The organism is Novosphingobium sp. YAF33, from assembly GCF_052113265.1.
Classification (GTDB): Bacteria; Pseudomonadota; Alphaproteobacteria; order Sphingomonadales; family Sphingomonadaceae; genus Novosphingobium.
This window is the reverse complement of sequence record NZ_JBFRCW010000003.1, coordinates 339,032-453,062: the sequence shown is the minus strand read 5'-3', so window position 1 is coordinate 453,062 and position 114,031 is coordinate 339,032. Positions and strand designations below refer to the sequence as shown.

Sequence of the window (114,031 nt, the reverse complement as noted above, 5' to 3'; positions counted from 1 at the left end):
CTCAGCCTGCCGCGCACCATCGGGCCGCACCCGGAAACCGGCAACGACATCACCGCGAGCATCGGCCGTTACGGCCCCTATCTTGCGCATAACGGCAAATATGCCCGCCTGCGTTCGACCGCCGAAGTGTTCGAGACGGGCATGAACATGGCCGTGACCAAGCTTGCCGAAGCGGCGGCGGGCGCGGGCGGGCGTGGTTCGCGTGCGGCAGCCGAGCCGATCAAGGTTCTGGGCGCTCACCCGACATCGGGCGGCGAGATCAAGGTGCTGGCGGGTCGCTACGGGCCTTACGTCACTGACGGCACGACCAATGCCACCCTGCCGCGTGACCAGAAGCCGGAGGACCTGACGGCCGAGCAGGCGATCACGCTGATCGACGAGAAGGCTGCCAAGGGCCCGGCGAAGGGCAAGAAGAAGGCGGCGCCCAAGAAGGCCGCGCCCAAGAAAGCGCCTGCAAAGAAAGCGGCCGCAAAGGATGCGGGGGACAAGCCTGCTGCAGCCAAGAAGCCCGCAGCCAAGAAGCCTGCCGCAAAGAATGCCACCGCCAAGGCTCCGGCGAAGCCCAAGAAGGAAGCAGCCGAATGAGCGACAAGATCGCCAAGCACAAGCAGCCCTGGAAGCCGGAGGAACTGCAGAAGCTTCAGACCCTGGCCGGTAAGGGCAAGGGTCTGAAGGAAATCGCCAAGGCGCTCAACCGCACCGAGGAATCGACCAAGGATGCCGCGCGCCAGCACGGCTTTGCGGTCGCCAAGGCGCGCTGACCCGCCAGCCGGGCTCGCCGTCGAAGCAGCGGGCCTGATTCAGAAGGCCGGTTTCAGCCGGTAGAGCCCGAATTTCCGGGTGCCGACGATAACGCCCTCGTAGCGCTCGTATGAGTGCGCGAGGGCTTTTCGTATCTGCGCGCGGGTCCGCAGATTGGGCAGGTTGGGACGGCTCGACTCCGAGACCACGATCACGCCGGGGCGACTCTGCAGGCTCCGGCCGACTTCCGCCTCGGGATCGACTCCCAGCGCGCCGGCCTCGTTCATCGCATTGAGATGGCTTGGGTAGGCGAAGCGCGTGGGAATGCAGGCATTGGTGGTGCGGTAGAGGGCGCTGTCGCCTTCGTAGACATAGAGGCAGCGGCCCCGCAGTTCGCGGGCGACCGCCTGGCTGGCGGCGGCAAAGTCCGCTGCAGTGCCGCGTTCGCGGACTTGCAGGCCGGGAACCACCAGAGCGCCCAGCAGGCCGAAGCCCAGCAGGAGCCGTCCGTACCAACGCTCGCCGCGAGCCTCGCGGGCGAGGGCCGGGGCCGACAGCAGGCAAAGCGGCACGAGGACCGGCCCGAGATAATGGTCGTACCAGGTGCCGAAAACCAGGAACCCCAGCACGGCGACGAGCGCCCAGACGCGCATGCCCGCAAGCATCGCGGGACAAGTTCCGCCTGGAAGCGCATGGCGCCGCGGCGCGAGCAGGATGGCGAGCGCGAAGGGCGTCATCGCCAGGCCCTCTTTCGCCAGTTGCGCGAAAGCGTCTGCCTGATCGACGGCGCGGCCGAATATCGAGAGGAAGTTGGCCTGGACGAATGCGGCGCCGTGCCCCGCCGCGGCATAGCCGGCCCAGACGGCGAGAGTGGGGGCGAGGGCGGTTCCGGCCCAGACCGCGCCGGTCAGAGCCAGCCGCAGCAGGCCCCAGCCGTCCCGCTGCCCGCGAAGCAGCAGCATCATGCCGAAACCCACGCCCTCGAAAACGACGCTATATTTGATCTGCAGGGCCAGGCCGAGCAGCAGCATGGCTGCGCAACCCTGCAGGACCAGCCTTGTATCCCGGTTTCGCGGCATGACCCGAAGCACGATCAGGGCGGCCAGCGCGACGGGGAGATTGTAGAATACAGGCGCCTGTCCCAGTGCCACGTTGAACACCGGCTGGTAGAGCAGGTAGGCAAGGCCCGCGGCCTGCGCTGCCCGGGCAGGCGCGATGGCGCGGGCCATGCGTTCGATCACCAGCGCCGTGAGAACCGAAAAGACCAGGCCGGCGAGCTGATATGCCAGCACCGGGTCGATGGGCAGGGCGAACAGGCTGCGATAGAGCAGGAACAGGCCGTAAGGCTTGCGGTCCCAGATATCGACGAAAGGCAAGTCGCCCTGCGCCATGCGCTGGCCGACCAGCAGGTAGAATTGCTCGTCCGATTGGAAAGCCGGCTTGCCGAACATCATCAGCCGGAGGATCAGTCCCGCGGTCAGGTAGAGCAGGGGCGAGGCGACCGCCGGACGTGCCGGTGCGACATTGCCCGCGCGGGCGATCCTCGCCGCCGTCAGCCGCGCGATTCCGATCATTGCTTCGACCCTTTTTCACTCGCCCTCGTGCCCCGATACGGCGGGCAGGCGATGGCGCGGCCGTCATGCCGGGGCAAGGTTGCGGTATGGAGACACCGGCGCCACCCACCCTTCGGATGGCTTGCGACAATTTCTTACCCGAGCCACCTTGCGACCGGAGCGGAACTCAGGCGTTGGAAGATCATGCTGCGAATGCGAGACGATGAAGGCGTGACCCCGGCCGCCTTGAAGGACGAGGACGATAGCGGCCTGCCGATGCCGCGCCGCATATGGGCGATCGTGGCCATCTCGTTCGRCACGGCGCTGTTCGTGCTGGACGGGACGATCGCCAATGTCGCCCTGCCGACGATTGCGGGCGAGCTTTCGGTGGAAGAGGGCGTCGTCGTCAACGTGGTGACGGTCTACCAGCTCGTCATGGTCATGGCGCTCCTGCCTTTCGCCAACCTGGGCGAGCGCCTGGGGCTGCGACGGGTCTACCAGACCGGGCAGGTGATCTTCATGGCCGCTTCGGCGCTGGCGTTCCTCGCCAATTCGCTGCCGATGCTGCTGGTGATCCGTGCCGGTCAGGCGCTGGGTGCCGGCATGGCCATGAGCGTGGGCACCGCGTTGATCCGGCAGATCTACCCCAAGGCAAAGCTCGGCAGCGGGCTGGGCATCAATTCGGTGATCGTGGCGTCGTCGAACGCGCTGGCGCCGGTGCTGGGGGGCTTCATCGTGGCCCATGCGGACTGGCGCTGGGTCTTCGTGGCGGCAGTGCCTTTCGCGCTGATCTCACTCGTCATCGGGCGTTTCCTGCCTGAGCCGCAGCGGGGAGAAACCCCGTTTGACTGGGCCGCCGGGCTGTGGAGTGCGGCCAGCTTCGCCATGTTGATCGGCGGCCTGGAACTCGCAGCGCATGGTGGCATGGTGGAACTGGGCATCGTCGTGGCGCTGGGCGGTCTGGGCTCGGCCCTGCTGCTGGCACGGCGGGAGCGGGGTAAAGCCAATCCGGTGTTCCCGGTAGACCTCATGGCGCGTCCGGCCATCGGCCTCTCCACGATCGCCGCCGTGGCCGCCTTCATCGGTTCGGCGGCGCTGATCGTGGCACTGCCGTTCCGGCTGGAGCAGGGCATGGGCTATAGCGCCCAACAAGTGGGCCTGCTGGTCCTGCCGTTCCCGTTGACGATGCTGGTAGTGGCGCCCGTGGCGGGATGGCTCTCGGACCATGTCTCGCCCTCGATTATGGGGCTGGTCGGAATGGGCATTGCCGTCGCCGGGCTGGTGCTGCTGGCGTTCCTGCCCGCGCAACCCGGCGCCTTTGCGATCGCCTGGCGGCTGGTCGTCGCAGCTTTCGGGTTCAGCCTGTTCTTCTCGCCCAATGCCCGCATGGTCGTGGGCAACGCCCCGCGCGCCCGGTCGGCAGCGGCAGGCGGATTGCTCGCCACCGGACGCCTCTTCGGCCAGACGCTGGGCGCGGCGATGATCGGGACGATGTTGTCGCTCGGCGCCGGACAAGGCCCGGCGCCGATGCTCATGGCCGCTTCGCTGGCGGTGGTGGCGGCCCTTGCGAGCCTGGCCCGCTGGCGCCTGGCCGAGAAGGCCTAGCGCCGCGACTTGACGCCGGTCTGGCTCTTGATGCCGGGCTTGGCCGCGCTGCCGGTAGGTGCGGGCGTGGGTGTTGCCCGTGGAGCCGGCGGGGGCGGGGTGGCGATCATCGGCGCGGGCGCCGCCTGCGGCTGCAGGGTCAGCGTCGGCCGCGGCGCCTTCACGCCGCTACGGGTCAGCCACCAGGCGATGTCGTTGGCGGTGGCCTGCATTCCGGCGAAGTTCAGGTGCCATTGCAGGCCCTGGCTGCCGTCATAGCCTTCCGGCGATCCGATCATCCAGGGCAGCGGATCGCAGGGCGTATGCGCGGAGGAGGACTGGTTCATCTCGACGACGATGGCATTGTAGGCCTGCGCGACGCGGGCCGTGATTTCCGAAAGCCGCTGTCCGGTACGGCGCACCACGGCGGCGTGATCCTCGCTGACCGGGGTGACGGCGCACAGCGATCCTGCCTGGGGCAGGGGCGTGAGGTACTGCACGAAGACGAGCCGCGCGCGCGGAGCGACCGTGCGGATGCGGCGCGCGATCTCCATCATCTGCATCTCGTCGCGCGCGTAGTCGACTTCGGTGGGGACCTTCACGGCGCCGCAGGCGGCCCGCTTGCTGCCCGCCGGCATCTGGCTGGCGCGATAGAGGCAGGTCGCGGTGAACAGATTGCCGATGTAGTTGAGGTCGTTGCCGCCGATCGTCACCGTCACCAGCCGTGTCTGCGGGGTGACGGCATTGATCTGCGGGCCGATCTCGCCCCATGGGCCCAGGACGTTGTTGGTCGTGGCGCCCGAGCAGGTGCGGTCGGTCAGGATCATTCCGAAGCGCTCTGCCAGCAGCGTCGGATAGTTGTTCATGCTCTGGCCGCAGCGTGCCGGAGCGCCGGACTTGGCCGGCGGCAGCATCGGGCCGGCCGCGAACGAGGAGCCGATCGCCACGTAGCGCTGCCCGACGAGGCTTTCCTCGACGGCTACGGTCTGTTCGGCCTCGGCAGCCCGGGCCTGCGCGGCCGATAGCGCCAGCGTGCCGGAAATCATGACGGCGGCTGACAACGCCGTCGACGTGAAACGTGCCATCACTTGACCCAGTCCAACCCCATCTCTTCGTAGAAATCGCGGGCGTCGGCCCAGTTTTCCTCGACTTTGACGTGGAGGAACAAGTGGACCTTCTGCCCGAGCACTTCGCCCAGTTCCTTGCGCGCGGCCTCGCCGATGGACTTGATCTTCGAGCCGCCCTTGCCCAGCACGATGGCGCGCTGGTTGTCGCGGGTGACGACGATCTGCTGGCGGATCTCTACCGAGCCGTCCTTGCGCTGCTCATAGGCTTCCGGGCGCACCGCGGCGTCGTAGGGCAGTTCCTCGTGAAGCTGCTTGTAGAGCTGCTCGCGGGTGATCTCGCAGGCGAGCAGGCGCTCGCTCGCGTCGGAGACCTGATCTTCCGGGTAGTGCCAGGGGCCCTCCGGCATGAGCCCGGCGAGATGGGCCTTCAGCTCGGGCACGCCGTCGCCAGAGAGCGCGGAGACGAAGAACACTTCGTCGAACTGGACTTTGCCGGTGAGTTCCTGGGCCAGCACCAGCAGCGGTTCCTTGGCGCCGGCATCGACCTTGTTGATCACCAGGATCTTGCGTTCGGCACGCGTCGCCAGCGCTTCGAGCAGGGGCTCCAGCTCGTGGCGGCGCTTCTTGATCGGGTCTACCACCAGCAGGATGGCGTCGGCCTCCTGCGCGCCTTCCCAGGCTGCAGCGACCATCGCCCGGTCCAGGCGGCGCTTCGGCTCGAAGATGCCGGGGGTATCGGCCAGGATGATCTGCACGTCATCGGCAAGGGCGATGCCCAGCAGGCGCGCGCGGGTGGTCTGGGCCTTGGCCGAAGTGATCGCCACTTTCTGCCCGACCAGCGCGTTGACCAGCGTGGACTTGCCGGCATTTGGCGCACCGATCACGGCGACGAGTCCGCATTTTTGAGTCATTGTCATTCCTTTGGTCAGGCTCGGCGCCTGCGTGCTTTGGGTCTTCGGCGATTTTCGTTTTCGACAGGTCCAGGGCTAAACGCGGGACGTTCCGATTGGTGTCCCGGCTCGCTCCAGTCGGTCCTGCCGAAGGATCAGCCGAATTTTCTCATGAATTCTTCGGCAGCGCGAGTCTCGGCATCCTGCTTGGAATTGGCCGTGGCGCGCGCGGCGCCGACATTGTGGACCGCGACCTCCACCGTGAACTGCGAGGCATGGTCCGGGCCGGAGCGTTCGACCAGCTTGTATTCCGGCATGCGGCGGCGGTTTCCGGCGGCCCATTCCTGCAATGCGGACTTGGGGTGCTTGCGCTTGCCGGCCTTGCCGTGCATCGATTCGGACCACAGCTTGCGCACCATCACGCGCGCCGCTTCGAAGCCGCGCTCGGTGAAGCAGGCGCCGATCAGGGCCTCCATCACGTCGCCCAGGATATTGTCGCTGTCCAGCCCGCCGTCGTCGCGCGCCTGCTTGCCGAGGCGCATGTGCGGGCCGAGGCCGATCTGCCGCGCGACTTGCGCGCAGGTCTGGCGGCTGACGAGCGCGTTGAGGCGCTGCGAAAGGCGGCCTTCCGCTTCCTCGCTGTTTTCGAAAAGCCATTCGGCGACCGAGAGTCCGAGGACCCGGTCGCCGAGGAATTCCAGTCTTTCGTAGTTGCGCTTCTCGCCGGTGCTGCCGTGAGTGAGGGCGGCCAGCCAGAGCGTTTCGTCGCCCGGAAGGTTGCCCGTGACTTCGGCGAGGAATTCGCGGTCCTTTGCTTCAAGCACTCAGATCACGCTCCCGATCCGGCTCCAGCGGGCGGCGGTGAACCAGGTCCAGGGCTTGAGCCATTCCGCATCGCCGTCGGTGGAGAACATCATCACCGCGGCCTTGCCCACCAGGTTGTCCTGCGGGACGATGCCGATACCCTGGCCCTCGATCGCCGGGAAGCGGCTGTCGAGCGAATTGTCGCGGTTGTCGCCCATCAGGAACATGTGGCCTTCGGGCACGATGTAGACGCCGGTGTCGTCCTGCGGGGTCTGGCCAAGGTCGAGCACGTTGTAGCTCTTGCCGTTCGGCAGGGTCTCGCGGAACTGCGGATAGTTGCAGACCGGGCCGCCGGCGGCATCCTTGCCTTCGAACTCGGGGGCGTAGCAATGGGTGTTCGCAGTGACCGGCAGCGCGAAGTCGGGCTGCCTGACGCGCGGAACCGCCTTGCCGTTGATCCAGACCTGTCCGCCCTTCACTTGCACTTCATCGCCCGGAAGGCCGATGACGCGCTTGATGTAGTCGACATCGTTGCCGGGGGGCGCCTTGAAGATCACCACGTCGCCGCGTTCCGGCTGGCCGGCGAAGACGCGGCCGGGGATCAGCGGCAGGCTGAAGGGCAGCGAATACTTCGAATAGCCGTAGGACCACTTGGAAGCGAACAGGTAATCCCCGTTCAGCAGCCGGGGCAGCATCGACTCGCTGGGGATGTTGAACGGCGAGATGATGAAGCTGCGCAGCACCACGACGCCGAGCACCAGCCAGAGCAGGAAGGAGAAGAAGCCTTCATCCTTCTTGGCATCCTTCTTGGCATCCTTCACGACCGGCTTGCCGCCGCCGCTTGAGGCAGGCCCCGATGAGGGTAGTTCAGACTTGTCGGATGCGGGGCCGGAAGTCGCGGTTTCGATGTCGCTCATGGCTCGAACCCTTGTTGCGCGCGAGGCCATCCGTCAAGTGACATACCGAGCAGAGACACATCCGTATCGACCAAAAACGTCATGTTCCTGACGTGCGTCCTGCGCAGAGATGGGTACAAGAATGACCTTGGCCTTCTGCCGCCTGCTGGGCATAAGGCTGGCCCCCAACCCGAACAAAGGAACCATGGCATGAGCGAAACGGTATGGAACAAGCTGAAAGGATTGCCCAAACCGACGCTTGCCGAGCTGTTCGACGCCGATCCGGCCCGTCTCGACCTGCTCGCCACTCGCCTGGAGCTGGGTGACGAGACCAGCCCCGGCGCCATGCGGTTCGACTGGTCGAAAACTCATCTCGATGCCGCCCATATCGCCGCTTTCGAGGAACTGGCCGAAGCCACCGACTTCGCCGGGCGCCGCGCGGCGCTGTTTTCCGGCGAAATCGTCAACCCGACCGAGGGTCGCGCTGCCGAGCATACCGCCCAGCGCGGTGTCGGCAGCGATGAGAGCGTGGCACTTTCGCATGAGTTCCACGCCCGCATGGCCGCCATCGTCGAGGCCATTCACCGCGGCGCCATGGGCGAAGTGAAGCACCTGATTCACGTCGGCATCGGCGGCTCGGCCCTCGGCCCGGCGCTGGCGATCGACGCGCTTGCGCGCGACGGCGCCATGGTGGACGTTCAGGTCGTTTCCAACATCGACGGCTGCGCGCTCGAAGCGGCCTTTGCCAAGTGCGACCCGGCAACGACGATGCTGGCCGTGGCGTCCAAGACCTTCACCACCATCGAGACGATGACGAATGCCGAAAGCGTCCTTTCGTGGATGCGCGAGAACGGCGTGGAAGACCCCTACGGACGGGTCGTCGCCCTGACCGCAGCGCCGGAAAAGGCCGTGGAATGGGGCGTGGACGAGACTCGCATCCTGCCGTTCTCGGAAAGCGTCGGCGGGCGCTACTCGCTCTGGTCGTCGATCGGTTTTCCGGTCGCCATGGCGCTGGGCTGGCCGGATTTCGCCGAATTCCTCGACGGCGCGGCGGCAATGGACATGCACTTCCGCGACACCGACGGTCTCGCCAACCTGCCTCTGCGCGCCGCTTTCGCCGACCAGTACTATACCCGCCTGCGCGGCTGCCAGACCCGCGCCGTCTTCGCCTATGACGAACGACTGGCGCTGCTGCCGGACTATCTCCAGCAGTTGGAGATGGAATCGAACGGCAAGAGCGTGAAGTACGACGGCTCGCCGGTCGACGGGCCGACGGCGCCGATCACCTGGGGCGGCGTGGGCACGGACGCGCAGCACGCGGTGTTCCAGTTGCTCCACCAGGGCACCAACCTGGTGCCGGTGGACTTCATCGCCGCGATTGCCCCGGGCGACGATCTCAACCCCGCGCATCACCGCATTCTCCTGTCGAACTGCTTCGCGCAGGGCGCGGCGCTGATGGCCGGCAAGGCGAGCGAGGACCCGGCGCGGGCCTATGCGGGCGACCGTCCTTCGGCGACGATCCTGCTGGACGAAATCTCGCCGGCGACGTTCGGCGCCCTGGTGGCGTTCCACGAACACCGCACTTTCGCCAATGCCGTGCTGATGGAGATCAACCCCTTCGACCAGTTCGGTGTCGAGCTGGGCAAGGAAATCGCCAAGCAGATCGAGAAGGGCGGCACCACGTTCGATCCCTCGACCGAGGCACTGCTGCAGCTTTCGGGAATCGCCTGAGATAGGGGGGCCGAGACAAAGCCCCCTGAAATTCCGGCTTCATGAGAAACGGGGCAGGCCGCATGGCGACCTGCCCCGTTCTCCATTCCCGGGCCTGTGCGCTTCAGGAACGGTATTCGTGCTTCAGGAACGGTATTCAAGGCCTTCCGACCAATCCGCATGAAGCGGCGTGTGCGCAGGCTGCGGCGAAGCGGCACCTCCGGCCAACTGGCGCAGCAACTGCTTGCCGTCCTCCCAGCTGCCGATCTTCGAATCCGCGTTGATATGGCCGGTATCGCCCGCATCCACGAACTGGCTGCCCCATTGCCGTGCCAGCAGGCGGGCGGTGGGGAAGCCGATCCACGGGTCGTTACGGCTGGCCACGAGGATCGAGGGGAAGGGCAGTTCGTCGCTCGGCGTCGGCGCGAAGCCGTTGAGCCGGTCGTCGCGCGGGAAGAAGTCCACTTCCGGCGGGGCGACCAGCAAGGCGCCGATCACCGGCGAGGACCAGGCAGGCTGTTCGAATTTCGCCCACCAGGCCGTGAGCAGGCATCCCAGGCTATGCGCCACCAGCACCACCGGCCGACCCGCGCGCTGGACCGAGAGGTTCAGGCGGTTGATCCAGGTATTGCGATGCGGTTTTTCCCATAGGCCAAGGTCGACCATCTGGGCATTGTCCATCTCCTCGGCCCAGCGGCGCTGCCAGTGGCCGGGCCCGCTGCCGTCAAGACCGGGGATCAGAAGCACGAGAGGCTCCTGCGGGGAGGTGGGATGTTGGTTCGTCTTTGCCATTTCGCTCGTCTCCCGAAACTAGGAGTAGGCCCGCAATGGGGCTTTTGCCGATGTCCGCTGGCGCAGGCTGTCCTGTAGGTATGCGGAACGTGATGCGACTCCGATAAACTCAACTCTTTTAGTTGACAATATCTTTGCGCTCAACGGAGGCCGTGTTCCGACAAAACGTCCGTTGGCAATCGAAGGCACCATGCCCCATATGCGCCGTGCCCGGACGCAAGCCGGCGCAGCAGGAGCAAGTGCATGTCAGAATTCGACTACGATCTCTTCACCATCGGCGCCGGATCGGGCGGCGTCCGCGCCAGCCGGATCGCAGCGGCGCATGGCGCGCGCGTGGCGGTGGCGGAAGAGTACCGGGTCGGCGGCACTTGCGTCATCCGGGGCTGCGTGCCCAAGAAGATGCTCGTCTACGGCGCCCATTTCGCCGAGGATCTGGAAGATGCCCGTCACTTTGGCTGGGAAATCCCGGCCTGCCACTTCGACTGGGTGAAGCTGCGCGACAACGTGCTGGGCGACGTCGACCGGCTCAACGGGATCTACACGCAGACCCTGGAGAACAACAAGGTCGAGATCTTCCACGAGCGCGCCACGATCACCGGCCCGCACGAGATCACGCTGGCGAGCGGCGCGAAGAAGACCGCGAAAGTCATCCTCGTCGCCACCGGCGCGCGGCCCCATGTGCCGTCCTGCCCGGGTCACGAACTGGGCATCACCTCAAACGAGGCGTTCCATCTGGACGCATTGCCGAAGCGCATCCTGATCGCGGGCGCTGGCTATATCGCCAATGAATTTGCCGGCATCTTCCACCAGTTCGGCTCGAAGGTGACCCTGATCAACCGCTCCGACCAGCTTCTGCGCGGTTATGACGAAAGCATGCGCGATCGCCTCCTGCAGATCTCGCTCACCAAGGGCATCGATTTCCGTTTCAATGCCGATTTCAGCGGCATCGAGAAGAATGCCGACGGCTCGCTGACCGTCACGATGACCAACCACGAGCCTCTCGAGGTCGACTGCGTCCTCTTCGCCACCGGCCGCGTGCCGAATGTCGAGGGGCTGGGGCTGGAGAATGTCGGCGTCGCGCTCGATGACAAGAACGCGATCCGGGTCGACGAGCATTCGCGGACCAATGTCGATCACATCTACGCCGTGGGCGATGTCACCAACCGCGTGCAGCTTACCCCGGTGGCGATCCGCGAGGGGCAGGCCTTTGCCGATACCGTATTCGGCAACAAGCCGACCACGCTCGACTACGCCTGCATTCCCTCGGCCGTGTTCAGCCATCCGCCGATCGGCGCCGTGGGCATGACCGAAGCGCAGGCGCGGCAGGAACTCGGATCGGTGGAGATCTACACCAGCGACTTCCGGCCGATGAAGAACGTCATGGCGCACCGCAACGAGCGCTCGCTCTACAAGATGGTCTGCGAAGGCACGACCGGCCGGGTCGTCGGCCTGCACATGATCGGGCCTGACGCACCGGAGATCATCCAGGCCGCCGCGATTGCGGTGAAGGCCGGGCTCACCAAAGCCGATTTCGACGCTACCGTGGCCGTTCACCCGACCATGTCGGAGGAACTGGTGCTCATGAAATAAGGCGGCCGGGCGGGCGGCTTTGCCCGCCACGCGGTCATTGCCGCAATCTGTCGGCCGATCCGCCAAGGCGGAACGAAAGGGCGTCGCCACCGTCGGTTCGGTCGCGGCGCCTTTCGTTTGCCGGTCAGGCCGGGAAAACCCCGCGGCAGCGCGATAACGCGCCGGGACGATCGAACCGCACCCAAACACATCGGTGGGGCGAAATCCGCGCGAACCTGCCACTTTTGTCATTTAACCGATCACTTAAAACTATTGACCTTCCCCCCTCGACCTGCCTAGCAGGGGCAATAATTCGTGCCGCCAAGGTCACTTGCCAAGGGAACCCGGATGTCAGCCAATATCGCCGAAATGGAGAAGCGCCGCGACGCAGCGAAGCTGGGAGGCGGTGAAAAGCGCATTGCCGCGCAGCATGCCAAGGGCAAGCTGACCGCGCGCGAACGCCTCGACATTCTGCTGGACGAAGGCAGCTTCGAGGAATTCGACCTCTACGTCGAACACGACTGCACCGACTTCGGCATGGAAAGCCAGCGTATCCCCGGCGACGGCGTCGTCACCGGATCGGGCACCATCAACGGCCGCCTCGTCTTCGTGTTCAGCCAGGACTTCACCGTGTTCGGCGGTTCGCTGTCGCACCGTCACGCGCAGAAAATCTGCAAGCTGATGGACAATGCGATGAAGGTCGGCGCGCCCGTCATCGGCCTCAACGATTCCGGCGGCGCGCGCATCCAGGAAGGCGTGGCCTCGCTTGGCGGTTATGCCGAAGTGTTCCAGCGCAACGTGCTCGCTTCGGGCGTGGTGCCGCAGCTTTCGCTGATCATGGGTCCCTGCGCGGGCGGCGCGGTCTATTCGCCGGCGATGACGGACTTCATCTTCATGGTGAAGGACAGCTCGTACATGTTCGTTACCGGGCCGGACGTGGTGAAGACGGTCACCAACGAAGTGGTCACGCAGGAAGAACTGGGCGGCGCGATCACGCACTCCAGCAAGACGTCCGTGTCCGACCTCGCGCTGGAAAACGATATCGAGGCGCTGCTGGCGGCACGCGATTTCTTCGACTTCCTGCCGCTCAACAACCGCGAGGAAGTGCCCGAGCGTCCTTGCGCCGATCCCTGGGACCGCGCCGAGGAAAGCCTCGACACCGTGATCCCGCCCTCGGCCAACCAGCCTTACGACATGCATGAGGTGATCCGGAAGACGCTCGACGAGGGTGACTTCTTCGAGGTTCAGCCGCTCCATGCGGGCAACATCATCGTCGGTTTCGGCCGCATCGAGGGCAAGACCGTGGGTGTCGTCGCCAACCAGCCGATGGTGTTGGCGGGCGTGCTCGACATCAATTCGTCGAAGAAGGCCGCGCGTTTCGTGCGCTTCTGCGATGCCTTCAACATCCCGATTATTACTTTCGTGGACGTTCCGGGCTTCCTGCCGGGCACCGACCAGGAGCACAACGGCATCATCAAGCACGGCGCCAAGCTGCTGTTCGCCTATGCCGAGGCTACCGTGCCGAAGATCACGGTGATCACCCGCAAGGCCTATGGCGGCGCCTATGACGTGATGGCGTCCAAGCACCTCCGCGGCGATCTCAACTACGCCTGGCCGACTGCGGAAATCGCGGTGATGGGCGCCAAGGGCGCGGTGGAGATCATCTTCCGCGGCCTCTCGCCCGAGGGCATCGCCGAGAAGACCAAGGAATACGAAGACCGCTTCGCCAACCCCTTCGTGGCGGCGAGCCGGGGCTATATCGACGAGGTGATCTACCCGCACTCGACCCGCAAGCGCATCGCGCTGGGCCTGCGCAAGCTGCGGACCAAGAGCCTCGAAAACCCCTGGAAGAAGCACGACAACATTCCGCTTTGATGGAGAAGTTCCTGCCCCTGCTGTTCGTCTTGGGCGTCGTATTGTTCAGCTACGAAGTTTTTCGAGGTGTCACCGCTGGAACTACGCGCATGAGATATGGATCGGATGTTTCCCGTGTCCGGCAGCCCGTTAGATTCTGGTTGGCGCTGGGTATGAATGTATTTTTTGCGGTTCTTTGTGGCGTTTTTCTTGTGAAGAGCATCATCGAGCATTGGGGCTGAAGCTTACTCCTCGTCGCAAATAAAAGGGATTGGAAGTCAGGTCATGGAAGACATCTACATCGTCAGCGGCGTGCGCACGGCAGTCGGTGACTTCGGCGGTTCGCTGAAGTCGTTCATGCCGTCCGACCTTGGCGGCAAGGTCGTGACCGAGGCACTGGCCCGCGCGGGCGTTTCGCCTGAGGACGTCGGCCATATCGTCATCGGCCAGGTCATGCCTACCAGCGCCAAGGACGAGATGCTCAGCCGCGTGATCGGCCTCAATGCCGGCGTGCCGTTCGAAGTGCCCTCGCTGACGCTCAACCGCCTGTGCGGATCGGGCGTGCAGGCAATCGTCTCGGCTGCGCAGATGATGAAGCTGGGCGAGGCGGGGATCACCGTCGCCGGCGGCGCGGAATCGATGTCGAACGTGCCCTATCACGACCACGGCGTACGCTGGGGCAAGAAGATGGGCGCCAACACGCAGGAAGACGCGCTGACCGTCGGCCTGTCGGATGCCATCGGCGGCTATCACATGGGCATCACGGCGGAGAACGTGGCCGAGCGCCACTGCGTCACCCGCGAGGACATGGACGCGCTTTCCGCGACCAGCCACCAGCGCGCCGCCCGCGCCATCGCGGAAGGCCGTTTCAAGGACCAGATTCTTCCCATCGAAGTGAAGACCCGCAAGGGCGTCACCGTCTTCGACATCGACGAGCATGTCCGCGCCGACACCACCGCCGAGACGTTGGCGAGCATGAAGCCTGCCTTCAAGAAGGACGGCGCGGTCACCGCTGGCAACGCTTCGGGCATCAACGACGGCGCCGCTGCCGTGGTGCTGGCGACCRCTTCCGAAGTCGAGAAGCGCGGCCTGAAGCCGATGGCGAAGATCGTCGCCTGGGGCCATGCCGGTGTCGAGCCTGCCTACATGGGCGAAGGCCCGATCAAGGCCGTCCCGGTGGCGCTGAAGCGCGCGGGCCTTTCGCTCGATCAGATCGACGTGATCGAGAGCAACGAGGCTTTCGCTGCACAGGCCGCCGCCGTTTCCAAGGTGCTGGGCTTCGATCCTGAAAAGGTGAACCCGAACGGTTCGGGCGTCTCCATCGGTCACCCGGTCGGCGCCACCGGCACGATGCTCGCCATCAAGTGCATGTATGAACTGAAGCGCACCGGCGGGAAGTACGGCCTCGTTACCATGTGCATCGGCGGCGGGCAGGGCATCGCTCTGGTGCTGGAGAATGTGGCGTGAAGCTGGGTCGTCTCAACCACATCGGCGTCGCCACGCCCGATCTTGACGCCTCGATTGCGTTCTATCGCGAGGTGATGGGCGCTACCGATATTACCGAGCCGTTCGTGCTCGAAAGCCAGCAGGTTCGCGTCTGCTTCGTCAATACGCCGGGCGAGGGTGGCACGGCAGGTACGCAGATCGAACTGCTCCAGCCGACCGCGCCGGACTCGGCCGTGGGCAAGTGGCTGGAGAAGAACCCGCTCGGGGGGCAGCACCACATTTGCTATGAAGTGCCGGACATTCATGCCGCCAAGGCCTGGTTCGAAGGCTTGGACAAACGCGTGCTGGGTGAGCCGCGCGTGGGCGCGCATGGGACGCTGATCTTCTTCGTCCACCCCAGGGACATGGGCGGTCAGCTTACCGAGATCATGGAAACGCCCAAGGGCGCTCACTGAGAAAAGACTGCGGCCCGCCGCAATGAAGCGGGCCGAAAGGGATGCGGACAATGGCAGACATCAACGACTGGAAGGCAGCCGCCGACAAGGAGGTCAAGGGCAGGGACCTGACCTGGAACACGCCCGAGGGTATTGCGGTGAAGCCGCTCTACACTGCCGAGGACGTGAGCGTCGATCCCGGCCTTCCCGGCTTCGCGCCGTTCACGCGCGGCGTGCGCGCCTCGATGTATGCCGGCCGGCCCTGGACCATCCGCCAGTACGCGGGCTTTTCGACTGCCGAGGAATCGAACGCCTTCTATCGCCGCAACCTTGCGGCGGGCCAGAAGGGCCTTTCGGTCGCCTTCGACCTTGCCACTCATCGCGGCTATGACAGCGATCACCCGCGCGTCGTGGGTGATGTGGGCAAGGCGGGCGTCGCCATCGATTCCGTCGAGGACATGAAGATCCTGTTCGACGGCATTCCGCTCGACAAGATGTCGGTTTCTATGACGATGAACGGCGCGGTGATCCCGATCCTGGCCTTCTTCATCGTTGCCGGTGAAGAGCAGGGCGTCGACCGCAAGCTGCTCGACGGGACCATCCAGAACGACATCCTCAAGGAGTTCATGGTCCGCAACACCTACATCTACCCGCCTGAGCCCAGCATGCGGATCATCTCGGATATCTTCGGCTATACCAGCCGCGAGATGCCGAAGTTCAACTCGATCTCGATTTCCGGCTACCATATGCAGGAAGCCGGGGCGACACAGGTGCAGGAACTGGCCTTCACCATCGCGGATGGCGCGGAATACGTGAAGTACGGCGTGGCCTCCGGCCTTGATATCGACAAGTTCGCAGGGAGGCTGTCGTTCTTCTTCGCCATCGGCATGAACTTCTTCATGGAAGTGGCCAAGCTGCGCGCCGCGCGCGTGCTGTGGCACCGGGTGATGACGGAGCTGGGCGCCAAGGACGAGCGTTCGAAGATGCTGCGCACCCACTGCCAGACTTCGGGCGTGAGCTTGCAGGAGCAGGACCCCTACAACAACGTCATCCGCACCACGATCGAGGCCATGGCCTCGATGCTGGGCGGCACCCAGTCGCTGCACACCAACGCGCTGGACGAGGCGATCGCGCTGCCGACCGACTTCTCGGCCCGCATCGCACGCAACACGCAGATCATCATCCAGGAAGAGACCGGCATGTGCAATGTCGTCGATCCGCTGGGTGGGTCCTACTACATTGAATCGCTGACGCAGCAGCTGGTCGACCAGGCCTGGGAGATCATCGAGCGCGTGCAGGCAGAGGGCGGCATGGCCAAGGCCGTCGCGGCAGGCTGGCCCAAGGCGATGATCGAAACCGCCGCCGCCGCCCGTCAGGCGCGGGTGGACCGGGGCGAGGACGTGATCGTCGGCGTCAACAAGTACCGTCTCGCCAGCGAAGACCTGCTGGAGACGCTGGAAGTCGACAACGCCAAGGTCCGCGAAGGCCAGATCGCCCGCATCAACAAGATGAAGGCGGAGCGTGACGAGGCCAAGTGTCAGGCCGCTCTGAAGGCGCTGCGCGACGGCGCGGCAGGTGCGTCCAGCATCGAGAACAACCTGCTCGCGCTCGCCGTCGAGTGCGCCCGCGCCCGCGCCACGCTGGGCGAGATCAGCTCGGCCATGGAGGACAGCTTCCAGCGCTATGGCACTCAGCCGACCCCGGTGAAGGGCGTCTATGCCGCACCTTACGAGGGCGACAGCCGCTGGCAGCAGGTGCTGGACGGCGTGCAGGCGGTGGAGCGTCGTCTGGGCCGCAAGCCCAAGGTTCTGGTCGCCAAGATGGGTCAGGATGGCCACGATCGCGGCGCGAACGTGATCGCCTCGGCCTTCGGGGACATGGGCTTCGACGTCGTTTCGGGCCCGCTGTTCCAGACGCCCGAGGAGACCGTGGTGCTCGCGCTGGACAGCGCGGTCGACGTGGTTGGGGCGTCCAGCCTTGCGGCCGGTCACAAGACGCTGATCCCTGAACTGATCCAGAAACTGCGCGAAGCGGGCCGGAGCGATATCAAGGTGATCGCCGGCGGCGTGATCCCGCCGCAGGACTATGAGTTCCTGCGTAACGCCGGCGTTCAGGGCATCTACGGTCCCGGCACCAACGTCGTCGAATGCGCGGCGGACGTGCTGCGCCTGCTCGGCCACAACATGCCGCCGCTCGGTTCTTCGCTGGAAGCGGCGGAATAAGGATGGTCACGCTGGATCGACGCCGCGCTTGCCCCTATGACCGGGGTTTGGCCGCGCGTCATCCCGCGCGCACTGCCTGAGGAATGACTATGACCGAAACCCCTTCCATCAGCCCCCGTACCGACTGGACCCGTGAGGAAATCGCGGCACTGTTCGACCTGCCGTTCACCGAACTGGTGTTCCGCGCGGCCGAAGTGCACCGTGCCAACCACAAGGCCAACGAAGTGCAGCTTTCCACGCTGCTCTCGATCAAGACCGGCGGCTGCGTGGAAGACTGCGGCTATTGCTCGCAGTCGGTTTCGGCCAACAGCGGCGTCAAGGCGACCAAGCTGATGGAAGTGCAGCAGGTGCTGCAGCGCGCGGCGCAGGCGGCCGATCAGGGCTCCACCCGCTTCTGCATGGGCGCCGCCTGGCGCAACCCCAAGGACCGCGACATGCCCGCCATCATCGAGATGGTGAAGGGCGTGCGCGCGATGGGCATGGAAACCTGCATGACGCTGGGCATGCTGACGCCCGATCAGGCGGACATGCTCTCCGACGCCGGGCTCGACTACTACAACCATAACATCGACACTTCGCCTGAGCGCTATGACCAGGTGATCACCACGCGCACGATGGATGACCGCCTCGACACGCTGTCGAACGTGCGCATGGCGGGCATCAACGTCTGCTCCGGTGGCATCGTCGGCATGGGCGAGACGCGTGCCGACCGCGTGGGCTTCGTCCACACGCTGGCGACCCTTCCGGATCACCCGCAGTCGGTGCCGGTCAACGCGCTGGTTCCCGTGAAGGGCACCGTGCTGGGCGACATGCTGGCCGATACCCCGCTCGCCAAGATCGACGACGTGGAATTCGTGCGCACCGTGGCGGTGGCGCGGATCACCATGCCGCTGTCGATGGTGCGCCTCTCGGCGGGTCGCGAATCGATGTCGGAAATGACGCAGGCAATGTGTTTCATGGCGGGCGCGAACTCGATCTTCACGGGCGACCAGCTGCTCACCGCCCCCAATGCAGGCGACGACAACGACCTCGCTATGTTCGCCCGCCTCGGCATCAAGCCGATGGCCATCGAACTGACCGAGGCGCAAGTCGAAGCCCAGCGCATGCCCAAGGGCTGCGCGAAGCTGGAAGCGGCCGAGTGAGCATCTGGATTGCCTTGTCGGTTACCGTCGTTCTTCTGGCGGCGGCGGCCCTCAGGGCAAAGCAGCTTTCTTCGAGATTGATGTTGTTGGGTGTCTTGGCGGCGATTTCTACCGCCGCAGGAGGCTCTGTTATTTTCGCATCCGGAATGAACGATGACGTTTCGGTTAAGCCGGTAGCGTTTGCTGGTGGGCTGCTCGTGGCCTTCATTCTTATCTCTATTCGATCTCTTCGAGGGAAGTCTGCGTAGATGTTCAAGAAAATCCTCATCGCAAACCGGGGCGAGATCGCCTGCCGCGTGATCAAGACCGCGCGCCGCATGGGCATCCAGACCGTCGCCGTCTATTCCGACGCCGATGCCCGCGCGCCGTTCGTGCAGATGGCCGATGAGGCGGTCCACATCGGTCCCGCGCCCGCTGCGCAGTCCTACCTGATTGCCGACAAGATCATCCAGGCCTGCAAGCAGACCGGCGCCGAAGCGGTGCACCCCGGTTACGGCTTCCTCTCCGAGCGTACCTCCTTCGCCGAAGCGCTGGCGGCAGAGGGCATCGAATTCATCGGGCCTCCCGTTGGCGCGATTGCCGCGATGGGGGACAAGATCGAGTCCAAGAAGCTGGCCAAGCAGGCCGGCGTCAATGTGGTCCCCGGCTTCGTCGGTGAGATCGAGGACACCGAACACGCCGTGCGCATCTCGAACGAGATCGGCTATCCGGTGATGATGAAGGCCAGCGCGGGCGGCGGCGGCAAGGGCATGCGCCTGGCCTACGACGAAAAGGACGTGCGCGAGGGCTTCGAGTCCGTGAAGCGCGAGGGCCTCAATTCCTTCGGCGACGACCGCGTCTTCATCGAGAAGTTCATTCTCAACCCGCGCCACATCGAAATCCAGATCCTGGGCGACAGGCACGGCAACATCCTCTACCTGAACGAGCGCGAATGCTCGATCCAGCGCCGCCACCAGAAGGTGGTGGAGGAAGCGCCGTCGCCCTTCGTCACCCCGGCGATGCGCAAGGCCATGGGCGAACAGTGCGTCGCGCTGTCGCGCGCGGTGGGCTACTATTCGGCGGGCACCGTCGAACTGATCGTCTCGGGCGCGGATGCGACCGGCGAGAGCTTCTACTTCCTCGAAATGAACACCCGTCTTCAGGTCGAGCACCCGGTTACCGAGGCGATCACCGGCGTCGACCTTGTCGAGCAGATGATCCGCGTTGCCGCGGGCGAGAAGCTGGAGATGACGCAGGCGGACGTGAAGATCGACGGCTGGGCCATCGAGAACCGCGTCTATGCCGAAGACCCTTATCGCGGTTTCCTGCCCTCGACCGGCCGCTTGGTGCGCTATCAGCCGCCGGTGGACGGCTGGGACGACGACGGCGCCGAGAACGGCCGCCGCGGCATCGATGGCATCCGCGTGGATGACGGCGTCTACGAAGGCGGCGAAGTCTCGATGTTCTACGATCCGATGATCGCCAAGCTCATCACCTGGGGCGAAACGCGCGACGAAGCCGCCGACAAGCAAGTGGCCGCGCTCGACCTGTTCGAGATCGAGGGCCTTGGCCACAACATCGATTTCGTCTCCGCCATCATGCAGCATCCGCGCTTCCGCTCGGGCGAGCTGACCACGGGCTTCATTGCCGAGGAATATCCCGAGGGCTTCACCGGCGCCCCCGCGTCGGAGGAATTGAAGGGCAAGCTGGCTGCCGTCGCCGCTTTCGTCGCCACCGCGCGGGCGGACCGGGCGCGCCGGGTCGACGGGCAACTGGCGCCGCATCGTTTGTCGCCGCCCTCGGAATGGACCGTCACCATCGACAAGGCGGCCTACGAAGTCGTCATCGATGACGAGGACGTTACGGTGAACGGCGCCTTTGTCGAACTGGCGATGGAATACACCCCCGGTGACCGGCTGATCGAGGCCGAGATCGATGGCGAGGCCATCGGCATCCGCGTCGCACCGACGCGCACGGGCCTCAGGATGACCACGCGCGGCTGCATCCACAATGTGCAGATCCTGCCCAGCCGCGTGGCTTCGCTCAGCAAGCACATGATCGAAAAGATCCCGCCGGATCTCTCGAAGTTCCTGATCTGCCCGATGCCGGGCCTGCTCGTCGCGCTTCATGTGGGCGAGGGGGACAAGGTCGAGGCCGGCCAGCCGCTGGCCGTCGTCGAAGCCATGAAGATGGAAAACATCCTGCGCGCCGAGAAGTCAGGCGTGGTGAAGGCGGTCAATGCCAAGGCAGGCGAAAGCCTTGCGGTGGACGCCGTCATCCTCGAAATGGAATAAATGCACCTGGACCACGACCCCGCCGCGCCCGCGGCCGAGCAAGTCAGATTCGACGATTTCCTGAAAGTGGACATCCGCGTCGGCACCATCGTCGCGGCGGAAGTCTATGAGGGCGCGCGCAAGCCGAGCCTGAAGCTGCGGATCGATTTCGGCCCTGGCGTTGGTGAGAGGAAGAGCGTGGGGCAAGTCGCCGCGCTCTATTCTCCCGAAGATTTGATCGGGCGGCAGGTGGCGGCGGTCGTGAACTTTCCGTCGCGCCAGATCGGCAAGGCCGTGTCGGAGGCGCTGACGCTCGGCTTCGCGGACGAGGAGGGCCGGGTGGTCCTTTTCGCGCCGGACCAGCCGGTGCCCAACGGTTCGAGGTTGTTCTGATGACGGGGTTGGGCGCGCTTCTGGCGAGCGCGGAGGAGATCGAGGGCGGTTTCGTTTTCGATATCACTGAAGACTGGCTTCAGGGCCGCACCGCTTACGGCGGGCTGACTTCGGCGGTTGCGCTGGCGGCGGCGCAGCGGCTCGATCCCGAGTTGCCGCCGCTGCGTTCCGGCCAGTTCGCGATGATCGCGCCGCTGGCTGGCCGCGTGGAAGCGCGGGCGCGGGTCGTGCGCAAGGGGCGCAATGCCACCTGGGTTGCCGCCGAGCTTGCGAACGAGAAGGGCGTGGGTTTCGCCGCCAGCTTCGTGTTCATGCGCCAGATCGAGAGCGCGGCGGATATCGCCGGCTATCCGATGCCGGAGGGCGTGAACCCGGTGGCCGATGCCAGGCCGGTGCCGCTGGACGTGGCGCCCGAATTTCTGAAGCGAAACTTCGATGCGCGCTTCGCCTTGCCGAAATCGGCGCTGGGCGAGGCGGATATGTGCTGGTGGGTGCGGCTGAAAGAGCGCGACGGCCTCGATCCGGCGCTGGAAGCGGTGCTGGTCGGCGATGCCTTGCCGACGGCGGTGCTGCCGCTGCTCAATTTCCGCGTGCCGATCAGTTCGATGCACTGGCACATCAATCTGCTGGAACCTGCGCCGGTCACCGAGGACGGCTGGTGGCTGCTGCGCACCACCAGCGCATTTGCGCGGGACGGCGGGGCCAGTGAGCATATTCTCCAGTGGAGCGCTGCGGGCGCGCCGGTGATTGCGGGGATGCAGTCGGTGGCGGTGTTCGGCTGAGTTGCCCAGCCCATTTCGTCACCTGCAAGGAGGCGCGGCCCACGAAGCAATCCGGAGCGGCGTAAACCGCCCTGGATCGCTTCGCTGAGTGCGCGATGACGAAGGTCGGGGGCGATCCCGCCTTGTCAGGCGGGCGCCGGCTCACCTGCCAGGGTCTTGCCCAGCGCGATCTTGAAGGCCGAGAACGCGATCAGGCCGACGGCCGCGGCAGCGACGTGGATCAGCCAGAACGACAYGGTGTCCATCGAGGAATACCAGCCGCCCACTTCGCCCACGATCTTGTTGGCGCCGAAGAAGGCCAGATAATAGATGCCGACGACCGTCGCGTTGAGCGCGCGCGGCGCGATCTTGGTGAAGAGCGCGAGGCTTACCGGCATGATGTGCGCGAAGCCGATCGAATTGAACAAGTGGAACATGACCGGCCAGAACAGGCCGATCCTGGCGTCCCCTGCCGTTGCGGCGGCGATGACCAGGCATGACCCGCCGATGATCGAGAAGACCGAGCCGATGATCATCTTGCCCAGTTCGTCGGGCTCGCGGCCGGTACGATCTGCGTACCACTTCCAGAAGGCGGCGACGGCCACCAGCATGGAGAAGCTGAGGGTCGCATCCACGGTGATCATCCAGCTCGTCGGCAGGGTGGTGCCGAAGAAGGTCAGCTGGAACTTGGCGTCCGCCCATACGAGATAGGCGTTGAAGATCTCCTGGTTGGTCATCATCGCGATGGCGAGCACCGGCACCAGCACGGCCAGCGCGCCGAGGCGCGGCCAGTCTCCGCGGGCGAGACGTGAGCGGGGTGTCTTGTCGCCCTTGGCCGCGCGGTTGTCGGCGGGCAGCCAGTGCCCGGCCTTGAGATAGATGACGAGACCCAGCACCATGACGATCCCGGCCGTACCGAAGCCGTAGTGCCAGCCCACTTCCTCGCCCAGCGTGCCCGCGATCAGCGGCGCGACGATCACCGAGACGTTGATGGCGATGTAGAAGATCTGGAACGCCATGGCGCGGCGCAAATCGCCGGGCTTGTAGAGTTCGCCGACCTGGCTGGCGATATTGCCCTTGAACAGGCCGACGCCGACCACCAGCGAGATCAACGCGAAGAGGAACATGCCCTCGAACGCCATGAGGAAGTGGCCGAGCGACATGACCACGGCGCCCGCGATCAGCGTGGCCTTGCGGCCCAGCCAGCGGTCCGCGACGATGCCGCCCAGGATCGGGGTCAGGTAGACGAGCGAGGTGTAGTCACCGAAGATCGCCGAAGCCAGCGGCTGTCCCTCCAGCCCGGCGTAGTGCCAGCCGCGCAGCCAGGACAGGCCGGCGACTTTGCCGACGTTCTCCGGCAGCAGCAGGTACTTCACCATGTAGAGCACGAGCAGGGTCTGCATCGAATAGTACGAGAAGCGCTCGCATCCCTCGACGAAGGAGAGATAGCCCAGGCCTTTGGGGTGGCCCAGGAATGCGCGGTCGTTGCGCTCGATTTCCTCGGGGAAGTCGAGTTCGGGAGTGGCTTCGGAAAGTGTCATGGCGGTCTGGTGCGGCCCGGTACTTTTGTTATCCAAGCGCGCACCATAGTGGCGCGTCATGGTAATGTCACGTCAGGCAAAGGATTGCGCGGCCCGCGAGGCCCAAGCGCCTCTCTCCAAACGGGAAAAGGCGACAGACCCGATCGACCTGTCGCCTTCCCGTACGCCCCCGGACCTCCCAAAAAAGGGTTTGCGATCGGCGCCACATTCCCGCGTGGCGGGACAGAGTCAGAACGTGCGGAGAGGCATCGGGTTTCGGCAGTCACCGCGCGCGAGGCACGGGACATCGGAACATTTGCGCGTGAAATCAGTCGGTCGGGCGCGGATATGCGCCGAAGGCCGATCAGTCCGGGCGGGCGAGTTCCTCGTCGAGGAAGGCGGCGACGTCCTCCAGCGACACCTGCTTGTCGAGGTAGGTCTGGCCGATTCCCTTGAGCAGCAGGAAGGGCAGGGTGCCCGCGTCCATCTTCTTGTCATGAAGCATGTGATCGACCAGGCGGGCGCCGTCGCAGTCCAGACCCAGCCGCGCAAGCCCGGCAGGCAAGCCGATCTCCCCGATATGACGGGCGATATGCTCGGCGCTGGCGCGCGGCATGAGTTCGCGGCGCGCGGAATAGCGTGCGGCCAGCACCATGCCGAGCGCCACGCCTTCGCCGTGGAGCAGGCGGTCGGAAAAGCCGGTCTCGGCCTCCAGCGCATGGCCGAACGTGTGGCCGAGATTGAGCAGCGCGCGCTTGCCGGTGGTCTCGAACTCATCCTCGGCAACGATGCGGGCCTTGCTCGCCACGGAATGGGCCACGGCATATTCGCGCAACTGGCTGTCGCCGGCGATCATGGCGGCCGCGTTGGTGTCGCACCAGGCGAAGAAGTCGGCATCGTCGATGAGGCCGTACTTCACCACTTCGGCATAACCGGCCAGGAAGTCTCGCTCTGGCAGCGTTTCCAGCGCGGAGAGGTCGGCCAGGACGAGCGAAGGCTGGTGGAAGGCGCCGACGAGGTTCTTGCCGGCGGGCGTGTTGATCGCGGTCTTGCCGCCCACGCTCGAATCGACCTGGGCCAGCAGCGTGGTCGGCACCTGGATGAACTTGCAGCCGCGCTTGAGCACGGCGGCACAGAAGCCGGTGAGATCGCCGATGACACCGCCGCCCAGCGCGAGGATGTGATCGCCGCGCTCCACTTCCAGCGAGAGCAGCCAGTTCACGGTGGCGGCCAGTTCTTCCCAGGACTTGGTGGCCTCTCCGGCGGGCAGGATGCGCCAGTGCGGCTCATGGCCGTTTTCGCGCAGGCTGGCCTCTACCACGGCGCCCCAGGCGGCGTGGACATTGACGTCGGTGATGATCGGCACGCCGCGCTTGCGCAGGAGGCCGCGGCACTGCGGGACCAGTTCGGCCAGGAGGCCGGCGCCGACGCGCACTTCGTAAGGGCGGCCGGCGATATCGACGGGGATTACAGCCATTGCGAAATTCCCTGCAGGACGTTGTTGATCGTCTGGACGTGCGGCCCGCTGTGACTGAGCACATGGATCGGGGCCTGCGAATAGTGCGGCCGCCGGTCGTCACGCAGCCTGCCGAGGATCTCGTGCGGGTCGCCGCCCTTGAGCAGGGGGCGGTTGTCCTTGCGCGCGGTGCGCTCGACCAGGGTTTCCACTTCGCTGTCGAGCCAGACCGTGATGGCCTTGTCCAGGATCAGCTGCCGCGTGATCTCGTTGCAGAAAGCGCCGCCGCCCGTGGCGATCACGCAGCGTCCGACCCTGGAATCCGGCCCGGATTCGATGAGGCGGGAGATCACCCGGCGCTCGCCGTCGCGGAAGTAGGATTCGCCGTAGGTTTCGAAGATTTCCGGGATGGTCATCTGCGCGGAACGCTCGATTTCCTCATCGGCGTCCACGAAAGGACATTCGAGAAGCGTCGCGAGCCGCTTGCCCACGCTGGACTTGCCCACGCCCATCATACCCACCAGCACGATGGGGCGATCGATACGCCGCGCGAGTGCGGCAATTTCCTGCGCGGAAAACCGGGTTTGTTGAACGTCCATTGCTCCATCGCCTATAGTTGCGCTAGGTCGCAGCGCAAGCATCGGTGAAGGAAGGCGAGTGACGATACAAAAACGCAGGCGCAAGTTCTCAGGCGTGGCTGCCGTTTCCATCGTCGCTCCGGTGGCAGTCCTGGGGGCGGTCCTGTTGGGCGCCTGGGCATGGTCGGACGGCGGCCGTTCGCCGGTGCGCGATATCGTCGAGCCGATTCCGGTGCCGGAGCTGCCCCGATGAGCCTGGGTGTACGGTCCTGGCATCTGCTGGCCGGCGTTTCGCTGGCGCTGACTTCGGTATGGGCAGTGGCGCAGGATGCGCCCGAATCGCTGCTGCCGAAGATGTTCGACGAACCGCCCGCGCGCGCAACACCCAGCGCCGCGCCTGCTGCGCCGCCGCGGCCTTCCAGCCGCCCGGCGGCAAGCCCTTCGGTTGCCGCACCGGCATCGCCGTCGAGCGCGCCGCGCTCGGTTTCGACCCCGGTGATCCAGGCATTGCCGGTGGAGGATGCGCCGAGCTTCCCCACCAGCGGCTTCGTGACGACCGACGCCAGCGGCAAGAGCACGCTCACGCGCATGCCCACGCTTGAAGAACTGCAGGGCATGTCGCCCGAGGCCTTCGAACAGCTGCTGACCGACAAGCTCGATCTCGACATGCCGGCGGGCGCTCGCCGCTCGATGGAGCAGATCGGTCTGGTCGACGAGAGCGAGGGCGGGATGGCCGCAGCTTCGCTCTCCGCCCAGAACCCCTATCTGGTGCAGACCGCCATCGCCGCCAATCGCGGGGCGCTGGTCTCGCGCTGGGGGCATATCCTGCTGCGCCGCGCGCTCGCCTCGCGGCTCCAGGCGCCGCCGGGCATGAGCCCGCAGCAATTCCTCGGCCTTCGCGTAGGCCTGCTGATTCGGATGGGCGAAACGGATGCCGCCCGCGCGGTCCTGCAGGGGCTGGATATCTCGAACTTCACGCCGGGTATTACCCGCGAGGCCTTCGACATCTACCAGCGCACGGCCGATTTCACCGGCATGTGCCCGGTGCTCTCGATCCAGGGCATGCAGGACGACACTGCCGAATGGAGCGCCGCGCAGTCGATCTGCGATGCCTTCCGGGGCAGCGGCGCCGCCGCGCTCGCCCGGCTGGAGCGGGCCCGCGTCAGCGGCAAGATGCCACGGATCGATTCGCTGCTCGCGCAGAAGTACGCCGGCGCTGCGGGACGCTCACGCAAGGCCGTGACGATCGAGTGGGACGGCGTCGATACGATGACGCCCTGGCGCTACGGCCTGGCGATCGGCGTCGGGCTCACCCCGCCCGATAGCGCCATGTCCGGCGCCGGGCGGATGTACGATTATGCCACCGCGCTTGCGCCGATGGTCGGCCTGGAGCGCCGGGCCATTGCCGCCGACCGGGCGGCGGCCAGCGGCGTGCTTTCCAATGCCGCGATGGTCGACCTTTATTCGCAGGTCTATGCCGATCCCGAAGTGACCGGCGAATGGCAGAAGCGCGCAGAAAGCCTGCGCGATGCCTATACGCTGGAAGCGCCCGGCGCGCGCCTTTCCGCGATGCAGAACCTCTGGACCGGCACGACCGGGGAGGCTGCCTATGCCCGCCAGGTGCTGACCGCCGCAGCCGCAGCGCGCATCGCGCCGAGCAAGGACATGGAGGACGATGCCGCTGCGCTGATCGCCTCGATGCTTTCGGCGGGTTACGACACCAATGCGCTGGCCTGGTCGCCGATCGTGGCGTCGGGCAGCGAGGGCTGGGGCCTGCTGACGCTCGCTGCGCCGGGCCGTATCCGGGCCGTGGATTCGGGCGCGGTGGATACCTATTACGGGGCCGACGACAGCCAGAACAAGCGCCGCAGCGCTTTCCTTGTCGCCGGACTTGCCGGACTGGGCCGGATCGATGAAGGCGCGGCCTCGCGCTATTCGGGCGACTGGGGCATGCAGCTGGACAGCGCGACCCGTTTCACCGCCGCCATCGACAAGGCGGCCACGGACGGCGATGCCGCCAGCGTCGCCCTGCTTGTCGGTCTCGGCATGCAGGGCAGCAGTTGGCAGCGGATGACGCCGCGTTACCTCTACCACATCGTCTCTGCGCTTCGCACGGTCGGCCTCGATGCCGAGGCGCGGATGATCGCCGCGGAAGCCGTGGCTCGGGCCTGACCGGGATGGCGGGCGGAAGCCACGCCGAACGGTTCCTGGCGATGCTGGCGGCCGAACGCGGGGCCGCGGCCAACACGCTCGCCGCCTATCGGCGCGATCTTGCGGCCGCCGAGGCGGTGCTGGGCGATCTTGCCGCTGCCGACGGCGATTCGCTGGCCGGGCTGGGAGAGGCCTGGACCGGGCTCGCGGCATCCAGCCTTTCGCGCCGCTGTTCGGCGCTCCGGCAATTCTATGGCTTCCTGGTGGACGAGGGCCTGCGTGCAGACGATCCCTCGGGTTCGCTGCCGCGTCCCCGCACGCGCAGGCCCTTGCCGCGTCTGCTTTCGCATGCGGAAGTGGAGCGGTTCCTGGCCACGGCCGAGGCAGAGGCGGCGGGGGAGCGCTCCGACGCAGTGCGGCTGCTGGCGCTTTTGGAATTGCTCTATGGCTCGGGCCTGCGGGCCACCGAACTCGTTTCGCTGCCGGTCGCCGCGGTGCCGCGCGATGCGCCTTTCCTGCATGTGACGGGGAAGGGCGGGCAGCAGCGCATGGTGCCGGTGAGCGGCCGTGCGCGCATGGTGCTCTCTCGGTGGCTGGCGGTACGACGCGGCACGTCGAAATTCCTGTTCCCCTCCATCGGGGAAAGCGGCCATCTGACGCGGGTACGCCTGTTTCAATTGCTGAAGGCGCTGGCGGTGCGCGCGGAGATCGATCCCACGCGCGTGTCGCCGCATGTGCTGCGCCATGCCTTCGCGACGCATCTGCTCGAAGGCGGGGCAGACTTGCGGGTTCTGCAGATGCTGCTGGGGCATGCGGATATCGCGACGACCCAGATCTACACGCATGTCGACAGCGCGCGGCTGGTGGCGCTGGTAAACGCGCGCCATCCACTGGCGCGCGGCTGAGCGGAGGGAACCTCGCATTATCCTTCCCGTTGCTTCACGGGAGAAACGCGAAGAATTGCCATCGTCCGAGGGGAAGAAGATGTCTGCATACCAACCGGTTCGGGCGCTCAGGGGCACTTTCGCCGCGACTTGCGCGGGCGCCGCGCTGCTGGCCCTGGCGCCAAGCACGACAGGTGTTGCCGTGGCCGCCGCGGCCCGTCCGGCCACTGTCAACGCCATCAGCCGTGCCGACAAGGCGGAAGGCGCCAAGGCGCACCCGGATCTCCTCGCCGAATTCGGCGGCGCCGTGACCGGCCCTCAGGCCAGCTATGTCGAGCAGGTCGGCAAGAACATCGCCATCCAGTCCGGCCTTTCGAACGCGCGCGGCGACTTTACCGTCACGTTGCTGAACTCGCCGGTGAACAATGCCTTCGCGATCCCGGGCGGCTATATCTACGTCACCCGCCAGCTCACGGCCCTGATGAACAACGAGGCGGAACTGGCCGGGGTGCTTGGGCATGAGGTCGGTCATGTCGCTGCGCGGCACTCGGCCAAGCGACAGGAAGCCGCCTCGCGCAACCAGTTGCTGGGCGTACTGGGATCCTTGCTGTCGGGCGTCCTGCTGGGGGACAGCGCTTTCGGCAGGCTGGGGCAGCAACTGGCCTCACAGGGCTCGCAAATGCTGACGCTGAAATATTCGCGCAGTCAGGAGCTGGAAGCGGACCGGCTTGGCATCACTTACCTAAAGCGGGCGGGCTACGATCCGCGGGCCATGGCGACCGTGCTGGATAGCCTCGCGCGCCAGACGGCCCTGGAGGCGCAATTGCGCGGCACATCGAATCAGGTTCCGCAGTGGGCCTCGACGCACCCGGACCCGGCTTCCCGCGTGCGCGATGCGCAGGCCCAGGCAGGCGCATCGGCGCCGGGCATGACCAACCGCGACGAATTTCTCACCCGGATCGATGGTCTGGTCTACGGCGACGATCCCAAGCAGGGAATCATCGACGGCAACCGTTTCACCCATCCCGAGCTGCGTCTGGCGTTCCAGGCGCCCGAGGGGTTCTACCTCGTGAACGGAACCCAGGCGGTTTCGATCAACGGCGATTCGGGGAAGGCGCAGTTCTCGGGCGGTCCGATGGGGACGGGGCTGGACGCTTATATCCAGACGGTGTTTTCCAGCCTCACCGAATCAGGGCAGGCGCGGATCGTGCCGTCCAGCATCGAGAGCGCGAACGTGAACGGCATTCCGGCGGCCTATGGCGTGGCGCAAGTGCAGGCGTCCAGCGGTCCGGTGGATGTGGCCGTGTTCGCCTACGACTTCGGYGGCGGCAAGGCCTATCACTTCCTGACGATCACGCGCGTCGGCGGCGCGGGCGCGTTCAACGCGATGTTCAAGAGCATGCGCCGGATTTCCGCAGGCGATGCAGGCCAGGTCAAGCCGCGAAGGCTGGCGGTCGTGACTGTAAAGGCTGGCGACACCGTGCAGTCGCTGGCATCGCGCATGGCATACAGCGATGGGGCCGTGGGGCGGTTTCTGGTGCTCAACGGACTGGGGAGCGGTGCGCGGCTGGCTCCGGGGCAGAGGGTGAAGCTGGTGACGTATTGATCTTTCCGTCAGCGCGCTCGGTAATGACTTCTATTTGCGACGTCCAAACAAAAAGGGCGGCAGGTTTTCCTGCCGCCCTTAGATCACACGGAGTGTGGCTTTATTTTATTAGGGGTTGGGCGCCGTGGACGTGTTGCTTTCGGCCATCTTTTCGGTCGCCGTGCCGAACGTGGTCGACAGCTGCGAGCCCAGGCCCTGCATGGCGGCGATCGCGGCGACGGCGATCAGAGCGGCGATCAGGCCGTATTCGATTGCGGTGGCGCCTTCTTCGTTGCGGCGCAGCTTGGCGAGAAACTTCATGTCATGTCTCCTGAATGAAAGCAGTCTTGTGTACCCGGTCCGCCCCGCCAGGCACTCGCTTCGGCGCTTTGGACGGTTGTTATCTAGCGAAGAAGTGTTGAAAAAAACTTAAACAGAGAAAGTAATTACTGACCTGAAATCGCTGCAGTCGACTTGTCGTTGACAGAGGTCCACAAAGCGATCGTTTCCGAGGCGAGGCTGTTGAGCGCTACAAACATGGCAAGCACGATCATGGCCAGAATCAGGCCATACTCTATTGCAGTGGCGCCATCTTCATCTCGAAGAAGGCGGGCAAGGAATGATGATTCTGTCATGAATACTTGCAATGCCCCCAATCATTGATTGAATTAGCGGCTTAGCGTTAAAGAGTTCCTAAAGGAGGGGGTTTCCCTGGAAAATTTCCTTACACCCTTGCTGGTCGTCGCCGTGGCTCTGCTACGCGCGGACGGGCGCGTGCTGATGCAGCAGCGGCCTCTGGCGTCGCAACACGGCGGGCTCTGGGAGTTCCCCGGCGGCAAAGTCGAGGCAGGCGAGACGCCCGAGATGGCTGCCGCGCGAGAGCTGCATGAAGAGCTGGGCGTGGCGCTGGCGCCGGAAGCGCTCATGCCGGTGGGCTTCGCGAGCGGGCCGGGGAGCCTGCCGTCCGGCGACGAGGCGCTCAAGGCCAGGGCGGAGAGCGCGGGTGGGGGCGGCCGTGCCATCGTCATTCTTCTTTATGCGTGCCGTGCCTGGGAGGGCGAGCCAGAGGCCCATGAGGCCGAAGCGCTGGGCTGGTACATGCCCGGCGAGATCCCGGGTCTCGACATGCCGCCGCTCGACTATCCGCTCGCCGCGGCCTTATCCACAATCTTGGCGCAGAACGCGATATAGGCGTTGACGGCAAGGCGAAGCGCTCCTATTGGCGCCTCTCCAACGCGCCCGTAGCTCAGCTGGATAGAGCATCAGACTACGAATCTGAGGGTCGGACGTTCGAATCGTTCCGGGCGCACCATTCTCCTTCGGGGGCATGGTCTTTGGTTGGAGAATGACATTTGCGCCCGTAGCTCAGCTGGATAGAGCATCAGACTACGAATCTGAGGGTCGGACGTTCGAATCGTTCCGGGCGCACCATTCTCTCCTTCGGCAGGGAATGGCACTACATAGGGCAAATTGTGCGCCCGTAGCTCAGCTGGATAGAGCATCAGACTACGAATCTGAGGGTCGGGCGTTCGAATCGCTCCGGGCGCACCACTTGCACCAACGCACTGAAAACCCCGCGGAGCCTGGCTCCAGCGGGGTTTTTCGTATTCGCGATGCCAGGCGGGCTGAGAGGCCGGAGCAGGCTGAAACGAAAAAGGCCGGAAACGCAGCTGCGCTCCCGGCCTTTCGATCAGATTGCCCTCAGGCGATTACTGGCCGCTGGGGGTCTCGCCTGCGGCGGCAGTGGCCGAGGGAGCCGCTTGGGCATCCGCACCCGGCTGGCCGCCGGCGCTGGCCTGCAGCTGCGAGTTGAACGCCGTGGACGTCATGCCGAGCGTCAGCGACTTGTCCGCGCCGAGCCCGAAGTAGGACTTCTTGAGCTGGGCGACCGAGCCGTTGTTGAGCGCCACGAAGACGTCGTCGCCTTCGACCTTGCTCACGGTGCCGAGAACGACGCCGTCGCTGCTCTTGATCGGCTTGTCGGCCACGAAGGCGGTGGCGAGTTCGGCGCTGCTCTCAGCCTTGGCGCCGTTCACGGCGGCTTCGAGGTCGGCCTTGTTCATGCCGATGGTCAGGCCCTTTTCGCGCATGGCGAAAGCGGTACCGGGCAGGCCGGCGCGGGCCGTGCCGGTGTTCACGGTGACGACACCGTTCTGGACCGCTTCCACGGTACCGACTTCGGAGCCATCGGGGGCATAGACCTTGGCACCTACCGTCGGGGCGGCGGTGGCGGCAGCAGCCGTGCCCTGAGCCATGACGGTCACCGGGGACAAGGTCGCGGCGGCGATCGCGGCGGCGATGAGAGATTTCTTCATGGCATACTCCTTCTCGATGCGGGAACCGACCCAACGGTTCCGGCTCGGAAGCTTCCGACGCGTAATCGCTGCGGAAGCGTGAATGGTGGTCCGGAAAATTCACGACCCGGACGATTTGTTCCAACCCGAAAGTTGGAAGCCCGTTCCGCGTGGGTTAGCACTGGGAAGGAACGGACTTTGACGGTGCATGTTGCACACTTGCAACGGAATGGCCGCTGAACGGTGCCGGATCAACCGTCAAAGCGGCTCTTTTTTACGGTGAAGTGGCGGAAATCGGCCATTCGCAGGTTTCAGGGGCGGCAGGTCGTGTCACATGTCGGACAAATGCCCTTCGGAACATCCCTCGATCTCAACCCTTGATCGCGGGCGACGGCTGATCCAGCAAGGTAAGTGATGATACAAAACTCGGCTAACGGTGGAGGCCAGGACCCAGCGGCTTCGCCATCGGTCTGGCGCTACGCCATGGCGAAGCGCGCCTATGTGGTGATCGACGCGGCCGACTATTTCGAACTGATGCGCGGCGTGATGGAAGAAGCCCGGCAACGCATCTTCCTGATCGGCTGGGATTTCGATTCGCGGATCCTGCTCGCCTCGGGCCGCCGCTGGTGGCAACGCGGGCGGCGCCAGAAATTTCCTGCGCGGCTCGGTTCCTTCATCATCTGGCTGGTCAAGTCGAACCCCCGGTTGGAGATCCTGCTGCTCAAGTGGAACATCTCGCTGGTGAAGTCGCTCTTTCGCGGGACGATGGTCTTCGATCTGATCCGCTGGGCGTTGCAGGCGCGAATCGATTTCAAGTTCGACGGCGCGCATCCGATCGGCTGCAGTCACCATCAGAAAATCGTGGTGGTGGACGATGTCTTCGCGGCGTGCGGTGGTATCGACATGACTTCCGATCGCTGGGACACGCCGGATCATCTGCCCAAGGACCCTCGGCGCCGCCGCCCGACCGGAGGGCTCTATGGCCCCTGGCACGACGTGACGATGGTGATGGAGGGCGAAGTGGCCGCCGCGCTGGGCGAATTGGGGCGCGAGCGCTGGAAGGTTGCGGGCGGTGCGGAGATCGCGCCTTGCGTGCCGCAGGACTTCAGCCCCTGGCCTGACAAGCTCCGCGCCGAATTCGAGAATGTGGAAGTCGGCATTGCCCGGACCCGCGCCGAATATGGCGAGTGCCCCCAGGTCAGCGAGATCGAGGCCCTGTTCGTGGAGCAGATCCGCCGCGCCCGCCGCTTCGTCTACGCCGAAACCCAGTATTTCGCCTCGCGCGCGATAGCCGAGGCGATCTGCGAACGGCTGCTGGAAGACGATCCGCCGGAGTTCCTGATCGTCAATCCGCTGACGGCGGACGGCTGGCTGGAGCAGGTGGCTATGGATACCGCACGCGTCGAACTGGTGCGGACGCTGGGCGAGGCGGACCATGCCGGTCGCTTCCGCATCTACTACCCGGTCGCCGCGGACGGCACGCCGATCTATGTCCATGCCAAGCTCATGATCATCGATGACGAAGTGCTGCGGGTGGGTTCGGCCAACATGAACAACCGTTCGATGGGGCTCGATTCCGAATGCGATGTCTTCATCGATGCGGCGCGGCCTGCCAACGCCCATGTCTCGCCGGCGATCGCGGGTTTGCGCCATCGCCTGCTCGCCGAGCATTGCGGCGTGACCGAAGAGACCATCGCCGAGGCGCTGGATCGCCATGGCTCGATGCTGGCGGCGGTCGAAAGCCTTGTGCCCACGGGCAAACATCTGGAACCCTTGCCCTTGAAACATCTCTCCGAAGCTGAAAGAGCGCTGGGTGAAAGTGCTCTGCTCGACCCGGAACGACCCGGAGAGATGTTCGAGCCGATCGAGCGGCGCGGTCTCTTCCGCCGCAAGGGGCAGCTCATGCGGCTGCGCCTCATGGACAGATTGCGAAGGAGTAAGAAGGGATGAGCAGCCTTGACGGTCCCGACGAGGACAACCCGCTGGGCAAGCCGGCCGTCCCCGACCATGTGCAGCAGGCCATCCGCACGCTGATCGAGTGGGCCGGAGACGATCCCGCGCGCGAAGGGCTGATCGATACGCCCAAGCGCGTGGCCCGCGCCTGGAAGGAATATTGCCAGGGCTATGGCGAGGATCCGGCGATCCACCTCAGCCGCGTGTTCGAGGAAGTGGGCGGCTATGACGAAGTGGTGCTGCTGAAGGACATTCCCTTCCAGTCGCACTGCGAACACCACATGGCGCCGATCATCGGCAAGGCGGCGATCGCCTATCTGCCCAAGGACCATGTCGTGGGCATTTCCAAGCTGGCCCGCGTGCTGCACGGTTTCGCGCGCCGTCTCCAGATCCAGGAGCGGCTGACCGCCGAAGTGGCGCAGTGCATCTGGGACCATCTCCAGCCGCAGGGCGTGGCGGTGGTGATCGAGGCCAGCCATGCCTGCATGACTGCGCGCGGCGTGCGTACGCCGGGCGTCAGCATGATCACCAGCCGCATGATGGGCACTTTCCTCGACGACGAACGCAGCCGCAAGGAAGTGCTCAGCCTGATGGGCTACTGAGCCGGGCATTTCGGCCACGCTGAGCGCGGCCTTGTCCGGTGCCAACGTTCGGGATAGCCGTCCGAACCCAATTATCCCCGCTTCCGCAGCGCAGGGGGCTTGAACAGCCTCTCGCGCTGCGGTGAAGGAAAGCGCGTGCCATGCAGGTGATGGGCATGCGCGGGGCATGAGCCGGGGGACAAGGTGAGCGGACGGATCGAGACGAGCGAAGGACGGCCGGTCGCCGCCGCGGCCCCCACGGCCGAAGCCAGGACGACAGCGCAAGCGTCCTGGACGCGTTGGGCCGCGGCGCTCGTGCCGGCGGCAATGCTCGCCGTGCTGCTGCTCCGCCGGGTCTGGGATGTCGACATTTTCTGGCAGCTCAAGCTGGGCGAGATCATCCTTGCCCATGGCGGCCCGATCTCGCGCGAGCCCTTCGCCGCGTTGCATCTGGGCGAGCCGCTGCCGGCCATCGGCTGGCTGGCGCAGGCCAGCATGGCCTTCGTTCGCGCCATCGGCGGCTGGGACGGCCTGCGGATCTACGATTCGCTATGCTGGCTCGGCGGGTTCTGGGCCGTAGCGGCCGCCTGCCGCCTGCGGGGCGCCTCCAGGCTGGCGGTCGCCGCCGCGCTCGTGCTCCCGTTCATTGCCGCGCTCGCGACGGCCAGCATTCGGCCGCAGAGCTACGCCTCGCTCTGTTTCGGTCTGCTCCTGGCGCTGCAGCGCCTCGAATTGCGACCGCTCCCGGCCATCGCGCTGGGCGTGCCCTTGCTCCTGCTCTGGCAGAATCTGCATCCCTCGGTCAGCGTCGGCGCGCTCGCACTGGGCATCCAGACGGCCCTTGGCCTCCTTGCCTGGCTGCGCGACCGCAGCGGTCCCTTGCCGATCGGCCCGGCGATCCTGAGCCTGGCCGCGATCGGCGCGGTCTTCGCCACGCCCGACGGCGTCTCGATCCTGGCCATTTCGGCGAAGAATGCCGAGATGAGCCTTGCCATCGGCGCCAGCGAATGGCGCCCGCTCTGGATCGAGGGCAACTGGACCAATGCCGTGCCGGTCCTGGCCGTGGCCATCGTCGCCCTGTACCTTGTCCTGCGCCAGCAGGAGCGCCATGAGCCGCGCGAACTGTTGCTGGCGCTGGCCCTCTTCATCCTGACGGCGACTGCCTATCGCTTCGTGCTGTTCTGGGCCCTTGCCCTCGTTCCGGTGATCGCGCGGGCCATGACGCGGGCCGTGACAGGGAGCGAAGAGTGCGGGAGCGCCCAACGTGCCGCGCCGCGGGGGCTGGCCGCAGCCGCCGTGCTGTTCGTGGCGGCGATCACGCCGATCGCGGCACCGACGCGCTTTGCGCCTACTCTGCCGCTCGGCGCCATCGCTTATCTGAAGACGCTCGACGTACACGGCACCATCTACGCCGATTTCCCCTATGGCGGCCCTGTCATCGACGCGGGCTGGCCGGCCTGGCACGTCGCTTATGACGGTCGCTACTATCGCTACGCGCGCGAGGAGTGGCAGTACAACGGCGGGATCGAGAACGGCTACGTTCCCCTCGTCGACGTGATCGCCAAGTGGCATCCGGCCGCGTTCCTCATCCAGGAAGAGCACAATGCGCCGCTGGCAGGGGAACTCGCCCGCTCGCGGCGCTGGCAGCGGGTCTATCGCGGGCCGGGCGGCGTGGTCGTCTATGTCCCCCGCCGCCCGTCGCAGCGCCGCTAGCTCTACTTCGGCGCGTGGGGCTCGCCGCCCGAGAAGGCATCGGCGATCGAGCAGGCGGCCGGGCCGAGAATGACGATGAACAGCGTCGGCAGGATGAACAGGATCAGCGGCACGGTCATGATCGCGGGCAGGCGGGCTGCCTTTTCCTCGGCGCGCATCATCCGTTCGTTGCGGAATTCGGCGGACAGGACGCGCAAGGCCGAAGCCAGCGGCGTGCCGTAGCGCTCGGTCTGGATCATGGTGGTGACGACGCCGCGCATGGCGTCGAGATTGACGCGGTAGGCGAGGTTTTCGAAAGCCTGCCGGCGTTCGGTGAGGAACGACAGTTCGATCGAGGCGAGCGAGAATTCCTCGCCCAGTTCGGGATAGGCGCGGCCGAGTTCGCGGGCGACACGGTCGAACGCGGCGTCCACGGTCAGGCCGGCCTCGGCACAGATCACCAGCAGGTCGAGCGCGTCCGGCAGGCCCTTGCGGATCGCGTCAGTGCGCTTGGTGACCATGTTCTTGATGAAGATATCCGGCCCCTTGTAGCCGGCGATCAGCATCCCCGCGAAGCCCATGAACTTCTTGAAGCTGCTCCATTGCGGGAAGTAGTCGATCCCATAGATCACCAGAGCAGCGGTGCCGCCCATCAGGATCGGCGCGACGAGGCGCGCGAAGACCACCGCGACCGCCCATTCCTTGTTGCGGATGCCGGCCTGGGCCAGCTTCTGCTCGATGGTGCGAAGCTGGCTGTCCTGCAGCATCTTCAGCTTGCCGAGGAAGGCGCCCATGCGGTCGGTCGTCTCGTTCCGGCGCACAACGCTCTGGCGCTTGCGCGGGGCGGTGGCGATCCCGGCCTTGAGCGCTTCGCGGCGCTGGTTGAGCGCCTTGACGCGCTTGGCCATGGGATCGCGCACGGTGACCGCGGCATAGATCGCCAGCAGCACGGCCGCCGCCGCGACGGCCGCGAGCAGCGTGCCGACCATGATGACGTCGAAACCGAGAAGGGTGGGACCGGCAGGTTGGTTTGGCATCGGACCGTCTATCTTTCGCTCAGATCTCGAAACTGACCATCTTGGCCATGATGAAGGCGCCGATGCCCATCCAGACCGCGCCTCCCATGCCCGCCACGATCAGGCGGTCGTCCGTGAAGAACTTGCCGATGTAGCCGGGGTTGATCCACCAGATCATGCCGAAGACGATGAAGGGCAGGGAGCCCACGATATAGGCCGAGGCCTTGGATTCCGAGCTCATGGCGCGGATCTTGAGCTTCATCTGCGAGCGCTTGCGCAGCACGTCGGACAAGTTCGCCAGGGTTTCCGCCAGGTTGCCGCCGGTCTCGCGCTGGATGGCCAGCGTGATGCAGAAGAAGGCGAATTCCGGGATGTCGAGACGGTCGGAAGTGTCCTGGAGGGCATCCTCCATGGTCTTGCCGATCTTGATGCGTTCGGTGACGAGCTTGAACTCCTCGCCCACCGGGCCGGGCACTTCCTTGGCGACGACGCCGAGCGTCTCGGTGACGGGCAGGCCCGAGCGCAGGCCGCGTACCAGCAGTTCGATGGCGTCGGGGAACTTGGCGTTGAACGCGTTGGTGCGCCGCGAGATGAGCTTGTTGAGCACGAAATGCGGAATCCCCGCGCCCATGAACAGCCCGAAGGCCAGCGCCAGTACCAGCGCCTTGGTCTTGAGCAGTACCAGCAGCGTGACGAAGAGGCCGACGCCGCCGGAAACGTAGAGGTACTGGTTCAGCGACCAGCTCACGCCCGATCGGTGCAGGCGCAGGGCCAGGGCGTCGATCCGCGAGCCCGAACCCGCGGTCTTGTGCATTTTCGGGCGGCGCGCGGCAACGGCCTTGCGCATCTGCGCCTCGACGCGGTCGGTCGTGCTCTGCGAATGGCGGTAGCGCACCGACTTCAGCCGGCGCGTCGATTCCTTGGCGGGCGAAGGGCCGGAAAAGGCGACCCAGACAAGCGCCACCGCGCTCGTCAGGCCGATCGCCAGCAGCAGCAACTGCATCATGTTCATGGCCGCTTTTCGCCCCTTACGCGGCCCCTCAGCGAGGAGCCGTTTCCTTCTTCGCCGCGGCCTTGCCCATGAAGGCCTTGAGGTCGAGCTTGCCGAGCAGCGAAGGCTTGGCGGCAGCGCCGCCCGGCACCGCGCGGGCCTCTCCGGTCTCTTCGAGGATCAGGCGCGAGAGGTCGCGGATTGCGGCACCGGCCCGGTTGGTGCGGTTGGTGTCGGCGAATGTCTGGCCCAGCTTCGCGGCCATCGATGCGGCCTTGAGGTCGTAGGGAATGGCAATCTGCACCGGGGTTTCGATCGAGGCTTCGAAATCGGCCTTGGTGATCTCGGCCAGGCTGGGCTGGATCTTGTTGGCCACCACGAGCACGCGGGCATGCGGGGCATGGGCCTTGAGCCAGGACAGCATGCGGATCGTATCGCGCGCCGAGGCCAGCGTCAGTTCCACGACCAGCACCACCACGTTCACATTGGCCAGAAGCTGCGGGAAGTTGATCAGCATGTTGCGCGGCAAATCGATGACCGTCATCTCGAAGGCCTGGCGGAATTCTTCCTCAAGCTGCACGAAGGCCGCGCCGTCGGTCATCAGCGGCGTGCCGATGGGGGCTTCGGCCGAGAGGATCGCCAGGTTGTCGTTGGCGCGGATCATCGCGCGTTCGATGAACAGGCCGTCGATGCGGCTGGGGTTCTCGATCGCGTCGGTCAGGCCGCGGCCGGGTTCAAGGTCGAGGCAGAGCGCGCCGGTGCCGAAATGGATGTCGAGATCGAGCAGGGCGGTCGGCAGCTTTTCGTCCGCGCTGAACAGCCAGGCAAGCGATGTCGCCAGGGTGGAGGCACCGACACCGCCGCGCGTGCCGATCACGGCCGTGGAAAGGTGGGACTTGGCCGCGCCGGGCTCATGGCCGCGCGGGGCCGAGAACACGGCCTGCGCCTGCGCCAGCGTATCGCGCACGGTGCCGGGGGAGAGGGGCTTGAGCAGATAGTCCTGAATGCCGCTGGCCAGCAGGTCGCGGTAGAGGCGCACGTCGTTGACCTGGCCCACCGCGATGACAACGGTGCCGGGCTCGCAGACTTCGGCCAGGGCATTGATGTCGTTCAGCGGGTCGCCGCTTTCCGACAGGTCCACCAGAAGGATGTTCGGGCTTGCGGTGATCGACAGCGACTGGACCGCGTTGCGCAGGCCGCCCTTGTTGCACTTCTCCGGCTGCCAGCCCATTTCGAGCGCAATGGGGCGCAGCACGTCGAGCGATGCCTCGTCGCACATATAGGCAGCGAACTGGTCGCGGCCGCCGGGGCCGCCGGATTTCCAGGGTGCGTTCATGGCTCAGTTCGCCTTGCTGGAGGTGGCGGCGACGGTGTTGCCGCCCGTGGGAGTGGCGCTGCGATAAGCCTCGATCGCCTTGGACGCGCTCATGACGGTGGTTTCGCCAGTCGACTGGGCGCCGTGCACCAGGTCTTCGGGATTGGCGACCATGGCCGCGATATTGGCATTGGTGGCGCAGCCGTAGTTGCTGGTCAGGCCGTTGTTGGGATTGAAGTCGTTATGGGCGGACCAGTCCGGGCAACCCGGCACCGAAGCCTTGGTGCGGGCGACGACGATCCGCGCATTGCCGGCATCGACATAGCCGTCAGTGACCGGCGCGCCCTCGGTGAGGATCAGGCCATAGCGTCCGGCCACGGCATCCACGGCGCTGCGGACGGCGGGATTGCCCGAGGGATCGTCCACGAAGATGCGGTCGCCGTATTTGAGGCCCATGGCCTCGAACCAGCCGGCCAGCCGTCCCTGCTCCCCGGACCCGAGACCCGAGCCGTCGGTCCGCACGTCCAGCGTGTAGTTGACGCGCTCGATCACGGGCTGATGCACGCTGTTCATCGAACGGTTGGTGGGCATGCCGCCGCAACCGGCAAGGAGGAGGCCGAACGAGAGGACGAGCGAGCCGGCAGCGAGACGGCCGAGGCCGGGACGACGCGCGATCTGGTTGGACATCGGGATCATCTTTCTCAGTTCAGGCTGAAGCCGGGGCGAACGGCGGTATCGGCGGCCGAGCGCTTGCCGGACGTGGCGGGCGCGGTGGAGGCATCGCTCGCTCCCGGGGCGGCGCCGGCGCCGCTCACGGCTTCCGAGCGCTTCTTGCCGCTGGTGCCGTCGTTTTCCATGTTGCCGAGCAGGCGCTGCAAGTCGTTCGGGGCGTTGAAGCCGTCGGTCGGCAGCGCGATCTGGGAGGCATCGACCGGATTGACGAGGTAGGGCGTCACCACGATCACCAGTTCGGTCTCGCCGCGCTTGTAGCTGGTGGAGCGGAACAGCGAGCCCAGAATCGGCAGGTCGCCGGCGCCCGGCAGCTTCTGGATGGTATTGGTGGAATTGTTGCTCAGCAGGCCGGCGATCATGAAGCTCTGGCCGGAGCCGAGTTCCACGGTGGTCTCGGTACGCCGCACGGTGAGGGCGGGAACCTCGTAGCCGTTGAAATTGACGGCGCCCTGGCTCGACAGTTCGGAGACTTCCGGGCGGACGCGCATCGAGATGCGGCCATTGGCGAGGACGACCGGCGAATAGCTGAGGCTGACGCCGTATTTCTTGTATTCGATCGACGTGGTGCCGAGCGCCTGGCTGATGGGGATCGGATATTCGCCGCCCGCCAGGAATTCAGCCGTTTCGCCCGACAGCGCGGTCAGGTTCGGCTGGGCGAGGGTGGTGACGAGGCCGATGGTCTCGCCGGCGTCGAGCGAACCGAGGATGTTCACGCCGAACAGCTTGCCTGCCGCAGCCAGCGTGCTGCCGGCCGTGTTGGTGGTGACGCTGCTGCCGGGAACCGTCGTTCCATCGGGCAAGGTGATGGAGACGTCTCCGCCGACACCCATGGCGCGGCCGGGATGGAATTCGTTGACGGTTCCCTGCCCGATGCCGAACTTGAAGCCGCCGGTGCCGTCGATGGTGGCCATGTTCACAGCCAGAGACTTGACCAGCGAGCGGCTCACTTCCGCGATGCGGACCTGGAGGTTGACCTGCAGCGGGGTCGCCATGCGCAGGCGGCTGATGACATTGGCATCCTTGCCGACATAGGCCTGGACGAGGCGCTCTGCTTCCGCGGCGTCTTCCGGGGTCTTGACGGTGCCGGTCAGCAGGAAAGTGCTGGAACCCATCGTCGAGACGCCGATCTTCGCTTCCGGCATGGCCAGGCGCAGCATGGCGTCCACGCTGTCGAGGTTCGAACCGACGCGGATGGTGGCAGACCAGATCACGGCGCCTGCCGCGTTGCTGGCATAGACCGTGGTGGTGCCGCCGGCCTTGCCGAAGACGTAGAGCTGGCGCGCGGACTTGACCTGCACGTCGGCCACCGCGTCATTGGCGACGAAGACGTCGGCCATGGCGCCGGGCACGTTGATGAGCTGGCCGTTGCCGATCGACAGCGAGAGGTCCTGCGCGGGATGGACGACCGACTGCGCACAGGCAGGTGCGGCGGCCGCGAGCGGCGCCAGCGCGCAGGCCGCGATCAGCAGGGACTTGAGAAGGCGCGGTTGCATCGTGAGACCCTTCGTCGGATGGATGCGCTTTGCGGAGAATGCGTTCTGCGGGCGGGTCATCAGTGGCTGCCGACGGGTTCTTCGGTCGTGTCCTTGCCGCGCGTGACGCGCACGACGGGGCCGGTACGAACGGGCGCTGCGGAAGCGGTCTGGGGTGCGCCGACGACCGGAACGGTGCGGGCCGCCATTTCGGGGCCGGTGGCCGGGCGGCTGGAGCGCTGGAAGCGCGAGACGTCACCGCCGGTCATATAAGTGGAGGTGCCTTCGATGGGGCGGTTCATGGCATTGCGCATGAGCTGCTCCTCCTGTTCGCGGGTGGCGCCTTCCGGCACCTTGACGTCGCCGCTGGCGAGGATGCGCTCGAATTCGCCCTGGTTGTCGGCGATGGCGCGCAGCGAGAGGCTGAGCGTGCCGATTTCCTGCGCCACGGCCACCTTTTCGGCAATGCGCGGCGTCACTTCGAGCGTGACCGTGCTGAAGGCATGGACCACCGTCTTGCCGTCCACCACTTCGTTGTCGGTGGCCTGGTCGGTGGCGAGCACGCGCAAGTTGCGCAGGATCGTTTCCGATGCGCGCAGGGCTTGACCGCCGTCGTTGCCGGTGACCTGCTGGGTGAGCACGAGGTCAACGTGGTCGCCGGGGAAGACGAAGCCGCCGACGCCGGTCTTGGCGGAGACGGGAATGGTCACCGCGCGCATGCCCGGCCCGAGGGCGGCGGCCAGGAAGCCGCGATCGCCCGGCGCGACGAGGGCGCCCTGGGTTACCGGCTGTCCGGCGGTGATCTGGAAGCGGACCACGGTGCCGAGCAGCTTCTGCATGTCGGCCTGACCGTCGATGAAGTAGGCATCCTTCACCAGCTCCTTCGGCCAGTCCTGATAGGAGACGGCGTCGGCGGTGATGATCGTGCCCACGGGCAGGGCGCGCTGGGCGACGAGGACCTTGGGTCCGGTCGGCTGGGCAGTCGCCACGGCCTGCGCCTGGGGCGCTGCCGAACCGGCGAACATCGAGCGGGCGCCCATTGCCGTCACCACTGCTATGAGCAGCGCGGCAACCAGCAGCACCAGCTTCTTCCTATCCATGTCTAAGCGACCCCCTGAAAGCCCTGGAGCGGCAGGCGCCGCCCCGAAGGCCGAAATGCGGCGTCAGAAACGCCCTGTGCGAAACCCCTGCGCCCGAAGTCACTGCGTTCGTGACTGGGCAAGTGTAAGTAGAATCGCGTAAAATGGTTAAAATCGAGTTCATCGAACGAGCGTGCTGGAAAGCACCTGCTCGCCCATCACCCAGAGCGCCGCCGCCGAGATGGCCACGCCGTAGGGAATGGGCAGGCGCGACTTCTGGCGGCGCATGATGTGGCGGAAGCCGAACAGGAACAGCGCGACCACGGCCAGTGCGATGAGTGCCAGCAGCCATGCCTGGGGAATGGCTGCGTGCACGGCGCCGAGCTGGTCGGGTGAGATCACCGGGCGGTGCATGGCCAGCGCAAGAACCACCGCGCTCGCAGCGAAGACCCAGCCCAGGGCGACGATCCAGCCGAGCGCGTCGCGCACCGCCTCGCCGGGCCGCCGTTCCATGTTGAAGGCGGCCATGGCGATCGAGGCTCCGCCGCCGATCATGGCCATGAGGACGATGACCTGGCCGAAACCGGCCGGCGCAAACCACAGCGCCAGCGCGGTCAGCAGCTTGACGTCGCCGCCGCCCATCTGGCGCAGTGCAAACAGCAGGCATGCGACGACAAAAGTGATCAGGGCCAGGCCAAGCTGCCAGGCCATGTCGGCCCAGCCCAGGCCGATCGACCACCACCAGAACGGCGCGGCCAGGGCGATCGCGAGATTGAGCGTATTGTCGATCTCCCGGCGCTTGAGATCGGTGAAGGCTGCGACAAGCAGGGCGATTGCCAATGCCAGCAGCAATGCATACGAAAAGGCTCCGCCCGGCATTCGTGAGTTCCCCCTTGGCCCGGGGCACGATCTATCGGACATCGCTTACCAAACAGTAACCACAGTATCGAGGCCGAGCTTAGCCCCATGACTGCAAAATCGTGACCATTCAGGCAACCGAGAGCGAGCCTGCGCCCGGCGAAGGCATGCCGTCCCCCGCCGAGATCGCGCGGCTGGCGGCGAAGGCGCGGCGGGCGATACCCGAGGGTGTCGTCGAGAGCTTCTGGACCGGGCCGAGCGGACCGGAGCCGCTGCGCCGGATCGACTGGCCAGTCCATGCTGCGGGCCGGCCGCAGGCGCGCGGATCGATCCTGTTCCTGCCGGGACGCGGTGACAGCTATGAAAAGTGGCTGGAGACGCTCGAGCAGTGGCATCTGGAAGGCTGGGCCGTCAGCTCGATCGACTGGCGCGGACAGGCGCTGAGCGGGCGCTTCGGCTTCGACGCCGCGACCGGCCATGTCCCCAACTTCGATGTGTGGATCGAGGATCTCGCCGCTTTCTGGCGCGGCTGGGCGGCGGACAAGCCGGGGCCGCATGTGCTGATCGGTCATTCGATGGGCGGGCATCTTGCCCTTCGCGCCGTGGCGCAAGGCAAAGTCCGGCCCGATAGCCTGGTGCTCTCGGCGCCGATGCTGGGCATTCACCCCGCCTGGCTGCCTGCCGGGCTGCTTCACACGGTGGCGCGCGGGATCGCCGGGCTCGGCGATTCGCGGCGCCCTGCCTGGAAGCACAGCGAGAAACCGGAACTCCTGCCGCAGGCCCGCTCGCATCTGCTCACGCATGACAAGGGTCGCTATTCCGATGAGGACTGGTGGCGCCAGCGCCGGCCCGGCATCGCCATGGGACCGGCAAGCTGGGGCTGGATCGAGCGGGCGCTCGCCTCGATTCGCCTGCTTGAGGCGCGGGGCGTGCTGGAAGCGGTCGACCTGCCGGTGCTGCTGTTGGCCACCCGGTATGACGGGCTGGTCTCCTGGCCGGCGATCCGGCGTGCTTCCCGCCGTCTGCCGCAGGCGGAACTCCTGGCTTTCGGCCACGAGGCGCGCCACGAAATCCTGCGCGAAGCCGATCCGGCACGCGATCGGGCACTCGCGGCCATACGGGACTTCCTGAACCGGACTGCGCGCGTTAGGGGCTGAAACCCTTATGGATGCGAGGTTCGATATCGTCATAGTGGGCGCCGGCATGGCCGGTGCCTCGCTGGCCGCCAGACTGGCGGACCATGCGCGGGTTCTGGTGATCGAGGCCGAGGAGCGCCCCGGCTATCACGCCACCGGCCGTTCGGCCGCGTTCTGGACCGAGAGCTATGGCGGCCCGCGCGTCAAGCCGCTGACGACGGCGTCGGGACCGGAACTGCAGCGACTGGGCGTGCTGACTCTGCGGGGCGCGCTGACCATCGGCCGAACCGGGCAAGAGCGCGACATTGCCGCTTTCGCCGAGACTTACAGTGCCGTCGGCATCGACGTTTCCATTCTGGAAGCTCCCGAAATCGCCGCGCGCATCCCCGATCTCCGTCCCGAATGGACGTGCGGCGTGCTGGAGCCGAGCACTTGCGACATAGACGTCGCCGCGCTCCACCAGCGCTACCTGGTCGAAGCGCGCAAGGCGGGCGTCGCCTTGTGGAGCCGTGCCGGGCTCGCTGCCGCCGAACGGGGGCCGCAAGGCTGGTCACTCACCCTTGCTGATGGCCGCCGCCTCGGCTGCGACGTGCTGGTCAACGCTGCGGGCGCCTGGGCGGACACGGTGGCAAGCCGGGCGGGCGCCCGGCCGCTCGGCATCGCGCCCTATCGGCGCACCATTGCCCAGGTGGCGATCGAGCCGGCCGCGCCGGACACGCTGCCACTGGTCCTCGACGTGGCCGGCCAGTTCTATTTCAAGCCCGAAAGCGGCCGCCTCTGGTTGAGCCCGCATGACGAGACGCCCAGCGCGCCCTGCGATGCGGCGGCGGAGGAAATCGACGTGGCGCTCGCGGTGGACAGGTTCGAGCAAGTGGTCGATCGCCCGGTTCGCCGCGTCGAGCACCGCTGGGCCGGGCTGCGCTCCTTCGCCCCGGACCGGCTGCCGGTCTACGGTTTCGATCCGGCAGATCCGGCCTTCTTCTGGTTTGCGGGGCAGGGCGGCTTCGGCATCCAGACCGCCCCGGCCGCGGCGGAACTGGGCGCCGGGCTCCTGCTGGGCCGGGCGTGGGGCGAAGTGGATCCCGCCCCCTTCGCGCCGGATCGGTTCGGACGCTAGGCCAGGGCGCCCGCTGCAGGCTTCGTTCTGGAGGGCATCATTCGTTGTTTTCCGCATCGCCGACCCGTGCCGATGCCTTGCGGCCGGGCGCGACGAAGTGCCATGCCAGCAGCACCGGTTCCAGCACGGCCATGCCCACGAAGATGCTGATGAGGCGGTGCACGGCGGGCATGATCTGCGCGTCGGCATAAGAGTCCGGCACCAGCACCACCAGCACGGCGAGCGTGAACTGGAGCCCCAGATAAGTCACGTTCGGCAGGCCGTTTTCGATATGGCGCCCGATGACGATACCCAGGCAGGTGCCCGCCACGAGCACCGCGGTATTGCCCTGCGCGACCAGCAGGATCGCCAGCGACAGGCCGCCGCCCGCAAGGCAGCCGAGCGTGCGCTGGAACAGGCGGCGCGTCACGGGCACGAAGCCGCTCGCGCCGATGCCGCTGACCGGCACGATCATCACGGCCATGACGGTGACGGCGGCCTGCGCCATCTGCGGCAACTGGAACACCGCGTGCAGCACCGGGAGCACGGCGATGGCGATACCTGCCTGCGCCGCGTGGCGTGCGGCGTGAGGGTGCCATTTCATCCGGTCCGGCGCGGGCTTGCGTCCCGCGAGCCACTTCCTTCCCGTCAGGGTCGCGGCCGAGAGGCTGACGATCACGCAGGCCAGGGTGCCGGCGATCACTTCCAGCAGGCGGGTCTGCGCGAAATGGATGGTGTCGAGGTCGGGATGCTCCAGCTTGTCGAGCAGGATCATCTCGAAGGTCAGGCCGAACAGCAGCCAGGCATAAGCGCGCCGCGCCGTGATCATGCCGTAGAGGCCCACGGCACCCACCAGCGCCGCGCTGGCCATGGCGAGCGGAAGGGCGTGAGCGGCATAAGGCACGATCGCCAGGGCCAGCAGCGAGCCGATGGCCGTGCCGACGATGCGAAGCACCCCGCGCAGCAAAGTCTCGGCGGTCTCGCTCTTGAGCAGGACGAAGGCGGTGAAGGCTGCCCAGGCGACCATCTGCGCGCCGATCAGGTGAGCGATCAGGATCGCCAGCATGACCGAGGCGACGCAGGCCCATTCGTCGGCCATGCGCGGGCCGGGCGTCACCAGGGCACGGGCTTCCTCGCGAAGGCGTTCGCGAAGGACGGGGAGCGGCGGAAACCGGGGCGGTTCGGAAGCAGGCAGGTCGCGCCTCCCTATTTGCCTGCCGCCACCGCCGCGTCGCTGGCCAGCTTGTCCACGCGCTCGTTCTCGGCATGGCCGGAATGGCCGCGCACCCATTCCCAGTGGACCTTGTGACGTGCAACCGCCTCGATCAGGTCATGCCAGAGATCGGCATTGCGCACCGGCTGCTTGCTGGCATTGATCCAGCCCTTCTTCTTCCAGCCGTGAACCCACTTGGTGATCCCGTCGATCACGTACTTGCTGTCGGTCTGGAGCGTGATCTCGCAAGGCTCGGTAAGGGCGTTGAGGCCCTTGATCACGGCCGTCATCTCCATGCGGTTGTTCGTGGTGTCCGGCTCGCCGCCCGACATCTCCTTCTCGTGGACGCCCATGCGCAGAAGCACGCCCCAGCCGCCCGGCCCCGGATTGCCCTTGCAGGCGCCGTCGGTGAAGATCTGAACCTGTTTCATGCGCCGAAGATGCCAGAATTGGCCGGATCGGCATAGAATTCGAGGCGCCGGGCAAAGGCCATCGGGTCCTTGGGCGTGACGAGCGCGTCTTCCGGCGTGTTCAGCCAGTCATAAGCGCGGGTCGCCAGGAAGCGGATGGCCGCGCCGCGCGCCAGCAGCGGCAGGGCGGTGCGCTCGGCCTCGGAAAGCGGTCGCACGGCTTCGTAACCCTCGATCAGCGCGCGCGAGAGTTCGGCATCGAACTGCGTGCCGTCGTTGCTGAAGCACCAGGCCGAATGGGTGACGGCGACGTCGTAGGCCAGGATGTCGGTGCAGGCGAAGTAGAAGTCGATCAGGCCGGTGACCTGGCTGCCCAGCATCAGCACGTTGTCCGTGAACAGATCGGCATGGATCACCCCGCTGGGCAGGTCCGACGGCCATTTCCCGGCCAGCTCGGCCAGTTCGCGTTCGACCAGGGCGCCGAGCGCGGGGTCGATCGATTCCAGCCCTTCGCGGCCGCAGTCGCCCAGCAGTTGCTGCCAGGCGGGCAGGTCCAGCGCGTTGACACGGCCATGTCCGAAGTCGGCGGCGGCGAGGTGGATCTGCGCCAGGGCCGAACCGACCGCGCGGACCTGCGCCGCCGTAGGCTCAGAAACCGAAACCCCGGGCAGGAACTCGATCAGCGCCAGCGCCTTGCGGTTTTCGCCTTCGCCAATGAAGCGGTGGCTCGCCCCGTCGCGGTCATGCATGGTGCGCGGCACCGGGCAGTCGCGCGCGGCCAGATGGTCGAGCAGGTCGAGGAAGAAGGGGAGGTCGGCCACATCCGTCCGGCTTTCGTAGACGGTGAGGATGAAGCGGCGCGCGTCTTCGCCCTGCCGGGTCTCGATCAGCCAGTTGCTGTTGGACACGCCTTCCGCGATGCCCTTGGCCGAAATGAGCGTACCGACGCCGAACGTCTCGATGATCGCGGACATCTCTTCCGCGCCGAGTCGGGTATAAACTGCCATGACGAACTGGATTCCTTCAGCGGGCGAGCTGGCGCGGCAGCTTGAACGTGATGGTTTCCTCGGCGGTCACACGCTCTTCGGATTCGACTTCGCGCAGTTCCTTGATGCGCGCGACCACCTCGTTCACCAGTTCCTCGGGTGCCGAGGCACCGGCGGTCAGGCCGAGGGTGTCGACGTCCTGCAGCCACTCCGGCTCGATGTCGGTCGCGCGTTGGATCATCACGCCGCGCGAACCGGCGCGCTCGGCCACTTCGACCAGGCGCATCGAGTTGGAGCTTTTGGGTGAGCCGATCACCAGCACCAGATCGCAGTCCGGGGCGATCTGCTTGACGGCGGCCTGGCGGTTGGACGTGGCGTAGCAGATGTCTTCCTGCTTCGGCGCCACGACTTGCGGGAAGCGCGCCTCGATCGCGGCGATGATCGCGGCGGTATCGTCCACCGACAGCGTGGTCTGCGAAAGATAGGCGAGTTCGCTGCCTTCCGGCACGTCCACCGTCGCCACGTCGCCCACCGTCTCGATCAGGGTCATGTTGCCTTCCGGGACCTGCCCGAAGGTGCCGATCACCTCGGGATGTCCGGCATGGCCGATGAAGAGGATGTGACGTCCGTCCGCGATCTGGCGCTCCGCCTGGCGGTGCACTTTGCTGACCAGCGGGCATGTGGCGTCCAGCCATTCGAGACCGCGCGCCGTGGCCTTGGCCGGCACCGACTTGGGCACGCCGTGGGCGGAGAAGATCACGGGTACGCCGTCCGGCACCTGGTCCACGCTTTCCACGAAGACCGCGCCCTTGGCCTTGAGACTGTCGACCACGAACTTGTTGTGCACGATCTCGTGCCGCACGTAGACCGGGGCGCCGTAGATATCGAGCGCGCGCTCCACGATCTCGATGGCGCGATCGACGCCGGCGCAGAAGCCGCGCGGGGCCGCGATCAGAAGGCGCAGGGGCTTGCCGGCGCGGGACGGGTTGGGAGACGGAAAGGGCGCGTTCATGAATGGGCCTCTAGCGCTTTGCCGCTTGCGCCGCTAGGGCAAGCCGACGTCTTCGAGGAACCTCACGATGAATGCACGCCGCCTGACTGCCACTGTTCTCTGCTCCGCCGCCGCGGTGACCGCGCTGAGCGGCTGCGCCAAGAAGGGAGAGATCGTGGTCGATTCGGGGGTTGGCATCACTGCCGTGCGTTCGGCCTGTCCGGCCGTGGGTATTCCCGACTATACCGGCGACATGACGCTGTTCCGCGCGGCGAACGATCGCACCGCCAACAATATCGACCTCGAAGCGGCGATGACCAATGTGCGGACGAGCTGCAACGACCAGGGCACTGACAAGGTCTTCGCGAAAGTGGAGTTCGACGTTCTTGCGCGCCGTAACGACAAGCAGGGCGCGCGCCAGGTGACGCTGCCGTTCTTCGTCTCGGTGCTTCAGGGCGGCACCGCCGTCGTTTCCAAGCGCGTCGGCCATGTCACGCTGAACTTCGCAGACGGCCAGGATCGCGCGCAGTTCCACGCCAACGGCTCGGCCTATATCGATCGCGCCGCCGCCACGCTGCCGGCCGACATTCGCGAGAAGATCACCCGCAAGCGCAAGGCCGGCGACGCCGATGCCGCCGTCGATCCGCTTTCGGATCCGGCCGTGAAGGCCGCCGTTGCCCGGTCGAGCTTCGAAGTCCTCGTGGGCTTCCAGCTCGACGAGGCGCAGCTTGCCTACAACGCCACGCGTTAAGGGTGTGACGAGGGCGCTCCGGCGCCCTCGCAATCATGGGGGGACCGGGGTTGATGCGGCAGGAGCCGTAGCTCCTTCCTAAGGGTCAGCGCCTGGCCCGGCCCAACTCGTTTCTGGCGGTTTCGATCGCGGCCTCTGCGCTGCGCGCCATGGCCTTGCGATCCCGGCGTTCCTCTCCCTCCAGGGGTTGGAGGAAGTGCAGCGTCACCCGGACGGGCCGCAGGCGTGCGAGAATGCGCAGGGCGTTGTCGAGGCCGGGTTCGTCGCCCACCCATGCGATTTCTTCCGCTTCGCTGCCGTAATCGAGCCAGACGGGCTGCACGGTCAGGCCCGCGTCTTCCGTGCCGATGGCGGAAAGCAGCGACGATTTGAACGGCAGCAGATCCGTGCCGTTGGAGGTGGTGCCTTCGGGAAAGATCGTCAGCGCGCCGGTTTCCTTCAGCGCCGTGCGAATTTGCTCCACTTGCGCAGCGACGGTGCTGCGGCGATTGCGCGCCACGAAGACAGTATCGTTGAGCGTGCAGAGCCAGCGCAGCGGGCCGAAATCGGCGAGGCCGTCATGGGCGATGAAGGCTGTCCCGCTCGCGCCGGAGAGCGCGGGGATGTCCAGCCAGCTGACATGGTTTGCCAGAAAGAAGCTGCCGGGTGCTGGCCGGCGGCCCCGAACGGTCACGCACAGGCCGGAGATGGTGCCCACCAGACGCAGGAAAAACGGCGGCACCGGATTGCGCGCCGTGAAGGGCGATGCCGCATAATAGGCTGGCACGCAGACCAGCAGCAGCGCCAATAAAGCGAAAAGGCGGATCGCGATCAGGGGCCAGCCCCAGATCGCGATCCGCCTGATCGGTTCGGAAGCCCTGGCCGAAGCCTCTGGCTTCACTTGCGCGCTTCGCCTTCCTCGCGGCCGATCCGCACGCCGAAAAGCTCCATGCGGTGATCGACGAGACGGAAGCCGAGCTTTTCCGCAATCTGGCGCTGCAGCGATTCCAGTTCGGGATCGACGAATTCGATGACCTGGCCGGATTCGACGTCGATCATGTGGTCGTGATGCGCTTCGGGGGCGGCTTCGTAGCGCGCGCGGCCATCGCCGAAGTCATGGCGATCCAGGATGCCGGCTTCTTCGAAAAGGCGCACGGTACGATAGACCGTTGCGATCGAGATGCCCGGATCCAGCGCGGTGGCGCGTTCATGGAGCTTCTCGACGTCGGGGTGGTCGGTACTCTCAGACAGCACACGGGCGATGATGCGGCGTTGTTCGGTAATCCGAAGGCCGCGTTCTGCGCAGAGGGCTTCGAGGTCGATAGGTTGATGCACGTTTGACCTGTATCAATGAAAAGGCACGGCAACCTAGATAGGCGGCCGTGCCTTCAATCACAACCGGAGAACGTCGATTACGAAAATCGACGAAGCTCGTGACGGTTCTGTTCGCAGCCGATCAGGCGGCGACGGTCTTTGGCTTGCGGCCGCGACGCGCGTTGGGCTTGCGACCCAGGCCGATCTTCTTCGCCAGTTCGCGGCGCTTCTCGGCATAGTTGGGGGCGACCATCGGATAGTCGGCGGGAAGGTTCCAGCGCGCGCGATACTCTTCCGGGGTCATGTTGTAGTGCGTCATGAGGTGACGCTTCAGCATCTTGAGCTTCTTGCCGTCTTCCAGGCAGACGATGTAGTCGGGCTTGACCGAAGCGCGCACCGAAACGGCGGGTTCAGGCTTTTCTTCTTCGACCACGGGGGCACCGCCAAGTCCAGCGAGGGCGCCGTAGACATTGGTGATGAGGGCGGGGAGATCCTCTACGCCGACACTGTTGTTGCTGACATGAGCAGCTACGATGTCCGACGTGAGCGTGATCAACGTCTCGTTGGCATCAGCCTGGATGGTTTCCATTATTTTACGACCTCTTTTTTGCGACCATTTTGGAATCGGCGGCCATTTAAGGCCTGCACTTGTCTTCTGAACCATTTTGTTCAGGAATTCAAGGTCTATTAGAAGTCGTCCCTAATTGTGACAGTTGTAACATTAGGTATCGACATCTTTATTCAGAAGGCGGGCAACCAATGTCGCAAGCAAAGGTTAGTGCGTCGATTCTGTCACCACCAGGTGTACGGTAGTACTCCCTGCGTTCGCCGATCTGATAGAAACCGAAAGCGGAATAGAGCAGTTCCGCAGGGTTTCCTTTTCTCATTTCAAGTAAAAGTCGTTTAGCCCCTCTTGCCGCTGCGGCAAGTCGAAGCGAGTCCAATATGGAGCGTCCAAGTCCTAGGCGCCGATATTCGGGGTTCACGGCCAGAAGCAGAAGTTCCTCTTCCTCGTAGCCGGTACGGGAAAGCGAAAAACCCGCCGCCGCTTCGTCTTCCGCGACAGGCGTTCCTTGTGCGGAAATGAGGAAATAGTGGCAATTCCCGAAGGCCAGCGCATCTTCGACCTGGCGCCGGTTCCAGGCTTCACCCCAGGCGGGTTCGAAAGCCTGCGCCATGACGGCCATGATCCTGTCGAGATCGTCGATCATCGGCGCCTCAGTTTCCGGGAGCGGGAAGGCCGCCCGGCAGGCGCGCATCGGGTGCGCGGCCGTACAGAGGGCGGGTGTCGGATGTCAGCGCCGTGGCCGGCAGCAGCGGGAACGCGCGCGCATCGGGCCAGACCGGCAGGGCCGTGCCGCTTCCGCGCGCCGTGACGAGGGCTTCGGCCTGGGTGCCGGCGATCACGGTTTCGATTGCGCTTGCTGCGGCAGCTTCGGGCCGGAGCGACACGAGCGGACGGGCCACGTTGCCGTCTCCCGCGAAGCCTTCGATGAACCATTCTCCGTGCCCGCCGGTCATGGCCACGCCCACGGGGACGTTGCCCGCCTGGTCGCGCGCGATCGCGGCAACCATGGCCAGCGTCGAATAGCCGGCTATCTCGGAGCCCCAGGCCAGGGCGAGTGCGCGCGCCGCAGCCAGGCCCACGCGCACGCCGGTGAAGCTGCCGGGGCCGAGTGCCGCCACGATGCGCGGCGCGCGGCCACGATCGGGAAGGGCGGCGATCATCGGTACGAGGGCTTCGGCGTGGCCGCGGCCCAGCATGCGAAACTCGCCCGCCACCAGCCTGTCGCCATCGAAAAGCGCGACCGAGCAGGCCTCGGTCGCGCTATCGATCACCAGTGTCAGGCCGCCGAAAGGCGCATCTGTCGCTTCCGTCATGTCTGGTCAGTCGTTCCCGGGATCAGGCGGCGCGGACTTCGGTGACTTCGGGGACGTAATGCTTCAGCAGGCTTTCGATGCCGTGCTTGAGCGTCGCACTGGAGGAGGGGCAGCCCGAGCAGGCGCCCTGCATGGCGAGGTAGACCACGCCGTCGCGGTAGCCGCGATAGACGATGTCGCCGCCGTCGTTGGCCACGGCGGGGCGGACGCGGGTTTCGATCAGATCCTTGATCTGCTCGACGATGTCGGCATCGGCCGGATCGTCACCATAGTCGGCGTCCTCTTCGGCCGGGACCGAGAAGCCGCTGGCATCGCCGCCGGAAAACAGCGGGGCTTCCGATACGAAATGGTCGAGCAGGATGGAGACGACCTGCGGCTTGAGGTCGGACCACTCCGCGCCGGGCGCGGCGGTCACCGAAACGAAGCCCTGGCCGAAGAACACGCCGGTTACGTCGCCCAGGTCGAACAGCGCCTGCGCCAGCGGCGAGACTTCCGCGTCTTCGGGCGAAGTGAATTCGCGGGTGCCGGACGCCATGACCTGCCGTCCGGGCAGGAACTTGAGCGTGGCGGGATTGGGCGTGGCTTCGGTTTCGATATACATGATCCACGCGATTTAGGTGCTGCGCGGATAGGGTCAAGTCCACAAGCCGCAATTGACTTTGCGCGGCGCGGGAACAAGGCTGCGATTTGCCTCTTTCTAAGCCGCGACTTCACACGCTGGAATCCCCTGACGACCGGCGCTTCCTAATCACTGGCGCTATTCACTGGCCCTTAATCGAACCGGAACCTATACCCCTCCCGATGACGAAATCTTCGCGCGCCGCCCGCTCGCTCGCTTGCCTGCTCCTGCTGGCTCCCCTCCCGGTTCAGTCCGTTCTGGCGCAAGTGCCGAACGCCCCGGCTCCGGCGGCGGACACGCTGCCCGGAGACAGCAATCCGTGGCTCTATCGCGGCAGCGACATTCCGCGTGATCCCGAATGGCATTTCGGTGAGCTGCCGAACGGTCTCAAGTATGCCGTGCGCCGCAACGGCGTGCCGCCGGGGCAGGTTTCGATCCGCATCCGTGTCGATGCCGGTTCGCTCTACGAAACCGATTCGGAGCGCGGCTATGCGCACTTGCTGGAGCACATGCTGTTCCGCCAGTCCAAGTACATTCCGGAAGGCACGGCCATTGCCGCCTTCCAGCGCCTGGGCGCGACCTTCGGCAGCGATACCAATGCCGTGACCTCGACCACGCAGACCGTGTTCAAGCTCGACCTGCCTAACGCGACGCCCACTTCGCTGGACGAGACGTTCAAGCTGATGAGCGGCATGGTGACGGCGCCGACGCTGTCGGCCTCCAACCTCAAGTCCGACCTGCCCATCGTGCTGGCCGAAATGCGCGAGCGGGGCGGCGCCGCGAAGCGCGTGCAGGATGCCATGCAGAAGACGCTCTATGCCGGGCAGCCGCTCTCCGTGCGCGAACCGATCGGCACGGTGGAATCGCTGACTTCGGCAACGCCTACCTCGGTGCGCGCATTTTATTCGCGCTGGTATCGCCCTGACAACGTGGCGGTGATCGTCGCGGGCGATGCCGATCCGGCCACGCTGGAAAGCTACGTGAAGAAGTGGTTCGCGGACTGGAAGGCCAATGGCAAGCTGAGCCAGGCGCCCAGCTTCGGCGATCCGGTCGCGCCCAAGGATGCCGATCGCAGCAATCCCGTCGGCGAGACGAAAGTGCTGGTCGAGCCCGACCTGCCGCCTTCGCTGATGTATGCCATCTTGCGCCCGTGGCGTCAGGTTACGGACAATATCGTCTATAACCAAGGGCTTATGGTCGATTCCATTGCCCAGGCCGTAATCAACCGCCGTCTTGAATCGAAAGCGCGGGCCGGTGGCAGCTTCCTCTCGGCTTCGGTGAACCAGGACGATGTCTCGCGCTCGGCCGACGCCACTTTCGTCTCGGTGACGCCGCTCGGCGATGACTGGGAGGCGGCCTTGCGCGATGTGCGCGCCGTGATCGCGGATGCCACGACCAAGCCGCCCACGCAGGCCGAGATCGACCGCGAAGTGGCCGAACTGGATGTCGCATTCCAGGTTCCGGTCGAGCAGCAGCGCATCCTGCCGGGCTCGAAGCTGGCCGACGACATGGTCAATGCGCTCGACATCCGCGAAACGGTGGCCGCGCCGAACGACGTGCTGCGCATCTTCCGCGAATCGAAGCACTTGTTCACGCCCGCGGACGTGCTCAAGCACACGCAGCAGCTGTTCAACGGAACGGTGACGCGGGCGCTGTTCACCACGCAGAAGGAAGGCGGCGCTACCGACCAGTCCCTCCGCTCCGCCTTGCTCCAACCCATCAAGCCCGATGCCTCGATCCGCACCGCCGGCAATGAAAAGCCGGTGTCCTTCGAGAAGCTGCCCGCCATCGGCGCGCCTCACAAGGCGACCGCCCAGACCTCGACGGGACTGCTCGATATCGAGCAGCTGACTTTTGCCAATGGCGTGAAGGCGCTGCTCTGGCCGGTTCAGGAAGAGCCCGGCCGCGTCACCGTGAAAGTGCGCTTCGGCGGCGGCAAGCGTTCGATCGACCCGAAGGACGCGCCCTATATCGCGCTGGGCGAGTTCGCGCTCGTCGGCTCGGGTCTGGCCACGCTCGGCCAGGAGGATCTCGACCGCATTTCGACCGGGCGCAAGATGGGCTTCGACTTCGAAGTGCAGGACGCCAGCTTCCAGTTTCAGGCGGAAACGCGCCCGCAGGACCTGGCGGACCAGCTCTACCTCTTCGCGGCCAAGCTCGATCTCCCACGCTGGGATCCGCAGCCGCTGGTCCGCGCCAAGGCCGCGGCGAAGATCCAGTATGCCACTTACTCCACCTCGCCGCAGGGCGTGCTGAACCGCGACCTGGAATTCTACCAGCGCGGCCAGGATCCGCGCTTTGCAACGCCGAAGCCCGAAGCGATCGAGAAGACCACGGCGGCCGGGTTCAAGAAAGTCTGGAGCAAGGCGCTGGCCAGCGGCCCGGTCGAAGTCCAGATCTATGGCGATTTCGACAAGGCTTCCACCATCGCCGCGCTGGAGAAGACCTTCGGCGCGCTCAAGCCGCGCACGCCGGCGCCTTCCACCGCGAACCTGGCGGACGTCACCGTGCCCAAGCCTTCGGACACCCCCATCGTGCTGCAGCACCATGGCGATCCCGACCAGGCGGCGGCGGTGATCTCATGGCCGACCGGCGGCGGATCTATGGGCATCCGCGAATCGCGTCAGCTTGAAATCCTGACGCAGCTCTTCACCAACCGCCTGCTCGATGCAGTGCGTGAGAAGCTGGGCGTGGCCTATGCGCCTTACGTCTATTCGCAGTGGCCCGTGGACATGGCGGCCGGCGGTTCGATCACCGCCATGGCGCAGCTCGACCCCAAGTCGACCAAGGTGTTCTTCCAGACCGCGGACGAGATCGCGCAGGATCTCATCAACAATCCGCCGACGGCGCAGGAACTGGCGCTTGTGACCGAACCGATGCGTCAGCAGGTGACGCGCGCCGCCTCCAGCACCTCGTTCTTCATGGGCCAGCTGGAAGGTGCGACTTACGATCCCTCGCGCATCGGCACCGTTCGCACGATCCTCTACGATTATACCGCCACGACGCCGCAGCAGATGCAGGCGCTTGCCGCCCGCTATCTCGGCAAGAACAATTCGTGGCAGCTGGAGGTCATGCCGGAAGGCAAGGCGGTCGGCGCCGTCGCCGTAAAGTAGGACCAGGTTGAACGCGGGGCAGGATTGTTCGCAAGTTACGCGTGCAATCCTGCCCGCGACACCTTGTTTCGCCGCGCCGGGGCGTTGAAGGCGCAATCGATCACCCTGATCGTCTAAACCGGCTTTGCAAAAATTGCCCGGGGAGGCTATGGCCCGCCCCTTGTTTGCGGTTCTTGCCGGTTTGGCCCCATGCATTCGGCGCGGGGAGAGAGGGCGAAGGAACCGCCGGGAGTACGTAACGTGGCTAGCAATTGGACCCCGGAAAGCTGGAAGGCTCAGGAAGCCCGCCATCTTCCGGTATACGGCGATGCGGAGAAGCTGGGCGAGGTTGAGGCCACGCTTGCGAAGTTTCCGCCGCTGGTCTTTGCGGGCGAGGCGCGTGCTCTGAAGGCGGATCTCGCCGAAGTCGCCGCCGGTCGTGGTTTCCTGCTCCAGGGCGGGGACTGCGCGGAAAGCTTCGCCGAATTCAGCGCAGACAATATTCGCGATTCCTTCCGCGTGCTGCTGCAGATGGCGGTCGTGCTGACTTTCGCCAGCAAGCAGCCGGTGGTGAAGCTGGGCCGCATGGCGGGCCAGTTCGCCAAGCCGCGTTCGGCCCAGACCGAGACGATCGGCGGCATGGAACTGCCCAGCTACTTCGGCGACATCATCAACGGCATCGAGTTCGAGCCGGAAACGCGCCGCAACGATCCGGAGCGGATGCTGAAGGCCTATGGCCAATCCTCGGCCACGCTGAACCTGCTGCGCGCTTTCGCGCATGGCGGTTATGCGAACCTGCGCCAGGTTCACCAGTGGACGATGGAGCACATCAACCGCAGCCCCTGGGGCCAGAAGTTCGAACAGATGGCCGACCGCATCGGCGAGGCGCTGGACTTCATGGCGGCCTGCGGCGTGGACCCGACTTCGGTTCCGCAGCTTCAGGGCACCGAGTTCTACACCAGCCACGAAGCGCTGCTGCTGCCCTATGAGCAGGCGCTGACCCGCCGCGATTCGCTGACCGGCGACTGGTACGACTGTTCGGCCCACATGCTGTGGATCGGAGACCGCACGCGCTTCGAAGGCTCTGCCCATGTCGAGTACTTGCGCGGCGTCGGCAATCCGATCGGCATGAAGTGCGGACCCAGCCTCGAGCCCGACGCGCTGCTGCGCATGCTCGATACGCTGAACCCGGCACGCGAGCCGGGCCGCATGACGCTCATCAGCCGCTACGGCTATGACAAGGTCGAGGCCGGCCTGCCCAAGCTGGTGCGCGCGGTAAAGGCCGAAGGTCATCCGGTGGTGTGGTCGTGCGACCCGATGCACGGCAATGTCATCAAGGCCGAAAGCGGCTTCAAGACCCGTCCGTTCGACCGCATCCTGGCCGAAGTGCGCGGCTTCTTCGCCGTCCACCGCGCCGAGGGTACGCATGCCGGCGGCATCCATATCGAGATGACCGGCCAGGACGTGACCGAATGCACCGGCGGCGCCATCGCCATCACTGACGAGGCGCTGAAGGACCGCTATCACACGCACTGCGATCCCCGCCTCAACGGTGCGCAGTCGATCGAACTCGCTTTCGAGATCGCCGATCTGCTCAACCTGGAAGCGACGGAGCGGCAGAAGCAGGCGGCCTGAAACCACTGCTTTCGATAGAATTGCGCGGGCAGGAAAGTCTTGGCTTTCCTGCCCGTTTGCTTGCGGGAAGCCTGAGCGGGGGGACCGAAGCTCAGGTGCAGGGTTGGCAGGCGGCGGATCGGCTTTCCCGCACTTGCGCGCGCAGCGCTTCGATCTGGGCCGCCTGACGACGCATCACCGCGGCGGCCTGAAGCATGGTCGCCTCCGCTGTGGACCATTCCTTCACGGAACCGCCCAGCGCCGCCCACATTTCGAGCGTCTGCGCCAATGCCTTGACTTCGGCTTCGTCCACCGCCCTCATCCCCGGCGCCCCGACGGGCCGCCGTGCAAAATTGATTGTAACGGGGCGGGACTCTTCCTTCAGCTTCGCAAAATCGATGCGAATTCTACGAAAAGCCGATAGGCTTGGACGAGCGTCGTCCATCCTGACGCCTCTTGAGCAGCCTGTCTGGAATGCCGGGGCAACGGATTGGCGGGATGTTTCGGTGGGGAGGGGGCGTCATGAAGAAGTTCGCGTTGCTTGCGCTGGTCGTGGTTTTCGCGATCGGGACTCCGGCCTTGGCAAAGGGCCCTGCGGCGTCCGAAAGGGCGGCGGAGAAGAAGCCGGGGATGGACCAGGCCGATCCGATCGAATGCCGCAAGTTCCAGGAAATCGGGTCGCGCCTGAAGATCAAGCGGATCTGCATGTCCCGCAGTGAGTGGGCGGCCCAGGCGCGCGAAGACCGGATGAACATAGAGCGTTCGCAAGTGGCGCGGGGACTTGGTCCCACCTGAATCCTGCCGCGCAAGTGGGATGCTCTATCCGGTGGAGATCGGTCGAGAACCCGCTTGACCGCTCGAAATGCACGGGCCACCAAACGGGTCCATGACAAAACATTTCCGGATCGCCGCGGGCCTCGCAGTTGCGCCGTTCGCTCTTGCCGCCGCTTCGCAACTCTCGGCGGCACCGCCCACCGATACGATGATGAACGAGCAGGTCGGCTCGTATGACTGGGTGCGCCCGCAGGCGGATTATATCCGCCGCGAAGTGATGATCCCGATGCGCGACGGCAAGAAGCTGTTCACGGTCATCGTCATGCGCAAGGGCACGAAGGACGGGCCGATCCTGCTCAGCCGCACGCCCTACAATGCCGGCGGCATGACCAGCCGCAACCGCAGCCAGAAGATCGAGGAAATCCTTCCGATCATGGACGCGGACTTCGTCAACGACGGTTATATCCGCGTATACCAGGACGTGCGCGGGCTGGACGGCTCCGAAGGCGACTACGTGATGAACCGGCCGCTGCGCGGGCCGCTCAACAAGACCAAGGTCGACCATGCCACCGACGCCTACGATACGATCGACTGGCTGGTGAAGAACGTGAAGGAGAGCAACGGGAAAGTCGGCATCACCGGCTCGTCCTACCTCGGCTTCACCTCCCTGATGGCGCTGATCGATCCCCATCCGGCGCTCAAGGCTGCCGTGCCCCAGAGCCCGATGGTCGATGGCTGGATGGGCGACGACTGGTTCCATAACGGCGCCTTCCGCATGTTCGGTTTCGACTACGACCTGGGCCAGACCGTCAAGAAGGGCGGGGGCGCGGTGCCCAAGGGCACCGGCGACGAATATCAGGCCTATCTGGAAGCCGGTTCGGCCATGGATTATGCCAAGGCGTACGGCCTGCTGGACCTTCCTGTGGTCCGCAAGGTGCTGGAGCATCCCAGCTACGACGCCTGGTGGCAGGGTCAGGCCGTGGACAAGCTGCTGGGCGCGCGCAAGCTGACGGTGCCGACCATGCTGGTCGTCGGTCAATGGGACCAGGAAGACAGCTACGGCGCCCCGGCCGTCTATCAGGCGCTCAAGGCCAACGGCACGCCCAGCGACATGGTCAGCCTGGCCATCGGCCCCTGGCGCCATTCCCAGGTCAATTACGAGGCGCGCGAACTGGGCCCGCTCAAGTGGGAAGGCGATACCGGCGCACAGTTCCGCCAGCGCTACATGAAGCCGTTCTTCGACTGCCACCTGAAGACCGATGCCCCGAAGTGCGATACCCCGCCGGTCGTGACTTACGCCACGGGCGAGAACCGCTGGGAAGTATCGCAAAGCTGGCCCGCAGGCAGCTACACGCCGCTCTACCTCGCGGCGAACTACGGCCTTTCGTGGAGCAAGCCGGCGGCGGGCAGCGACAGCTACGTTTCCGACCCGGCCAAGCCCGTGCCGCTGCTGCCGCGCCCCGTCCACATGCAGGGCGAGGAGTGGAAGACCTGGCTCGTCCACGACCAGCGTTTCGTCGACGGCCGCACCGATGTGCTGAGCTACAGCACCGGCGTGCTGGACAAGCCCCTCCATATCAAGGGCGCACCCAAGGTCGAGCTTCATGCTGCCACCAGCGGGCAGGACAGCGATTACGTGGTCAAGCTGATCGACGTCTATCCGCAGGAGAACTCAGCCAATCCCGCCCTGGCCGGCTATCAGCTCGGCATCGGCATCGAGATCTTCCGGGGCCGCTACGTCCACGGTTTCGACAAGCCGCAACCCCTTGAGCCGGGCAAGGGCTACACGTTCCAGTGGTCGCTGCCCAATGTCGATCATGTGTTCCTGCCGGGACACAAGATCATGGTGCAGGTGCAGTCCAGCCTGTTCCCGCTTTACGACCGCAACCCGCAGTCCTGGGTATCCTCGATCATGGAAGCCAAGCCCAGCGACTATGTGAAGGCGACGGAAACCGTGACGTACGGCGGCGATGCGGCGAGCGCCGTGTGGCTTCCGGTTGCCGGTGACTGAGCAAACGGCCTCGTTCCGGACCCGATCCGGGACGAGGTCACGCGGTCAGCTTTCCCCGAAGAGTTCGCGCTGCGAGGCTTCGATTTCCTCGAAATAGCGCCGGCGTGCATGGCGCTCGGTGACGACGCCGACCACCCGGCCGACGCCGTCCACCACCGCCAGTTCGTCGGCCACGGCTACGTCGAAAGCCTTTATCATCGCGCGGATGTCCGTGGTCGGGGAAAGGGTGGTGCCCTTCAGCGAGGCGAGGGAGCCGATCGCGCTGTCCTGCGGCAGTTCGGGATTATAGGCAGAGGACGTGGCGACGATGCCGGCGTAATGCTCGTCCTCGTCCAGCAGGATCGCCTTGCTTGCCGAGCCCAGCGGAACGCGCGCGCGGAAGTCGGCCACGGACAGCGTGGCCGGTGCCGAGATCCAGTCCTTGCGCATGATGCGTCCGGCCGTAAGGCTGAGCATCCAGCCGATGTCCCGCGGGGAGCGGATGATCGAGCCGCGGATGTGCAGGCGCCAGGTCGAGAACGAATAACCGAACATTTCGCGGGTGAAGGCGCTGGAGACGAGCGAGGCGGTCAGCACCACGCCCATCAGCGCGAAGTCGTGAGTCGTCTCCAGCATGAGCATGGCCAGCGTCATCGGGCCGCCGACGATGGAGACCGCCAGCGCGCTCATGCCGACGAGGGCGGATTGGGTGGGATCGAGTTCGATGCCCAAAGGCAGCAATTGCACGGCTGCGGCGAAGATCAGGCCGACCAGCGACCCCAGGAAGAGCGAGGCGAAGAACAGCCCGCCGCGAAAGCCGAAGCTCAGCGAGATGACCGAAGCGGCGATCTTGAGCGCCAGCACCATGAGCAGGAAATGGATCGCCGGCTGCATGGCGAGGTTGAGGTGCATCGCGCCGTGGCCCGCTGAAAGCGACTGCGGGGAGACCCAGGCCAGCGGCATCAGCAGCAGCCCGCCCACCAGCGGCTTCCAGCGCGCGAAGCGGGTCAGGCGCTGGACATGCAATTCGGTGAAGGTCACCAGCCGCATGATGAGTATGCCCACGAGGGCACAGACCAGGCCGAGCACGGCGTAGATGAAATAGTCGCCCGTGGTGAGGTCGCGCGCGCTGGACGCGGCGATCAGGTACGGTTCGACGCCGAGTTCGCGGGTGATGAACGCCGCGCCGAGGGCGGCGGCGATGACCGGGGCGATGGCGGAGGGCGTATAGGCGCCGATCACGATCTCGAAGGCGTAGAAGGCACCGGCCAGGGGCGCGCCGAAAGCGGCGCCAACCGCGGCCCCGGCTCCGGCGCCGACCAGCGTGCGCATGTCGGCGCGGCGCAGCTTGAACCATTGGCCCAGCACCGAGGCGACGCCGCCGCCCATCTGGGCATAAGCCGCCTCCAGCCCCACCGAGGCTCCCGCGCCGTTGGAAATGATGGTCTGGGCGGAGATGATGAGATTGTCGATGAAGGGAATCCGCCCGCTGTGCAGCGCGTTGGCTTCGACGACGTCGATCGGTGCGCGCCGGCGTCTGCGAAGCAGATAGGCGATGCCGATCAGGACCAGGCCGCCGAAGGGCAGGGCGAGCAACCGCCAGGGATGGCGGATTTCACCCAGTGCGCTCAGCCGGTTGCCGTCGATCGCGTAGAACAGCTGTTGCAGCGTGTGGGCAAGAAAGCCCTGGAGGTTGGTGAGCCATCCGGCGGCTATTCCTGCCATGACGGCCAGCACGATGAACGCCAGCTCGCTCTCGCGCATGCGCTGCCGCTGGCGGATGACCAGGGCTTTCAGGGCGTTAACGGCGGGACGTCGCATCGATTGTCGATTGGGCCTGCGCATGCGCGGCTGTCAAGGCGGGTATCGGGAGGAGGGGCAAGAAAAGCGAGCGTGCAGAGCGGCGGTCACGGGGCCGTCGTGCGGAGGGAATCCGTGTCCGCGCGCCCGTTCTTGCGGGCGCGCGGCATGCCGCACCGGCTTGCGTCCGAGTTCTGCGGCTACCTCACTTCGGAGGCATGCGGATGCCGCCGTCGAGGCGGATGCACTGGCCGTTGAAGTACGTGTTGCGCACCAGTTCGAGCACGAAGCTGGCGAACTCGTCGGGATTGCCCAGGCGCTTGGGGAAGGGGACGGCCCGCCCAAGGCCTTCATAGACCGCCTCGTTCATCTCCTTGACGCGCAGCATCGGCGGGGTGGCGAATGTGCCGGGCAGGATGGCGTTGACGCGAATGCCGAGGTCCATCAGGTCGCGCGCCATCGGCAGCACCATGGCATTGACCGCGCCCTTGCCGCCGCCATAAGCGACTTGGCCGATCTGCCCGTCCTGCGAAGCGGCAGAGGAAGTGAAGACGATGCAGCCGCGTTCGCCGTCGGCATTGAGCGGCTCGGCTGTCGCCATGCCCAGCGCGGCGATCGCGGCCACGCGATAGGACGCGGTGAACACGCCCTCGGCCGTCTTGGCGATCTGTTCGGTGGCCATGCGCTTGAAGCCGCCCGTGGTCTTGTCGAACGAGACGGTCTTGCCGCCGCCGGCCACCACGGCGCAGTGGACGACGACGCGTTCCTGGCCATGGGCGGCGCGGGCGCGGGCGAAGCCTGCCTCCACGCTCTCCTCGTCGAGAATGTTGACCTTGCAGAACACGCCGCCGATCTCGGCCGCGAAAGCTTCGCCTGCCTCCTCGCTGATGTCGAAGATGGCGACTTTCACGCCTGCATCGGCCAGCGCCTTCGCGCTGGCGCGGCCAAGGCCCGATGCACCGCCCGTGACGACGGCGGCCAGCGTGTTGTCGATCTTCATGGCGAAGGTGTCTCCCGCGATTCGTGTTTGGCCATGGGCTAGCGCACTTCCCGCCAGTACCGCGCGGCCGGAATGCAGCGCGCGGCCAAGTATCGCTCTGGCGCGGTCAACGCCCGGCGAGCACGCGCCGCCCCCTCGCGGCAGGGCGGCGCGCGAAGATCAGGCGCGGGCGATCAGGCCGCGCAGGTCCTGACGGGTGGCTCCTCGCCGATCTGAAATCGCCCGGCCTGGTTGGCAAGCGTCGTCGCGTCCGAGATCAGGGTGCGGGCGGCGGCGGAGGTCTGTTCGACCATGGCCGCGTTCTGCTGCGTCGTGCGGTCCATCATGCCGACCGTGGAACTGACTTCCGAAATGGCCGTGGCCTGGGCATCGTTGTCCCGCGCCATCGTCTCGACAAGGGCGTGGACCCGGCCGACCTCACCCGCGATGGTCTCCAGCGACCGATCGACGCGCGAGACGGTGGCGACCGCCTGGTCGATCTCGGAACGGGTGGCGGACAGGCCGTCGCGCGCCTTGCGGGCTTCTTCCTCGGCGCGCATGGCCAGGGAGCTCACGAGATCGGCAACGACCGCGAAGCCGCGCCCGGCGCTTCCGGCCCGACCGGCCTCCACGGCCGCGTTCATGGCCAAGACGCGCGTCTGGAAGGCGATCTTGTCGACCCCCTCGATCACGGCATCGATGCCGCGCGCGCTTTCGTGCACGACGTGCATCGCCTGCACCGCGTCGCCGGCCACTTCGCGTCCCTGCTCGACGGAATCGAGCGCTTCCCCGGCAATGCCCAGGGTTTCCTGCGCGCCCGATGCCGTGGCCTTCACGCGTTCCTCGACGCGCAGCAGCGTCGCGGCCGTTTCCTCCAGGTTCGCGGCGCTGATTTCCGTGCGCTGCGCAAGATCTTCGGAGGCCCGCGCGATGGCGCCGGATTCGCCGTAGATCGCATGGGAGGCCGTCACCACCGATCCGATCGTCTCGCGCAAGTTGGCGAGGCTGCGGTTGTAGGAGGTCTTCAGCGAGAGGAACCCGGCGGGCAGGTCGTCGATGTCGTGGAGAAGATCGCCGCCCGCCAGCCGCGACATGGCGCGATCGAGGGCGGCGATGGCCTGGTTGCGCTCCGCTTCGGCTTCCTCGAAATAGATCGAGATCGACAAGTCCATGTCGAGCATGGCCGCTTTCATCAGCGCGCGGTTGAGCTTGCCCGGGCTGACGCGGCGCGTGAACAGCCGCCAGGGGCTGGCGCTGCGTTCGACGGCGGCCATGATCTCTTCCAGGATCAGCGCATRGCCGCCGATGTACCAGCGCGGTTCGAGGCCGATCTTGGCGTGGACTTTGCCGATCCGGCTGACGGCGGCGTAGTATTCGGCGTCGAACCGGCCAGTGGCGATGCCCAGCCAGTGGCCGACTTGCGCGCCTTTGGCGGCGTTGATGTGCGCATCGCTGCGGAACATGCGCGCCATCTCGGGGGTCGCGCGGACCCGCCGGTAGAAGTGATCGAGCGCTGGCTGGATGCAGGTGCGGAGAAATGGTTGCGCAGCGGCGAGAATACGGCGCTGCGCGGCATCGAATTCGAGGAACTCCAGACGTTCCTCGACGGTCTTGACTGTCAAGTTCAACTCCTGCCCGGCGGATCTTGTCCGGCCGAATGAAATCGTTTTTCCTGACCTATTATAGAACGATGCGGGCGGCTTTCGGCGCGGGAGGGCCGGGATTTTTGCGCTGTTCGGCCGATGCCGGCAGCGGCAAAGATGCCCGGCAGGGACGGCAGGCGTCAGGCGGGTTGGAAGCCCGCCAGACGCAGCGCGCCGTCAAGGGAATCGCCGAGGGCCGGGCTCAGGCGCTCGACCGTGCGCGAACGCAGCCAGGGCTGCATGCGCGGGGCCAGGCCGCCGACGAGCGTGCAGCGGGTGGCGCCGCGCTCGAAGATCGTCTCGATGAAACGCTCGATATGGCCCGCGGCATGTTCGACGATGGAGCGGGCGATGGCGTCGTCCGCTTCGGCATAGTCCATGACCAGCGGCGCGAAAGTGCCGTAGTCGCGCGGGGTGGCGTGGTCCATCCAGGCGATGGCCTGCGCCGTGTCGTGTTCGAAACGCTCGGTCACGGCCGCGCTCAGCGGGGTCTTGCGGGTGCGCCCGTCGAGCGCGCGCAAGGCGTGGCGCATGGCGCTGAGGCCGAGCGCGGCACCGCTGCCTTCGTCGGAGATCGGGAAACCGTAACCGCCGATGGTGAAGTCCCGGCCGTCCAATCGCACTTGCGCGGCGCTGCCGGTGCCGATGATGAGGATCGCGCCGTCCTGCCCGGCATGGGCGCCGAGGTTGGCGATCTGGGCATCGGTGGCATAGCGCACCGCGGCGAAGCCGAAGTCGAGTTCCGCCAGCGCTTCACGCACGCCGGGGCGGGTGATCCCGGCAATGCCCATGCCGGCCTGGATGGTGGCGCGCTCGGCCGTGGTAAGGCCCGCTTCGGCCACGGCCTGGTCGACCGTGTCCTTCAGCGTTTCGTAGAGTGCCTCCATCCCGATGCGCGCATTGGCGGTGCCGGACTTGCCGTGGCCGATCTCCTGGCCCTGCGCGTCGACAAGCCGGGCGCGGCAATTGCTGCCGCCTGCGTCGATGCCGAGGAAATAGGTCATGGATGTTCTCCGGTAGCCCCGATGCCTGGGTGATCTCCCCAGTCGCGGCCACGGGGGGTATGGCCGATTCCGGGGTTGAGCTGGTTGCGCGGGTCGATCTCGCGGTAGAACTGCGCGAGTTCGGGCCGGGCGACATAAAGGTGGCCGACATTGTGCTCGGCCGGATACTGCGCGCCGCGCGCGTCGAGCAGGGCCCAGAGCGCATGCTCGAAGGCAAGCGGATCGGTGCCCTTCTTCACGATGTAGTCCTGGTGGAATACCTGGCAGAAGAAGTGCCCGTAGTAGAGCGTGTGGACCGTGCGCGCCGCAAGTTCGGCCGGCAGGCGTTCCACCCATTCGCGGGTGTTGCGGGGCAGGGCGACGTCGAGCGCGACGATGTCCTCGACCGTGTCCGGGTGGACGGCGCGGTATCGCACGGCAGCGCCCGCCGCCACGAAGCGGTGGAGGAAGGCCTTGGCGCTTTCCTGCGCCGTGCATTCGAAGTGCCCGCCGTCAGTGCCTGTATCCTCCGCGTCGCCGGGGAAGAGATCGTGCAGCAGCGTGCGCGCGGCTTCCACCTGGTCCCGCGGCACCTTGAGGATCAGGTGATGCTCGAAGCGCGCGCGATAGTCGCGCATGCGAGCCGGGAGATGGTCGGGGATGAACCGGCTGGACCACTGCATCAGGCGGTCGCTGAGCCCGCTGCCCATCACGCCGTCGAAGCGGGACTTGGCCGCGAAGAGCGCCGGGAGCCGGTCGGTGCCGAGGCGCTCAATGGCGAAGAACATGTCCTTGCCGTAGCGATCGGCCACGTCGAAGGCTTCGGCGTGCATATATTCGCCGGCGATCGGCAGCGTGTCGAAATCGCGCAGCATCGTGCGGCGCAGCGCGGTCAGGCGGTCGGCCTCGTTAGTGCCGATGTAGAACGTGGTGGTGTCGTCTTCGCGCGCGAACGTATCGAGGCGCACGGCGAAGACGATCAGCTTGCCCGCGCTTCCCGCCGCCTCGAACAGGCACCGGGGGTCGGCATTGAAGCGGGCCGGCACTTCGCTGTCGATGTCGCGGACATGGTCGGCATAGCTGTGGTCGTGCGCCCACTTGTCGCTGGCGGGATCGATGTCGGCTTCGATGAACTGTTCGAGGTCCAGCCGGGACAGCATGGTCTCCGGGTCGTCGCCAAGGTCCATGCCGAGATGGTTGAAGAGGCGCAGCGAGCCGTCGCCCTGGACCTGGGCATAAAGCGCGAGCTGGGTATAGGCCGGACCGCGCCGGATCAGCGAGCCGCCCGAATTGTTGCAGACCCCGCCGACCACCGAGGCGCCAAGGCAGGAAGAACCGATCACCGAATGGGGTTCGCGCCCGAACGGCCGCAGCGCCTGCTCCAGCTTGTAGAGCGTGGTCCCCGGCAGGCACAGCACTTGTTCTCCGCGGCGGATCACCTTGAGTGCGGAAAGCCGGGTGGTGCTGACGATCACCAGGCCGCCGGGATAGTCTTCGCCATCGGGGGTGGAGCCGCCCGTCAGCCCGGTGTTCGAAGCCTGCATGATGATCGAGACGTCTGCCGCCACGCAGGCCTGCACCGCGCGCCACATTTCCACCAGGCTGCCGGGGCGCAACACCGCGATGGCCGGGCCTTCGCCGGTGCGGTAGCCCTTGCGGAAGCGGGCCGTCTCGCGCGCGGAAGTCAGCACATGACGCTTGCCCACTGCGGCGCGCAGGGCGGTCAGTAGCGCGATATCCCGGGTCTTGGTGCTTGCTGCCATGGTTGTATCCCCGCTTACTGGGTCTGGACCTCGTCGTCGGTCATCAGGTCCTTGCCGTCCAGCCAGTTCAGGATTTCGCGCGAGGCGGGATGATCGATCCCTTCGTAGCGGGCCCGCAGGCGATCTGCGCGCGCGCCGAGGCGCTCGTGGCCCACGTCCTGCAGGGCCGGGATATCCTGCTGCAGCATCTGCGCGAAATCATCGCCGAGCAGGCGCCGCGCCGCTGCGCCGAAGGCTTCGCCGTAGGCGTACGTCTCTCCCTGCCGGTAGACCATCGGCAAGGTGATGGCGGGAATGCAGCCGAGGTGCGCCTGGATCGCCGGGTTGATGGCATGGCCTGAGATGTGTCCGGCGATCGCTGCCGGACGGCCGGTGAATGCCCGCAGATGGAGAAAGCGCGACATGCGGGCGCCGTCATTCACGGGCCAGTTGTCCCAGAGGCAGACCTTGCGGCCCAGTTCGCCCGCGACGCGTTCCAGATGGGCCGGGCCGATTTCCTTCGAGCAGACTTCCTCGCCGGTCCAATAGACCTGCACGGCGGGATCGAGCAGCCGCCCGAGCTTGCCGAGATAGTCCGCCGGGCGATCCGCGAAGACGAGGTCGAGCACGGGATCGTCGGAATAATAGGTGGGGCAGGTGTAGACACGCGCGGCACCGGTGAGCCCGGCGCAGAAGTTGACGACATCCGCCTGGCGTTCTGCGAGTTCGGGCATGTCGCCGCGAAGATCGTCGAACAGCACGGCGAGGTCGTCGATGCCGATGGCGTCGAGTTCGGCCACCCGCCGCGTGAGGTCCGCGCGGGCCTCGTCGTCGAAGGGATGCGTGGAGCCGACCGGGGTGATCGCCATGCCGAAGCGCATACCCGCGGCGCGGCACTCGGCGGAAAGGCGGGCCAGCGCTTCGGTCCGGGCCATGTCATGCGACACCCGCCATTCGCGGCGCAGCGCACGATCGGCCTTGGGGCCATAGTGGTAGAAGCCGTAGCCGGCCTCGGCGAGCGTCTTCACCACATGGCTGCGCTCGGCCTCGTCCCAGATGCGACCGAAACGGCCCTCGATCAGGCCCAGTTCCGGCTGGCTTCCTTGCGTCGTCATTCGCGGTGGTCCTCGCGTGCGCCGCCGATCCAGGTCGCGCGGACCAGGCGATCGTTGCCCAGATGGACGAGGTCCGCCCGCAGCCCCGGCGCGATGGCGCCGGTCTCATGGTCGAGGCGCAGGAAGCGGGCGGGGTTGCCGCTGGCCATGCGCGAGGCGGCGACGATGTCGCAGCCGATCATGTCCATCGCGTTGCGCAGGGCCTGCGCCATGGTCAGCGCGGAGCCGGCCAGGGTGCCGTCAGGCCCGGTGCAGGTGCCGTTCTCCACCTTGATGTCCTGGTCCATGAGCGTGAAGCGGCCTAGCGTCCCGCCCACCGGCGGCATGGCGTCCGTCACCAGCATGATGCCTTCCTCACCCCTGGCGGCAAGGGCCACGCGCATCGAGGCGGGATGGACGTGGAAGCCATCGGCGATGAGGCCGAAGTGGCTGGCGCGGTCTTCCAGCGCCGCGCCGACCATGCCGGGGTCGCGGCTGAGGAACTGCGTCATCGCATTGAACAGGTGGGTGAAGCCGACCAGCCCCTCGGCAAGCGCGGCGCGGGTCTGGTCGTAGTTCGCGAGGCTATGGCCGGCGCAGACGAGCACGCCCGCTTCGGTCAGGGCGCGCACGGTGCCTGCGGGCGCCAGTTCCGGCGCCAGCGTCACCACGCGGCGGCCCGTCGTGGGTGCCGAAAGCCGGGCGATGACTTCGGTGTCCACCGGCGCAAAGCGGGTCTGGTCGTGGATGCCCTTCTTGGCGACGTTGAGGTGGGGGCCTTCGATATGCACGCCCAGCACGCCCGGAACGCCCTGCGCCATCGCAGCTTCGCCGGCGGCGATGGCAGCTTCCACCACTTGCGGGAAGTCGCTGATGAGCGTGGGCAGGATGCCGGTCGTGCCGTAGCGGCGATGCGCCTGGGCGATGGCGCGAATGCCTTCGATGCAGGGCATGTCGTTGAACAGCACGTCACCGCCGCCGTTCACTTGCGTGTCGATGAAGCCGGGCAGCAGGTAGCCGCCGTCGAGCCGCTCCACCACCCAGTCGCCGGGCAGGGCGTCGGGCGCCGCAAGGTCGACGATGCGCCCGCCGTCGAGGACCAGTGCCTGGTCTTCCACCACGCGGTCGGCAAGGACGATACGCGCACCGATAAGGGCGATCCGGGTCATAGCGTGCGCGTCACCTTGTTGAGGTGCGGAGGATTATCCGGGTTCCGTCCGCGCGCCAGCGAGAGTTCGTTGGCGAGGCCGTAGAAACTCTGGATCTCGGCAATGGCTCCAAGGACCGGATGCACTTCCGTGGCCAGCGGCAGTACCAGCGCGGCGGGAGCGACATCCTCGGGCAGGCCGGCGGCGATGACCCGGGCGCCGCGCGCCGCAAAGTCGTCCAGGCGCTCGCGAAGGCCGGTGCGCGCCACGTCGAGCGGGGCAAGCACCAGCACCGGATCCCCGTCCCCCACCAGCGTCATCGGGCCATGGGCGACTTCGGCGCTGCTGAAGGCCTCGGCATGGAGGCTGGAGGTTTCCTTGAGCTTGAGCGCGGCTTCACCCGCGATCGGCAGCGTCGGGCCGCGCCCCAGCACCAGCATTTCGCTGGCATCCTTGAGCAGGTCCACCGCCGTCGTCCAGTCGGCATTGGCGGCCGTTTCCAGAACCTCGCCCGTGGTTTCGAGAGCGGTGAGCAGCGCTTCGTCCTGGCTCCACTCGGCGACGAGATGGGTAAGCGCGACAAGGGTGCAGACGAAGCTCTTGGTCGCCGCGACACTCGTTTCCGGGCCGGCGTGGACGGGGATCACGATCTGCGCAAGCTCGGCCAGCGGCGATTCGGCATCGTTGACCACGGCGATGACGACCGCGCCCTTGTTGCGGGCGTCCTGCGCCGCAGCCAGCAGGTCTGGGCTGCGACCGGACTGCGAGATCGCGATCATCGGCACGTCCAGGAACTGGGCAGACGTGGCGTGATAGAGCGAACCCACCGAAGGGGCGTGGCTCAACGTCGGGATGCGGGCGTGGGTTTCCAGCAGGAACTTCGCGAACGCGGCGGCCTGGTCCGAACTGCCGCGCGCCAGAGTCGCGGCGAAGGGCGGGGCAAGCTCGCGGAGCTGGCGGCCGGCCTCGCGCACGATGTCTGCATTGCGGCGAAGCTGCTCGACGCAGCGCGCGGGCGCCTCGCGCGCTTCGCGGGACATCTGCGTGGTGCTGGCGGGCGCCGCTGCCGGCGCGTTCGGTGTCGCTTGGGTCATGATCTGACAGATACCAGTTTAGCTTTTTGGTACAAGTGGCATTAAAGTGGTTTTATAAATCGCCGCGTTCATGATACCGGTTCCGTTCGGCGAGGGCCGGATGTGGGAGAAGACGATGCTCAGGATCGAGATTGCCGCTTCCGATGGGCAGAGTGAAGTCAATGAGGACTGCGTCGGTCATCACGGTGATGCGGCGTGGGTTATCGATGGCGCGACCGGGATCGGTCCGGCGCTGCTTGACGCACCTAGCGATGCCTCCTGGCTGGCCCGGACCGCCAACGCCGCCCTGAGGCAAGTGCTTGCCGACAATTCGGAAATTCCCACCGTGGCGCTCCTGCGGGAGGTGATGGGGCGCTGCCGTGACGCCTTGGCGCGCGAGCACGTGCGCGAAGCGGAAGGGCCGCATGAACATCCCTCGGCCGCCTTCGCGATGGTGCGTGTCATCGACGGCGTGGCGGAATTCACGGCGCTGGCGGACTGCCGAATCGTGACGGTCGATGGCACGGGCGAGAGTGAGGGCGAGGCGCGGCTGTTCGGCAGCTATGCGCTCGACGCGCTCGAGGGCCGTACGGTCGAGGCCATGAAGGCGGTCCTGGCGGTGGAGGGCGACATCGGGTTCGACGCATTCAAGGCCCGGTTGCTGCCGGGTCTCCGGGCGAACCGTAAGCTGATGAACCGGGAAGGCGGCTACTGGGTGCTCGGCACCGAGCCGGCGGCGGCCGACCACCTTTGGCAATGCCGCATGCCGGTTCGGCCGGGGCAGCGCTTTGCGATCGCCAGTGACGGTTTCCTGCGACTGAACGAGCTTTTCGCGGTCGCCACGCCTGCCGATCTCCTGTCCATTTCGGATCAGGAAGACTGGTCGCGCTGGCTCGGCCGCCTGCGCGACCTCGAAAAAGCGCTGGGTTCTCTGCACCGTCATCCCCGGGTGAAACCGCATGACGATGCCAGTCTGATTGTCTGTAGTTGGGGGAGTGCGCGCTGATGCTGGTCATGGGGTTCATGAGCGGGACGTCGCTCGACGGCGTCGACGTGGCGGTCGTGGAGACCGATGGCGAGCGGATCGAGGGTTTCGGGCCTTCGGCCATGATCGCGTTTTCGGCCGCCGAGCGCGCGGCGTTGGAAAAGGCGACGCGCGATGCGCTGCTCTGGGACGGTTTCGGCGAACAACCGCTGTCGTTCGGGCTGGCGGGTGAAGTGATCGAAGCGGCGCATCTGCGCGCGGGGCATCATGTGATCGAGAGGCTGGGACGGCTTCCTGATCTCGTCGGCTTCCACGGCCAGACCTTGCTGCACCGCCCGGAAAGGAAACTCTCCGTGCAGATCGGCGATCCGCAAGTGATCGCCGACGGGCTGGGTGTTTCGGTGGTGGCGCAGATGCGCCAGGACGATCTCCTGGCCGGCGGGCAGGGCGCTCCCCTGGTCCCGGCCTATCACCTTGCTCTGGCGAAGAAAATCGGGCTGCCCCGCCCGCTGGCCTTCCTCAATATCGGCGGCGTTGCGAACCTGACATGGATCGGCGCGGACGGTTCTCTGCTCGCCTGCGATACGGGGCCAGGAAATGGTCTTATCGATCAGGTCGTCCAGGCGCATGGCGCGGGCCGTTACGACGATGGCGGACGCATCGCGGCGGCAGGCACGGTGGATGAAGCGGCCCTGGCGGCGCTGCTGTCTCACCCGCATTTCCACGGCGAGGGTCCGAAGTCGCTTGACCGTTACGACTTCCCGCTCGAATGGGCCGACGCCTGTTCGCTGGAGGATGCGGCGGCAACGCTGACCGCCTTCACGGCCGAGGCCGTCGCCGTGACGGCCCGCATCCTGCCGCAAGTGCCGGAAATCTGGGTGGTCTGCGGGGGTGGTAGCCACAATCCCACGCTGATGGCGGCTCTCCGCGCAAGGCTGGGCGACTGCCGGACCGCGGACGAAGTCGGCCTGCGGAGCGACTTCGTGGAGGCGGAAGCCATGGCCTTCCTCGCCGCGCGCAGCCTGCGCGGCATGCCGCTGACGTTCCCCGGCACTACCGGGGTGTCGCAGCCGCTGACGGGGGGAACGATCTGGCGGCCGGAAAGCACGTTGGCCGAAGTGGTCTGATCGCGGCGAATTATTACATCACCACTTAGATACCACACCTTTACATATCCATGACAGGTATGCATGGTGAATGAGTCCGGAAAGGGCATGCCGTCGAGTCTTCGGGTCGCACCAACACACGACGGAACAGGGTTCAGGGAAGTAGTGAGGAAGTCTAATGGTTAAGTCACAACGACATACCGTGGCCGTGGCGGCGCTTGCCATCGCCCTTTCGCAAGTGCCGGTTGCTGCCTTCGCGCAGTCGGCAGGCAGCGCCGATGCGGGCGAAGCCGCAACCGGCGCCGACATCGTCGTCACCGGCACCCGCATCGCGGTTCCGGGACTGACGTCCAGCAGCCCGGTCGCCTCCACCGGCGAGGAGCAGATCAAGCTCCAGTCGGCGCTGACGGTCGAGGACTTCTCCACCAAGATCCCGCAGCTTTCGGGCGGCGTTCGTCAGGGCTCGCAGGGCAGCGACGCTTTCGGCGCCCAGGTTCTGGAACTGCGCAACTTCGGCCAGAGCCGCTCGCTGGTCCTGATCGACGGTACCCGCGCGACGCCGTTCAGCTTCCGCAACTCGGCCGACGTCAACGCCATTCCCGCCTCGCTGATCAAGCGCGTCGACGTGCTGACCGGCGGCGCCGCCGCGGTCTACGGCGCGGACGCCGTGGCCGGCGTGGTCAACTTCATCCTCAACGATGAGTTCGAAGGTATTCGCGGCACTGCCACCAGCCGTCTGTCCGAGCATGGCGGCGCGCAATACGGCGGCTCGCTGATGGTCGGTACCGGTCTGGGCGACCGCGGCCACATCGTCATCGCGGCCGACTACACCCAGCGCGACCGCATTCGCGCGGGCCAGCGCGACTGGGCGGAAACGCCGAACCAGACGATTCCGAGCATCGGCGGCGTCTTCACCGACGTGGCAAGCGGCCGCAAGTTCGGCTTCACCGACAGCGGTGACTTCACCACGAACCCTTCGGCCACCTCGAACATCTCGGATACTTATCCGCTGGTCTCGCCGCTGAAGCGCATCAATGTCGCGGCGCTGTTCAAGTACGAGATCACGCCGCAGGTCGAGATCTACGGCCGTGCGATGTATACCAATTCGCGCACGCAGGAGACCGGCACCCCCGGCGCGACGCCGGCCTCGGTCAACCGCACCGTCTCGATCAGCGAGAGCAATCCCTACCTCACGGACGACATCCGCAACCAGCTGACGTTCGTGAACGGCACCGCGCGTGTGAACGTCTCGCGCTCGCTGGCCGAACTCGGCCTCATCAATTACGAGACCGAGCGCAACACGCTGCAGTTCCAGACCGGCCTGCGCGGCCCGCTGACCAATGCGGTCAAGTGGAACGTCTATGCCCAGTACGGCCGTTCGACCGAGAACACGCTCATCACCGGCGATGGCCTGGTCACCAGCCCGACCGGCGCGAACAACTTCGATTCCATCGTCAACAGCGTGAACATCTTCGGTCCGAACCAGACCGAACTGGCCGATGCGCTGGGCAGCACGATCAACGGCTTCAACCGCAAGCGCGACCAGTTCGTGACCGCGGCGACCCTGAGCGGCACGCTGGAAGAGCTGTTCTCGCTGCCCGCCGGCCCGATCGGTTTCGCCATCGGCGCCGAGTATCGCCGCGAAACCGCCAGCATCGATCAGGACACCGCGCTCCTTACGGGCAATACCTATCGCCAGGGCGTGCAGGCTGCCTACAGCGGTTCGTTCGACGTCAAGGAACTCTATGGCGAAATCCTGGTGCCGGTCCTGCGCGACCTGCCCCTGATCCGCAAGTTCGACGTGGGCGGTGCCTACCGCCTGTCCGACTACAACATGTTCGGCACGCACGGCACCTGGAAGGTGGAGGGCAACTGGGAAGTCGATCGCAACCTGCGTCTGCGCGGCACTTACCAGCGCGTCCTGCGTACCCCGAACTTCGGCGAGTTCGCGGCCGGCATGTCCTCGCTGCCGTTCAGCAACCTCGTCACGGTCGATCGTCTGAAGCCGCGCTACGGCGGCGATCCGTGCGTGCTCGGCACCGGCGATGCCGCCCAGTGCGCCCGCTTCGGCGCGCCTGCAGTGGGTTCGGCGAACTCGAACGCGGCCAGCTACCTCACCGGCAATTACTATTACGGCGGTAACCCGGACATCAAGCCGGAGACCGGCTATACCACGACGCTCGGCGCCGTGTTCACGCCGACGTTCCTGCCCGGCTTGAACCTGACCGTCGACTGGTACGAGCTTGACCTGCGCGGCGCCGTAGGCGTGATCCAGCCGATCGCGGCGATCACCAGCTGCTATGTCACCAACCCCACCGCCACCAATCCGCTGTGCTCGCTGGTGACCCGCAATGCCGACGGCACGTTCAAAGATGCCTTCGTCAACAACCAGAACCTGGGCCGACTGCTCCAGCGCGGTTTCGACATCTCGGCCAGCTACACGCTGCATCCGGACTTCGTGCCGGGCACGGGCGTGCGCCTGAGCTACCAGGGCAATATCGTCACGTCCTACCTGATCCAGGCGAACTCCACGGTTTCGGCCGTGCAGTGCAAGGGCACTTTCGGCGCCACCTGCTCCAGCGACGGCACCACCCTGGTACAGCCTGACTATCGCCACACGGTCGGCCTCTCGTGGCTGTTCGACAAGGGCGTGATCCAGTTCGACTGGCAGCGCATCGGCAAGGTGAAGTCGAGCACGGTCGGTTCGACCGAGACGATCTCGGCCCAGAACACCTTCGACCTATCGGCCTCCTACGAGTTCACCGACGCGATCACCTTCAGCGCCGGCATCTACAACCTCTTCGACAAGAATCCCCCCTATGTGTCGACGGGCGGTGTCTTCAACACCTTCCCCGACACTTATGACATTCTCGGACGCACGATCGGCTTCTCGCTGACCGCGCACCTCTGAGGATAACCCACCCTGCGCGGCGCCCGGTCAACCTCCTCCTCCTCCGACCGGGCGCCCGCTTTTTTGTCAGGCCCTGAAGACCGATTTCAGGGCCGGGTCCGGAGACGAATTCGATGACGCTGCCTTTCTCGATGGCGGACTGGCTGGTGATCGCCGCCTACCTGCTGCTGCTGGTCGCGGGAGGCTGGATCTTCACGCCGCGCAAGACCGAATCCGCGCATGACTATTTCCTGGCGGGCGGCAGCGTTCCGGCCTGGCTCGCGGCCATCTCGGTGCTGTCCGCCACCCAGTCCGCAGCCACTTTCCTGGGCGGGCCGGATTACGGCTATCACGGGGACCTTACCTACCTCAGCGGCAATATCGGCGGGCTGATCGGCGCGATCTTCGTTGCCCATGTCATGATCCCGCGCTTCTACGCCATCAAGGCGACGACGGCCTATGAACTGCTGACCTTGCGCTTCAACGAGAAAGYGACGCGCTGGGCAGGGGGCATGTTCCTGGTCGGCCGCGTCTTCGCAGGCGGCGCGCGCGTCTATCTGGCCGCCATCGCGCTGGCCATGGTCATCACCGGCACGGTCGAGGCCCAGGGCATCATGATCGCCGCCGCCGTGCTCATCGTGGCGAGCGTGCTCTTCACGTTCGTGGGCGGCCTCAAGTCGGTGCTCTGGAACGACCTCATCCAGTTCGTGGTCTACCTGGGATCGGCGATCGCGGTGCTCGTCTTCCTGCGCCTCTCGATCCCCGCGTCCACCGGCGAGATCATCCACGGCCTTTCCCATACGCCCGAAGGCGTGAACAAGCTGAAGTTCTTCGATTTCTCGATGGACCTTTCGCGTCCCTTCTCGATGCTGGCCATCGTGCTCGGCCTGTCGCTGCTCTACATCGCGAATGCCGGCATGGACCAGGACACGACGCAGCGCCTGCTGGCCTGCAAGGACGCCAAGACCGGCGCGCGCAGCCTTTACCTCTCGGTCTTCGCGACGCTGCCGGTGGTGGGCATGTTCATCGTCATCGGCCTGCTGCTTTATGTCTTCTACGACCGGCCCGACCTGATGGGCGGCGCCACGGCGGCTGCCGGCAACCAGTTCGGGGGCGAGAAGATCAGCATCTTCATGCACTACATCCTCACCCAGCTTCCCGGCGGACTGCGCGGACTGGTGACCGTGGGCATCTGCGCGGCGGCCGTCGCCACCACGAACTCGGCGCTCAACGCCATGTCCTCGGTGCTGGTCCAGGACTTCTACCGCCCCTGGCGCGAGAAGCGTGGCACCGCGCCAGAGCATCACTTCGTCTCGGCGGGGCGCGTGGGCATGGGCGTGATCGGCTTTGCCATGTTCGTCATGGCCGTGGTCTCGTTCTACTGGCAGCGCTACACCGACATGGGGCTGCTGGAATTCGCCCTGCAAGTGATGGTCTTCACGTACGCCGGCCTGCTGGGTGTCTACTTCACCGCGCTGTTCACCGGACGGGGCACCACCGGATCGGTCATCGCCGCGCTTCTCGTCGGCTTCGTCACGATCCTGTTGCTCCAGCCTTCCATCGCCCATGCCATCGGCCTTCCGGCCGCCCTGAGCAGCCTGTCGTTCCCGTTCCAGCTTTGCATCGGCACGGTCATCGCTTTCGCGATCTGCGCCGCGCCGGCCGGATCGGGCAAGACGATGGCCCCTGTTGAACGTTGATCCCCGAACGTTGATCCCCACAAGGGACAAAGGATACCATGAATACTGAAGCGCTCGACGCCCGATACCTCGATCTCGACCTCTGGCCGACCGAACTGGCCGTGGAGGCCATGCTTGAAGGGCAGATGGCGGCCATCGCCTCGATCCAGTCGCAGACCCGGGCGATTGCCCGCGCCGCCGAAGCGGCGGCGCTGCGGCTGGGCGATACCGGCCGGCTGGTCTTCGTGGGGGCGGGCACCTCGGGCCGCCTTGCCGTGCAGGACGGCACGGAGCTTTATCCGACGTTCGGCTGGACGATGGACCGCATGGTCTTCCTCATGGCCGGGGGCATCGGCGCCCTGACCGAGGCTTATGAAGGCGCCGAGGACGATGTCGAGGCCGGCCGCGCCGAAGTGCGCGAACGGGGCATCGGCCCCTCGGACGTGGTGATCGGCGTCGCTGCCAGCGGCCGCACGCCCTACACCGTTGCCGCGATCGAGGAAGCCCGCGCCGCGGGTGCGCTCACCATCGGCATCGCCAACAATGCCGGCTCGGTCCTGCTCGACACGTCCGAACATGCCATCCTGGCCGTCACCGGCAGCGAAGTGGTTGCCGGTTCCACCCGCATGAAGGCGGGTACTGCGCAGAAGGCCGTGCTGAACCTGCTGTCCACCGCGATCATGCTGCGCCGCGGCCTGGTCTATCAGGGGCGCATGGTGGCCATGCGCATTTCGAATGCGAAGCTCTTGCAACGGGGGCGGACCATGGTTCAGGATATCGCCGGGGTCGACGCGGAAGTCGCGGCCCGCGCGCTGGAAACGGCAGGAAACGAAATCCGGCTCGGCGTGATCGTCGCGCTGGGCGTTCCTCTCGCAGAGGCGAACACGCTGCTCGARGACAATGGCGGCAATCTGCGCCAGGTCCTGCAACTGCTGGAAAAGCGAGACTGATCGACGATGCGCGACATTGCCTGGACCCGCAGCGAAGAGGGCACGCCGCTCTATCTGCAGCTTGCCCGCAGCCTGCGCGAGCACATCAGCAGCGGTGCGATCGATCCGGGCAGCGCGCTCCCATCCGAACGGGACCTCAGCGAGATGGCGGGCCTGTCGCGCGTTACCGTGCGCAAGGGTATCGAGCAGCTCATCGAGGAAGGCGTGCTGTTCCGCAAGCAGGGTTCGGGCACTTTCGTAGCCAAGCGGATCGAGGCACCCGGCGCCAGGCTCAGCAGCTTCAGCGACGATACCCGCTCGCGCGGCGAGAACCCCGGCGTGGTGTGGATCAACAAGGCCTATGCGCAGCCGACCGAGGAAGAGGCGGCGGCGCTGGAGATCCCCGCCAACGCTTCCGTCGCCCGGCTGGGCCGCGTCCGCCTGGCCGGCGGCGAGCCGCTGGCGATCGAACATGCCGTGATCCCGGCGCAGTTCATGCCGGACCTGACCGCGCTCGGAGATTCGCTTTACCAGGCGCTCGACATCCACGGATTCCGCCCGACTTCCGGCACGCAGCGCGTCCGCGCCTCGCTGGCGACCCCGACCGAGGCCGGCATCCTCTGCGTGAAGCAGAATTCCGAAGTGCTGCGCATAGAGCGCAAGACCCGCATTCCCGACGGCCGGATCGTCGAGTTCACCCGTTCGGTCTACCGCGGCGATCGCTACGAGTTCGTCACGGAACTCAAGGAAATCTGACCGCGAAGACGGGCCGCGTCCACAAGGGGCGGGCCGCTATTTCACGACGACCCTGACGCGCCCGAGGTTCTGGATGCGGGCAAAGGGCGTGTTCTTGTCGCCCTCTCGCTGCGACGTGCCGCGCAATGTGGGGAAATAGGTGCCGGGCCGGGCGAAGGTGTGAGTCACCGTGACGGTCGCCGAACGGGCTCCGGAGCGGATTTCGGATTCGACAGGGAATGTGCCCGCGCCGTCGAAATCCCATTGCGCCGCGACGATTGCGCCGGCGCCGGGCGGAACATCGATCTTGCCGACGAAAGTGACCTTCTGGCCCGCCTTGACCTCGGCGCGAACGTCCCCTGCGACCTTGAGGTCGATGACCGGCTGCACGCCGTGACGATCCGCCGCCCCGGCCGGGACGACGATCTGGCCATCGTCGAAGCGGTAGCTCGTGGACGCGGGCGGAGCGATACCTTTCTCCACCCAGAGCGCCAGGTCGCGCAGGGCCTGGTTGAGCACCGGCACATAAGTGATGGTATGCGTCGGGTCTTCGGGGTCTGAATCGCCGTGGAGCGCATGGTCGGTGTACCAGAGGCGGAAATGATCGTCCGTCGCAGCGCCGAAGTGAGCAGTGACGAGGCCGCGATACCAGTCGGCCGACCAGGGGAATGCCTCGCGGTCCCAGAGGGATTCCACCAGGATCATCTTCCCATCGAAATTGCCTTTCGGCACCGAACCGGCGGTCGCCTGCGTGAAGACAGGCCCGAGCAGCATGGGCCGCTGCGGATAGAGCGGCTTGCCGTCTGCCCCGCGGAACTGGTTCCAGACCTTGAATTCGGGGCCGGGGACCTGGTGGCGATGGTAGGTCTGCGCGGCCAGGAAGTTCGAATTGTCGAGACTGACTTCGTCGCCCGCTGCCAGCTTGGCGGCCACGGCGGGATCGACGATGCCCAGCACCGCCACGTCGCCTTCGATGCGGCTGACCGTGAGGCGCGCGCCCTTGGCGGCGCCGGACTTGACCATCAGGTCGCCGCCCAGGAACTGAACTCTTGGCGGCGCCTTGGCGAGGCGGACGGCGACCACGTTCTTCGCTTCCTTGCCCTGCAGGGCGGCGAAACTGTCGTCCACATTGCCCTGGACCTTGCCGTCGGTGACGCCGGTGTGGATCTTGAGGCGCGCTGCTTCGGCCGCCGTGATCGGCGCCGAGATCGCCGTTTCATGCTGCAAGCGATAGCCGGCGAAACTCTCGGGATGGTCGAAGCCAAGATATCCGGGCTTCGTCCAGAAATCGGTGAAATAGCCGGGATCGGCCATCAGCACGCCGCCGTAGAGCGCGGCGAAGCCGTGGATCCCCATCGTCTTCCAGCCGAACCACGATTTCGGCGGGAAGCCCATGCGCGTCACTTCGCGCAAGGCCGAGGCCTGTTCCGCGCTGAGCCCTGCATAAGGATCGCCGCTGCCGCCCGGCTCCATGGCGTCGACGATCTGCGGGAACTTGTCCTGAAGCAGGCGCATCGCATGCATGCGCACCGTGAACGAGTTGGGGATCGCCATGCTCGAACCCAGCACGTAGGGCACCGCGCCATCCCACACGCCGCGCGTGTTTTCCATCGAACCGACCGTTCGGTAGCCGCCGCCGCTGCCGCCATAGGCATAGCCGTAGGGCCGCTTGCCGCCGTACATCTTCACCGCGACCACGCGCGAATACTGCGCGGCCGCGGCATTGGCCCGGTAGGCGCCGATCGTGGGATCGCTCGATCCATATCCGGCGACGGCAGGACCGCCGCCATTGGTCTCGACGAAATAGGCCCCGCTCGCGATTGCGAAGGACAGCTTGTCGTTGGTGGGCGTCGTCGACCGCTGGGCCAGGTTTTCGTTGTCCGGGGCAGGGGTGAAGTGCTGGAAGAACCGGCCCTGGTACTGATCCTTGGGCGGGAAATAGAACGAGAAGCGCGTGTCCGTGCCCTTGAAGCCGCCATGGACATAGCGATGGCGCACCGGCGCATCGCGCCATTCGTCGATGTCGATATAGGGCTCTGCGAAAGTCGCATCGGGCACGGCGGCAGGCTCCTGTTTGGCCGCTACGCTCTGGGCATTGGCAGCGGAATGGTCGATCGCCGCCATGGCCATGGCGGCCGTTACAGTGAGCAATCCAGCCAGTTTCAAGCGAGAGGGATTTGCAGAAGGCATTCCTGTGCTCCGTGCTGCCATGATCCGGTGAGGGCGCCTTGCCCGCAGTCCAGCCCGTGTTGGTCTTTCGGAAATGGTCGTTCGTTCGCGGCCTTGGGTGACATAACCGAGATGGGCTGTCGCGAGGAAATTTTAGAGATTAAAATAATCGCCCGGGCGGCGCGGTTGCATGCGCATGGCGTTTGGCCGATGACAGCGCGATGCGGCTCACCGATCAGGAATTCAACCGAGTGCTCGTGCTGAAGAAGCTGCGCGCCAGCGAGCCCGTGGCCCGGACGGATCTGGTCGGCCTGACCGGCCTCACCGGCGGAACCATCACGGCCATCACTGCCGATCTGGTCCGGCGCGGGATCGTGATCGAGGAAAAGGTGGCCACCTCGGGCCCGGGCCGCCCGCGCGTGAACCTTCGGATAAACCCGCAAGGACGCTACGTCGTCGGCACCACGCCCACCAACGAGGGCGAACTGCTGACGGAGATCGTCAATCTCAGGGGCGAAAGCCTCGGCTTCGCCAAGGCAGCGCTGACCCGGGACACGACCATCGAAGGTCTCGCACGGCAATTCATCACGGCGCTGGAACAGGCCCTTGCCGAGTGGGACGTCCCCCGGGAAGAGATCTACCGTATCGGCATCGGCATTCCCGGCATCGTCAACAATCGGACGGGCATCGTCGAGCATATCACCTCGCTGGATTCCGGGCCGGTGGACTTCGGCGGCATCGTCGGCGGGGCGCTGGGGGTTGCCACTCTCATCGACAACAGCACCAATCTGCTGGCCCGCGCGGAGCATTGGTACGGCGCCGCTGCCCATGCGGACGATTTCACCCTGATCAACATCGATCTGGGGATCGGTGCCGCCTTGTACCGCGGCGGCCAGCTCGTCACCGGGGTCCACGGCATGGCCGCCGAATTCGGGCATACCAAGGTCGTGCCCGACACGGGCAGAGCCTGTTACTGCGGCGGCATCGGCTGCCTTCAGGCTTATTGCTCCGTGCAATCGATCATGGAGCAGTCCTGCGCGCAACTGGGCAGGCCCTTGCCCGACTTTGACAGGATGAACGCCGCTTTCGACGGCCTGATGGCCGAACAGGCCGCGGGCAGGATCGACATCGGGCCGATACTGGAACAGGCCAGCCACTATCTCGGCGTGGCCGTTGCCAATCACATCACGATGCAGGACCCGGAGGCCGTGGTCATTCTCGGCCCGAAGTTCGCCATGATCGACGAACTGCGCAGCATCTTCTTCGATGCCCTGGAGCGAAACACGTTTCCAGCGCTGCGCCGCCGCACGAGGCTCCACTTCAAGCTGGGAGACAAAAGCGCCTACGCGCGCGGTGCAGCCGCCATGGTACTGGAACAGATCTATCGCTGCTCTTGACGGGCGCGGGAGGTTGCAACCGGCAATCTGGCCAAAGGGTCTGGCGCGCCTATAGCCCGAACTGTCGCAAAAACCTGAAATGCGGGCACTCGGACGTGCCGTTCCCTGTTCTCGAAACCGTGCCGCGTTTCATGGCGCGGCGCGATTGTCGCCAGAAGAAAAGGGAAAGGGTCTGCAAATGCACGTTTCATACCACACACCCGCGCGGCTGATCCGCTACGATGGCCAGTTGGACAAAGCTGGCTCGCTCGCTGCTGGGCTGGTCAAGGACGGGCCTTTGGGAGAACTCGTGCAGGAGGCAGTTGCGGATCCCGCTCATGAGCTTTGGCGCTATGCGGTCGTGGCCGAAGACGATCCCGACAACGAAGCCGCCGACATCCTGCGGCTCAGTCTGCGTTGGCCCAGTGTCAGCCACTGACCCATCTCAGCCGCCAATTTCCGCTTAGAATGGAGCGCCGCCAGCTTGCACCATGGCGGCTCCTCCTGCCGGCCCTCGGATTGAACCCGAGCCGTTCGCGCGGGAGTTTTAGGCTGGATCGAGGTAGTGTGGTGCGCGTGCTTCCCACTGATGGGAAAGCGCTGGGGCTAACCCAAACGGGCCACGACCGAGGGCAACGATCCGGTCGTCAGGATACCGGGTGGAGCGGCGCAGATGCTGGATACTGCGTTGACGGGGCGGTGCGCCGTCAGGTTGGGTAGCGTTGTCTGGCGATCGGCGTGGGGAATGGGAAAGCCGATGCTGATATCGAGCGGCGTGTCCCCCTCGACGGTGACCCGCCACCCGTCCCCGCGCAGGTCCCACGCGGGATCGAGTTCTTCGGTGACGAACCAGTTGCAGCGAAAACGCATGACGGGCGTTCCGCCGCGGTAGCCGGTCGTCACCATCCGCTGTCCGGCAACCGAACCTGCTGGAATGGTGCTTTCGTGGAGTTTAACGGGACGTTTGGCGAGCGCCACTTCGCTGGAAACCTCGAAACGCTCGATGTCGATGCCAACCGCCTCGGCCAGCGCGCGCAGGGAGTGGTTGAACACTTCGTCCCGCTCGTAGAACGGGCGCCGGGCGAAAGCCTCGGCCGTTTCGCCGAAGCCCATGATTCCGACCAGCATCTCTTCCGAGCAGCCGTCGATGCAGTTGGCAAATTCATCGATGGTAAGGAGATCCAGACGCCTTGCGAGCGACAGCAGGACAAGAGGCAGGGCTTCGGTGATGAAGCCGGGGCTGCTGCCCGAACTGTGCAGCGTGGCGCCCCCGTTGCGGCATGCCGCTTCGATCCGCGCGCGGATCATGGGCTCCATGCTTCCCGGATGGAAGAACTCCGCCCGCGTGGAAGAGATGTTGATGCCGTTTTCCAGAAGGGCGCAGACGTCATCGTAGTCGGTCAGTTCGGGCATGTAGAGCACGCAGTCCGGCTTGAGCGCCAGCACCGATGCCAGGTCCCGTACCGCCTTGATGCCGGTTGGCGGCATTCCGCATAGCGCGCCGGCATCCTTGCCTTCCTTGGCGGGCGAATAGACCTTGACGCCGACAAGCTCCATCTCGGGGTGCGTGAGCACGGCGCGCATGGCTGCCGCGCCTACCGTGCCAGTGGCCCATTGCACGATGCGCAGCTTTCGAGCTTCCGATGGCTTGGTCATTGTGTTTGCTCCCAGGTGTTTCCAGGTGACGCAGTCCCGGCGGCGGACATCGGCGACTTGCCGATGGTGCGCCGCCGCCGATGTCCCGTTATCCGATGAACATGCCGCCGTTGACGGCAAGGACCTGGCCGGTGACGTAGCTTGCACCGTCCGAGGCGAGGTATTCGCAGGCTGCTGCGATATCGCCGGGGGTACCGGGACGCGGGATGGGAATATGCTGGGAGATGACTTCCAGCGGCGGGAAAGTCCCGGCAGCAATACCGGCCTCGGCCATGGGGGTGGCAACGACCGAGGGCGGGATGGTGTTGACGGTAATGCCTTGCCCGGCAAATTCGCGGGCGAGAGACCGGGTCAACCCGATCACACCGGCCTTGGCGGCGGAATAGTGCGCGCGGTCTCCGGCGCCGGACTGCGCGGCCTGCGACGAGATCGTGATTATCCGGCCCCACCTGGCATCGACCATGTCCGGCAAGGCGGCCTGAACCGTATGGAACACGCCGGTAAGGTTGATGTCGATCATGCGCTGCCAGGTTTCGACGGTCACGTCCTGAAAGGGAATGCCCTGGGAAATACCGGCATTGGCGACCACGATCGCGATCGGGCCGAGTTCTTCGCGAACGGCTGCGTAAGCGGCGTCGATGCTGGCCCGATCGGAAACATCGACCTTGCGCGCGACGATTCGTGCGCCTTGCGCGCGGAGAGCTTCGCTCTCGCGCTTCAGGGCGTCTTCCTGAACGTCGAGGATCGCGACAGGATGGCCCTTGTCCGCGAAAAGCCGTGCGACACCAAGCCCGATACCCGATGCTCCACCCGTGACGACGACGACACGATCGGCAACCATTCACTTTCTCCCATTTGCGGCGCGCGGCGACTGTTCACCGTGCCTTTTCCTGTCCGGCAGCGATCTTCGACCCTGCCAGTTTATGCGATATTGTGGCGCACAACTTGAAACCTGTCCAGCCTGCAGATAGGCACGCCATCGCCGCGATTCGATTTCGCGGTGCAGTCGCGACTGGCCCGGGCGGACATCCAGGAGCCGCAATTTCTACGGAAATGACCCAGTCGGGACAGGCTCGATGGATAAGGAGAAATGGGGATGCCAGTGCCAGATGTTTCGGACCATTCGATCGATCAACTGATCTCTCTCAAGGGCAGAAGCGCCGTCGTTACCGGTGCGGCCTGGGGTCTGGGAAAAGCCGCGGCGCGGCGGCTTGCAGAGGCGGGAGCTGCCGTTCTCATTGCCGATATCGATGAGGAAGCGGCGGCCGTGACCGCAAGGGAACTGGCCGAGCGGTTCTCTGCGGATGTGACTTCGACCCGTCTCGATGCCGGCGATGCAGCTTCGATTGTCGCCGCTGCGGACCTGGCGGAGAACCGCTTCGGCAAGCTGGACATCTGGGTCAACAACGCGGGCATACCCTCGTTTTCACCGCTGCTCGATCTGGATGTGGAGGAGTTCGATAACGTCCTCGCGATCAATTTGCGCGGCACCTTCGTAGGCGCCAGGGAGGCTGCAAGACGGATGATCGCAAGGGGGCAGGGCGGCGTGATCGTCAACGTCGCCTCGCTGGCCGGAGTCAGGGGGATTTCCGAAGGGCAGGCTGCCTATTGCAGCTCCAAGCACGGGGTGGTGGGCCTCACCAGGCAACTGGCGATCGAACTGGGCGCCCAAGGCATCCGGGTGCTGGGCGTCGCGCCTGGCTTTTCGCTCACCGAAAAAACCATGTTCATTGCCGACTGGGACGAAGAGACCATCAAGAATTGCCCGATCCCCGGGATCGGCACCAGCCGACTGGGCCGGGTCGGTGTGGCCGACGATATTGCCCGGGCCATTCTGTTCTGCGCATCGGACATGGCGATGTTCATGACCGGCAGCACATTACTGCTCGATGGCGGAATGGCAGCGTAAATCGCGGAGGGTCCCGGGGCAAAACCAGCCCCGGGACCCACTGCCATCGCGGCCTGGGTCAGGCGAGCTCGACAAGCGCGAGACCCTCGGCGGGCAGGTCCAGGACCAGGGTGCCGTCTGCATTCAGACGGTGCGTTTCCACCACCGGACGCGAGACCTGGCGCAAATGCGCGATCTGGGCGCGCGAAGGATAGCGGGGAGACCCCATGGCGCGCCAGGCCGGCATGGGCGATCCCCGTTCCCAATCGACGAACCGGACTTCGGCGGTCTTCCGTCCCTTGAGCCCGTCGAATTGCAACGTCATCCGCTTGGCGCCTCCGATGATCTTGCGCTCCGCGGTCATGCCGGGAATTCCTCCGGGCTGATCCACTTCGGCCAGATTCCACAGGAGCACGGAAGTCCGCCCGGTCCTGTCGCGCGATGCCAAAGCAGGCCCTTGTGCGGCGAGGCGCTGCGTCCCCAGGCGATGGAGCAGCCGGTAGGTATTGAACGAGGGCTTGGCGATGCCGTCGATCATCATGCTCCAGCCCATCGAGCCTTCCTTCAGCATGTAGCCGTCGACGCCGAGTTCCTCGTACATGCCGCTCAGCGTCCATTGTGACATGCCGGCGCAGTGCGCCATGCCATTGGCGATCACATGGGCAATCATGGCCGGGCTGTCTGACGACCATTCGGACAGCCACATCGGCTTGCCGGCGAAGGGACCGGCATCGATCGTGCGGCGGGCGTTGGCAAGGGCCTCGGGAATGACGTCATTGACGCTGCGGCGCGGACCGCCCTTTCCGAAGACGTCGTCCTGATCGTCGCCGGCATAGGCATGCGTGGCGAAGAAATCGACGGGGGCATTGTTCGCCGCGCACCACTGCGCGAAATCCCCGATCCACGCTGTCTTCGACGTTGCCGGCCCGCCGACCTGGATACGCGGATCGACCGATTTGATCGCAGTCGCCACAGCCTTGTACATTTCGAAATAGCGCTGCTTGTCACCGGTCCAGAAGAAGGAGAGGTTGGGCTCGTTCCACACCTCGAACGGCCAGCTGCGCACGGTTTCCAGCCCGTAGCGCTCTATCATGGCGGTCGTGAATGATGTGATGAAACCGGCGAACTCGGCGTCTGAAGTGGGCGGCGTGATGTTGCCGCCGTAAAAGCCGAACTGGGTTTTCCCTGAGGCGAGCTTGCCCGGCATGAAGCTGAGTTCGACATAGGGAGATACGCCCAAGTCGAGCAGACCGTCGTAGACGCGGTGGACGTTGAGCCAGTTCGGCCCGCCGTTCCTTCGCATCTCAAGAATGCTCTTTCCGAACACGCCGAGTTCGTCGTTGAAGATGCCGTGGAACCGGGCGCGCTTGAAACCGGCCTCTGCCAGCCCGAGGCGCATGTCCTGGCGCCATTCTTCGCGCATTGTGATCGCGGCGCGGTCCGAACCTACGCACTCTTCCCATACGTGAGGCAGGGGACCGGCAATCGCGCGGGTATCGACCCGGACCGTTTCGCCCGGAATATCGGCAGCTCTCGCTCCGCTTGCCGAAAGCGCGGCCGCTGCCGCGCTCGATGCCAGAAACGTGCGTCGATCAAACATGTCTCTCTCCATGGAAATTGTGGCGGCGTCCCGCGCTCACCGCGTGATCTCAATCCCGGCCAGGGCCGCGTTGCCCGAGACGCTCGAAAAATCGAGGATCAGGCGGCCGTGGAGGACGGTCACAGGAAAGGTACGAACCAGTTCCTTGAGAGGCGCTCCGGCTTCCTTCAGGAGATTGAGGCCTTCGATGACCGGTTGGCCATTGGCTTTCACGGCAAGAGACTGATCGGGCGAGGAGGTCTTGCGCGGTTCGAACAAGTGCAGGGTCACTGTCCACTGGCCGTTGGGCAGCGGGATGTCGTAGGAAAAGGCGGCGCCATCGCGCCAGTAGTCGAACAGCCCGGGATCGGCAGCGTCCACCTGACGGATGGGGGCCATCGAGCGTCCGCCAAAGCCGACAAGGTTAAGCACGACGGGCTTGCCGCCCGTCACGAAAGTGTCGGAGCCGAATTGCCGCGTGCCAAGATCGAGCCCGGCAAGGCTGCCGGCATTGATGCGCAGGCCGTTGCGCTCGACGTCCGGCCCGTTCCAACGGGCGGTATCGCGCAGCGTCTTGCCGCCTTCCGTGGCCGTCACCACCACCGTATTGGCGCCGGGCCGAAGGGAGACGTTCTTCCATTCGCATACGAATTCGGCGCAAGGCGCCGTGCCGATCGGTTTGCCATCGATCGCCAGCGTCGCGGATGAGGCGGTCGAATAGGCTTTCACGTCCATGACGGGATAGGCCCGGTCGACATACCGCTTCCCCGCGAGATGCAGGGCAGGGGTATCGCTCCATGCGACCTTGTAAAACCAGAACGCGTCCTTGCGCTCCTTGCGGTCCGCGGTGACCAGCCCCTTGTCGTTGAGGTCTACGGCATCGCCTTCGTCACGCAGGTCGCTGGAGAAGTCGAACATGGCCCAGACCCAGCTGGCAAAGACGAAATCGCGCTTGGCGATGCTGGGCCAGGTCTGCTCGTGAACCCAGGCCTGATATTCCTCGGGATGGGGACGCCCGACGAAATTGACGAAGCCGTTCCGCACATCGTCACTGTGCTGGCTGATCGCGCCGCCCGCCCCATATTCGCTCAGCGACAAGGGCAGGGCGGGGTGATCCCGGTGGACCTTGTCGAGCGTGTCGCCAAGGTCGGTCCGCGCCTGCAGCGGGTTGGGATAGTACCAACCGTAATAGCGGTTGTAGCCGATGAGGTCGGCCGTCCCTGCAAGTTTTTCGCCTGCGGTCTGGACCAGCGTCAGCCCTTCGCAGCAGTCCGCAAATGTCGTCGGGCGGTGCGGGTCTTCCTCCTTGGCGATCGCATTGAGGTGCTGGAGCAACGCCAATGGCTTGGGCGGGCTGCCTTTGACACCGAAGCCCTTGGCCGAATCCACCTCGTTGCCCACCGACCACATCAGGATCGAGGGATGATTGTAGTTCTGACGGATCTGCTCGCGCAGTTGCTGTTCGGCATTGGTCCAGAGCGCTTCCGAACCCTGCCCGCCGGAAACGCTGGGCGTGGTGACGTATGGCAGTTCCGCCCACACGACCATTCCCGCCTTGTCCGCCAGATCAGACCACGCATCGGCGTGCTGGTAGTGGGCCTGGCGAATGGTGTTCGCGCCAAGCTCCTCGATCAGGGCCATGTCCTCGGCATGTTGTTCGGGTGTGAGTGCCCAGCCTGAGCCCAGCGCGTCCTGATGGCGTGAGACGCCGTGCAGTTTCACATGCCGCTCGTTCAGGAAGAAGCCGGCATCGGCATCGAAGCGGAATGTGCGAAGGCCCAGGGGCTGGGAGACCCGGTCGAGCCGGGCCTTTCCGTCCGAAAGCGTGGAGGTGACCGAGTAGAGGTAGGGATCGGCCCTGCCGTTCCAGCGATGGGGCCGCGCGATGTTCACGTTCGCGCGCTGCTCGCTGGCTCCGGGCGCCAAGGTCACGGGCTGAACTGAGCGGGCGACGATCTTGCCGCGCGCATCGCGGATCTCGGTCGAGAGTGTCAGGTTACGCGGGGCCGCGCCTGCATTGCGCAGCTTCGTGCGGATTTCGACGGTCGCACTTTCCGGGGTGATCTTCGCGGCGTATGCGTAAACGCCTGGCCCGCCGAAATCGAGCGGATCGATCGAGGCCGCTGGAAGCTGGAGCAGCGAAACCTCGCGGTAGATGCCGCCATGCACGAAGAAATCGCCGGACAAGGGGATCACTTCGGATGTCGAACTGCCGGGTTCTACCTTGCTGTTATCGGCACTCACAACCACGAGGTTACGCTGCCCCGGCTTCCAGGCATCGGTGACGTCGAGGCGGAAGCGGGCGAACGCGCCCTTGTGCGTGCCGACATGCCGGCCGTTCACCCAGACCTCGGCCAGCTTGCCGACCGCGGCAAAGTCCAGATATTGGCGTTCTCCCGATTTCGCCGCGGGTGCGTCGACCCAGAGGCGGTACCAGCCCACGCCTTGCCGGTTGTCGGTTTCGGTGCCGCGCGTCAGCGCATAGGCGCCGATGTGGTTCCAGCTGTGCGGGACCGAGACCTGCTCCCAGCCGCGGTCGTCGAAGCGGGCATCGGTGACGGAACCAGGCGCGTCCCCGAAATGAAACCGCCAGCCCTGGGACAATGCGATCGCCGGCCTTGCGTCACCCGCTTGTGAGTCTTCCGATTGGGCACTGGCGCGATCGGGTGCCGCGAAAGCAGGCGCGGCGAATGCGGTGGCTGTTATGGCCGCACCCAGCATCATCGCCGTCAGCATTCGTTTGATTTTGCCCACTCGCCGCTCTCCTGCTTGTTTCGGCCGATTTTGTTCTTCGAAATTCACCGTTGCAGCAGCAACTGCACCGGACCGAGCAGCCCCGACGGGCGCAAAGGAGCGTCCTTCCGGTATGTCGGAGTTGCGGTCCAGGTCACTTTCTTCGCGCCGGCCTCCCCATTCCCAGGCTGCGCGTCGCCGATGAGGCGATTGACCCAAAGGTTGGCAACGCGGATCGAGAGCCGGTTCTTGCCGGCATGCATCTGCGCGCCGATGTCGATGCGATAAGGCTTGTGCCAGGCATAGCCGGCGAATTGGTCGTTCACTCTTACCTCTGCGATCTCGCGCGCCTCGCCGAGATCGAGCAGTAGTGGCTTGCCTTTCTTCCATCCGCGCGGGGCCACGAATTCCTTCGTGTAAGTGGCGATCCCCGAGAAGTAGCGGATCGACGCCTGCGTGTTCTCATTGAGCGGGGACAGTTCGGCAAGCCGGGTCTCAGGCGGCGCGCCGCGATCCTGTTCGAATGCCACGTTCCATGGACCTGCAAGGAGTGCGGCTTTCGTGAGTTCGACGGGTGCGACCTTGCGGCTGGTCTCGGCGGTGTCCTTGCGGAAAACCACATGCACGGCTTCGTCCGAAGCGAGGGACATGGGAATGGCTGTCACGCCGCCTTGAACCGTAAAGCTGACCGGTTCCGACTTGCCCGTGTCGGCGTGCCACAGTTCCGGTACCTTCCCGGTGACCCGGAAGCGCGCGGTGATCGTTTCGGTGCGATCCTTCTGGTTGGCGACGAAATAGATATCGCCTCCGGGCAGCCGGCGATGGACGAAGGGGAGCGCTGCGCCCTGCCTTCCGCCGTCGAACGCGAAATCCGGCGCGATGCCGGCTTGGGACAAGGCTCCCGCAAGGTCGGCCGCGGCGATCACCCGGCCTCGCCCGATTTCGGTAACAGGGGATCCCGGCCAGAGTTTTTCGAGCAGCGCCTGGTAGCGCGCAGGGTCTGCGGTGAGGCCCGGATCGCTTGTTGGGCGCGGGCCGATCACCGTCGCGCCGGCCTCAACCAGTTCGGCAGTCCGGACGAGAACGGCAAGGCTCATCCTGCTGGCAGAACCTCCCAGGTAGAGCACGCGGTACCGGGCGCCTCCCGTGCTGACCAGATCGCTGCCGTCGTTGGAGAGTGCGCCGAGAAGTGCATCGGCGTTCACGAAATCGAATGCGTTGCCGGCCGGAACCTCGGCGACCGGCTTGTCCCCGAACAGGGACGTCAGCGGGGCCTCTTCGCCGTAGAAATAGGCGATGTCGGCGACATTGGTACCTTGCTGAAGCAAGTGGGAATTGCGCGCGATATAGTCCATCCATGGCCGCGCGAGTTCGGCCCAGGCCTCGTTGCGGTTGAAGTCCTGTCCGAAAATGGAGAGGCGCAGGCCAGGTTTTTTGCCCTCCACCGGAACATGGACCGAGGTGTGGATGATGGGGCGATTGATGCCGGTCGCGAATTCGAGATCGATCATCCGCTTGAGGTCGCCTGGGCCAAAAGCCCAGGGCGACAGCATGGATGTCAGCGATTCCGCGGCGACGTATTTGCGGCCATAGACATGCGCGACCGAGGCCGCGCCCTTCATGTCGGCAAGATAGCTCGGCTTGGGGCCACGGTCGCGCTGGAACGACCACATCGCGGACATCGGCACGTCGGCCCATCTGCGCATCGCCATGTCATCACCGAGCAGAGGGCGATGATCTTCCAGCGCTTCGCCGTAGACGATCAGCTCATGGTCATGCGCTGTCTTGGCTATGGTCCCATAATGCTCGCTGGCAAGAAGGTCGGCCAGGGTTCGCCGAAAATCGTGGAGGAAGCGCTCGCTCTCCTGGCGCGATCCCACGATCGTCCCGGTCAGTGCGGGCATCCATGGGACGGGATCATACCCGCGCAGCCGCTTGAACTGGGCGATCATCTGCGGCGTCCAGTTCGCGGCGCCAACCTCGATGCTGTCGTTGAGGATTGCCCGGATACCTCTGCGCCCCATCAGATCGGGACCCACCGTCTGGCGGTAAGTCGCGAGATAGTGATCCATGTAGCGCCGGACTGCCTCGGCATCGTACTTGTCCACTTCAAGGCCGGTTGCCTCGAACGGAGCCGGATGGTTCATCGTGCCGACAAGCGAGTAACCGAAGCGAATGATGCGCCATCGCCCCGCGGGCGGCGTCCATTCCAGCGTGCCGTCTGGTTTCAGGCGATCGGTCAGGTCGAGGATCTTGTCCGGAGGTACGCCGGCGGAATCGGCGAGGCCTGCGTCGAGTGGGTAATAATCGGGAACGATGTCGAAACCTGCCTTGGCTTCGACGCGATTGACCCGCTCCTGGCCGGACAGTTCGATCTCGGTGATGCGGATCGACGTGCTTGGCCTTCCGCCTGAAAACCCGGCGGCCAGCGCTGACAGGTCGACACCGGCAGGCGGCGGGGCGATGTCGGGAAGGCTGCTGACTTCCTGAAAGGAGACGCGGAAGTTCCGGGCAGTCACGGGCGTGAATGCCAGCGTGGTGGGGACACGGGCCAGCGGCACATCGGTCACGGTGGTCCATTTCCCCGCCGAGACTTCCGCTTCGAGGCTTGCCTTGAGGTTGGCGCCGATGAACTTGCCCGATCCTCCGGGCACGAACAGGGTCATGGCGCGGATTGTACGGGCAGTCGGATAGCGAACGGCGAGGAGCGTTGGCCCCTTCGCTGCTTTCGCAAGGTCGATCCCGGTCTCGAAATCGCCGTCCGTCAATGTTTTCGCGTCGAGAGGCTTCCCTGAACTATCGGCAAATGCCGGAAGGGCTGAGCCCGTGCTTGCCAGTGCCGGCATCGCGAGCACTCTGACGTCGCGGTAGAATGGCGCCGGGACATCGGGCGCTTTCTCGTTGATCGTCGAGTTCGTTCCCGATGCTGCGGCTATTGATTGATACGGTCCGGTCACGGTGGGCGGGGCGGGGAGCGCAAGGGTGACGCGCTTTCCGCCGCCCGTTCCGCCGCCCAGGGTAACCTCGCTCCAGACCAGTTTTTTCATGCCATCGGCGGGGGAAACCCAAGGTCCGCCGGTTTCCGACCAGCCCGGCGAAGAGGCGATGGCCAGTTCGAGACCCAGGCGATCCGCTTCGCGGGTGGCGGCCTTGAAGGCTTTTTGCCAGGCCGGTGTCATGTAGACCAGGCGCTGATCCACGATTTGCGGACTCTGGAGGTTGACGTCGAACGACTGCGCGCCGCCAATCCCCACGCGTTTCATCCAGGCAAGATCCTTGAGAAGTCCTTCCTCGGTGATGTTGCCGTTGATCCAGTGCCACCACACGCGCGGACGGGCATCCATGGGCGGATCGGAGAAATCCGTTTCGAGTTTATCCGGTGCGCTCGGCGGGACAACTGAGCCGTCTTGCGCACATGCCAAGGATGAGCACGCAGAGATCGAAAGCAGCAGCAGCTTCAGCGCTGCCGCTTCGGATCGAAATCGCGTTCTCTTCGCCATAGATGTTTTCGCCTGACGTTCGCAGAAGCAGACATGCTTGCCTGAAGCGCATCTGCTCAACTCTCCCCACATCGCACTTTTGTGCGACAATGTGTCGCGTATAAATTGCGGGTGCAGACTGTCAAGCCGGTCAGACCGATGCGAAGCGCCCGTACTACCGCGTTATTTCATATGACCGGGTTTCGTTATCCAGATGTCCTGGCTGGCCCGGCGCGTGGCCGGAATAACGCTGCGGCGATCAAACCCGTGAAGCGGACCGCGAACGCGATCTCACCGCCAGCCCTGTCCCGGAATCCGGGTTGACGCTCTCCGGCTGCTGGATGTATGCGCCACTGTATCGCATAAAACGAAGCGCCGCTTTTGGGCGTCCACTGTCCGGTCGGGCAGCATCAAGCCGCCGACGGCGGAAGTCTCATCCAAGAGCGCACAACAAGCCAAACCTGGAGAGTGCTGAGAAATGGCATCAATCACCGTCATAGGGGCATCCGGAGAGGAACGAGTTCTCCGCGCAAATCCCGGACAGACCGTCATGGAAGTCATCCGCGACGCCGGCTTCGACGAGCTGCTGGCGCTATGCGGCGGGTGTTGCTCGTGCGCGACCTGCCATGTGCACATCGAAGCCGGCCCCACCGATGCTCTTGCGGCGATGAGTGAGGACGAGAACGACCTCCTGGACTCGTCCAGCCATCGCGGCAGCCAGTCACGCCTTTCATGTCAGCTCCAGATTACTGACGCTCTCGACGGACTTCGCGTGAAGATCGCCCCTGAAGATTGACCAGACATACAATATTCGCCGGCGAAAAGTGCGGGCACGAAACAGGAGTGGGACACATGACTGAACTGGCAGATCGGGATTACTTCACCGACCACGAAATCCTCGTCGATCCTTACGCATATTTCGAAGCGGTGAGGGGCAAGGGCAGAGTCTATCAGCCCAAGGGCAAGGACTATCTGATGGTCATGGGTTTTGAAGAAACCCTGGAAATCATGCGCAATTCGGAGGATTTTTCGGCGATCATCGGTTTGCAGGGCGCCTCGGCGCCGCTGCCGTTCACGCCGCATGGGCCCGACATCACGGCACAGATCGAGGCGCATCGCGGCGAATTTCACGGTGGCGACTTGCTGGTCAATCTGGACGACAATGCGCATGTGCAGTTGCGCGCGCTCGTCAACCGGCTGTTCACACCCTCGCGGCTCAAGGCGAACGAGGAGTTTATCCAGGCCTTCTCGGACGAGCTGGTGCGTGACGCGGTGGCGAATGGCGGCGTCGAACTGGTCAGGACGATCGCGACGCCTTTCGTCACGCTGGTGATTGCCGACCTTCTGGGCATCCCGGCCGAGGACCGGCAGAAGTTCATGGACATCATTCAGGATGCGCCGCCTCCCGGCAATCTCGACGGCGAACTTGATCTCAATGCCGAAGATCATCCGTTCATGATAATGGGCGGCTATTTCGCTCAATACGTCGCCGAACGGCGTGCCGACCCGAAGCAGGATATTCTTTCCGAGCTGGCGAATGCCGTCTATCCCGATGGCACGCTTCCCGACGAGATGGCCATCGTCAAGCTTGGCATGTTCATGTTCGGCGCGGGCCAGGATACGAGCGCGAAGCTTCTCGGCAATGCGATGCGCTACATCGTGGATCAGCCGGGCCTGCAGGACAAGCTGCGTGCCGATCCCAAGCTTGTTCCGGCGCTGATCGAGGAAGTTCTGCGGCTTGAGGGTTCGACCAAGCAGACGGCCCGTCTTGCGCGCCGTGACACGAAGATCGGCGATATTCCGGTACCGGCGGGGACCAAGATCATGCTGTCGATCGCTGCTGCGAACCGCGACCCTGCGCGCTGGGAAGATCCCCAGACTTTCAAGCTCGATCGGCCGAAAATCCGCGAGCACGTTGCCTTCGGGCGCAGCGCCCATACTTGCGCAGGCGCGCCGCTCGCGCGGGTGGAAGTGCGGATCATTCTGGAGAAATTGCTCCAGTACACTGCCGACATCGATCTCGATGCTGAAGTTCACGGCCCGCGGGGAGCGCGCAAGCTGGACTTCGAGCCGAGTTTCATCATTCGCGGGCTTTCGGAACTTCACCTCAAGCTGACACCGGCGGCGGGGGTCGACCTTTCGCCTGCCCGCTCGCCCATGATCCAGAAGTCGGTACCGGCATCCGGCCCGCGGGGGGTGCCGCCCGCGCCAGTTTCGGTCCCGGTCTCGGTGCCGGTCGCCGGGTACTCCACCGCCTCAACCAGGTTGGCAAAGCTATTGTCCGATCCCGGGGCCAAGGCCGTGCTCGATCAGCACTTTCCCGGGATAACCGCAGACAAGCGGATCGGTATGGCGAAGTCGATGACCCTGCGCGCGATTCAGAAGTTCGCGCCCGGCCAGTTTACCGACGAAGCGCTTGATGCCGTCGATCGGGATCTGGCCCTGCTGCCGGTAGATTGACCCTGCCATTGAGAAGCGGGGCCGGGGGAATCTCACGGGGTTTCCGCCGGCCCGTTTCCAATGGCCCGACGCGCCTACTTCGCCAGAGCGAACGGATGATCCGAATTCAGCAAACGGATTGACCAATGCGATAGTGTGGCGCACAAAAATCAGAATAAAAAAATCGATAGGGAAGGGGATTCGATGCGTAGGAAAATGGCGCTGACGTTCGTGGGAGCGAGCACGCTGGCTATGGCCGTGCCGGCGATCGCTCGGCAGGACCAAACGGCCGCACCGCCTGACCCCACCGACGCATCAGTGGCAAACGAAATCATCGTTCAAGCCCGTCGCCGTGATGAAAGCCTGCAGGATGTGCCACTGGTGGTGAATGCCGTCACCTCGGAGGCGATTTCCAAGTTGAACATCCGCAATTTCACCGAGATCAGTTCGGTCGTTCCGGGTCTTCAGCTGACGCCCAACGCCAACGGCATCGGGACTTCCTCATCACTTCGCGGCGTCAATCACGACGTGAATGTGAGCGCCGAAAACGGCACGATTCAGTATTATCGCAACGATGCGCCGGTACCGTCGAATTTCGTCATGCAGACGATGTACGACGTAGGGCAGATCGAAGTGCTGCGGGGGCCGCAGGGCACGTTGCGCGGCCGGTCGACGCCCTCCGGTTCGGTCACCGTAACCACGCGTGCGCCCGACCTCGTCGAAGCGGGTGGCTATCTTGCCGGAACGCTCGGTTCGGCTGGGGCGGCCAATTTCAATGGCGCCCTGAACATTCCTGTCATCTCGGATGTGCTGGGCGTGCGCGTGGCAGGCATTCACAGCAAGGATCGCGGCAACCGCGTGACCAGCCTGAATAGTGATGAGAAGCCTCGCAGCGAGACCAATGCAATTCGGGCGGCTGTCCGCTTCGAACCGACGCAGTGGCTTCGCCTGGGCTTCCTGTACGAAGCGATGCAGACTGACGGCACACGCTTTGACCAGGTGCGATCCGTCAGCGGGTACGATCCCGACTATGTGCCGACGACCGGTGCACCCGACTATGGCACTATCGGCTTGAACGACCGGCTGTCGGTTCAGTCCCGCCCGAGTACAACCCAGCAGAAGTTCCAGTTCTACAACTGGAATGCGGAAGTCGACGTGTTGGGGCAGCGCCTCATTTACGTCGGCTCGGCTACTTCCCAGAAGTATCACAGCTATGGCGTCCGCGATCTTGCGAATTTCTTCCCGGATCTCGAAATTGCGCAGATTGCGGACACCAAGGGAACGACAAGCAGCCATGAGGTGCGCTTGCAGAACCTCGACCGGGTAGCCGGGCTGTTCGACTACGTCGTCGGATACTTCCACTATCAGGTACCTTCGCAGACCAACCTCCACGATCTCAGTATCACTCAGCTTCGACTGGCCGGCCTCGGTATTCCCATCGCCGCCCCAAGCGTGACCGACACGCCGATCTACATTGCAAAGGGGACGCCCAAGGAAGACTCGTTCTTCGGTAACCTGACATTCCATCTCACCGAATCCACCGAGCTTTCAGGCGGACTGCGGCGGATCCATTTCACGGATAACCGAGACGGCCTGTTCATCAGCTGCACGCCCGACATGTATGCCGCCGGTGGTTGCACGCGCCAGAACGGTACGGAATCGGACGTCAGCGAGAACACCACGATCTACAGCGCAAGCATCAAGCATCGTTTCACGCCGGGGCTCATGGTCTATGCCTCCACCGGCAGCTCGTGGCGCCCACCGGTTGTGGCCATCGGCGATTTCACGCATGCCGAATACACGGCGAACGAAGTCGCGCATATCTCGCTGCCTTCGGAAAGCTCGAAGTCCTACGAGGTCGGCTTGAAATCGGACTGGTTCGACCGCCGGTTGCAGTTCAACCTGACCGCCTATCATCAGGACTACAAGAATTACCCTTATCGAGCGGGCGGTGCCGGTATTGCCTATATCGACATCAACTCGGCGGGCGCCCCGACGATCGGCAATTTCAATTTCGTTAGCGCGGTTCCGATCAAGGTGAACGGGATCGAGGTCGAACTGGCATTCACGCCAACGCCGCGCTGGAATCTTGGTGCAACTCTCAACTTCGCTCGCAGCCGGATCGGCAATGCTCTGCTGGCCTGCACGGATGCGCTCGACAACCAGACCGGCGCTGTAGGCTCTGACGGCATTCCCGATACTGTTACGCCCACCCTGGCGCAAATGCAGCAGGCTTACAGCGGCGAACGCGTGGCGCAGTGCCCGGGCGGCGGTCAATCGGCAACCTTCCAGCCCGAGTGGTCGGGTGTATTAAGGGCCGAGTATACTTTGCCGGTCGGCAACAAGATGGATGGTTATCTGCGAGGACTGTTCAGTTGGAAGGGCAAATCCAAGACGGACCCGAACAATGCGTTCGACGACGTCAAGGCTTACGGCCTGTTGAACCTGTTCGGCGGTCTGCGATCGCAGGACGGGGCCTGGGAAGTGTCTGTCTACGCCAAGAACATATTCGATACGACGAAGCTCATTAGTCAGGATGACCGCGCCCAGTTCACCTCCGTCACCGACGTCTTTCTCAGGCCGCCGACCTTCAGTGTATCGGGTATCGGATCGACGGTTTACTCCAGCCGCTATGCGGGTGTTTCGGTTACCGCTCCTCGCGAATTCGGGGTGACTTTCCGCGCAGCAATCGGCTCGCGTTAAATGATTTCCGAGCGGAAGGGCTTTGGGTTTTCCAGACCCCGGCCCTTTCGACTTCGGATTGTGTCGCTCTCGCTTGGGAGTGACGCCTCCGACTAGAAACGATGCCGGGCAGGGAGGATCCGCGATCGATCTTCGAGATTTGGTCTCTGAAAAGCACCGTCACCTCAAGCAGCGAGCCTGGGAACCGAGCACCGATCCTGGGAACGATGTATGCCTCAATCGGGCGCCATGATCGAAGTCGAAAGGAGCCTGTAGAGGATCTTGGCGATCTCAGAGACGCTGTAGGCATCTTCGGGTTGGCCAACCCACCAAGCAAGCGTTTCGGCGATAAGCGAGGCAGCGCAGATCGTTCCAAGCTCGGTAGGGAGCCAGGCGTTGATGGGCTGTTCCTCTTTTGCCACGACCATGGATACGCGAAGCCATTCCTCGCGCATGGCACCGCCGGCTCCGCCGTTGAGGAGGATGGCCCAGAGCGCGCGGTGGTCGGCAACGTAGCCGCACAAGGCTTGAAACCCGGCCTCGTAGCTTTCCGCATCGCGGATGGAGAGCGTCAATCGGTTGAGATGCGCAATCTCGTCTTTCGCGATGGCGCTGAGCAGGGCTTCCTTGGTCTCATGATGGCGAAAGAACGTGGCGTAATGGACCTTGGCTTCAGCGCAGATGTCGCGAACGGTGATCTGATCGAAGGGCTTGCGCTGCAGCAGTGCCAGCATGGCTTCCTGCAGCGCCTTGCCCGATCGCACGGCGCGGGCATGCGTGGATCTTGATGATGCCAGCGGCCCGGCTTTATGCGATGCTGTGTCGCTCAACTTGCGATTCGGTTTGCTGTTCTCGGCCATCCTGTCGTGTGTGACGCAAGATCGCTGGTCAACGCAAGCACTGCCGGCCGACCCTGACAGCCCTCAAAGGGTCAAAGGGACGTTCGAAGCAGCAAAGTGCAAAATCACTGAAGAGAGGACTACCAATATGCTTCGTAAATTTCTACTCGCCGCAACGTTTGCGGCTGCCATCACGGCTCCGCTATCGGTCAATGCGGCCGAGCCCGCAGCTGTCTCCGCTCCGGCAGCAGCCCTGTCGACTTCAACGACCTCTATCGGGACCTTGCTAGACAATCCCACGACCAAGGCCATTGTCACGAAGTATCTCCCGGATCTTGTGAGTAACCCCCAAATCGAGATGGCACGGGGTATGACGCTGAAGCAGATTCAATCGTACTCATCCGACACCGTCACGGATGAAGTCCTCGAAAAGATCGACGCAGAACTCGCGAAGCTGCCCGTGCAAAAGTGACCCCATCAAGCCTCCGGCCACCGCGTGACCGGAGGCTGTCCCAAACGGAATGCTACGCGGGAGATTCATGGGCAGTCTTCGACGGAGGGCCAGGGCGGTGAGCAATCGTTCGGTCAGAATGATCGACACTCCGGCCTTGCCGTCGCGGATCCAAAACCTGCCTGGTCCAGTTTGCTGCTTCTGAGACCCTCGGACCCATGTTGGTCGAATGGGTCAAATACTGGCTGGGGCGGCAGGATTCGAACCTGCGAATGCCGGTACCAAAAACCGGTGCCTTACCACTTGGCGACGCCCCAGCAGGGATTGCGCGCTTAGCGGCTAAAGCCGGCGCTGAAAAGCCCTTATCGAGCACTTTTCCCGCGCCGGCTTTATGGGGAAGCGATCAGCCCTTCAGCACGGTGTCGATATCCGCGGCACTGTGGCGTTCGCGGACGAAGCCGTCGCCCTTGCGATTGACGATGCGGCCGCGCTGGACCGCCTCGCGGGCGCCGACTTCCTCGCCCCAGCGGATCAGGTTTGTATAGCTAGGAACGTCCAGGAAGCGCGCCGCATCGCCATAGGCATCGCCTCGCACGAAGCTGCCGAACCAGCCATAAGCGGCGATATCGGCGATGGTGTAGCTATCGCCCGCCAGGTATCGCGTTTCGCCGAGGCGCTTGTCGGCCACGTCGAACAGGCGCTTGGTTTCCATGGCATAGCGATTGATCGGATATTCGTATTTCTCCGGGGCATAGGCATAGAAGTGCCCGAAGCCGCCGCCGATCAGCGGAGCCGTGGACATCTGCCACATCAGCCAGGACAGACACTCTGCGCGCTCGGGATAAGCGGCCGGCACGAACTTCCCGAACTTTTCCGCGAGGTAGAGCAGGATCGCACCCGATTCGAACACGCGGACCGGCGATGCGCCCGAGCAATCCAGAAGAGCGGGAATCTTCGAGTTCGGATTGACCGACACGAAGCCCGAACCGAACTGGTCGCCTTCGCCGATGTCGATCAGCCAGGCGTCGTACTCCGCCTCGGCCACGCCTGCTGCCAGCAATTCTTCCAGCATGATCGTGACCTTCTGCCCATTGGGAGTACCCAGCGAGTAGAGTTGCAGCGGATGCTCACCGCGTGGCAGGTCCTTCTCATGCGTGGCGCCGGAGATGGGCCGGTTGATGCTGGCCCATTCCCCGCCATTGCCCTTGTCCCAGGTCCAGACGGCGGGCGGCGTGTAGGTAAGGTCGGCCATGAGCAACTCCTTGATGTGTCGGGCGCACATCTAGGAAGCGCCCCAAGGCACGACAAGGCCGCCGGTCAATTCGCTTCGGTAATGGGCAGCAGGCGACATATTCACCGGAAGAGACCTCGACTTTTCGCGAATGTCATTTTAAATCAATTGCCTAGAGTGATATTGCGGCCTTATCCGGTCGCGCCGGGAAGACAGGCAGGAAGCGAATGAGCAAGACGATCGACGCGCCGGCAGCTCCATTGGGCAGGCGTCAGCCCACGCGTCGCCGCAACAAGGGCTTCGAGGAAACCCACGCGCTGCTGATCGATACGGCGATCCGTCTCATGTCGGAAAAGGGCACGGAGGCGCTGTCGCTGTCGGAAGTGGCGCGCGAGGCGGGTGTGAACCGCACGACCGTCTATTATCATTTCGAAAGCCGCGAGGCGCTGCTCACGGCGGTGCGGGCGTGGTCGGCCAACCAGCTGGCCGCGGCTTTCGCGCCTTCGGACACCATGGAAAACCGCACGCGCTTCATCACGCGCTTCGTGATCGAAAAACCGGAAGTGATCGCGCTCTGGACCGAGGAATTCCTGGCGCCCGGGCGGGCGGCGGAACGCTATCCACATTGGGAGGCGCTTGTCGAAGGCCTGCGCGGCGAGTTCAGCGACGATGAGGATCTGGATGCCGAGGCCTTCGCCACGTTCCTGCTGACCTGGGCGATGATCGGACCGCGGGTCTATCGCAACAGCGTGCGGCCCGATCTCTCGCTGGACGAAACGATCGAGCGGCTGACCCGGACCCAGATCGCCATGCTGCGGCGTATCGGGGTGACGCCGGGTCGCTGAGGGCAGGCGAAATCGGCGGGGTGTGGAAAGCGGAGTCCGGAGGCTAACCCCCGGACTCCCGCATTATCGGCCGTCAGATGGCGGCGATCAGGAAACCTTGCGGATCCAGCCGTGAGTATCGGCAGCTTCGCCGCGCTGGATCGACACGAGCCGGTTCTTCAGCTTGGCCGTGAGCTGGCCGGGGCCGCCGGAGCCGATGGTGAATTCACCGTCGCGGCCCGAAACCTTGCCGACCGAGGTGACCACGGCTGCCGTACCGCAGGCGAAGGTTTCGATCAGCTTACCGGAATTGGCATCGTCGCGCCACTGGTCGAGGCTGTACTTGCCTTCCTCGACCTTGAGGCCTTCCTCGCGCGCAAGCTGGAGCAGGCTGTCGCGGGTGATCCCGGGGAGGATCGTGCCGGTGAGGGCCGGGGTGAGCAGCGTGCCGTCCTCGAACACGAAATAGAGGTTCATGCCGCCCAGCTCTTCGATCCACTTGTGCTCGGCGGCGTCGAGGAAGACGACCTGGTCGTGGCCGCGCGAGATGGCTTCGGCCTGGGGCACTAGGCTGGCGGCGTAGTTGCCGCCGCACTTGGCCGCGCCCGTGCCGCCGGGGGCCGCGCGGGTGTAGTCGGAAACCCAGATCGAGACGGCCGGAGCGCCGGACTTGAAGTAGTTGCCCGCCGGGCTGGCGATCACGATGAACTTGTACTGCTTGGCCGGGCGCACGCCGAGGAAGGCCTCGGTGGCGATCATGAACGGACGCAAGTAGAGCGAGGCGCCTTCGCCGGCCGGGATCCACGCGCGGTCGATCTTCACGAGGCGTTCGATCGCCTCGACGAACAGCGCTTCGGGAAGTTCCGGCATCGCGAGTCGCTGGGCCGACTGGTTGAAACGGGCGGCGTTCGCTTCGGGGCGGAACAGCGCGACCGATCCATCGGCCTGGACGTAGGCCTTGAGGCCCTCGAAGATTTCCTGGGCGTAGTGCAGCACAGAAGCGGCCGGATCGAGCGCGATCGGCTGGCGCGGTCCGACGACGGCATCGTGCCAGCCCTGACCTTCGGTCCACTCCACGGTCACCATGTGGTCGGAGAAGTTCGTGCCGAATCCGGGGTTGGCAAGCACGGCCTCACGTTGCTCCGCGCTGGCGGGCGAAGGGTGGGGCAGGGTGGTGAAAGTCAGGCCGGCATCGGCGAGGGTCGCCATCGAACTAGTCCTCTTGTGTGCGTTTCCGGAGCGCGTTGAACGAAAATTACGCCCAAGGCAACCGAAAAGTAATTTTGATACGCGTGCAAGGCGCTTTACTGCCCGGGGAAAGCGGTAAAGCGCGAAAGTCCGGGTGTCCGATGGACGTCCAGACTTACCGTGTCTCTGCCTTAGCTTCGGGAAACGCTGGAGGGCCAGCGGGAAATTCGCTTTTTGGCATTCAGGCCGGTCAAGTCTGAGCCAGGAGAGCGATGCCGAGCTTACGATCCGCGGCGGGATGTTGCTGGCAGTCGTGCGGCTGGCAGACGTTCAAATGAGAAGGGCCGCCCCGGTTGCCCGGTGCGGCCCTTCGCATGGTCAGCGGCCGGGAAGTGCCGCCAGCGAAAGCCTTTATCGCTTCATCAAGATTTAGCGATAATGCCTCGCGACGGAAATTGCCGACCTCTCTGCTGAACCATGAGACATCGGATCACCTCCTTTCGCGCTGTTAAGCCAGGGTTGCCACCTTGGATCTTGCACCGAGGCAGCTGGACTTCAGTAACTCCCGGGCGCGTTTCCCAGGTCCCGCCGTCCTGTGAAATTTGTGTCCGATTCCGCAGCGCACAACAAGCCTTGCAATCATCTTTTTTGCGGTCATTATCGAGGCTTCGGGCTAGTTTTCCCCAGCCTGGATGCCCTGTCGAAGGGCCGTTTCTGGGGGCTGAAAACTGCGGCCTGCAACCTTCTGAAATCGCCGCAAAACCTCTTCGAATCGCGAGGAATTCCTGTCTCAGTGGTCGGATGATTCCCGGTCACTTGTGCGCACAAGTCTGGTTCCTGCGCGGCAAGCCGCGCGGCCGTCCCGTGCCGAAGGACGCGCTTCGACACGGGACGGCTGAATCCTGCGGTCAGCGGCAGTCTTCGATGACCCTGGAAATTTCCGTCCAGCTTGGAATGTAAAGCGGCTGCATGCCCTGCGCCTGGACCGCGAAACGGCCGCGGCTGAAGGCCATCGAATCGAGCAACCGGTCGCGCGCGGGCAAGTCGACCTGGACCCCGCCACTGACGGGATGGGCGGCGACGGCGCGAGTCGTGTCGGATGTGGTGATCGAAAGGGAAACGGGGCCGGCCGAAGTGCCGCTGCGGAACAGGGATATGGTGGAGGAGGCGCGATTGCAGCGGATGCCGAAAATGCCGTCGGCAAAGCTGGCTATTCCCGGACTGGTGATGCGCCAGTCGCCCGGCGTTGCGGGAGAATCGCGCCAGTCTGCGGGTGGCGGCGGCGGGGCCGGGGGCGGCGGGGCGGCCGGCGTCGGTGCCGGGCGCGGGGCCTGAACGGGGGGCTTGGCTGCCGGAACGCAAGCTGCGACAAGCACCAGCGCGGTCAGCGAAGCGGCTGTCAGCACCTTGCGGGGCAACTTGCGGGAGAACGAAAGGGCGTCGGTGCGCCGGCGCGGATTTGCCTTCATTCCCCCGGTATGGAATGAGGCGCGGCTCATCTCAAGTGTGCAAAGCCATGACTGACCCGTCCGAACCCCGCCCCGTCGATAAGAAAGCAGGCGCCGCGCCGCGCCAAGCGACTCGTCCAGCGCCCCGCATAGCCAAGTCCCGCGTCGATCAGATGCTGGTGGATCGGGGCCTGGCGGAGAGCCGCACCCGGGCGCAGGCGCTGGTACTGGCAGGGCTGGTCTTTACCGGCGAAACCAAGGTGGCCAAGCCGGGCCAGAGCTTGAAGGCCGACGCCCCGCTGGAAGTGCGCGGGCGCGACCATCCCTGGGTTTCGCGCGGCGGAATCAAGCTGGCGCATGCCATCGAGCATTTCGATCTCGACCCCACCGGCGCGGTCGCGATGGACATCGGCAGTTCGACCGGCGGCTTCACCGACGTGCTGCTGACCCACGGCGCCGAACGCGTGTTTGCCGTGGATTCGGGCACTAACCAGCTCGCCTGGAAGCTGCGCCAGGATCCGCGCGTCACCGTACTGGAGCAGACCAGCGCGCGAATCCTGACGCCCGAGCAAATCGACGCGCCGTGCAACTGGGTGGTCTGCGACGCCAGCTTCATCGGTCTGTCCAAAGTGCTGGAAGTCCCGCTTCGCCTCGCGGCGCGCGAATGCCGTCTGGTCGCCCTTATCAAGCCGCAGTTCGAAGTGGGCCGCGGCGAAGTGGGGAAGGGCGGCGTGGTGCGCGAACCGGCGCTTCATGAGCGGGTCTGCGCCGAAGTCCGCGAATGGCTGGAGGCCGATGACTGGGTGATCCAGGGCATCGTCGAAAGCCCGATCAAGGGGCCGGAAGGCAACGTCGAGTTTCTCGTTTCGGCACTGCGGGGATGATTTTCCCGGCGGCGAGCGATTGCACCGGCGGCAAGCTCGTTACACAACCCGCGCATCTTCGCGGTTTATCCTGATTCGGGAGTTGTTAAGGGAATGAACCTGATTGCCTCGTCCGGCCAGTTGCGCGCCAGCCYGCTGCGCTGGGCGCTCGTGCTCGTTCCTCTGGTCGTGCTGCTGGGCTTCGTTTCCGGCCGCGTGGCGCAGAGCGGGCCGGGCAATCCCTGGTTCGACGCCCTGGTGAAGCCCGGCATCTATCCGCCCCCGATCACGTTCCCGGTCGTCTGGACCGTGCTCTACGTGCTGATGGGCTTGGCCCTTGCGATGATATGCGCGGCGCGCGGCGCGCATGGGCGGGGACTGGCGGTGGTCGCCTTCGCCGTGCAGTTCGCGCTCAATCTCGCCTGGAGCCCCGTTTTCTTCGGCGCGCACCGAATGACGACCGGCCTGATCGTGATCGGCCTGCTCGATCTGGCCGTCCTGGTGACGATCGTCCTTTTCGCGCGAATCCGGCCCGTCGCGGCGCTGCTGCTCGTGCCTTACCTCGCCTGGATCTGCTTCGCGACTTATCTCAACTACGCCTTCCTCCAGGCCAATCCCGCGCTCGACGGTGCGGAAGGGCCACGCGCAGTCGAGCGTTTCGAGATCTGAACGGTCCGGAAATTCGCCGGAAGCTCTTGCGCGCCTCCGCGCAAAATACCAAATAGGCGCCATGCAAAGCGAAAACCCCTTCGTCGCCGATTTCGTCAAGATGATGAACAGTGCTGCCGGCACGCTCGCAGGCGTCGGCCGCGAAGCCCGCGACAGCGCGCGCGAGCGCATCAAGGAACTCATGGGCGACATGGATTATGTCACGCGTGAGGAGTTCGAGGCGGTGAAGGAACTCGCCGCCACCGCGCGCGGCGAAGTGGAAACGCTCAAGGCGCGCATAGAAGCGCTCGAAAGCAAGTCGGGCCAGTAAAAGGCCTGGGTGACACCATCCTGGAAACGGGCCTGGAAACAGGCATGAAGCGCGGGGGAATTTCCTCCGCGTTTTGCATTGGGCGTGCGGCGCTTGTGGTGTCCGCACCGCGCTGCCGCTAGCGGCGAGCCATGCAGCTTCGCGCACCCGCCATCGTCTGCGCTGCCCGCCCTCACGGCGAGACGGCGGTCATCGCCCGGATGCTGACGTCCGAGGCCGGGATCGTCGCTGCCTATGTGGCAGGCGGCCGGGGGCGCGAACTGCGGCCGGTGCTGATCCCCGGTAATGCCGTGGAAGCGGATCTGCGCGCGAAAAGCGATAGCCAGCTTCCCTTCGCCCGCATCGAACTCGTCACCAGCCGCGGGCCCTGGCTCAGCGAGCCGCTTCCCGCCGCGGCGATCTCCTGGGTGACGGCGCTGACCGCCATGGCGCTGCCGGAGCGCCAACCCTACCCCGCGCTCTACGACGCGCTCTGCGCGCTTCTGGAGGCGATCTGCGTGGCGCCCTCGGCCAGGGGCTGGGCGTTGCCGCTGCTTTCCTACGAGGTCCTGCTGCTGCGCGAACTCGGTTACGGCGTACCTGTCGCCCGTCCCCAGGACGACGACTGGGGCGCGATACTCACCACTTTCGACCGCCTCGGCCGTGAGCTTTCGCGCTATCCGCTTGCCGATCGGCGTGGAGACGCTATGGGGGCGCGCGTCCTGCTGCGTGAGCGGCTGGCACGGATTCATGGCTGAGAAGCAAGCGGAGAACGACATGCGCATCGCAGTATTTGCAGGAGACGGGATCGGTCCCGAGGTCACCGAGCAGGCAGTGCGCGTTCTCGAAAAGCTTGAACTTCCGGGTCTTGAGCTTGTCGAAGGCGATGTCGGCGGCGCGGCCTACTACAAGCATGGCCACCCGCTTCCTGCCGAAACGCTGGAGATCGCGCGTTCGGCCAAGGCGATCCTGTTCGGGGCCGTGGGCGATTTCTCCTGCGACCATCTCGAACGCCAACTCCGCCCGGAGCAGGCCATCCTCGGCCTGCGCAAGGAACTCGGCCTCTTCGCGAACTTGCGCCCGGCGCAGGTTTTCGCAGGCCTTGAGGACCTGACCACGCTGCGTCCCGAAGTCGCCAGCAAGATCGACCTGCTGATCGTGCGCGAACTCAACGGCGACGTCTATTTCGGCGAAAAGGGCCTGCGCACGCTGGAAGACGGCCGCCGCCAGGGCTGGGACATGATGTCCTACGCCGAGGACGAAGTGCGCCGCATCGCGCATGTCGGCTTCAAGGCGGCGATGGGCCGCGGCAAGAAGCTCTGCTCGGTCGACAAGGCCAATGTGCTCGAAACCTCGCAGCTCTGGCGCGACGTGGTGATCGAAGTGGCCAAGGAATATCCCGAGGTCGAACTCACCCATATGTACGTCGACAATGCGGCGATGCAGCTGGTGAAGAACCCGGGCCAGTTCGACGTGATCGTCACCGGCAATCTCTTCGGCGACATCCTTTCCGACCAGGCCTCGATGTGCGTGGGCTCGATCGGCCTGCTGGCTTCGGCCAGCCTTGCCGAGGGCACGTACGGCCTCTATGAGCCGATCCACGGTTCGGCGCCGGACATCGCGGGCAAGGGCCTTGCGAATCCGATGGCGACGATCCTTTCGGCGGCGATGCTGCTGCGTCACTCCTTCGGTCTCGAAGCCGAAGCTGCGCGGATTGAGGCTGCCGTCGCCAGGACTCTGGCCGATGGCATCAAGGGCGGCGATCTGGGCGGTACGGCCGGCACGCGAGAAATCGGTGACGCGGTCGTCGAACGGCTGTAAGATCGCCTACCGTTCGGACCAAAAAGGTTTATTCAGGATTACCACCTATTACGGGGCGCATGAACATAACTCGTTCTGATCTCGCAGAGGCGCTCGACGTCGCAGCCAAGCCGCTTGAGCTGGCGATTGTCCTGCCTACCTATAACGAGCGCAAGAACATCGCGACGATGATCGAGCGACTCGATGCCGCGCTGAAGGGCGTGGTGTGGGAGGCCGTCTTCGTTGACGACAACAGCCCGGACGGCACCTCGGACGAGGCGCGCCGCCTGTCGCTGGAGGATCCGCGCGTGCGCTGCATCCAGCGCATCGGCCGCCGCGGCCTTGCCAGCGCGGCGATCGAGGGCATGTGCTCCACCGCCGCGCCGGTGGTTGCCGTGATGGATGCCGACCACCAGCACGATCCTGCGCTCCTGCCGGGCATGCTCAAGGCGGTGACCTCGGGCGAGTACGACCTGGCCTATGCCTCGCGCTTCGCGGAAGGGGCCAGCACCGAAGCCTGGGGCCGTCCCGACCGTGTGAAGGCCTCGGGCCTTGCCAACCGGATCGCCAACAAGGTGACCGGGGTGGAACTGACCGATCCGATGAGCGGGTTCTTCATGCTTCGCACCGAGACCTTGCGCGCCGATGCGCATCGTCTCTCGGGCGTGGGCTTCAAGATCCTTCTCGACATTCTCGCAACTGTCGACCGTCCGCTTCGCGTGAAGGAGTTCCCGCTCCATTTCGCGGCGCGTGCGGAAGGCGAAAGCAAGCTGGACCAGACCGTCGTGTTCGAATTCCTCGTAGGCCTTTACGACAAGTGGCTGGGGCGCATCATCCCCACCCGTTTCGCCCTGTTCGGAACCGTTGGCGCCCTGGGCGTGGTGGTGCAGTTCAGCGCGCTGTGGATCATGCTCCACCTCGTGTTCGCCGAGCGCTTCGTCTACGGCAACTGGTCGGAAAGCGCGACGTTCAACATCGCGAACTCGATCGCGGCGATCGTGGCCATGACGTTCAACTTCGTGCTGAACAACGAACTGACGTACTCGGACAAGCGCCTGCGCGGGTTCGGCCCGCTGATGCGTGGCTGGGCGCAGTTCGCCGTCGCTTGCTCGTTGGGCCTGCTGACCAACGTCGGTTCGGCGGCCGTGCTCAGGACCATTGGCATTCATGACGTGGTGGCGGTCGTCACCGGCATCGTGCTGGCCGCGGTCTGGAACTTCGCGCTGTCCTCGAAGTTCGTCTGGGGCAAGTACTAAGCCAACTGCAATAGCTGGCCCGCCGCCCTGATGGCGGCGGCGAACAGACAAAAGCGCGCGCCGGTGTTCCGGCGCGCGTTTTTGTTTGCCCTACGTCGGTCGTCATAGGGCGTTCGCCGGATTCGCTTTGTGTTCACTCGTGCAATCATGTCCAGCACCGGGGCCGAGCCGGCTTGAGGGACAATGCATGATCTTTCGCGTTTCGATAGACGCCCGTGACCCCTGCCGGGTCGCCGCGGTGCTGGCCGAGCTTGTCGGCGGCCGGTCGGTGCGCGGCGGCGCGGTTTGGCGGGTGGAGGCATCGCAGGCGGCGCCGCAGATGCTTGTGGTGCCTTGCGAGGATCCGTGCACGGATGCGGGCCATTGCAGCGTGACCCTGGCGACATCTCTCGACATCGCGGAAGTCTATGCCATCGCCGGGCGCGAAGGCTGGCCGGCCCGCTACCGGCGGCGTGCGAGCGGCCTGGACGTGATCGAGCTGATGCTGGAAGGCGCACGCGCGATCGAGGTCATCACGCCCGACATGCAGGCGGATCACTTGGGCAAGCTGGCCGCGTCTGGCTAGGGACGGGCGCCCGGCGTTCCTTCAACGCCAGTTCGGAAACCACATCCAGACGTTGTAGAATTCCTTGGTCGGCAGCGGGGCGCCAGAGATGATGGGGTAGAAGCCCACGAACATCGCTGCCGAGATCGCCATGGTCGCAGTGGCCAGGTGGCGCCAGCGGTCGCGCCGGTTCCACAGGGCGTCCAGGGCGAAGGCCAGGATGCCCATGAGGAAGGCTCCGGGCAGCAGATAGTGGTAGTAGAACTGGATCGGCTTGCCGTTGACCACCCAGATACCCAGCGTGCCCGCATAGAGCAGCACCAGCGTCAGGACGTCCCGGCGCCCGCGGAACAGCGAGACCCAGACGCCCCAAACCAGCGCGAAGAGTCCGGAGATCATCGAGAAGGGATTGCCCAGCATCACGATGCCGTGCTGGTGGCCGTCGATGTTCTCGAACTGGTACCAGATCGGCCGCCAGTCGACCATCCACTGGTACCAGAGGCTGCGGTAGGGGTGCAGCTTCTTCACGCTGTCCTGCAGCGCGATCATGTGGCGGTGCTGCTCGATGAAACCCCAAGGCGAGAGCGGACGGCTGCTATAGAACATCGCCGGAAGGTACGTCGCCCAATAGACCGTCAGGGGCAGCAGCCCGAGCCAGAACGCGGCTTCCGCCAGCGAGATGCCCGGGATGGGTCCCGCGCCCTTGCGGCCGACGAATTTCCAGCCGCTCTCCCGCACGCGCAGCGCCAGGAACCACAGCCCGGGCACCATCAGCGCCGGAGCGCTGCTCCACTTGGCCCCGAGCGAAAGCCCGAGCGCAACGCCTGCCGCTGCCAGTCGTCCCCGCGCCGCGCCGCTTGTCGGCGCATGAAGGGCGGCCGCGAACTGCCAGAGGGCGATCATGCACAGCGAGGCCTCGACCATGTCGAGCATGGAGATGCGGCTCTGGACGAACCACATGAAATTGGTGGCCAGCAGCACGGTCGCGGTGATCGTGGCCCGGCGGCGTCCGGACAAGTGCCAGACGAAGCGTGCGAAGGCGAACAGGCCGAACACGCCGAACAGCAGCGGGCCGATGCGCCAGGCGATCGGCCGGTCGCCGATGATCGAGATGAAGCCGGCGATCACTTCCTTGGCGAACATGGGATGCTCGCCATTGGCCGGGATCAGTTCCAGCAGCTTGAGCGCAGCCGGGACGTAGTGGATCTCGTCGAAGTAATAGCGGTTCGGTTCCGCAAGTCGGAACAGGGCGAGGGCCAGGAACAGGCCCGTCACGATCAGGCTCCAGCCGATCGGATCTCTCTCATTGCGCGAAGCGTTCGGCATCGGACCGGCGGAATAAGGGCGAAGTAAGGGGACTGCAAGGCTGACTGAAACTTGCTCCACCGAAGCCGCGGCGCGCCTAAGGTTGCACTGGCCGCTTGCGCTGGCCCTTTGGCGATCCTAGAGGCTTGGCCCATGAAACGCACTACCGGACAGGACCGCTCGAAGACCCGCAACTGGCGCCCGGCCACCCGCGCGATTCGCGGAGGCACCTGGCGCTCGGAAATGGGGGAGACCAGCGAAGCGCTGTTCCTCACTTCCGGCTACAGCTACGACGATGCCGCTACCGTGGCCGCCCGCTTCATGGGCGAAGACGATGGCATGACGTATTCGCGGCTCCAGAACCCGACGGTGCAGATGCTGGAAGAGCGCATCGCTCTGCTGGAGGGGGCGGAAGCCTGCCGTA

100 protein-coding genes and 4 tRNA genes (2 of these 104 cut by a window edge) are annotated in these 114,031 nt (G+C 65.3%); 54 read left to right on the top strand and 50 right to left on the bottom strand.

What is annotated here, in order from left to right; all coding sequences use genetic code 11:
* A protein-coding gene (topA, locus tag AB4Z00_RS09310; RefSeq protein WP_442045705.1) for a type I DNA topoisomerase crosses the window boundary here: on the top strand, positions 1–585 show its final stretch. It extends 2,055 nt beyond the left edge of the window; 585 of the gene's 2,640 nt are visible here — the last part of the coding sequence; its start codon lies beyond the left edge, outside the window; it ends in the stop codon at positions 583–585.
* Positions 582–761, top strand: a complete 180-nt coding sequence (locus AB4Z00_RS09305; protein WP_132262204.1) for a hypothetical protein — start codon at positions 582–584, stop codon at positions 759–761. Before topA ends, AB4Z00_RS09305 begins: the two co-directional genes overlap by 4 nt.
* A gap of 39 nt (positions 762–800) precedes the next feature.
* Here AB4Z00_RS09305 and AB4Z00_RS09300 read toward each other — a convergent pair whose 3' ends face one another.
* Positions 801–2,315: a hypothetical protein gene (locus tag AB4Z00_RS09300; RefSeq protein WP_442045704.1), complete on the bottom strand. Its 1,515-nt coding sequence runs from the start codon at positions 2,313–2,315 to the stop codon at positions 801–803.
* A 192-nt stretch (positions 2,316–2,507) separates the two neighbouring features.
* Here AB4Z00_RS09300 and AB4Z00_RS09295 point away from each other — a divergent pair, with 192 nt between their 5' ends.
* A complete protein-coding gene (locus tag AB4Z00_RS09295; RefSeq protein WP_442045703.1) occupies positions 2,508–3,899 on the top strand; it encodes an MFS transporter in 1,392 nt (463 codons plus the stop codon).
* On the opposite strand, the gene AB4Z00_RS09290 is transcribed toward AB4Z00_RS09295, so the two are convergent.
* The 4 genes from AB4Z00_RS09290 to lepB form a co-directional block, all read right to left on the bottom strand.
* Positions 3,896–4,963 (bottom strand): SGNH/GDSL hydrolase family protein, encoded by a 1,068-nt coding sequence (locus tag AB4Z00_RS09290; RefSeq protein WP_314463372.1) that lies wholly within the window; start codon positions 4,961–4,963, stop codon positions 3,896–3,898. The two genes, AB4Z00_RS09295 and AB4Z00_RS09290, sit on opposite strands and share 4 nt — an antisense overlap.
* Entirely contained in the window at positions 4,963–5,856 is an 894-nt protein-coding gene (gene era, locus AB4Z00_RS09285) for a GTPase Era (RefSeq protein ID WP_431567994.1), read from the bottom strand. The genes AB4Z00_RS09290 and era overlap by 1 nt, the downstream gene beginning before the upstream one ends.
* A gap of 134 nt (positions 5,857–5,990) precedes the next feature.
* A complete protein-coding gene (rnc, locus tag AB4Z00_RS09280; RefSeq protein ID WP_132262213.1) occupies positions 5,991–6,659 on the bottom strand; it encodes a ribonuclease III in 669 nt (222 codons plus the stop codon).
* The gene (lepB, locus tag AB4Z00_RS09275) at positions 6,660–7,556 is read right to left on the bottom strand and encodes a signal peptidase I (protein WP_442045702.1); all 897 of its coding nucleotides are present in this window, start codon (positions 7,554–7,556) and stop codon (positions 6,660–6,662) included. It abuts the gene before it with no gap.
* Between the two features lie 189 nt (positions 7,557–7,745).
* Between lepB and pgi the strand changes: the two genes are divergently transcribed.
* Positions 7,746–9,266, top strand: coding sequence for a glucose-6-phosphate isomerase (pgi, locus tag AB4Z00_RS09270; protein ID WP_442045701.1), 1,521 nt, complete (start codon positions 7,746–7,748; stop codon positions 9,264–9,266).
* A 123-nt stretch (positions 9,267–9,389) separates the two neighbouring features.
* Here pgi and AB4Z00_RS09265 read toward each other — a convergent pair whose 3' ends face one another.
* A complete protein-coding gene (locus AB4Z00_RS09265; protein WP_314463364.1) occupies positions 9,390–10,037 on the bottom strand; it encodes an alpha/beta hydrolase in 648 nt (215 codons plus the stop codon).
* Between the two features lie 243 nt (positions 10,038–10,280).
* On the opposite strand from AB4Z00_RS09265, the gene gor reads away from it, so the two are divergent.
* From gor to AB4Z00_RS09215, 10 genes are all read left to right on the top strand, one after another.
* A complete protein-coding gene (gene gor, locus AB4Z00_RS09260; RefSeq protein WP_134092703.1) occupies positions 10,281–11,627 on the top strand; it encodes a glutathione-disulfide reductase in 1,347 nt (448 codons plus the stop codon).
* 327 nt (positions 11,628–11,954) lie between these two features.
* The gene (locus tag AB4Z00_RS09255; protein WP_132262222.1) at positions 11,955–13,481 is read left to right on the top strand and encodes an acyl-CoA carboxylase subunit beta; all 1,527 of its coding nucleotides are present in this window, start codon (positions 11,955–11,957) and stop codon (positions 13,479–13,481) included.
* A gap of 264 nt (positions 13,482–13,745) precedes the next feature.
* On the top strand, positions 13,746–14,927 hold the full coding sequence (gene bktB / locus AB4Z00_RS09250) for a beta-ketothiolase BktB (protein ID WP_442045700.1): 1,182 nt from the start codon (positions 13,746–13,748) through the stop codon (positions 14,925–14,927).
* Positions 14,924–15,361, top strand: coding sequence for a methylmalonyl-CoA epimerase (gene mce / locus AB4Z00_RS09245; RefSeq protein WP_442045699.1), 438 nt, complete (start codon positions 14,924–14,926; stop codon positions 15,359–15,361). Before bktB ends, mce begins: the two co-directional genes overlap by 4 nt.
* A gap of 50 nt (positions 15,362–15,411) precedes the next feature.
* Positions 15,412–17,562 (top strand): methylmalonyl-CoA mutase, encoded by a 2,151-nt coding sequence (gene scpA, locus AB4Z00_RS09240; protein ID WP_442045698.1) that lies wholly within the window; start codon positions 15,412–15,414, stop codon positions 17,560–17,562.
* A gap of 89 nt (positions 17,563–17,651) precedes the next feature.
* Positions 17,652–18,704: a biotin synthase BioB gene (gene bioB / locus AB4Z00_RS09235; protein ID WP_442045697.1), complete on the top strand. Its 1,053-nt coding sequence runs from the start codon at positions 17,652–17,654 to the stop codon at positions 18,702–18,704.
* Entirely contained in the window at positions 18,701–18,952 is a 252-nt protein-coding gene (locus AB4Z00_RS09230; protein WP_442045696.1) for a hypothetical protein, read from the top strand. Before bioB ends, AB4Z00_RS09230 begins: the two co-directional genes overlap by 4 nt.
* Positions 18,953–20,977, top strand: a complete 2,025-nt coding sequence (locus AB4Z00_RS09225; RefSeq protein ID WP_442045695.1) for an ATP-binding protein — start codon at positions 18,953–18,955, stop codon at positions 20,975–20,977.
* A complete protein-coding gene (locus AB4Z00_RS09220; RefSeq protein ID WP_442045694.1) occupies positions 20,978–21,349 on the top strand; it encodes a tRNA-binding protein in 372 nt (123 codons plus the stop codon).
* Positions 21,349–22,131 carry a thioesterase family protein gene (locus AB4Z00_RS09215; RefSeq protein WP_442045693.1) on the top strand — a complete coding sequence of 261 codons (783 nt, stop codon included), beginning with the start codon at positions 21,349–21,351 and terminating at the stop codon, positions 22,129–22,131. Before AB4Z00_RS09220 ends, AB4Z00_RS09215 begins: the two co-directional genes overlap by 1 nt.
* A 125-nt stretch (positions 22,132–22,256) precedes the next feature.
* Here the strand turns inward: AB4Z00_RS09215 and AB4Z00_RS09210 are convergent, their stop codons facing one another.
* The 3 genes from AB4Z00_RS09210 to AB4Z00_RS09200 form a co-directional block, all read right to left on the bottom strand.
* The gene (locus tag AB4Z00_RS09210) at positions 22,257–23,651 is read right to left on the bottom strand and encodes a peptide MFS transporter (RefSeq protein ID WP_442045692.1); all 1,395 of its coding nucleotides are present in this window, start codon (positions 23,649–23,651) and stop codon (positions 22,257–22,259) included.
* 343 nt (positions 23,652–23,994) lie between these two features.
* The gene (gene aroB / locus AB4Z00_RS09205; RefSeq protein ID WP_132262240.1) at positions 23,995–25,107 is read right to left on the bottom strand and encodes a 3-dehydroquinate synthase; all 1,113 of its coding nucleotides are present in this window, start codon (positions 25,105–25,107) and stop codon (positions 23,995–23,997) included.
* Positions 25,098–25,685, bottom strand: coding sequence for a shikimate kinase (locus AB4Z00_RS09200; protein ID WP_132262242.1), 588 nt, complete (start codon positions 25,683–25,685; stop codon positions 25,098–25,100). The genes aroB and AB4Z00_RS09200 overlap by 10 nt, the downstream gene beginning before the upstream one ends.
* A gap of 58 nt (positions 25,686–25,743) precedes the next feature.
* On the opposite strand from AB4Z00_RS09200, the gene AB4Z00_RS09195 reads away from it, so the two are divergent.
* The 4 genes from AB4Z00_RS09195 (at position 25,744) to AB4Z00_RS09180 (ending at position 30,305) form a co-directional block, all read left to right on the top strand.
* Positions 25,744–25,917, top strand: coding sequence for a hypothetical protein (locus AB4Z00_RS09195; protein ID WP_166675155.1), 174 nt, complete (start codon positions 25,744–25,746; stop codon positions 25,915–25,917).
* Positions 25,914–27,836, top strand: a complete 1,923-nt coding sequence (locus AB4Z00_RS09190; RefSeq protein ID WP_431568005.1) for a hypothetical protein — start codon at positions 25,914–25,916, stop codon at positions 27,834–27,836. Before AB4Z00_RS09195 ends, AB4Z00_RS09190 begins: the two co-directional genes overlap by 4 nt.
* A gap of 5 nt (positions 27,837–27,841) precedes the next feature.
* Positions 27,842–28,720 (top strand): tyrosine recombinase, encoded by an 879-nt coding sequence (locus tag AB4Z00_RS09185; protein ID WP_442045691.1) that lies wholly within the window; start codon positions 27,842–27,844, stop codon positions 28,718–28,720.
* Positions 28,721–28,799: 79 nt separating this feature from the next.
* Entirely contained in the window at positions 28,800–30,305 is a 1,506-nt protein-coding gene (locus AB4Z00_RS09180; RefSeq protein ID WP_442045690.1) for a M48 family metalloprotease, read from the top strand.
* Positions 30,306–30,413: 108 nt separating this feature from the next.
* Here AB4Z00_RS09180 and AB4Z00_RS09175 read toward each other — a convergent pair whose 3' ends face one another.
* Positions 30,414–30,605, bottom strand: a complete 192-nt coding sequence (locus AB4Z00_RS09175) for a Flp family type IVb pilin (RefSeq protein WP_442045689.1) — start codon at positions 30,603–30,605, stop codon at positions 30,414–30,416.
* 125 nt (positions 30,606–30,730) lie between these two features.
* Positions 30,731–30,931, bottom strand: a complete 201-nt coding sequence (locus AB4Z00_RS09170; protein WP_442045688.1) for a Flp family type IVb pilin — start codon at positions 30,929–30,931, stop codon at positions 30,731–30,733.
* Between the two features lie 100 nt (positions 30,932–31,031).
* Here AB4Z00_RS09170 and AB4Z00_RS09165 point away from each other — a divergent pair, with 100 nt between their 5' ends.
* From AB4Z00_RS09165 to AB4Z00_RS09150, 4 genes are all read left to right on the top strand, one after another.
* Positions 31,032–31,475 carry a (deoxy)nucleoside triphosphate pyrophosphohydrolase gene (locus AB4Z00_RS09165; RefSeq protein ID WP_442045687.1) on the top strand — a complete coding sequence of 148 codons (444 nt, stop codon included), beginning with the start codon at positions 31,032–31,034 and terminating at the stop codon, positions 31,473–31,475.
* A gap of 44 nt (positions 31,476–31,519) precedes the next feature.
* A tRNA-Arg gene (locus AB4Z00_RS09160) sits at positions 31,520–31,596 on the top strand.
* A 42-nt stretch (positions 31,597–31,638) separates the two neighbouring features.
* Positions 31,639–31,715 (top strand) — tRNA-Arg (locus AB4Z00_RS09155).
* A 43-nt stretch (positions 31,716–31,758) separates the two neighbouring features.
* Positions 31,759–31,835, top strand: a tRNA-Arg gene (locus AB4Z00_RS09150).
* A gap of 158 nt (positions 31,836–31,993) precedes the next feature.
* On the opposite strand, the gene AB4Z00_RS09145 is transcribed toward AB4Z00_RS09150, so the two are convergent.
* Positions 31,994–32,599 (bottom strand): hypothetical protein, encoded by a 606-nt coding sequence (locus AB4Z00_RS09145; protein ID WP_132262253.1) that lies wholly within the window; start codon positions 32,597–32,599, stop codon positions 31,994–31,996.
* Between the two features lie 393 nt (positions 32,600–32,992).
* Here AB4Z00_RS09145 and AB4Z00_RS09140 point away from each other — a divergent pair, with 393 nt between their 5' ends.
* The 3 genes from AB4Z00_RS09140 (at position 32,993) to AB4Z00_RS09130 (ending at position 36,825) form a co-directional block, all read left to right on the top strand.
* Positions 32,993–34,528 carry a phospholipase D-like domain-containing protein gene (locus tag AB4Z00_RS09140; RefSeq protein ID WP_442045729.1) on the top strand — a complete coding sequence of 512 codons (1,536 nt, stop codon included), beginning with the start codon at positions 32,993–32,995 and terminating at the stop codon, positions 34,526–34,528.
* Positions 34,525–35,133 (top strand): GTP cyclohydrolase I FolE, encoded by a 609-nt coding sequence (gene folE / locus AB4Z00_RS09135; protein WP_132262257.1) that lies wholly within the window; start codon positions 34,525–34,527, stop codon positions 35,131–35,133. The genes AB4Z00_RS09140 and folE overlap by 4 nt, the downstream gene beginning before the upstream one ends.
* Before the next feature lie 183 nt (positions 35,134–35,316).
* Positions 35,317–36,825: a hypothetical protein gene (locus AB4Z00_RS09130; protein WP_442045686.1), complete on the top strand. Its 1,509-nt coding sequence runs from the start codon at positions 35,317–35,319 to the stop codon at positions 36,823–36,825.
* Positions 36,826–36,827: 2 nt separating this feature from the next.
* Here the strand turns inward: AB4Z00_RS09130 and AB4Z00_RS09125 are convergent, their stop codons facing one another.
* From AB4Z00_RS09125 to AB4Z00_RS09095, 7 genes are all read right to left on the bottom strand, one after another.
* Positions 36,828–37,841, bottom strand: a complete 1,014-nt coding sequence (locus AB4Z00_RS09125; RefSeq protein WP_132262259.1) for a type II secretion system F family protein — start codon at positions 37,839–37,841, stop codon at positions 36,828–36,830.
* 19 nt (positions 37,842–37,860) lie between these two features.
* Positions 37,861–38,832, bottom strand: coding sequence for a type II secretion system F family protein (locus AB4Z00_RS09120; RefSeq protein ID WP_442045685.1), 972 nt, complete (start codon positions 38,830–38,832; stop codon positions 37,861–37,863).
* 28 nt (positions 38,833–38,860) lie between these two features.
* On the bottom strand, positions 38,861–40,147 hold the full coding sequence (locus tag AB4Z00_RS09115) for a pilus assembly protein CpaE (protein WP_442045684.1): 1,287 nt from the start codon (positions 40,145–40,147) through the stop codon (positions 38,861–38,863).
* A 3-nt stretch (positions 40,148–40,150) separates the two neighbouring features.
* Positions 40,151–40,813: a CpaD family pilus assembly protein gene (locus AB4Z00_RS09110; protein WP_314468181.1), complete on the bottom strand. Its 663-nt coding sequence runs from the start codon at positions 40,811–40,813 to the stop codon at positions 40,151–40,153.
* A 14-nt stretch (positions 40,814–40,827) separates the two neighbouring features.
* Positions 40,828–42,351 carry a type II and III secretion system protein family protein gene (locus AB4Z00_RS09105; protein ID WP_442045683.1) on the bottom strand — a complete coding sequence of 508 codons (1,524 nt, stop codon included), beginning with the start codon at positions 42,349–42,351 and terminating at the stop codon, positions 40,828–40,830.
* Between the two features lie 59 nt (positions 42,352–42,410).
* The gene (gene cpaB / locus AB4Z00_RS09100) at positions 42,411–43,430 is read right to left on the bottom strand and encodes a Flp pilus assembly protein CpaB (protein ID WP_442045682.1); all 1,020 of its coding nucleotides are present in this window, start codon (positions 43,428–43,430) and stop codon (positions 42,411–42,413) included.
* A 159-nt stretch (positions 43,431–43,589) separates the two neighbouring features.
* The gene (locus tag AB4Z00_RS09095) at positions 43,590–44,288 is read right to left on the bottom strand and encodes an A24 family peptidase (RefSeq protein ID WP_442045681.1); all 699 of its coding nucleotides are present in this window, start codon (positions 44,286–44,288) and stop codon (positions 43,590–43,592) included.
* Between the two features lie 146 nt (positions 44,289–44,434).
* Here AB4Z00_RS09095 and AB4Z00_RS09090 point away from each other — a divergent pair, with 146 nt between their 5' ends.
* Together AB4Z00_RS09090 and AB4Z00_RS09085 are read left to right on the top strand one after the other, a co-directional pair.
* The gene (locus tag AB4Z00_RS09090) at positions 44,435–45,424 is read left to right on the top strand and encodes an alpha/beta fold hydrolase (protein ID WP_442045728.1); all 990 of its coding nucleotides are present in this window, start codon (positions 44,435–44,437) and stop codon (positions 45,422–45,424) included.
* A gap of 7 nt (positions 45,425–45,431) precedes the next feature.
* Entirely contained in the window at positions 45,432–46,520 is a 1,089-nt protein-coding gene (locus AB4Z00_RS09085; RefSeq protein ID WP_442045680.1) for an NAD(P)/FAD-dependent oxidoreductase, read from the top strand.
* 37 nt (positions 46,521–46,557) lie between these two features.
* Here the strand turns inward: AB4Z00_RS09085 and AB4Z00_RS09080 are convergent, their stop codons facing one another.
* The 4 genes from AB4Z00_RS09080 to ispH form a co-directional block, all read right to left on the bottom strand.
* The gene (locus tag AB4Z00_RS09080; RefSeq protein ID WP_442045679.1) at positions 46,558–47,616 is read right to left on the bottom strand and encodes an FUSC family protein; all 1,059 of its coding nucleotides are present in this window, start codon (positions 47,614–47,616) and stop codon (positions 46,558–46,560) included.
* Between the two features lie 89 nt (positions 47,617–47,705).
* Positions 47,706–48,143 (bottom strand): ribonuclease HI, encoded by a 438-nt coding sequence (gene rnhA / locus AB4Z00_RS09075; RefSeq protein WP_132262277.1) that lies wholly within the window; start codon positions 48,141–48,143, stop codon positions 47,706–47,708.
* Positions 48,140–49,129 carry a homoserine kinase gene (gene thrB / locus AB4Z00_RS09070; protein ID WP_442045678.1) on the bottom strand — a complete coding sequence of 330 codons (990 nt, stop codon included), beginning with the start codon at positions 49,127–49,129 and terminating at the stop codon, positions 48,140–48,142. Before thrB ends, rnhA begins: the two co-directional genes overlap by 4 nt.
* Positions 49,130–49,145: 16 nt before the next feature.
* Positions 49,146–50,120, bottom strand: a complete 975-nt coding sequence (gene ispH / locus AB4Z00_RS09065) for a 4-hydroxy-3-methylbut-2-enyl diphosphate reductase (RefSeq protein ID WP_442045677.1) — start codon at positions 50,118–50,120, stop codon at positions 49,146–49,148.
* Positions 50,121–50,187: 67 nt separating this feature from the next.
* Here ispH and AB4Z00_RS09060 point away from each other — a divergent pair, with 67 nt between their 5' ends.
* On the top strand, positions 50,188–50,850 hold the full coding sequence (locus AB4Z00_RS09060) for a hypothetical protein (RefSeq protein WP_132262283.1): 663 nt from the start codon (positions 50,188–50,190) through the stop codon (positions 50,848–50,850).
* 85 nt (positions 50,851–50,935) lie between these two features.
* Here the strand turns inward: AB4Z00_RS09060 and AB4Z00_RS09055 are convergent, their stop codons facing one another.
* The 6 genes from AB4Z00_RS09055 to AB4Z00_RS09030 all read right to left on the bottom strand — a co-directional run bounded on the left by AB4Z00_RS09055 (position 50,936) and on the right by AB4Z00_RS09030 (position 54,625).
* Positions 50,936–51,730 carry a lysophospholipid acyltransferase family protein gene (locus tag AB4Z00_RS09055; protein ID WP_442045676.1) on the bottom strand — a complete coding sequence of 265 codons (795 nt, stop codon included), beginning with the start codon at positions 51,728–51,730 and terminating at the stop codon, positions 50,936–50,938.
* Entirely contained in the window at positions 51,727–52,164 is a 438-nt protein-coding gene (locus AB4Z00_RS09050; RefSeq protein ID WP_132262286.1) for a Fur family transcriptional regulator, read from the bottom strand. Before AB4Z00_RS09050 ends, AB4Z00_RS09055 begins: the two co-directional genes overlap by 4 nt.
* 121 nt (positions 52,165–52,285) lie before the next feature.
* Positions 52,286–52,732, bottom strand: coding sequence for a MucR family transcriptional regulator (locus AB4Z00_RS09045; RefSeq protein WP_132262288.1), 447 nt, complete (start codon positions 52,730–52,732; stop codon positions 52,286–52,288).
* Positions 52,733–52,880: 148 nt separating this feature from the next.
* The gene (locus AB4Z00_RS09040) at positions 52,881–53,354 is read right to left on the bottom strand and encodes a GNAT family N-acetyltransferase (protein WP_132262290.1); all 474 of its coding nucleotides are present in this window, start codon (positions 53,352–53,354) and stop codon (positions 52,881–52,883) included.
* A gap of 7 nt (positions 53,355–53,361) precedes the next feature.
* A complete protein-coding gene (tsaB, locus tag AB4Z00_RS09035) occupies positions 53,362–54,024 on the bottom strand; it encodes a tRNA (adenosine(37)-N6)-threonylcarbamoyltransferase complex dimerization subunit type 1 TsaB (RefSeq protein ID WP_134092733.1) in 663 nt (220 codons plus the stop codon).
* A 22-nt stretch (positions 54,025–54,046) separates the two neighbouring features.
* A complete protein-coding gene (locus AB4Z00_RS09030) occupies positions 54,047–54,625 on the bottom strand; it encodes a NifU family protein (protein ID WP_132262293.1) in 579 nt (192 codons plus the stop codon).
* Between the two features lie 200 nt (positions 54,626–54,825).
* Here AB4Z00_RS09030 and AB4Z00_RS09025 point away from each other — a divergent pair, with 200 nt between their 5' ends.
* Positions 54,826–57,756: a M16 family metallopeptidase gene (locus tag AB4Z00_RS09025; RefSeq protein WP_132262295.1), complete on the top strand. Its 2,931-nt coding sequence runs from the start codon at positions 54,826–54,828 to the stop codon at positions 57,754–57,756.
* Positions 57,757–57,996: 240 nt separating this feature from the next.
* Positions 57,997–59,370: a class II 3-deoxy-7-phosphoheptulonate synthase gene (locus AB4Z00_RS09020; RefSeq protein ID WP_132262297.1), complete on the top strand. Its 1,374-nt coding sequence runs from the start codon at positions 57,997–57,999 to the stop codon at positions 59,368–59,370.
* Between the two features lie 91 nt (positions 59,371–59,461).
* Here the strand turns inward: AB4Z00_RS09020 and AB4Z00_RS09015 are convergent, their stop codons facing one another.
* Positions 59,462–59,794, bottom strand: coding sequence for a hypothetical protein (locus AB4Z00_RS09015; protein ID WP_442045675.1), 333 nt, complete (start codon positions 59,792–59,794; stop codon positions 59,462–59,464).
* Positions 59,795–59,871: 77 nt separating this feature from the next.
* Here AB4Z00_RS09015 and AB4Z00_RS09010 point away from each other — a divergent pair, with 77 nt between their 5' ends.
* Positions 59,872–60,144, top strand: a complete 273-nt coding sequence (locus tag AB4Z00_RS09010) for a hypothetical protein (protein ID WP_442045674.1) — start codon at positions 59,872–59,874, stop codon at positions 60,142–60,144.
* A gap of 91 nt (positions 60,145–60,235) precedes the next feature.
* Complete coding sequence (locus AB4Z00_RS09005) at positions 60,236–62,134, top strand: CocE/NonD family hydrolase (protein WP_442045673.1); 1,899 nt, start codon at positions 60,236–60,238, stop codon at positions 62,132–62,134.
* Positions 62,135–62,179: 45 nt separating this feature from the next.
* Here AB4Z00_RS09005 and AB4Z00_RS09000 read toward each other — a convergent pair whose 3' ends face one another.
* The 8 genes from AB4Z00_RS09000 to AB4Z00_RS08965 form a co-directional block, all read right to left on the bottom strand.
* Complete coding sequence (locus AB4Z00_RS09000; RefSeq protein WP_132262303.1) at positions 62,180–63,934, bottom strand: chloride channel protein; 1,755 nt, start codon at positions 63,932–63,934, stop codon at positions 62,180–62,182.
* A gap of 184 nt (positions 63,935–64,118) precedes the next feature.
* Positions 64,119–64,913: an SDR family oxidoreductase gene (locus tag AB4Z00_RS08995; protein WP_442045672.1), complete on the bottom strand. Its 795-nt coding sequence runs from the start codon at positions 64,911–64,913 to the stop codon at positions 64,119–64,121.
* A 173-nt stretch (positions 64,914–65,086) separates the two neighbouring features.
* On the bottom strand, positions 65,087–66,514 hold the full coding sequence (locus AB4Z00_RS08990) for a protoglobin domain-containing protein (protein WP_442045671.1): 1,428 nt from the start codon (positions 66,512–66,514) through the stop codon (positions 65,087–65,089).
* Between the two features lie 161 nt (positions 66,515–66,675).
* Positions 66,676–67,539: a BadF/BadG/BcrA/BcrD ATPase family protein gene (locus tag AB4Z00_RS08985; RefSeq protein ID WP_134092738.1), complete on the bottom strand. Its 864-nt coding sequence runs from the start codon at positions 67,537–67,539 to the stop codon at positions 66,676–66,678.
* Positions 67,536–69,281, bottom strand: coding sequence for a D-lactate dehydrogenase (dld, locus tag AB4Z00_RS08980; RefSeq protein WP_442045670.1), 1,746 nt, complete (start codon positions 69,279–69,281; stop codon positions 67,536–67,538). Before dld ends, AB4Z00_RS08985 begins: the two co-directional genes overlap by 4 nt.
* 14 nt (positions 69,282–69,295) lie before the next feature.
* Complete coding sequence (locus tag AB4Z00_RS08975; protein ID WP_442045669.1) at positions 69,296–70,375, bottom strand: beta-N-acetylglucosaminidase domain-containing protein; 1,080 nt, start codon at positions 70,373–70,375, stop codon at positions 69,296–69,298.
* Positions 70,372–71,523 (bottom strand): N-acetylglucosamine-6-phosphate deacetylase, encoded by a 1,152-nt coding sequence (nagA, locus tag AB4Z00_RS08970; RefSeq protein WP_442045668.1) that lies wholly within the window; start codon positions 71,521–71,523, stop codon positions 70,372–70,374. The genes AB4Z00_RS08975 and nagA overlap by 4 nt, the downstream gene beginning before the upstream one ends.
* The gene (locus tag AB4Z00_RS08965) at positions 71,520–72,596 is read right to left on the bottom strand and encodes an SIS domain-containing protein (protein WP_442045667.1); all 1,077 of its coding nucleotides are present in this window, start codon (positions 72,594–72,596) and stop codon (positions 71,520–71,522) included. Before AB4Z00_RS08965 ends, nagA begins: the two co-directional genes overlap by 4 nt.
* A 115-nt stretch (positions 72,597–72,711) precedes the next feature.
* On the opposite strand from AB4Z00_RS08965, the gene AB4Z00_RS08960 reads away from it, so the two are divergent.
* The 6 genes from AB4Z00_RS08960 (at position 72,712) to AB4Z00_RS08935 (ending at position 80,920) form a co-directional block, all read left to right on the top strand.
* A complete protein-coding gene (locus AB4Z00_RS08960; protein WP_442045666.1) occupies positions 72,712–73,581 on the top strand; it encodes a protein phosphatase 2C domain-containing protein in 870 nt (289 codons plus the stop codon).
* The gene (locus AB4Z00_RS08955) at positions 73,581–74,687 is read left to right on the top strand and encodes an anhydro-N-acetylmuramic acid kinase (protein WP_442045665.1); all 1,107 of its coding nucleotides are present in this window, start codon (positions 73,581–73,583) and stop codon (positions 74,685–74,687) included. Before AB4Z00_RS08960 ends, AB4Z00_RS08955 begins: the two co-directional genes overlap by 1 nt.
* Before the next feature lie 157 nt (positions 74,688–74,844).
* Positions 74,845–77,577 (top strand): TonB-dependent receptor domain-containing protein, encoded by a 2,733-nt coding sequence (locus AB4Z00_RS08950; RefSeq protein ID WP_132262322.1) that lies wholly within the window; start codon positions 74,845–74,847, stop codon positions 77,575–77,577.
* Between the two features lie 113 nt (positions 77,578–77,690).
* On the top strand, positions 77,691–79,256 hold the full coding sequence (locus tag AB4Z00_RS08945) for a sodium:solute symporter (protein WP_442045664.1): 1,566 nt from the start codon (positions 77,691–77,693) through the stop codon (positions 79,254–79,256).
* A gap of 38 nt (positions 79,257–79,294) precedes the next feature.
* On the top strand, positions 79,295–80,185 hold the full coding sequence (locus tag AB4Z00_RS08940; RefSeq protein WP_134092745.1) for an N-acetylmuramic acid 6-phosphate etherase: 891 nt from the start codon (positions 79,295–79,297) through the stop codon (positions 80,183–80,185).
* Between the two features lie 6 nt (positions 80,186–80,191).
* On the top strand, positions 80,192–80,920 hold the full coding sequence (locus AB4Z00_RS08935; protein WP_132262327.1) for a GntR family transcriptional regulator: 729 nt from the start codon (positions 80,192–80,194) through the stop codon (positions 80,918–80,920).
* Positions 80,921–80,956: 36 nt separating this feature from the next.
* On the opposite strand, the gene AB4Z00_RS08930 is transcribed toward AB4Z00_RS08935, so the two are convergent.
* Positions 80,957–83,089, bottom strand: a complete 2,133-nt coding sequence (locus AB4Z00_RS08930; RefSeq protein ID WP_442045663.1) for a PKD domain-containing protein — start codon at positions 83,087–83,089, stop codon at positions 80,957–80,959.
* Positions 83,090–83,289: 200 nt separating this feature from the next.
* On the opposite strand from AB4Z00_RS08930, the gene AB4Z00_RS08925 reads away from it, so the two are divergent.
* Both AB4Z00_RS08925 and AB4Z00_RS08920 read left to right on the top strand, forming a co-directional pair.
* Positions 83,290–84,465, top strand: coding sequence for an ROK family protein (locus AB4Z00_RS08925; protein WP_442045662.1), 1,176 nt, complete (start codon positions 83,290–83,292; stop codon positions 84,463–84,465).
* A 178-nt stretch (positions 84,466–84,643) separates the two neighbouring features.
* Positions 84,644–84,883, top strand: coding sequence for a hypothetical protein (locus AB4Z00_RS08920; RefSeq protein WP_132262330.1), 240 nt, complete (start codon positions 84,644–84,646; stop codon positions 84,881–84,883).
* Positions 84,884–85,050: 167 nt separating this feature from the next.
* Here the strand turns inward: AB4Z00_RS08920 and AB4Z00_RS08915 are convergent, their stop codons facing one another.
* Together AB4Z00_RS08915 and AB4Z00_RS08910 are read right to left on the bottom strand one after the other, a co-directional pair.
* On the bottom strand, positions 85,051–86,100 hold the full coding sequence (locus AB4Z00_RS08915; protein ID WP_442045661.1) for an NAD(P)H-dependent amine dehydrogenase family protein: 1,050 nt from the start codon (positions 86,098–86,100) through the stop codon (positions 85,051–85,053).
* 88 nt (positions 86,101–86,188) lie between these two features.
* A complete protein-coding gene (locus tag AB4Z00_RS08910) occupies positions 86,189–86,941 on the bottom strand; it encodes an SDR family NAD(P)-dependent oxidoreductase (protein WP_442045660.1) in 753 nt (250 codons plus the stop codon).
* Positions 86,942–87,196: 255 nt separating this feature from the next.
* Between AB4Z00_RS08910 and AB4Z00_RS08905 the strand changes: the two genes are divergently transcribed.
* The gene (locus AB4Z00_RS08905; protein ID WP_442045659.1) at positions 87,197–88,009 is read left to right on the top strand and encodes an SDR family NAD(P)-dependent oxidoreductase; all 813 of its coding nucleotides are present in this window, start codon (positions 87,197–87,199) and stop codon (positions 88,007–88,009) included.
* 58 nt (positions 88,010–88,067) lie between these two features.
* On the opposite strand, the gene AB4Z00_RS08900 is transcribed toward AB4Z00_RS08905, so the two are convergent.
* The 3 genes from AB4Z00_RS08900 to AB4Z00_RS08890 are packed head-to-tail and all read right to left on the bottom strand — an operon-like array spanning position 88,068 to position 95,644.
* Positions 88,068–89,588, bottom strand: a complete 1,521-nt coding sequence (locus AB4Z00_RS08900; protein ID WP_442045658.1) for a GH39 family glycosyl hydrolase — start codon at positions 89,586–89,588, stop codon at positions 88,068–88,070.
* Between the two features lie 36 nt (positions 89,589–89,624).
* Positions 89,625–92,321: a glycoside hydrolase family 2 TIM barrel-domain containing protein gene (locus AB4Z00_RS08895; protein WP_442045657.1), complete on the bottom strand. Its 2,697-nt coding sequence runs from the start codon at positions 92,319–92,321 to the stop codon at positions 89,625–89,627.
* 44 nt (positions 92,322–92,365) lie between these two features.
* Positions 92,366–95,644: a glycosyl hydrolase gene (locus AB4Z00_RS08890; protein ID WP_442045656.1), complete on the bottom strand. Its 3,279-nt coding sequence runs from the start codon at positions 95,642–95,644 to the stop codon at positions 92,366–92,368.
* Positions 95,645–96,257: 613 nt separating this feature from the next.
* On the opposite strand from AB4Z00_RS08890, the gene AB4Z00_RS08885 reads away from it, so the two are divergent.
* The 3 genes from AB4Z00_RS08885 (at position 96,258) to AB4Z00_RS08875 (ending at position 100,921) form a co-directional block, all read left to right on the top strand.
* Positions 96,258–96,575 carry a 2Fe-2S iron-sulfur cluster-binding protein gene (locus AB4Z00_RS08885; RefSeq protein ID WP_314468116.1) on the top strand — a complete coding sequence of 106 codons (318 nt, stop codon included), beginning with the start codon at positions 96,258–96,260 and terminating at the stop codon, positions 96,573–96,575.
* 56 nt (positions 96,576–96,631) lie between these two features.
* Entirely contained in the window at positions 96,632–98,239 is a 1,608-nt protein-coding gene (locus AB4Z00_RS08880; RefSeq protein ID WP_442045655.1) for a cytochrome P450, read from the top strand.
* 195 nt (positions 98,240–98,434) lie between these two features.
* Complete coding sequence (locus AB4Z00_RS08875) at positions 98,435–100,921, top strand: TonB-dependent receptor (RefSeq protein ID WP_442045654.1); 2,487 nt, start codon at positions 98,435–98,437, stop codon at positions 100,919–100,921.
* Between the two features lie 215 nt (positions 100,922–101,136).
* Here AB4Z00_RS08875 and AB4Z00_RS08870 read toward each other — a convergent pair whose 3' ends face one another.
* Positions 101,137–101,760 (bottom strand): TetR/AcrR family transcriptional regulator, encoded by a 624-nt coding sequence (locus AB4Z00_RS08870; protein ID WP_442045653.1) that lies wholly within the window; start codon positions 101,758–101,760, stop codon positions 101,137–101,139.
* Between the two features lie 127 nt (positions 101,761–101,887).
* Between AB4Z00_RS08870 and AB4Z00_RS08865 the strand changes: the two genes are divergently transcribed.
* The gene (locus AB4Z00_RS08865; protein WP_442045652.1) at positions 101,888–102,211 is read left to right on the top strand and encodes a hypothetical protein; all 324 of its coding nucleotides are present in this window, start codon (positions 101,888–101,890) and stop codon (positions 102,209–102,211) included.
* Between the two features lie 221 nt (positions 102,212–102,432).
* On the opposite strand, the gene AB4Z00_RS08860 is transcribed toward AB4Z00_RS08865, so the two are convergent.
* Both AB4Z00_RS08860 and yghU read right to left on the bottom strand, forming a co-directional pair.
* Positions 102,433–102,507 (bottom strand) — tRNA-Gln (locus AB4Z00_RS08860).
* A gap of 86 nt (positions 102,508–102,593) precedes the next feature.
* The gene (gene yghU / locus AB4Z00_RS08855) at positions 102,594–103,442 is read right to left on the bottom strand and encodes a glutathione-dependent disulfide-bond oxidoreductase (RefSeq protein WP_134092757.1); all 849 of its coding nucleotides are present in this window, start codon (positions 103,440–103,442) and stop codon (positions 102,594–102,596) included.
* 206 nt (positions 103,443–103,648) lie between these two features.
* On the opposite strand from yghU, the gene AB4Z00_RS08850 reads away from it, so the two are divergent.
* Positions 103,649–104,266 carry a TetR/AcrR family transcriptional regulator gene (locus tag AB4Z00_RS08850; RefSeq protein WP_134092758.1) on the top strand — a complete coding sequence of 206 codons (618 nt, stop codon included), beginning with the start codon at positions 103,649–103,651 and terminating at the stop codon, positions 104,264–104,266.
* Between the two features lie 87 nt (positions 104,267–104,353).
* On the opposite strand, the gene AB4Z00_RS08845 is transcribed toward AB4Z00_RS08850, so the two are convergent.
* The gene (locus AB4Z00_RS08845; RefSeq protein ID WP_132262351.1) at positions 104,354–105,454 is read right to left on the bottom strand and encodes a branched-chain amino acid aminotransferase; all 1,101 of its coding nucleotides are present in this window, start codon (positions 105,452–105,454) and stop codon (positions 104,354–104,356) included.
* Between the two features lie 887 nt (positions 105,455–106,341).
* Positions 106,342–106,902 carry a hypothetical protein gene (locus AB4Z00_RS08840; RefSeq protein ID WP_134092759.1) on the bottom strand — a complete coding sequence of 187 codons (561 nt, stop codon included), beginning with the start codon at positions 106,900–106,902 and terminating at the stop codon, positions 106,342–106,344.
* A 47-nt stretch (positions 106,903–106,949) separates the two neighbouring features.
* Between AB4Z00_RS08840 and AB4Z00_RS08835 the strand changes: the two genes are divergently transcribed.
* The 7 genes from AB4Z00_RS08835 (at position 106,950) to AB4Z00_RS08805 (ending at position 112,323) form a co-directional block, all read left to right on the top strand.
* On the top strand, positions 106,950–107,765 hold the full coding sequence (locus AB4Z00_RS08835; protein WP_132262354.1) for a TlyA family RNA methyltransferase: 816 nt from the start codon (positions 106,950–106,952) through the stop codon (positions 107,763–107,765).
* 93 nt (positions 107,766–107,858) lie between these two features.
* On the top strand, positions 107,859–108,413 hold the full coding sequence (locus AB4Z00_RS08830) for a TspO/MBR family protein (protein ID WP_442045651.1): 555 nt from the start codon (positions 107,859–107,861) through the stop codon (positions 108,411–108,413).
* A gap of 61 nt (positions 108,414–108,474) precedes the next feature.
* Entirely contained in the window at positions 108,475–108,723 is a 249-nt protein-coding gene (locus AB4Z00_RS08825) for an accessory factor UbiK family protein (protein WP_442045650.1), read from the top strand.
* A gap of 131 nt (positions 108,724–108,854) precedes the next feature.
* A complete protein-coding gene (gene recO / locus AB4Z00_RS08820) occupies positions 108,855–109,460 on the top strand; it encodes a DNA repair protein RecO (protein WP_132262360.1) in 606 nt (201 codons plus the stop codon).
* A gap of 19 nt (positions 109,461–109,479) precedes the next feature.
* Positions 109,480–110,523, top strand: coding sequence for a 3-isopropylmalate dehydrogenase (gene leuB / locus AB4Z00_RS08815; protein ID WP_442045727.1), 1,044 nt, complete (start codon positions 109,480–109,482; stop codon positions 110,521–110,523).
* A 59-nt stretch (positions 110,524–110,582) separates the two neighbouring features.
* Positions 110,583–111,758: a glycosyltransferase gene (locus AB4Z00_RS08810; protein WP_132262362.1), complete on the top strand. Its 1,176-nt coding sequence runs from the start codon at positions 110,583–110,585 to the stop codon at positions 111,756–111,758.
* Positions 111,759–111,945: 187 nt separating this feature from the next.
* Entirely contained in the window at positions 111,946–112,323 is a 378-nt protein-coding gene (locus AB4Z00_RS08805) for a hypothetical protein (protein ID WP_442045649.1), read from the top strand.
* 21 nt (positions 112,324–112,344) lie between these two features.
* Here the strand turns inward: AB4Z00_RS08805 and AB4Z00_RS08800 are convergent, their stop codons facing one another.
* Entirely contained in the window at positions 112,345–113,577 is a 1,233-nt protein-coding gene (locus AB4Z00_RS08800) for a phospholipid carrier-dependent glycosyltransferase (protein ID WP_442045648.1), read from the bottom strand.
* A 183-nt stretch (positions 113,578–113,760) separates the two neighbouring features.
* Here AB4Z00_RS08800 and AB4Z00_RS08795 point away from each other — a divergent pair, with 183 nt between their 5' ends.
* Positions 113,761–114,031, top strand: partial view of a trans-sulfuration enzyme family protein gene (locus AB4Z00_RS08795; protein WP_132262368.1) — the 5' portion only. Its footprint extends 938 nt past the window's final position; the window shows 271 of its 1,209 coding nt (coding positions 1–271); the start codon lies at positions 113,761–113,763; the stop codon falls past the right edge of the window.

Excerpts from the sequence above, each read along its gene's own strand:
- thrB (WP_442045678.1), bottom strand. The coding sequence starts at position 49,129 with ATGGCAGTTTATACCCGACTCGGCGCGGAAGAGATGTCCGCGATCATC.
- bioB (WP_442045697.1), top strand. The coding sequence starts at position 17,652 with ATGACCGAAACCCCTTCCATCAGCCCCCGTACCGACTGGACCCGTGAG.
- AB4Z00_RS09220 (WP_442045694.1), top strand. The coding sequence starts at position 20,978 with ATGCACCTGGACCACGACCCCGCCGCGCCCGCGGCCGAGCAAGTCAGA.
- AB4Z00_RS08910 (WP_442045660.1), bottom strand. The coding sequence starts at position 86,941 with ATGGTTGCCGATCGTGTCGTCGTCGTCACGGGTGGAGCATCGGGTATC.
- AB4Z00_RS09005 (WP_442045673.1), top strand. The coding sequence starts at position 60,236 with ATGACAAAACATTTCCGGATCGCCGCGGGCCTCGCAGTTGCGCCGTTC.
- AB4Z00_RS09105 (WP_442045683.1), bottom strand. The coding sequence starts at position 42,351 with ATGCAACCGCGCCTTCTCAAGTCCCTGCTGATCGCGGCCTGCGCGCTG.
- AB4Z00_RS08850 (WP_134092758.1), top strand. The coding sequence starts at position 103,649 with ATGAGCAAGACGATCGACGCGCCGGCAGCTCCATTGGGCAGGCGTCAG.
- AB4Z00_RS08965 (WP_442045667.1), bottom strand. The coding sequence starts at position 72,596 with ATGACCCAAGCGACACCGAACGCGCCGGCAGCGGCGCCCGCCAGCACC.
- AB4Z00_RS09265 (WP_314463364.1), bottom strand. The coding sequence starts at position 10,037 with ATGGCAAAGACGAACCAACATCCCACCTCCCCGCAGGAGCCTCTCGTG.
- yghU (WP_134092757.1), bottom strand. The coding sequence starts at position 103,442 with ATGGCCGACCTTACCTACACGCCGCCCGCCGTCTGGACCTGGGACAAG.
- AB4Z00_RS08950 (WP_132262322.1), top strand. The coding sequence starts at position 74,845 with ATGGTTAAGTCACAACGACATACCGTGGCCGTGGCGGCGCTTGCCATC.
- scpA (WP_442045698.1), top strand. The coding sequence starts at position 15,412 with ATGGCAGACATCAACGACTGGAAGGCAGCCGCCGACAAGGAGGTCAAG.
- recO (WP_132262360.1), top strand. The coding sequence starts at position 108,855 with ATGCAGCTTCGCGCACCCGCCATCGTCTGCGCTGCCCGCCCTCACGGC.
- gor (WP_134092703.1), top strand. The coding sequence starts at position 10,281 with ATGTCAGAATTCGACTACGATCTCTTCACCATCGGCGCCGGATCGGGC.
- AB4Z00_RS08955 (WP_442045665.1), top strand. The coding sequence starts at position 73,581 with ATGCTGGTCATGGGGTTCATGAGCGGGACGTCGCTCGACGGCGTCGAC.
- folE (WP_132262257.1), top strand. The coding sequence starts at position 34,525 with ATGAGCAGCCTTGACGGTCCCGACGAGGACAACCCGCTGGGCAAGCCG.
- AB4Z00_RS09140 (WP_442045729.1), top strand. The coding sequence starts at position 32,993 with ATGATACAAAACTCGGCTAACGGTGGAGGCCAGGACCCAGCGGCTTCG.
- AB4Z00_RS08930 (WP_442045663.1), bottom strand. The coding sequence starts at position 83,089 with ATGCCTTCTGCAAATCCCTCTCGCTTGAAACTGGCTGGATTGCTCACT.
- era (WP_431567994.1), bottom strand. The coding sequence starts at position 5,856 with ATGACTCAAAAATGCGGACTCGTCGCCGTGATCGGTGCGCCAAATGCC.
- AB4Z00_RS09185 (WP_442045691.1), top strand. The coding sequence starts at position 27,842 with ATGGCGGGCGGAAGCCACGCCGAACGGTTCCTGGCGATGCTGGCGGCC.
- AB4Z00_RS09190 (WP_431568005.1), top strand. The coding sequence starts at position 25,914 with ATGAGCCTGGGTGTACGGTCCTGGCATCTGCTGGCCGGCGTTTCGCTG.
- AB4Z00_RS08870 (WP_442045653.1), bottom strand. The coding sequence starts at position 101,760 with ATGGCCGAGAACAGCAAACCGAATCGCAAGTTGAGCGACACAGCATCG.
- AB4Z00_RS08805 (WP_442045649.1), top strand. The coding sequence starts at position 111,946 with ATGATCTTTCGCGTTTCGATAGACGCCCGTGACCCCTGCCGGGTCGCC.
- AB4Z00_RS09200 (WP_132262242.1), bottom strand. The coding sequence starts at position 25,685 with ATGGACGTTCAACAAACCCGGTTTTCCGCGCAGGAAATTGCCGCACTC.
- AB4Z00_RS08845 (WP_132262351.1), bottom strand. The coding sequence starts at position 105,454 with ATGGCGACCCTCGCCGATGCCGGCCTGACTTTCACCACCCTGCCCCAC.
- AB4Z00_RS08875 (WP_442045654.1), top strand. The coding sequence starts at position 98,435 with ATGGCGCTGACGTTCGTGGGAGCGAGCACGCTGGCTATGGCCGTGCCG.
- AB4Z00_RS08925 (WP_442045662.1), top strand. The coding sequence starts at position 83,290 with ATGCGGCTCACCGATCAGGAATTCAACCGAGTGCTCGTGCTGAAGAAG.
- AB4Z00_RS09300 (WP_442045704.1), bottom strand. The coding sequence starts at position 2,315 with ATGATCGGAATCGCGCGGCTGACGGCGGCGAGGATCGCCCGCGCGGGC.
- AB4Z00_RS09085 (WP_442045680.1), top strand. The coding sequence starts at position 45,432 with ATGGATGCGAGGTTCGATATCGTCATAGTGGGCGCCGGCATGGCCGGT.
- AB4Z00_RS09290 (WP_314463372.1), bottom strand. The coding sequence starts at position 4,963 with ATGGCACGTTTCACGTCGACGGCGTTGTCAGCCGCCGTCATGATTTCC.
- lepB (WP_442045702.1), bottom strand. The coding sequence starts at position 7,556 with ATGAGCGACATCGAAACCGCGACTTCCGGCCCCGCATCCGACAAGTCT.
- AB4Z00_RS09215 (WP_442045693.1), top strand. The coding sequence starts at position 21,349 with ATGACGGGGTTGGGCGCGCTTCTGGCGAGCGCGGAGGAGATCGAGGGC.
- AB4Z00_RS09025 (WP_132262295.1), top strand. The coding sequence starts at position 54,826 with ATGACGAAATCTTCGCGCGCCGCCCGCTCGCTCGCTTGCCTGCTCCTG.
- AB4Z00_RS08900 (WP_442045658.1), bottom strand. The coding sequence starts at position 89,588 with ATGTTTGATCGACGCACGTTTCTGGCATCGAGCGCGGCAGCGGCCGCG.
- AB4Z00_RS08880 (WP_442045655.1), top strand. The coding sequence starts at position 96,632 with ATGACTGAACTGGCAGATCGGGATTACTTCACCGACCACGAAATCCTC.
- AB4Z00_RS08890 (WP_442045656.1), bottom strand. The coding sequence starts at position 95,644 with ATGGATGCCCGTCCGCGCGTGTGGTGGCACTGGATCAACGGCAACATC.
- ispH (WP_442045677.1), bottom strand. The coding sequence starts at position 50,120 with ATGAACGCGCCCTTTCCGTCTCCCAACCCGTCCCGCGCCGGCAAGCCC.
- rnhA (WP_132262277.1), bottom strand. The coding sequence starts at position 48,143 with ATGAAACAGGTTCAGATCTTCACCGACGGCGCCTGCAAGGGCAATCCG.
- tsaB (WP_134092733.1), bottom strand. The coding sequence starts at position 54,024 with ATGACGGAAGCGACAGATGCGCCTTTCGGCGGCCTGACACTGGTGATC.
- AB4Z00_RS09000 (WP_132262303.1), bottom strand. The coding sequence starts at position 63,934 with ATGCGACGTCCCGCCGTTAACGCCCTGAAAGCCCTGGTCATCCGCCAG.
- aroB (WP_132262240.1), bottom strand. The coding sequence starts at position 25,107 with ATGGCTGTAATCCCCGTCGATATCGCCGGCCGCCCTTACGAAGTGCGC.
- AB4Z00_RS09305 (WP_132262204.1), top strand. The coding sequence starts at position 582 with ATGAGCGACAAGATCGCCAAGCACAAGCAGCCCTGGAAGCCGGAGGAA.
- dld (WP_442045670.1), bottom strand. The coding sequence starts at position 69,281 with ATGGCAGCAAGCACCAAGACCCGGGATATCGCGCTACTGACCGCCCTG.
- AB4Z00_RS09175 (WP_442045689.1), bottom strand. The coding sequence starts at position 30,605 with ATGAAGTTTCTCGCCAAGCTGCGCCGCAACGAAGAAGGCGCCACCGCA.
- AB4Z00_RS09125 (WP_132262259.1), bottom strand. The coding sequence starts at position 37,841 with ATGCCAAACCAACCTGCCGGTCCCACCCTTCTCGGTTTCGACGTCATC.
- leuB (WP_442045727.1), top strand. The coding sequence starts at position 109,480 with ATGCGCATCGCAGTATTTGCAGGAGACGGGATCGGTCCCGAGGTCACC.
- AB4Z00_RS09095 (WP_442045681.1), bottom strand. The coding sequence starts at position 44,288 with ATGCCGGGCGGAGCCTTTTCGTATGCATTGCTGCTGGCATTGGCAATC.
- AB4Z00_RS08920 (WP_132262330.1), top strand. The coding sequence starts at position 84,644 with ATGCACGTTTCATACCACACACCCGCGCGGCTGATCCGCTACGATGGC.
- AB4Z00_RS08975 (WP_442045669.1), bottom strand. The coding sequence starts at position 70,375 with ATGACGACGCAAGGAAGCCAGCCGGAACTGGGCCTGATCGAGGGCCGT.
- AB4Z00_RS09030 (WP_132262293.1), bottom strand. The coding sequence starts at position 54,625 with ATGTATATCGAAACCGAAGCCACGCCCAATCCCGCCACGCTCAAGTTC.
- AB4Z00_RS08835 (WP_132262354.1), top strand. The coding sequence starts at position 106,950 with ATGACTGACCCGTCCGAACCCCGCCCCGTCGATAAGAAAGCAGGCGCC.
- AB4Z00_RS08885 (WP_314468116.1), top strand. The coding sequence starts at position 96,258 with ATGGCATCAATCACCGTCATAGGGGCATCCGGAGAGGAACGAGTTCTC.
- AB4Z00_RS08810 (WP_132262362.1), top strand. The coding sequence starts at position 110,583 with ATGAACATAACTCGTTCTGATCTCGCAGAGGCGCTCGACGTCGCAGCC.
- AB4Z00_RS08915 (WP_442045661.1), bottom strand. The coding sequence starts at position 86,100 with ATGACCAAGCCATCGGAAGCTCGAAAGCTGCGCATCGTGCAATGGGCC.
- AB4Z00_RS09015 (WP_442045675.1), bottom strand. The coding sequence starts at position 59,794 with ATGGACGACGCTCGTCCAAGCCTATCGGCTTTTCGTAGAATTCGCATC.
- AB4Z00_RS09255 (WP_132262222.1), top strand. The coding sequence starts at position 11,955 with ATGTCAGCCAATATCGCCGAAATGGAGAAGCGCCGCGACGCAGCGAAG.
- AB4Z00_RS09145 (WP_132262253.1), bottom strand. The coding sequence starts at position 32,599 with ATGAAGAAATCTCTCATCGCCGCCGCGATCGCCGCCGCGACCTTGTCC.
- AB4Z00_RS08825 (WP_442045650.1), top strand. The coding sequence starts at position 108,475 with ATGCAAAGCGAAAACCCCTTCGTCGCCGATTTCGTCAAGATGATGAAC.
- cpaB (WP_442045682.1), bottom strand. The coding sequence starts at position 43,430 with ATGGATAGGAAGAAGCTGGTGCTGCTGGTTGCCGCGCTGCTCATAGCA.
- AB4Z00_RS09120 (WP_442045685.1), bottom strand. The coding sequence starts at position 38,832 with ATGAACATGATGCAGTTGCTGCTGCTGGCGATCGGCCTGACGAGCGCG.
- AB4Z00_RS09040 (WP_132262290.1), bottom strand. The coding sequence starts at position 53,354 with ATGATCGACGATCTCGACAGGATCATGGCCGTCATGGCGCAGGCTTTC.
- AB4Z00_RS08985 (WP_134092738.1), bottom strand. The coding sequence starts at position 67,539 with ATGACCTATTTCCTCGGCATCGACGCAGGCGGCAGCAATTGCCGCGCC.
- AB4Z00_RS09110 (WP_314468181.1), bottom strand. The coding sequence starts at position 40,813 with ATGTCCAACCAGATCGCGCGTCGTCCCGGCCTCGGCCGTCTCGCTGCC.
- AB4Z00_RS08840 (WP_134092759.1), bottom strand. The coding sequence starts at position 106,902 with ATGAAGGCAAATCCGCGCCGGCGCACCGACGCCCTTTCGTTCTCCCGC.
- AB4Z00_RS08995 (WP_442045672.1), bottom strand. The coding sequence starts at position 64,913 with ATGAAGATCGACAACACGCTGGCCGCCGTCGTCACGGGCGGTGCATCG.
- pgi (WP_442045701.1), top strand. The coding sequence starts at position 7,746 with ATGAGCGAAACGGTATGGAACAAGCTGAAAGGATTGCCCAAACCGACG.
- AB4Z00_RS08905 (WP_442045659.1), top strand. The coding sequence starts at position 87,197 with ATGCCAGTGCCAGATGTTTCGGACCATTCGATCGATCAACTGATCTCT.
- AB4Z00_RS09090 (WP_442045728.1), top strand. The coding sequence starts at position 44,435 with ATGCCGTCCCCCGCCGAGATCGCGCGGCTGGCGGCGAAGGCGCGGCGG.
- nagA (WP_442045668.1), bottom strand. The coding sequence starts at position 71,523 with ATGACCCGGATCGCCCTTATCGGTGCGCGTATCGTCCTTGCCGACCGC.
- AB4Z00_RS09060 (WP_132262283.1), top strand. The coding sequence starts at position 50,188 with ATGAATGCACGCCGCCTGACTGCCACTGTTCTCTGCTCCGCCGCCGCG.
- AB4Z00_RS09010 (WP_442045674.1), top strand. The coding sequence starts at position 59,872 with ATGAAGAAGTTCGCGTTGCTTGCGCTGGTCGTGGTTTTCGCGATCGGG.
- AB4Z00_RS08960 (WP_442045666.1), top strand. The coding sequence starts at position 72,712 with ATGCTCAGGATCGAGATTGCCGCTTCCGATGGGCAGAGTGAAGTCAAT.
- AB4Z00_RS08865 (WP_442045652.1), top strand. The coding sequence starts at position 101,888 with ATGCTTCGTAAATTTCTACTCGCCGCAACGTTTGCGGCTGCCATCACG.
- AB4Z00_RS09115 (WP_442045684.1), bottom strand. The coding sequence starts at position 40,147 with ATGAACGCACCCTGGAAATCCGGCGGCCCCGGCGGCCGCGACCAGTTC.
- AB4Z00_RS09045 (WP_132262288.1), bottom strand. The coding sequence starts at position 52,732 with ATGGAAACCATCCAGGCTGATGCCAACGAGACGTTGATCACGCTCACG.
- AB4Z00_RS08935 (WP_132262327.1), top strand. The coding sequence starts at position 80,192 with ATGCGCGACATTGCCTGGACCCGCAGCGAAGAGGGCACGCCGCTCTAT.
- AB4Z00_RS09225 (WP_442045695.1), top strand. The coding sequence starts at position 18,953 with ATGTTCAAGAAAATCCTCATCGCAAACCGGGGCGAGATCGCCTGCCGC.